The following is a 115,343-nucleotide window of genomic DNA, read 5'->3' on the forward strand; positions in this document are numbered from 1 at the left end:
GCTACATCCGCAGCGAAGGCGATAAGGTGCCCAGTCAGCGAATCCTGAATGCTCGTGACGCTCTTTGATGCTGGACGACCTGCTACGACATTCACGAAGTCTTCGATCAAGCCGGCATCGCCGCCACCATGACCAGCCATCTCACCTTCGCGTTCCGCTGCGACATTGATGACTTCCTGTGTATGGTCCCGGCCGGGTTCGTGATTAGGTCGACGGAGACGAATGAGGTTGGCCTCTAGATCGCCGTCCAGATCTCCGTGTGAACCTGTGATGTGAATTGTTCGTGCGATACGAGCGCCGCCGGTGAAGAGGTTGTGCGTCGCTGTCACACCGTTGGCGAACTCAATTAACACGCTCTGATGGTCAACCACATCATTATCGCAATGCCACACACATCGGCCGAAAGGATTTGTGGTACGGAGTGATTCGAGTTTCTGATCAATCGTGGGGTTTTCGATGTGTTCGATGCACTCCCAAACATACATGCCCCACAAACCTTGCTCGATGTAGTTAGTTTTTGCGGAGTGAATACAGGTTGATTCGATCTGGCAGCCATCAAGGCACCGCATCGCCGAGCCGGGAGGGGCATTTTCGGGACGGAATTGGGTGAGTGAACCAAAACTGGCTACTTTTTTCGCCGGTACACCAGAGAGAAGCCACGCAATGATGTCGAGGTCGTGACAGCACTTGGAAAGCATGATGGGATTGGTTGCCCGTTGTCGCCACCGCCCGCGCACAAAGGGCGTGGTCATGTGGTGATAGTTGATGCTTTCAGTGGTATTGAGTGCTATCAACTGGCCGATCGCGCCGCTATCGAGCAGTGACTTGATCTTCTGATAAAAGGGGGCATAGCGCAATACATGGCATATGAGGACAATTCGTTGGAAGCGATTGGCCGCCTCGATCAGTCCGCGAACCTCTTGCTCGTTAGGGGCGATTGGTTTTTCCAGCAGGATGTGATATCCCGCTTCGAGCAGAGGCAGCGATGACGCAAAATGGAGCTGATCCATCGTGCCGTTGATGACGGCATCAGCCAGCCCTGGTCGCGCTGCGAGGTCTGTGTAAGAGCGAAAGCGGAATGCTTCCGGGATATTAAAGCGGTCGCCTTCCCGCCGCCGCCGAACGTCGTTAGGCTCAGCAATTGCCGTGATCCGCAGTCGATCCGGATGAAGTCTGGCGTATTCGGAATAACCCACCGCGCGGTGCCCCGCTCCGACAATCGCTGCCGTAACAGGTTTTGACATGGGTGTTCCATTCAATGAACTTGCCGAAAGCCGCTAACTCCGCGGCCTTACCTCAAAAGCTCCACCTCCGGCAGCGGACCGACCAACGGAGTCAGATATTGCTTGTAAGACTCGTCAATATTGTTGTCATCGACGATGTATTCACGCGGAAGTGTTCGCGTTTTTCCTGCAACTTCCGCCAGTGAGACTAGCTTGTATTCAACTTGATAGGGATTATCGCATTGGCGACGAATGGTCACCGATCCCTCAAGCTGGCCCGCAATAGCGGCTTCGGCAGCTTTGCGGCCTACTTCCCGTGCTTCCGCAGCGTCGGTTGGAGAAACACAACCCACGAAGCTCCTCTGAAGATAGCCGAACGTATCCACCCGGACGCGCGTCTTGGGGCCCATGTGTCGTTTGATGGCGTCGCTGAGAAAGTCGCCCAGTGCGCCTGAGCCGGAGAGCTGCACATTACCATGTGCGTCTTTTTCGACTCGGCTGGCGATCTTGCTCGCGATCAACTCGCCTTTCGCATCATGAATACCCTCGCTCACCGCGATCATACATCGTCCATGTTTGCGATAAATCCGCTCGACGTCCACGATGAACTTATCGGTGTTGAATGCAACCTCGGGAACATAGATCAGGTGCGGCCCGTCTTCGGGATGCTGCCGTGCAAGCAAACTCGCCGCAGTCAGAAATCCTGCGTGTCGGCCCATGACAACATCGATTTTGATACCCGGCAAAGCCGTGTTATCGAGATTGTCACCCATGAAGGCTTGTGCCACGAATTTTGCCGCAGAACCAAATCCCGGCGTATGGTCGTTGAGTACCAGATCGTTATCGATGGTTTTAGGCACGTGGAAGCAGCGCAGCTCATAACCATCTGCTTTGGCCATCTCGCTGACGATGCGACAGGTGTCCGAGCTGTCATTGCCGCCGAGATAGAAAAAATACCGAATATTGTGTTTGGCAAAATGCTGAAAAATCCGGCGGCAGTAGTCGGAGTCGGGTTTATCTCGACTGGAACCCAGTGCAGCACTAGGCGTCCTTGCGACTCGCTCGAGCCGTTCCTGCGGAAGATTCTGGAGCTCAATGAATTGTTCGCTGAGCACGCCACGGACTGCGTGGATACATCCAAGTACCTTGTCAATGCCAGTGTGGTTACGCAGTGCCTCAATGACACCGACGAGAGATTGATTAATGACAACGGTCGGCCCGCCGGATTGACCGATGGCGGCGTTGCCGCGCAATAGGGAAGACGTCTTGGCCATATAGCTCCTTTGAAGGCGAAAGAGTTTCGCGGGAAAGCGACGCGGAGGCAAACCGCGAAGCATACCGCATACAGATTGTCTGGTGCGGAGTAAACCCAGATCGAGACGCAGACCTGTTGATGGCCAGCAACTATCCTTAACCAATTTCCGCAAGCATTTGCTGTGCCAACTCTTTCTGTTGTGGGTCGTTCAGGCGGGTCAGTGCAGAGGTCAGCAATTCTTTGGCTCGTTGACGTCGATCGAGGTAGCGTGCGTACAGCAGGCCGAGGATTAGTTCGACCTGATCCCGTTGGCCGTCAACGCGGTAGGTATTGAGGAACAACTCGTATGCCCGTGCTGCATGTTCATGTCGTCCAGCCGACATCAGATGATTTGCCAGGTCGAGTTGCTGCTGACGTCCCATCACCTGTCCCGGGTCCAACTCCAGGAGCTTTTCATAACTCTCCATGGCATGATCGGATCGATTCGCGGAAAGATCCGCGGCGATGCTTGCGCGTAAATCCATGAGTTTCTGTTCGGATTCACTCGTGGGTTTGAGATCGTCCGCAGGCGCGGGGTCACCCGGCTTGTTGTTTTCCCATGGTTGATAACCCTGACGCGTCAGATTGCGGAACTTTGCTCGACGACGGCGTTGTTCATACAAGGCAAGCAGGTCATAGGGTTCGCGCGGCAGCAGTCGAACACCCAACAAGCCCAGCGATATCAGGAAGCCATACGCATAACCGAAGAGATGTGCCACGTAAGCAACACCGCCTCTACCCATTACGTGTAGAAGCACGTTCTCGCCTATCTGAAATACGATCAGCAACAGTCCTGACACCTCGAAAGTGCCAATCACGATGAACCAGTAAATGATGGTGATATTGCTCAACGGAAAGAGCACCAGATAAGCCCCCGTGACCGCGCAGACAGCCCCGCTGGCACCGAGAATCGGAGCAGGTTCCATCAGAAAATGACCTAAGGCCGCAACAACACCACCCGCCAGATAAAAGGCTGCATAACCAAGTTTTCCAAGCCTGTCTTCAACGCTGTTGCCAAAGACATAGAGAAACACCATGTTTCCGATCAGGTGCATCGGTGATGCGTGGAGAAACTGATACGTGATGAACTGGTAGAGCTTGGCATTAGGGAGCAGATAGTAGTCCAGCACCGGAAAGGAGCGGATTAGCTGCGAATAGCTCCACGCCCCCTGGCGCATGGCCTGTTCGATGGCAGCGATCTGGTTCTGAGTAACCAGATAAACAATGACGTTGATGACAATGATTGAAAGATTGACCCAAGGGGTCGAGTTGAGCCGTCGATCAGAGCGGATGGGGAAAAACATGTACCTGCCAGTGCGGTCTGAGCCGCGCTATTTCTTCCGCTCTGGAACACCTTCCCCGACCACTTCCCATCGCGCGATTTCAGAAGATCGAAGCGGAATAATCACCGCAAATTGCACCGGCTGGCGCTCGCCGACCGAGGTATTCCATCGCAGCATCCAGGAGCCGAGAGAATTATCTTCCTTGTCGAACGCCGTTACGAAAAACATTGCGCGTTCAAGCGATGCCTGGACCGGATTGTACGTTTTGATTTCAAGGACTGTTCGTTCGCCGTCGGGCAGGACATTAAGGATCAGATCACGACTCTCGAACGGTGCGTTATCTGGGAAGTAATACCGCTCGTCATATTCAGCCTTGAAATCAATACGTTCAAAGCGGGAAAAGTATTCCTGAGGAATCGGCAACCTGATTCTAGAGGTGCGGTTGGCTGTGAGATTGCGCAGCGCGTAGGTACACCTTGCGAACGCAACATCATCTTCGCCGACGAGAGTGATTACGATCGCTGCCTGCTCCAGAACGCCGAACTTGCTGAATTTGACATTGGCTTCCAGAACAGGTTGATCCTGAGCGTCACGAACTGTGCGATCGTTCTCGATGGTTAATGCATAGATCGGCTTGGTAAAAGTAAAACGAGGTTCGTTGATGGACTCCCATTGCGGGCGAGGAACTCGTTCGGGAGTAACCAGCGTCAACTTTTCATCAAGTGCACGGATCGGCGGAGTCTGCGATGTTGAGCCGTTGTTACTCGTGTTCACCTGAGCCGATGTTTGGCGACTTTTTAGATAAATAACCGTAGCTGTAATCCCACCCGCCAAGATCAGGAATAGAAGCGAAAGCAGCAGAATCGGTCGTTGCTGGCGTCGTTGCACGTCACGCTGATATTGGATGCGTTGACGAGTACCTTTGCTGATGCTGGCGCCAGCGGCGGACGCAAGTGCGGCGACATCCTGAGATTCAGGATCTGGGTCATCATCATCGTCCAGTAGGTCCGCTCCGACAGGTCCGGAAGTAATTGGCTTGGATGCTGTTGTTGGCGGTCGCGGTGCGGGCTTGGGTGGTTCGGCGGGCGCTCCTCGCGCAGGTGCCGGCTGGTGAGGAACTGCGATCGGTTCGACAACGGCAGACAGAGCATCGGTTGGTTGTGGAACGATGGTTCGGCGAAGCGTCTCGGGGGACACAGAAAACCGTCGCTTGCATTGCGTACAGGTTGCCACCGCACCGACGCGGGCAAACGGCGTCTTCATCACATTCTTACAGTCTGGACAGGTCAACTCGTACATTACGTATGACACTTTAACAGGGAAGTCGAAGCAGTTTTAATCATCATTCTCATGCAATAGGTATTTATGTAGAAGTTACCGGCATCGGCATTTTCATTAGTTCGAGTCTCATTACTTCGGTGCATCCTCCTATAATCCACCCCATGGCGGTCACTTTGCCGATCTTCGAGTCTCGCCCCGAGCGCCCCGAATATGCGCAAGGGCCACGTAGTCTCGCAGCAGTCAAGCTACTTCGGCTAAGTATTACAGACCGCTGTAACCTCCGTTGTCAGTACTGCATGCCGGAGGGTGGTGTTCATTTTCACGAAAAAGCAGACCTGCTTTCCGCTTCAGAAATCATTGCTGTGGCGGAGGCGGCGCGTGCTGTTGGTGTCACCCATTTCAAAGTGACTGGTGGTGAGCCGACGGTTCGTGCCGATGTAGTTGAGATTGTGCGAGGTTTGGCAGCATTGCGTCCCGTTGATCTTTCATTGACGACAAACGGGATGCTGCTCGAACGACTTGCGGAAGATCTCAAACGGGCTGGTCTTGATCGAATTACAGTTAGCCTTGACTCTCTTCAGGCGGATCGTTTCGCGCAAATTACGGGGGCATCGACCACGCTTGGTCTTCAGGCGCTGCCGACGTTGTGGCGGGGTATCAATGCTGCTGTCGCAGCTGGCTTCAAGAAGCTCAAACTCAATGTAGTCGTGATGGGGGGGATAAACGACGATGAGGTGTCGGACTTCGCGCGTCTGACTATTGACCATCCGTGGACAGTACGTTTCATCGAGTACATGCCGCTGGGTGACAGCCGGTTGATTGATGATGCGGAGCGGTACACCGTTGATAATGAGTCAGTTCGCCAACGGATTTCCGCGGAAGTCGGTTCCCTGATGCCGGTACTTCGAACAGACGAGCCGGGTGTCGGTCCCGGCGAGGTTTATCAACTCGAAGGCGCAAGGGGACGACTCGGCTTCATCAGCGCGATGAGCCGTCCGTTTTGTGAGACGTGTAATCGACTTCGCCTGACCGCCATGGGGCAACTGCGAAGCTGCCTCTTTGACGGCGGAGAGGTGGACGTGCTTGCTGCATTACGACCGGTGCCGTTGCCGTCGCGCATCATTGACCTCATGGGACAGTGTGTAGCCATGAAACCCGAAGTTCATTCGTCGCGAGGCAATCGTGCGATGTCACAGCTCGGCGGATAACCTTTCGTTTGTTATGAAAGACCTCAATCAACAATTTGCGATACCTAGCGCAGCTCAATTTCTGCCGGGTGAAGGCAATCTGACCAGGCTCGAAATCCGTACTGCCATTGCGGCGGCGGATATCTATCTCCATGGCGCGCATGTCACGCACTATCAACGACGGGGCGAACAGCCGATTCTGTGGATGAGTAAGCGAAGCTGGTTCGATGTCAGCGAGCCGATCCGTGGCGGCGTACCCGTCATTTTCCCGTGGTTCGGACCACGCAAGGATGGTCCCAAGTCACCCAACCATGGATTCGCACGGCTGGTGCCGTGGGAAATTGAGTCGGTGAAACAGGCTAACGACGGTGTAGTTACTGCGGTTCTGACATTCCGTACAAATGAACAGACACGTTCGATCTGGCCACATGATGCGGAGCTTCGTTACACGGTTGTTGTCGGATCAACGCTGGTGATGTCGCTGGAAGTGAGAAACACCGGGCAGTCAGTTTTTCGCTTCGAAGAGGCACTACACACCTATTTCACCGTTTCTGACGTGAGACAGATATCCATACGCGGCCTTGAAGGGGTGACATATCTTGATAAAGCACCCGGTGCTTCCTCGCTGCGTGTGACACAGGATGGCCAGCCCATCACAATTGTCAGCGAGACCGATCGTGTTTACATGGCAACGCGAAGCACGTGCGTACTGGAAGATCCCGGGAGTGGCCGGAGGACCGTCATTGAAAAAGACGGATCGGACACTACGGTCGTCTGGAATCCATGGATCGCCAAGGCTGCGGCTATGCCCGATTTCGGCAATGACGAATGGACTCAAATGGTCTGTATCGAAACGGCAAACGTCGGTGATAATGCAGTTGAGCTTGCACCCGGCACTACGCACCTAATGCGGGCGACCCTGAAATAATTTCCGAATTCGTTACAGCATTCTGCACAGGACCGCTACTTTCTTTCGATCTCCGCGGCACCCTCTTTGGCGGTATTAGACTGATCTATCGTCACCGGATTGTCTTTCCGGTATTGCTCCATACCCGACGGTTCGGGGAAGGCGACGAGGGGATCGAAGCCCACTTGTTGCGCTATCTCGCGCATCGGCCCTTGGAGTCGGTCGAAAACCCATCGCTGGATTTCTGGTGGTGTCTGTGACCATAACCGGAAGGGAGTGACGGGCGAAGGTGCCGGCCGCCGAATCATTCTGATGTAGGTCTCGGCGAAGAGGTCGGGCCACTTGGGTAGTCCCATACGGGTACGGTCACCGACCGTCTGGGCACCGCCGCCGCTTTCTTTCTGATACTTGTCGTAAACGCTCTTGGCAAGCGACATAAACCGATTAAAAACTTCCGGCCGTGAAGCAAGCAACCCTTTATCGATGGCCTGCGTCACCAGCCCGTCGATTGTCTGCCTTGCGTAGTACATGATGTCGATGTTCTGATACATCTCGCGCAAGACCAGATCCGCCAGCGGCATGGTGTAAGTGTTCTTCGTCGCATTTTCGGGGCGGTTGGCATATTTCGCGCGGGCTTCGTCAAGATATTTCTGGGCTTGTGCCTCATCGCCGTAGAGATAAGAAAAATAGACGGCGGCAAGCAGAAAGTTTTCGTGGCCGGCTGCAAATGAGTTGACGGTTCCGTCACCCCAGACGTCTGCAATATCCAACTCTTTGCCTGCGCGATCCATCGCGGCGGTGTAGGAATCAATAAATCGAGGGTCGGGTGACAGGTCGATCTGGCCGGTGATCGGGTCGAATCCGATCTTTCCACGGAACATCAATTCCTGAAGAGCATGGAGGATGCCGCGATAGGTGTTGAGAAGATCGATATCTTTTTTATTACGCAGATCTCCCGCCATCTTGACGCCCAGCGACGACCAATACAGCCCGTGAGCCGCGGGATGACGCCAATCGATTGGTCCGTAGAGCTCGATCAGTCCGAGCATGTATTGGGGGCTCATTTTGTATTTGTTAATGAGCGTGTTTTTTCGAAGATAGGAAAGCAATGGTTCAAGCCCCGGCGCGAGCGCGGGGTCGGTTATCGCAGCATAGAGTGCTTGCTGCTCAGGGCCGAGGCGGGCAATCATTTTTGATTCACCGAGGTACTGCACATCCGGCGAATAGGTGAACATGAGCAACTGACCGATACGAATCAGCAGTTTCTGGTCGATGTCATAGTTCATCGCCCGGAGCTTGGTGACCAATGGCTCCATGGCGGGATAGGCTTTGATCTGTTCGTCGAGTGTGTCTTTCGCATCGACGATTTTTTTCATGGCTGCAGCAACGTCAGCTTTTGACGCCCCATCAGTCGGTGCGCCGAGCACCTCCTGCCACTCCCTTGCCAGTCGTGATTTGTAGTACCAGTGAACGTCGTCGGAATACTGGCCGCATTTATGGAAAAAGATCCACGCCAGCTCGCGGTAAAGCCGGATGGATCGCGGGTTGTAGGGAATGCCCTTGTCTCGGAGGATGGCGATACCTTTGTTAACCCAGTCCCACCGCTCGTCAGGAGTGTGTGTTTGAACGGAGATGTTGTACGCCATGTTCCAGGCGTTGAATGACCAAACCTGCGGGAATCGCGGTTGGAGTGAAGTAATCTGCTCGCTGAGCTGATTGATCTCGAAAAACTTACCTTCCTCTTTGAGTCGATTGGCTCTGTACCAGATGTAATCCACCCAGATGCCGCGAAAAGTAGCCAGGAAGACGTTGGCGACAATTTCCTTGGGGCCAAGGTTTCGACCGCGATCAAGTCCCAGCCCCATCAACTGAAGCTGCCCTCGCTGCCGATCAATGGCGGGAACCATGAGTGATGTTCCGGTGAGACTGGCCACCAGAACGAGGCAGGCGATCCACTGAATGATGCGGTTACGAGTCATTAATAACGATTCCGATCAGATGATCCACACCCGCAAAACGACAAACCAGTCGGGGTCGCTCACTTTACAAAGATAGCGGCTTACCCAGCAGGATAGAGGGCTATACCGTCACCCGCGCTAGTTCACGTCGGCTGAAGATCCACCAGCCGATCAGGCCGCAAAATCCAGCCGAGATCACACCAACCCATAAAAACGTCTCGCTGACCATCAGCCAGGAGATTAACCGTCCGTCCGCCAGTTTCGGTACGGGATCAAAATCACTGAACGACGGTACGACCATCGTAAAGGAATCACCAAGGAGACCGATGGGAATTTTCAGTGCGTCCCAGATTTTCCCTTGTGCGATATTGCTGCCGAAGCCCGTTGCGTTAAAGACGAGTTTTTGCCACAGATTTGATCCTGCCGGCGCCGGCGCAGCGAAGTAACCGATCGATTCGAGAATGAAGCTCTTGGCGATGGAGACGACGTAAACCATCAACGAAAGCAGAGCTGCGACATTGAATCCTAAAAATGTTCCTGCTGCCAACCCGAAGATCGCTAGGAATCCGAGTTGCACCCAGATGATCGCCAATGCGCGAAAAAGGTTTGCTTCATAGGAGCTCACGCGGTACAGCACTTCCAAGCCTTCAGAAGAGTCAAACGTCAAACTCACCGGCGGACTCAAGTCCGGATGGAGCAGATCGATGTTGTAGATCTCCATGTCGAGTACGCCGTCGTCATTGATGTACGAGAGCGGCACGTCGATGACACGGAAATTGTTGGGGGTGACGACGACCGGGGCTTGTGTATCGCCTATATCGGGAAAGTAATGACCATTAAGCTTCAGACCAAAGGTTACGGTCTCGTTATCCAGTATGGCAGCCGTTTGCGTGGGATCCGAAGTTTCAACCTTGTTGGAGTTAATCTTGAAACGAAGCTGTATCGGACGGCCAAAAGCTTTTGCAGTGTTGAGGCCGGTGAAGCGGTAAGTTTGTTTGTTGCGAGGCGCGATGGTGAACCATTTATTGAGGACGACCGTCTGTATCTGCTTTCGCTGCTCCGGTGTGAGTTGGTTGGCGGCAGCCTGAAGATCCTGTGGGTTTGCCGGGTTGTAATTGCCGCCTCCAAACCGTTCAGGTTCAGCCTCATACATCTCCTTGAACACATTGCGAAACATGTTCTGCATCGCACTTTCATCAATCGGCACCGGTTGAACGGAGTCTCGCGCCACCAGTACATATTCCTCCACTGCCCACCGATCCGCGTCGCCGCGATCACGTTGTGCCTGGAGAATGCGGGTGAATAGGTGAGTTGCTCCGCCGATCGCCGCCACCAGGAGCAGGTTCAACGCCATGATCCCCAGCCATTTGCCCAGCAGGTATTGCCCGCGGCCGACTGGTTTGGTCAGCGTGAGAAAAATCTGTCGCCGCTCCAGTTCATCAGAGATAGTTTTGCACGCGAGGAAGATTGTCATCAGACTCAGAAAAAGCGTACCCAACCCCAGCGAATAAGTGATAAACGATTGCACTCGGTATTGGAGGCGTTCCGCTGGATTGAAAAGAAAAGGCAGAATAGGCAGTACGACGACGATGAGGATGATGAAAATCAAAGCGACCTTCATTCGTATCGCTTCATCCACCAGCGTCCGTGCGATACCGAGTACCGGGTGTCCGGGTCGCAGCAGGAGTCGGATTAACGCCAGGCCGAGCAAGAAAAAAATCGTCATCGCCCAGATACCCGAGAGGCCGATGGCCGTACCGGGATACCAGCGGGAGAGCCCCCACTCAGACAGGTAATACGACATGCTTGGCATGCCGTGGAGATAGGGCGGCCCGACATAGATACGCGAACCAGTGATGAGGTAGAGAACGACAGTTCCGTGGAGGAAGAAGGCAGTCCAACGGACCTGTTTAAGGTGTCGCCACCACCAGCAGCCGACTATTAACCACACATAAGCAGCCGCCCAACTGATCCATAGCGTGATATTGGCCGCGTTGTGCATTGACACAGCGCGTTGAAGTGCCGCTTGGTCGCCGCTCCGAGGAATTTGCGCAACCATTGCGGCCGCGAGACCCTGGCCTAACGCCACGATCACCACCAAGACGATCAGCCAGATCACCCAACGTTTCAGCACAGTTAACTCCGAGACTCGTCATGACCGGACGATTTGGCCGGCTCATCGCCCTTGAACGGCTCAACCTTGGTTAAGGCTTCGATGAAAGCTTGATCGGGTTGTTCACCGGTTGTTTTCCGTTGTGTTTCGACGGGAGGAGGCTGGCTTGCAGGTGGTGCCGCAGTAACGACCGGCGTCTGCTCCGGTTCAGGTGGTGCAGGCTTAGGCGTTGTCGGCAGGGCCGTCGCCGCAGAAGGGATCACTGCGACCTGCGGGCTAGGAGGCGCTGTCGCTTCCGCAGGCTCGTTTGTGGGCACGATCAACGAATTGAGCACTGCATTGTCGGGCTGGGGCGAGGCAGGCTCGACGATAGCTGGCTCTTGATTGGCTGGCTCAACAGATGGCTGTGGTGCGGATACGAGTTGTTCGATGACGTTATCCGGTTCATCGCTTTGGGTCGCAGGCCCGCTGGTGAGAAACTCCGCAATTTTTCCGCCCGATCTCGCGCCGGATGTCGTGGCACCCTCAGCCTGTGCCTGTTGCACAATTTCAAGAAAGAGAGATTCGAGCTTCTGTCGCGGCTGTTCCACGCGGTCGATACTCTTGCCATGTTTCTCCAGCAGAGCCTCGACCTCCTGAATGGTCTCCACATCCAGCGCCTCAGTTTGGATCGTTGTCATGTCCTGACGGAGAAGCAATTCATCGACGGTGCCTTGAGCGCGAACTTTGCCGCCGAACATGATCGCTACACGATCACAAACATCTTCGACATCTGCCAGAAGGTGGGAACAAAGGAGAATGGTCTTGCCTCGGCGTGCCAACTCAAGGATGAGATCTTTGATCTGGCGTGTCCCGATGGGATCCATCCCTGTGGTGGGTTCATCCAGAATGAGCAATTGCGGGTCGTTGATCAGTGCCTGCGCCAAGCCGATGCGGCGCTGCATACCCTTGGAATATTCACCAACCGGACGGCGTTGTACGGCTTCGAGGCCTACGAACTGGAGTAGCTGATCAATACGACGGCGACGCTGGTCGGCGTTCTGATGGAACAGGCGGCCGTAGTACTCCAGAGTCTCGCGTGCATTGAGAAAGCGATAGAGGTACGACTCTTCCGGCAGATATCCAATCTGTTTTTTGGTTGCTACGTCATCAGGACGCTTACCGAAAACCGCGATGCGTCCTGCGGTGGGGTGCAGCAAACCGAGGATCATTTTGATCGTTGTGGACTTGCCCGAACCATTAGGCCCCAGCAGTCCGAAGACTTCGCCGCGACGAACCTCCAGATCAATCGCGTCCACAGCCGTAACTCGATTGCGGAGCCAGAAATCTTTGAAGATTTTAGTGAGGCCTGCGCACCGGATCACCGCATCAGCGGTAGGTGGTGCCGGAATCGGCGCGGGTGTTGTGGTCAGTATCGCGGTCATTTCAGGCTCCGGCGGACAATCAGGCAACCTCCCCGGCACGTCGAGAGGGGAATGTGATCTCAATGGTCTTCATCGTTTTCATGTTGTTCAGCGGGCTTGGGCATGGGAGGGCCAGGGGGCTTGGCGGGGGCGCCGGTCCCCAGTTGCGTCGGAGCCTTCTTAGAGGCGTCCATCGCTGCCTGACGCTTGGCATCCTCGGCCTGTTTCATCCGATCTTCCTCACGCTTGCGGGCGACGGCTGGATCACGTCCGAGCCAGATTTCCAGTTGTCCCGGCGGGGCATACCAGGTCTCTACATCGCCGTTGAGGATCTCCGCTTTGGCCTCCTGCCAGATACGCGCCATCACGATTCGTTTTGCATCCGGGCTGTTTTTGTAAACATCAAACCATGTGCGGAAAATAGTTGCTTCACGTTCCACATCCGCGACCGCAGTTGATCGCGACGAGTTTGCTTCATTGATGACCTCTGCGACCTTGCCTGATACCGGCAGAGTTGGCCGCTGTGCAATCGGCACTTCGTGTGCATCAAGTGCTTTTGCGTATTCAACTTTCGCGGCATCAAGATCTGGGCCGGACTGTGCTGTTTGCATGCGTCTGAAGCGATCCCAGAGGTCATCAGTAGCTGCAAGATCCAACTTGTTGTTTTGCGCCCAGGCAGGTACTTCGAGCTGCGTAAATACCAGATCAAGTTGGGAATCAAGCTTCGCCAGCATCGCAGCGTCATTGGCGGTCGAAGCAAGATCGTATTGACGAATCATCTCAGACAGCGCCCCTTGGCCGGCTCCGGCGGTTTCCGACAACTTGGTGTTACGGTCAGCTGTGGCCATCTCAACCGCCTGGCCGCGCTGACTCTCAGCTGCTAATACCGCTTCGTATGCCTGCCTCACCGAGCCGGGAATGGTCGGCGTCTTGAGTGAAATGTCGTCCGTGATCACCAGTCCCGTGTGCATCTCGTCCAGCGTCGCCTGGGCATGCGTGCGGATGGCTGCTTTGTCGTGGGTTGATCGCATCACATCATCGAGTGTGGATTGCGCGATCGCGAGGACGACACCTTCCTCAGCCGCGGCGCGGACGAGATTATTTGCCGTCTCGTGATCACCCACATTCATCGCAAAGGCCACCGGATCCGACACGCCATAGGTCAGGGTCCAGCGGGCGTGGACAATGTTGGCGTCACCCGTCAGCAGTGAGCCATCCTTGTCCGGTTTGAGCGGCCGCGAGGGGGCATCAGCCGGTTGATTGGGTTGTTGTTCCCACCAGAATTCTTTCGACAAGGCAATCTGCTGCGACGAAGTCTTGATCAGAATGACTTCTTCGATGGGATAGGGAAACGCAAAATGCAAACCGCCAGCCTGAATAACTTGATCTCGTCCATCACCGACTACCTCGCCAAAACGCAGTCGAACAGCGACATAGCCGGAAGGGACACTGAAAACATTACTGAATAAATAGAACACAATCACCAACACCATGCCCCATTTCAGAACCGTAAAACTCCAACGCAGTGCGTCGGCCAGCGACTGCTGCGCGGGGTCCAGTTCTTCCGTTGCTATGACGCCGTGATCGTGGTGGTGATCGTGATCGTCGTCATGATCGCCGTGATCGTGATGGTGTTCGAATGGGTTGCGCGGCTTAGCCATAGTAGTGTTACGCGTGAGTGTCGTATTTTTGTTTACGGGCAGCAGTCGGGAGTCAGTGTCAGTTTATTGAGCGCAAGCCGGAGTAATTATTTGTTGGATGTTGATGAGCCGGGTTCGTTGCGGAACAGATCAAAGGGTCCGTGTGCATCAAGGACAAGTTGCGTATTCTTTTTCAGCACGGTCTTGAGTGTTTCGATCTGGGCGAGAAAGACCGCGAAGTTCTGATCCTGTTCAAAGACCTTGTAGGCTGCTGCCGCCTGTTGAATACCTTGGGCTCGGATTGACTCGGCACGTCGCTGGGCAAAGCTCAAGATAGTTCGTTGTGCGTTGTTGGCTTCACTGCGGATAGTGGCTGCGTCGGCGTTGCCGGTGGCGCGGGCAGTGGCGGCGAGACGTTCACGGGTTGAACGCATGCGGGCAAAGACGCTTTCAGTGACGCGCTCCGGCAGCACAATTCGCCGAATACCCACGTGCTCAACCGCGATGCCATAGGTCGGCTGGATTTGCGCCAACCGCTGACGGATCAGATTGAGTGCCTCGGCTTCGATGTTTGCCAACTGGAGCTGTTTGGCGTCGGTGTTGACCAGTTGATCGAAGCGGTACTTGCCGATGAGGCTGCGAATCTCTCGAAGCAATGTCTGAAGACGGCGCTCAGCATTATCAACGGTCTTGACGCTGACAAAAAAGGAGTAAGGGTCTTCGATACGCCAGACCAGATACGTCTTGGTGATGACGCTGTAGTTGTCAGCCGTCGTCTGTTCCTCTGACACGTCGTCCAGAATCTGGAGCTTTTTAGAAAACTTGTAGGGAGTCTGGATGGGTGAGGGCCACTTGAAATACAGTCCCGGCTTGTCGATGACACTGCCGGGCTGCGCAAGCTGGCCATCCGCGTTGCGGATCAACTTACCGTCAACCATCTGCGGCGGCTCAGCTTTGTCAAAAGTGGTGAGAACCGCTACTTCGTCGTAACGGACCTGGTAGGCGAACATATAAACCAGCAAAACGCCTACGACGATGATTCCAATGAGGATGGCAAGTCGATTTTTCATCTTCTGATTTCCATTCACCGGTTATGCCGGCGTCAGCTTCAAACTCCAACCTAACACTGCCGGTTAACCGGCGCGACTTATCACTTTGTTTTCATCAGGCTGTCAAGCGTGCTCTGTACGTCGGTCAGGTCGATACGAATAAGCGGCGACCGAAGCTCGCCGGAGCCAATCAGGATTTTTCGTGTGTCGGTGATTCCTTCCGCCAGCGCACGCAGATAAAGCCGGGTTCGATATAGCTGTGGTGACTGGTGATACGCGAGGAGTTCCGCATTGAAACGATCCGCTTTGGCGATTTCTCCGATCGCGCGTTCCCAGCGGTAAGAGCGAGCGTCGTAGATCAGCTCTGCAGCCTTGCCGCGGGCGTTTGTGAGCAGACGTTCGACTTCGACCTCTTTGGCGAGAACTTCAGCAGAGCGAGCTTTAATTTCATCTGGCTTAGCGCCGGGATTGGACGTCAGATCCGCCAGCCGTCGTTGTGCGGTTTCGAGATCGACAATCGCGCGGCTGATATTCAGGGCCTGATCGTGGGAGCCGGCCACCGCAGCGAGAGTCTCGGCAGCATCTTTTTTGGCGTCTTCGATAGTTCGCTGGCGATCCTGTAAAGCACCGATCTGCTGGTGAAATGCGCTGGCGACATCGCTTTCGGATGGAGGATGGATGCCCATGAAGCCGGCAAAAACCACCTCCAGGCCGAGCTTAGCTGTGTCAGCTTCGTGTTGAATACTCTGACGCAGGCGGTCTCCCGCTCCGACCCGCTGATGCCCGATGATCGTGTCAATATCTTTTGTGACGAGAAACCGATTCAACTCGCGCTCGGAAAGCCGGGTGAGCATCAGTTTCGGATCGTCCACCTGGTTGGCGTAATCCGTCAGATTTTTGATGCGATACTGGACGACCAGTTGCAGGCCGACTAGACCAATATCCGCGGTACGTTTATCCACCGGCTGTTCGTCGGCTTCGGCATTGAGCGGTGCGGCGAACGGCGTCGGCGCGGTGACCAGATAATCTTCCGTTCCCACGACGTGCTCATTGGTCCAGAGAATTGCCGTGTTCGGCTTGAATCCTTCTTTTGCCGAGCCAACGGTGATCTGAAGCACTCGTCCGACGGGATACGTTTGGGCCTCCTCAAGCGGCCAGGGCAGCTTGAGGTGCCAGCCGGGACCAAGTTCCTCGACGATCCTGCCAAATCGTGTCCGCAACGCCCGTTCGTGCGGCTGCACGACGGCGATCGAACTGATCAAAATCAGCACTACGAGAGCGAAGGCGACCAGCGGCGTGATGGCTTTACCCAGCAGTTGGTAAAACCAGCTTCGCGAAACCTCGAAACCAAATTGGTAATTGAGCGCATCACTGAGTGCTTTTGCCAGCGATTTGGGGCTTGTCAGCAAGCCGAGAATACGGCTGTCGAAAGCGGGACGGGGTATTTCACCTGGCCGACGAGGTCGGTAGGCGTTAAGCACAAAGGTCAATAACACTTCAGCACCCAGCACCAGAAGGATGATGGGGATCGCCAGCGTTACGACCATGAGTACTTCGGGCCTGCCGAACTGCTTGCCGATGAGTCCAATCGCGGCGATCACCGCGATCAAGGCGTTACCCATTAAGTAGCCGGCTCCGCCTCGGAGGACCTGCCACTCGGCCACTTTCGTCATGCCCGCTTCATAGCGCGCGACGATAAACGCCACGAACCCGAGCACGAATGTGAAAAGAGCCGGCACGAAAGGTGCGACTCGGTTGACATCTTCCTGATAGCTCAGATCGATCAGTTTGTCCGCTTTGTAAGCTTGGACGAAGTGGTAAAGGAAAATCCCTCCAACGGTCAGGAGGTAAACCGCGACGATCGCTCCGACTGCTGCCAGCCCCCATTTGTAAAGGTTATTCAGCCGGCGGCGAGCGATTTGCAGGTCGTCGCCATGTTCCTCAAACAGGGCTGCGGTTTGTGCCTGAGCGCGGGCGAGTTGTTCGGTTTCGAGAGCCTCGGCGCGTTCGAGTCGGTGTTGATGGTAAAGGAGTGCAAGTACGATCCAGATGGACAGGCCGCCGAACAGATGAAACGCAACTACGTAAAGAGCCGGTGCCTGTGCAGCCAGCCCGGTTAAACCCAGCAGTACGGAGAGCAGAAGCTGGATGCCTAGGCCGAAAAGCGCCGCATTAGTCGCCCGACGGTAGGACTGTTGGTCTGACGCCATAGAAGATTCCGCGTTCCTAAATCGTGGTTACGCGAGATGCCCCATTTATTTGGGGAGCTTCGCGGCAGATGATGAGCCAAAGAGGCACCGGCAACGTATCAAGCTTGCAACCCTGTACCCAAAACTCGACACTACTCCACAACATGTTTCAGCAGATTTTCACTATTGCCCGTAACACGTTCATAGAAAGCATACGTCAGCCGGTGTTCGCGGTTCTGATTCTTGGGGCTACGCTGCTCCTGATTCTCAACCCGATGATCTCTGCGTACACGCTCGATGATGATAACAAGCAATTGCTGGACATGGGTTTGAGTACCTTGCTGCTGGCTGGCGTGTTTCTGGCTGCCTTCACCGCCACAGGCGTACTCTCCGAAGAAATTGAAAACCGCACGGTTCTGACCGTCGTCAGCAAGCCCATTGCACGGCCGGTATTTGTCTTGGGTAAGTATTTTGGTGTCGTGGGCGCCCTCGGGATGGCTTACTGGGCACTGACCGTAGTTTTCCTGTTGGCGTACAGGCATAAGGTCATGCAGACCGCCTCTGATCCCTTCGACACGCCGGTGCTGACCTTTGGCATCGTAGGCCTGCTCATCGCGCTGATCGTATCGATTGTGGGTAACTATCTGTACCAGTGGATTTTCTCCAGTACGTTTGTCGTCATGTTCGCCCTGTTGGAAACGCTGGCCTGGGTCATGGTGCTGGTTATCAACCCGGAGTGGAGGTTTCAATCTCCCGCAATCGACTGGCACCCGCAAATCATGTGGGGTCTTCTTCTGATCTTTGAGGGCTTGCTCATCATCACCGCGGTCGCGATCGCGGTCTCAACCCGACTTGGGCAGGTGATGACGCTTGTCGTGTGTTTTGGCGTAGCCCTGTTGGGGATGGTCAGTGACTATTTCCTCGGTCAGCGGGCGAATGAGTCTCGCATCGCAGGATTTTTTTACCGGGTTATTCCCAATCTCCAACTCTTCTGGCCAGCAGATGCTCTGACACAGGGCAATGATTTCACAGGTGGCTATATCGCGATGCTGAGCGGATACAGTGCACTGGTGATCGTGGCTGTGCTCGCGGTTGCCGTTGCGTTGTTTCAAACTCGTGAGGTTGGCTGATTCAATAGGCAAAATCAAAAGAACTCAAAAAGTCTTCATGAATCGCAGCATCATGCCACCGCAGGTACCGCTTGAGTTGACGATCCAGCTACGCGGCGTACCGGTGACTTAGCAGCATCGGCGTCGGCCATCTCAATTTCCTCTCCTGCTCGCACCAGTCGGGCGGAGTTAAACGTCACCACGAGACCGCTGGCGACGTGTAACACCGCAGCCAGAATCGGCGAGACATATCCAAATGCCGCCAACGCCATGAAGATCAGGATGAACAGCCCGCCGATCCACAGGTTCTGACGGATGATGCCGCTCGTCCGCCGCGACAAATCTATGAGGAAGGGGATGCGATTAAGGTTGTTGTTCATCAGCGCGATATTGGCGGAATGGATTGCCACATCGCTGCCTGCCGCACCCATGGCGATGGAGATATCGCCAGCGGCCAATGCTGGTGCGTCGTTGACGCCGTCACCAATCACCGCCACGCGGTGTCCCTTGCTCTTAAGTTCATCCACCATTTCGAGTTTCTGGTGGGGAAGCACCTCAGCACGGTAGTCGGTGTGCATCTGTGCCGCGACGCGCCGGGCGACACTCTCACGGTCGCCGGTAACGATGATCAGTCGGTTGAGACCCAGCTCGCGCAGTCGATCCATAGCAGCCGCAGCCTGTGGCCGGGTATTGTCCTCAAGCCCGATCCATCCAAGCATCTGCCCGCCGCGCACCACATAGAGCACACTGAGGCCTTCGGTCTCCTGACTTTCCTGGATCCCCGCAATTTCCTGAGCGGCACCATCCACCAGTTGAATTCCAGGAGTATCGGTGCTGGTAATCCAGTTGGCGCGGCCGACAAAAACCTGTTGACCTTCGATGACTCCTTTAACGCCCCTGCCGGAAACCTCCTCAAATCCTTGCACTTCCGCGAGCATCAACCTCGCCCGCTTGGCTACATCGGTTACAGCTCGTGCTACCGGGTGACGGCTGTTCTGCTCCACGCTGCCGGCAATTCGCAGCAGTTCCGCCCCTTCAACACCTGCGGATGGTGCCAGACGTGATACCTGGAGTTGACCAGTTGTCAGCGTGCCGGTTTTATCAAAGATGATCGCGGTCAAATTCCGCGCTGCTTCGAGATCAACCACGCTCTTGACTAAAACACCTAACCGGGCCGCAGCGGACAAGGCGGCGACCATAGCTGTTGGTGTAGCCAGAATCAGGGCGCAGGGGCACGCAACTACCAGCATCGCGATCGCCCGCTCCATCGGATTCGACAAGCCGAGCTTAGTGACAAAAAACAGCACAATGCCGACGATCATCAGAATTGTCGGCGTGTACCAGGCGGCATAACTGTCGATCATTCGCATGATCGGGATTCGTGTGCGCTCTGCCTGAAGGATCAAATCCTTTACCCGACCCAGCGTCGTATCTTGACCTGCTTTGGTCACCTCGATGTCCATGACGCCCGTGACGTTGATCGTTCCGCCGAAGGCGTCATCACCTTCGACTTTATCCACCGGGAGCGACTCACCTGTGATGTTGGCCTGGTTTACAGTGCTCATCCCACGGACAACGCGACCATCGGCAGGGATGTTGTCTCCCGGCCGCACCCGCACCACGTCGCCGGGCTTGAGGTCTTTCGCCTCGACTTCGCTTTCCTGCTCGCCGCGCACCAGGTGAGCTCGTGTCGGTGTGATTCGAACCAGTGACTCGATGCTCGCCTGCGCACCCAATGCAGTACGGTTTTCGATCAAGACCGCGATAATCATGAAAAAGGCGATCGCAGCTGATTCCTGATACTGCTGAATGGCGAAAGCGGCTATCACTGCGAGGGCGACCAGTTCATTCATGTGCATGTGGCCGCGCAGCATGTCCTTGATGGCGACCCAGACCAGAGGGGCACCGAGCAGGATGGCCGAAACCATCCCCAGTAGCGTTGCGTAAATATTGGTATCGCTACCTTCGCTCTTGCCGAAGAGAAATTGCGCCGCAAACGAACTGATTAAGAGCATCCCGCCGACGAGGGTGGCGAGAATCTGTATGCCCACTCGGCCGGTACTTTTTTCGACCTCAAGGCCTTCCTTCACGTAGTCGTGCGCCATGCCAAACTATTCCTGAATTGAGGTTGCGATGAGTGCTGATGTTACACGGAGACGGTTGGAACTCATGTTACGCGACCGGCCATTGTCGGGTTCTACTTAAATATCTGGCGAACCACGATCTTATGCGCCAGCCCCAAGTCGGTCCGCCATGCTGGCCATAATCCGACCAACAACCCTTGCCATAATTTCTGGGACACCGCGTATGAATGGATTATTATGCAAACAATTGAAAACAAAACAATTAAGACGAGCTTAGACGTAGAAAAACTCTGCCTTTTCGATCGCAATTGGCAAGATGAAATGAAGCTTACCCGGTATTTTGTTTGGTATCCGCGGTTGGTTTAGTGGGATGAGATTGAATTGAGTTAGCAGGAGGAGCAAACTTCAGCCGAGCAGCAAGAGATGCTGCATAGAGTGCGATGACCATAACCAGATGGAACTCCTGTGTTTCGCTGGTGCGCAGTGAGATTGGCACATGCTTGCCAGTCCAATCGACGATACGTTTGGGCCAGGGGAGCAGGAACGCAACGATGGTAGCCACCGTTGTTGCGTTGGTTGGCCAGAACCACGACGCCGGTTGGGCGGGGTCGTCGAGTTTCCACTTCCGCTCCAGAAAAAGCGGGACAACCACACACGCGAAAACCGAGCCGAATTCGATGATTTGTTTGGGAAGTTTGCCAAAGAGATCACCCCAGATGCCGGGGAGGTTGTGAAGATTGGTCTCGCCTTGATCGTTATGCTGCTTGAACCAACTCAACTGGTGAAGGACTTTTTCGCGTGCGTCACCGGTTATGGTTCCTTTGACTCGAGGATCGATATTGGGAACGCCATCGTTTTTGATTTCTTCCGGGTCTCCGGGTAACCGCATGCGACGGATATGTTGGCCCCAACTGCTTTCCTCGCCGGCGATGTAGAGGAGTCCAATGATCAATAGGATGGGGATAAATCGCAGCGAGTGAGTCGGCAGTCCTGCACGGTGATGAAATGCCACAACCCCAGCACCAGCTCCAATCAATGCAGCTACGACCGTTGCCCACTCGATCGGCCCCTCCTTATAGACGAGCAGCCCCGATGCCTCCGGATAGAAGATGCCCAGCACCAGCAGGAGTGTTACAGGTGCCAGTGGCATCCAAACGGTCCAGCCCACGGAAAGATCGTGAATACGTCTAGTCATACCAGGGTACCTCTCGGAAGGGGTGGGCGATTGTCATCATAACCAACCAGACTGTGTCGATTTGGGTGATGAAAATCGAACAATTACCCCTTTCATACGGCTCTGCGACGGCTGGCTTCTTGCTGTCTGCCAGCGGTATCGTTCTAATGCCCGACTCACCTGATTTAACCAACCAGTATTCTGGAGTCCTTCAATGCCCAGGAAAATGACACGCTACGCAGTTGTCGGCACCGGTGGTCGCGTCACGATGTTTATCGATCCGCTTGCGACGCGCTTCAACAAGACTAACCAGATCGTCGGCCTGTGTGATACGAACCCTGGTCGGCTTGAGTACCACAACGACCGCCTCGTCAGCCTGGGTCACCCCCGCGTGGCGACCTATCTAGCCAAAGATTTCGATCGAATGATTCGTGAAACCAAGCCTGATGCGGTCATTGTTACCACGGTCGATGCTTTTCATCACCAGTACATCATTCGTGCGCTGGAACTCGGATGCGATGCCATCACTGAAAAGCCGATGACGACCGATGACAAGAAGTGTCGCGCTATCTTCGATGCAGTCAAGCGCACAGGGCGCAATGTTCGCGTCACATTCAACTATCGCTGGGCTCCCGGCCCGACGCTGGTCAAGCAGCTGCTGTCACGAGACATTATTGGTGAGATCATCCACGTGGATATGGAATATCTGCTCAACACCAGCCATGGCGCAGACTATTTCCGTCGTTGGCACCGCGAAAAGGATAAGTCGGGGGGCTTGATGGTACACAAGAGCACCCACCATTTCGATCTTGTCAACTGGTGGATCAACTCCGTGCCCGAAGAGGTGTACGGTCACGGGCGGCTTGCGTTTTATGGCCGAAAAAATGCCGAGAAGCGAGGTCTCAAAGTCAAATACAGCCGCTACACGGGTCAGAATACCAAAGGCGACCCCTTCGCTTTGAAGCTTACCGATCAGGGTTATATGCTCGACATGTACGCCAAGACGGAAAAATATGACGGCTATATCCGCGACCGCAATGTATTCGGCGACAACATCTCAGCGGAAGACACCATGAGCCTGCTCGTGAAATACCGTACCGGCATCGTGCTCAATTACTCGCTTAACGCTTATCTCCCGCGCGAAGGATTCCACATCGTTTTCAATGGGACCAAAGGACGACTGGAATACAACGAAGACCACGGGATGCACGTGATCGAAGGGTCAAAGAAAAACTCCAGCCCGGAAGGTCACGACCTTAACTGGGAAAGTCGCTGCATCGTTCATCCACTCTTTGGTCGCCCATATCGAGTGGAGATTCCCAAGGCAGAGGGCACCCACGGCGGCAGCGATCCTTTGCTTGCTGAACAGATTTTCTCCCCCAAACCCCCCAAGGAAAAATGGGGTCGCAATGCCGGTCACGAACAGGGTGCGGCGTCGATTCTGATTGGCATCGCTGCCAACCAGTGTTTCGTGACACATAAGCCAGTCTCTATCGCGAAACTCTGCCCACAGTTGGGGAATCGAAAAAAACTGAGCGAGCTGAAGTAAAACAACTTCGACTCGGCGTATTCATGACTGCAACAAGTGATTTGAAACAAGAGCGTGAAAACGCAGTTTGTGGGTTCACGAGTGTAGAAATCTGCTCCGTGTGGGTGTCATGAAACGCAGCGGATCGGTTGCGTTTCGCAGGAGTGCCCATGTTTCAAATCATTCTCCTGACCGGCATTGTGTTGTTAATGGCTTCAGTAGTATTTGCGGACACGCCAACCACCCAGCCGCAATCCATCGAAGTGGCCGGCGTCACAACAACTTATTTTCATAACTCGCACGCGGATGTCATCCTTAGCCGCTTAGTCCAGACCGATACGCTTGATGGCAAGGGCAAGGTATCGCCGCTTAAGCTCGTGTCGCTGTACACCGATCAGCTCGGTCGAGGAAATCAGCCCGACAAGAGCCGCGACCTGGCGCAGCAATATGGATTTTCGATTTACAACACAGTCACAGATACGCTGACGCGCGGCAAAGGCACCCTTGCAGTACGTGGTGTGCTCCTTGTTGCCGAGCACGGCAACTATCCGCACTCGCCGACAGGTAATACGCAGTATCCCAAACGCCGCCTGTTTGAGGAGATCGCGAAGGTGATCGAAAAGAGCGGCCAGCCAGTGCCGGTCTTTTGCGACAAACACCTGAGCGATAACTGGACCGACGCAAAATGGATCTACGACACCGCCAAGCGGCTTAAGATTCCTTTGATGGCCGGTTCATCGCTGCCGACGCTCTGGCGTGAGCCGCAAGCCGACGTCAAAAGGGACGCGGAGGTAAAGGAGATCTTCGCGCTCTCATACCACACGCTCGACCATTACGGATTCCACGCGCTGGAAATGGTGCAGTGTCTTGTCGAGCGGCGAAAGGGCGGCGAAACAGGAATTCGTGCGGTGCAATGTCTCAGTGATGATGCGGCGTGGGAAGCGTTTGACAAAAACGTATTCGACAAAAAGCTCTACGAGGAGGCACTGGCGCGGCAGTCTCGCAATGGTTTTAATGGCAAGCACCCGCGCGAGTCTGTGCCGCATCCTGATCTTTTCATCATCGAGTATGCCGATGGGCTCAGGGCTTACGTGCTGACGCTAAATCCAGCGATCGGTGAGTGGTCGGTGGCATGGAGGAACGGTGATAGCTCTGTGCAGTCCACGCGATTTGTCACTCAGGAAGCGCGTCCAGCCATGCATTTCACGTTCCTGCTTAACGGCATCGAGCAAATGATGATCACAGGTCAGCCCGCCTGGCCGGTCGAACGTACGCTCATGACCAGTGGCTTGCTCGATGCGCTGCTGCAATCAAAAACACAGGGCGGTAAGCGGATTGAGACACCCTACTTGATGTTCAGCTATAAGAGTGATTGGAACTGGAAGCAGCCGCCCCCGGCCCCGCCTGGACGACCATTTACAGAGCAATAGCAATTATTGTTTAACGCCAGATTGCTGGAAGACATTCATCGCGGGCAGGATCTTTGCGTGGTAAGTTCAACCATATGCACCTTTCGTGTGTTTTCCCAGCACACGCAATAGCCGCTCGTCTGCGCCTTTCAGCACGTGGTCAGGCATTCGGTAATTCAGGAACGGGTAAAACTTCTGCGACACGAATCGCATCGAGTAGGACTGTTGGAGCAGGTAGCGAGTGCGGTTGCTGGTGTTAGGCGCTCCGCGGTGCCAGACTTGGGAGTGTTGCAGGTAGATGTCCCCTGCCTTGCAGAGAATGGACTGGCCGCCGCGACCTTCAAAAGTGGGATTCTTGAGGTCATTAGGTGCGCGGCCTGAATAGTGGCTGCGCGGAACGAATTGCGTCGGTCCGTATTGCTCCTCGTCAAGGTCGGTCAACGGAATCTGCACGTTGAGTACAAAGCAGGGAATGGTCAGTCGTGCATCGAAACGAGGCACGCTGTCGGGCATGTTCGGCCAGAGAAGTGCAGGAATATCCACGTGATAATTATCAATCGCACGACCCGGCGGGTTACGTACCACGTTATTGGCGATCAAATGGCAATCCGCACCGAGTATCGTTTCCATCAGCGAAATAATGGGTTCTCTGATGAGCATGTCTCGGAACAGGTTGTCCCACTCAAAGAGTCGAACCGCGATCCACTCGCCATAGATCGTGTCGGTGGTATGAACGCGTGGATCAGCGAAAACTCGATCCACCCTCTCGCGCAGTGCCGTGACATCTGTCGGCTTCAACATATCCTTGAGAAGCAGGCAACCCTCAAGGCGAAATTCGTCGACAAGTGCCTGGTTCTTTTCGGCGGAAAAGGGTTGTGATAAAGCGACAGGATTCGTAGTTGGCATGTTCAGGTCTCGCATGAACAGGAATCATTACGATCGCAGACAGTGTCCCTCGCGGTAGCTGGGGAGTTAAGGGATGGGCTAAGGCTTAGTCAAGACAGGCTGAGCGATGTCAGCAGGCTCGCTTCGGATCACCGGTTCCTTGATGCGCACCCCGTCGCTCCAGGTTCCCATGAAGCCTCCCTCGCTGGCGGCCCGTATAGCGTCATCCGCGTGTTTGTTGTCAAAGGCAGCGGCGCAGAGCGCATCAAACGGTCGCCAGTAGGCGTAGTAGTCCACGTAATTCGGTGGACGTTCCCACGAAGCAACGTGGTATTGATTTGCGGTACCGGCTTTTTTTTCAGCGGTGCTCGCCCATGCAGACGGCCCAGTCCCGTCGATTTCACGAGCTTCGTAGGACAGGTCAAGTGCCAATGGGGTTGCATGATGCATGACCACGCGCGGTCGGCCATGATCGTCACTTCGGAAAAAAAGATACCGCTTGTTTTCTTTCTTAACTCGCGTCGCTTCGTTGAAGATCCGTTGCGCGTCCGCATCACCCACAATGTCATCGAAATCCCCAGCACTGGTGATCAACAGTGTATCTGCAGAGATTTTTGATAAGTCAGCCAGCGGGAAGATTTCACTCCGTCCCGGCTGGACGCACATAACGGCGCGCGGGTGCGGCAGGTTTTCCTTATCCGCCAGCGCAGCCAAATTCGCCGCGAGCACTCCGCCGCACGAGTGACCAACGATGACGAATCGCTTTCGGTCGGGAGTGACGTGACCGGGCTGGTCGAGCGTTTTAAGTGCATTCTTGACGGATGTGAGCATGGCCTCGGTGAATGTATCACCTGGAGCCAGTAGATCCGCCTGGTATCGCGGAAAGATGACGATGTTTCCACGCTTTGCCAGATGATCTATCCACGCGCCGTAGGTTCGCGGGTTCATCTGCCCCCAGCCGTGAAGAAAGACGATGACCGGAGCAGTCTTTGGTACAGGCGATGCTGGTTCGAAAAGCCAGTATTGCCCGTTGCCTTCATCATGCACGGACTTGGTGACGGCCGAATGGGCGTACTGTTTGCCGCCAGGTCCAGACGCGGGTTGCTGCGGCGCGGTGGGAGCATCACCACGCGCAGGAGAACCGTAGGTCAGCAGCAGGAGAACCAGCAGCAAAGGAAAGATAAAAGTGCGCCACTGACGTGTTTCAGCTCGCGGACGAGGCGTGCCTGGAACAAGCGCTGTTGCCGATCGAGGTGACGATGCTGCGGTGCGGCTGTTCATGGTTCGGCTGTTCGTGCTGGAGACGCCGTTTGTCGTGCAACCAGCTATTTTACCTTCCCAATCTTTTGTGGATTATCATGGATCAACGCCTATGCGCACCTCGTCTCGCCGCAAGTCGATCCGCATTGCCCATCAAGTCGGTAAAACCATCGGCTCCGCGGTGGACGTGACCACCGACCTGGCGACCGACCTTATGGGTATTCCGCGGCTGCGAAAACCCAATATCGGCGCCCCGCCGGGTATTGACTCATCTCAGCTTAAGACGCTTCCCAGCACAGATGAGTTGGTCCACATTACCTGTACTGATTACGCGCCCGAAAAAGTACAGGTTCAGACAGTCGAGGATCTGGAAGATTTTGTTGTCCATCATCGCCCAGACTGGTCTGTGGTCCGCTGGGTCAATGTGGACGGTCTGACAAATATGACGGTCATTCAGGCACTGGCGGAGAAGTACGACCTGCATCCGCTGGCGATTGAGGATGTGCTCCACATCCCGCAGCGACCGAAGGTGGACGTTTATGGCGAAGGGCCGTCCGGCGAGTCACAGACACCTGCGAGGCTGTTCATCATCGCCCGAATGCTTGAACTCAATGACCACAAGCTCTGCCGCGAGCAGATCAGCATATTTGTAGGCCACCGCACAGTCATCACGTTTCAGGAGTCCAAGGGTGATGTGTGGGATCCGATCCGTGCGAGGATCCAGAAGCCAGGCTCGCAACTGCGACTGAACGGCGCTGGGTTTCTCGCCTATTCACTGCTCGACGCGATTATCGACCACTGTTTTCCGATCCTGGAATACTACGGCGATCGACTCGAAGAACTGGAGGAGATCGTTTACGACAAGCCGACACCCGCCGTCGTGCATCAAATCCATCAGCTTCGCCGTGAACTGCTGTTGATCCGTCGTGATATCTGGCCGATGCGTGAAGTTATACACACGCTCCAGCGAGAGCCTCACGAATGTATGAGCGATACGACTCGCACCTATCTCCGCGATGTGTACGACCATACAGTGCAGATCATCGACCTGATCGAGACCTATCGAGAAATGGGCACCGGACTGACCGAGGCCTACATGTCATCGCTTTCGATCCGCATGAACGAGACGATGAAGGTGCTGACGATCATCGGCACGATCTTTATTCCGCTGACTTTTCTCGCGGGAGTTTACGGAATGAATTTTGATTACATGCCTGAGATTAATTGGCTTCGAGCATATCCGTGGTCATATCCGATCGGTTTTTGGGTGATCTGTGCCGCGATCTCAATAGCACTGGTGGTGTGGTTTAAAAGGCGCGGATGGATTTAGACATATCGGGTTTGAAAAGGAGCAGGACTTCAATCAGCCGGATGATGTTCGACTTTATTTTTGTATAGCGGCTATCTCTCCAACGCTGCCGCAATTCCCATCCCGCCTCCGACACATAACGTCGCCAGAGCGTGTCGTGATTCTCCGCGAGCGATGCGGTGCGCGAGGTGAACCATCAATCGCGCACCGCTGGCCCCTATCGGGTGGCCAAGCGAGATTGCGCCGCCGTCGGGATTAGTACGGTCGGGATCCAAATCCAATTCTTTGATACACGCCAACGCCTGTGCAGCGAAGGCCTCATTAAGCTCGATGGTGTCGAAATCGTTGAGGTTGAGTCCAGCAGTAGCGCAGAGTTTACGTGTTGCGTGGACCGGACCCAGTCCGAATAGTCGCGGCTCGCAGCCCATCGATGCGCTGGCGACAAATGTTGCCATGGGTTGCCAGCCTTCGCGCTTCGCGGTGTCTTCATCACACAGCACGAGCATGGCTGCGCCATCGTTGATACCTGAAGCATTTCCCGCGGTGATTGTGCCGTCAGCTTTGAAAACAGGTTTGAGTGTTTTAAGTTTCTCAAGTTGTGTGTTTGGTCGCGGGTGCTCGTCGCGGTTCAAGCCATCCACTTCGACCAACTCGTCGGCTAACCGGCCTTCTTCATCAGCTTGTGCATAGCGGCGCTGACTCTGAAGCGCAAAAAGATCTTGCGCCTCGCGCGTGATTTCATACTTCTGAGCAAGAGTCTCTGCGCCAAGCCCCATGTGTTCGTGGTCAAAAGCATCGCACAATCCGTCACGCAGAATCGTGCAGGTCAAAGCCTGAGGCTGTGGTTCGAGAATCGGCTTACCTTCCGCAGAGCGTTTGGCGAGGAACGGTGCGTTTGACATGGACTCGGTGCCTCCACAGAGCACGATTTTTGCGTCACCAGCTCGGATGGCTTGCGCTGCGAGGACGACAGCTTGAAGTCCCGAGGCACACATCATGTTGACGGTGTAGGCTGGCACCTCGATTGGTATGCCCGCACCAACCGCTACTTGTCGGGCGATATTCTGGCCGGCTCCGGCTGCAAGAACATTACCGATAACGACAAGATCAATTTGATCCGCCGTGATGCTCGCCGTCGTAAGTGTCGCGTGAGCAGCAGCAACACCGATCTCTACGCTACTGCGTCGAGACAGCGCGCCGAGGTAGCGACCTTGAGGCGTTCGTTTGGCTGCAATGATGACAATTCGTGACATAGGCGGCATGGGCGTTGCCCACGATAGCTCCTGAATACCATCGGGTTACTTCAACAGAAAACGTGCTTCGGCATATCTCGGATATTGCGCACGATAGGGCGGAAAGACATCTGGCCGAAGATGTCGCGATCAAGATCAATACCCGGTGCGACCTCAATGAGTTCAATGCCGTTACCGGTCAGACGAAATACAGCCCGCTCGGTGACGTAGATTACTTCCTGTCCGATTTCACGCGAGCGGAGAGCACTGAAAGAAAGTTGCTCCACACAATCGACAAATTTTCGCACCTTACCTTCGCGGACAATGCGGAGTTGATGATTTTTCACGACAACTTCCAATCCGCCGGTGGTGAAAGTGCCGCAAAAGACCAGCCGCCGAGCGGTCTGTGAGATGTTGACGAAACCGCCGACACCAGTGACGTGCGGACCGAATTTGGAGACGTTGACATTGCCGGCACTGTCGATTTGCGCCGCGCCAAGTGCTGCGAAGTCGAGTCCACGACCGTCATAGAAGTCGAATTGTGCGGGTTGGTCGATAATCGCGTGAGGATGGACTGAAGCGCCAAAAGATAAGCCGCCTGCGGGCATCCCTCCGATAGGCCCGCTTTCCACTGTCAGGGTGAACGTGTGCAGTAAACCACGCTCTGCTGCGATCCGCGAGACTCCTTCGGGCATTCCGATGCCAAGATTGGCGATCGCGCCGGGTGGTAGTTCATCGCACGCACGTGCCGCAATAATCCGACGTTCGTCGAGCGGCAGGGGATCAGGCGTGACCACGTGCCCAGCCACCGCGCTGCAATAGGCAGGATTGAAAGTTTCCGCAAAAGTCTGCTCGTGATCGTTTTCATCCGCCAGCACGATGCGGTCTATGAGGACGCCGGGAACGCGAACCTGATGCGGCGGAGCGGGTTTATCAAGGAGTCGCCTGACCTGTGCGATGACCAGACCGCGAGCGGGCAGCCCCGCATGTCCGTGCGGAGTCCCGTCCGGGGATTTATCCGAGATACCCGCGGAATTGTGAACTGCCTGTGCGATGGCAAGGACTTCGCCAACGAGTGCTTCCTCATCGAGCACGAGATTACCCAGCGGATCAGCCGCCGTGCCGCGTATCAATCCGACGTGAATTGGAAAAGATTTGTACCAAAGCCAGGTTTTGCCACCCAGTTTGATTCGTTCGACAAGTTTTGAGCCATCGGCAACCAATCTGGCCGCGAGATCATTGAGACAGCCGGACTGCTGGTCCGGGTCAATGTAGGTGCCTAAGCCGATGTGGGTGATACAACCTGGCCGTCCTGCTGCGATATCGCGGAAGAGCTGGCACACCACACCTTGCGGGAAATTGAATGCCTCGAGCTTTCCTTCCGCAGCAAGCTGGCCAAGCTTCGGCGCAAGGCCCCAATGCCCGCCAATGGCACGACGAATCAATCCTTCGTGTCCAAAGTGATTAAGTCCCCGCTGTTTCCGGTCACCCTGTCCTGCTGCGTAAACGAGCGTGAGGTCACGGGGGTGATGCTGTGCGAGAAACCGTCGCTCAATCGCAGCACTGAGTGCTTCAGGATGACAGGCTCCGACAAAGCCACCAGAAGCAACCGTTGCGCCGTCAGGAATCAACGCGACAGCTTCGTCAGCAGTGCAGAGGAGTTGTTGCAGGCGTGATTTCATGCGCTGAGTCCGCAACGATACTTCGTTGATAGGAATTCGAAAAGGAAAATACTACCGTTATCCAAACCACCCGCCGTTGATATGGACGGTATGGCCATTTACATAAGACGCCAGATCGCTGCACAGGAATAGGATCACGCCCGCGATCTCGTCGGGCTCTCCAAAACGACCAAGCGGAATATTGACGAGCATCTGGGCACGCGCATCCTCGGGGATCGATTTTCCCATATTGGTGAGCACGACACCCGGGGCGATGGCGTTGACGGTGATACGGCGTTTGCCAACTTCACGGGCCGCGACGCGCGCCATGGCGGCGACGCCCGCCTTGGCGGCCGCGTAGTTTGATTGGCCGAAGAAACCGATTGATGACGCGATCGAGGAAATGTTGACCACACGTCCGCCGTCACGCATGACCTCAAGCCCAGCCTGCATGGTGTGGAACACGCCGGTAAGGTTAGTGTCGATGACGCTTTGCCACTCATCCTCAGTCATTTTTTTGATCGTGCGGTCACGGAGGATCCCCGCATTGTTGACCAGTATGTCGATCCCTCCGAAACGAGACTTGGCTTCAGCCATCATGGCTCGAACTTGTGCAGGATCACGGACATCAGCGGGTGATGTGATGGCTCGCTGTCCCAGGTTGCGGACAACATCCTCAGCTTTGTCGCGGTTACTGCCGGAAGGATCGTTGAAGTAATTAACGATGACCGTTGCGCCAGCCCGATGAAGCATCGTCGCGGTTGCACGGCCTAAGCCCTCACCCGCGCCAGTGATCAACGCAACCTTACCCGTCAGATCAATAGGAATCATGCGCGGTGATTGTCGGCTACCGCGTGCCGCTTGTCGATTCGGCGAAATCCCGTGTCACAAAAATTGAATTTACGTCAGGGCTTCGTGGCGTCTCGATGCTCGACAGGCGCATGCGACCTGGCAAAAGACTTGCGTGCTTCCATCCAGAGGCCCAGGCCGATCAGGCCGAGTCCCACGCCGGAGAGACCGCCATGAAAAAGTACGCCGCCGTTGGGATTAAGCGTTGCGTAGAGAATTGTGCCAGCAACAATAAGCCATGCTGCATAAGTAAAAATCGATTTCATGATTGCCTCCAAGAATGGAATAGGCCCCTGAACCTTCAAACCCCCGGAATCGTTTGATGCACCTCTAGCATTCCATTCACCAGCAGAAGATATGGCTCGCACGGTTGCAAGTGAAAATCATGAATTAAGGAAAAATACGAAACAAGGTCCGAAAAAATCGAGATTAATACAAAAAAAGCCCGGACAGGTATCTGTCCGGGCTTGACTCTAGTTTAATTCTCAAGTTTTCAGAGGTGATCAAGCAAGCAGTAACAGGTATCTCGTTGAATGCCTCTTGTCTCTATATTTTACTTCGGGCTGAATGGGTGCTTGGCACTGTCTTTCTTGCTCACCATTTCCTGAGCACTCGGCTCACTCTTCATAGCGCGGGCGATGGAGAGTTTGGTAGCCTGGTAGTTGTAGTCATAGATTTTCTTGTCGTCTTCAGCCTGCCAGTGGATGAACACACCACAAATGATTACGTAGTCCTCACACTTATCACGCGGGATCACACCTTCGGCGACGCTGTCGGCGACGGCTTTGGCGACGGCTGCCTGCGCCGGGCCGAACATCTGCACAGCCTGCTTGGCGCCTTTGATAGTTACCTTGGTAATCATCACGGTCGCGGGTTTAACTGCGAGGTTTGGTGTAAGCACCGCCAGCAGATTGGAGTGCCCCTGTTTCTGGTCCGCCAGAGCCTGAGCGAAGGCGTGGCCGACCGGCCCCGACTTGTCACCAATGAGCAGGTCAATATGCGCAATCTCGTTGCCGTCACCCGCAAGGGCTTCACCAATGAACATGGACATGTTTCTCTCCTATTAGGTAGGTAAGGGTTACTGAATCCAGTTTATGAAATCGTGTGGTTTGAATCTACCGAGCGGTTTTTGTAACGGGAAACGCCATAGCATGCAAACGAGATATTCCGGCTACCCCTTTCGCCCACAACAACAGAAGTAGTGACGAGTCCCCCACTATAATCTTTGTTTCATCGTCGGATCTACTGTTTTTAAGGATGCACCAATGAAAAAGCCTGCGATCCTTCTCCTCGCCTGTTTTGCCATTCTTGCATGTATCAGTCTGGCGCCAGCCAAGGACAATCTTGGCGATAAGCTCGACAAGCTCTTCGACAAGGCTGGCAACAAGACCAAAAAGGTTGTTGATAAAGTCGAAGCCAAAGTCAATGCAAAACTGGACGAGTGGATCGGCGAACCAACCGTCGCCATCGCAGGCGAACCTGATGGTAACGAATTAACACTCGTTGATAACCACCAGACGAAGGCAATTGTTATTTGCTCCGCACCGGAAAAGAGCGTCGAAAAACAAGCGGCGGATGATCTGGTCAAGTACATCAAATTGATGACTGGTGTTGAGGTCGCCCGTGCAGGCACCGCAGCGGAAGTAGCCGATGCGCTGAAGATGGACGCGGATCATCCGTTGATCGTCATCGGCTCAGCAGCTCTCAAAGCGGACCCTGATCTACAAAGGGAACTCGACAAGGTTGCAAAAAAATCGCCGACGCTTCGTGCGGATGCCATTGTGCTCAAACGCAAAGGCAATCGTGTCTATGTCGCAGGAAATCACGATGAGTCGCACTATTACGCGGTGGCGGAATTACTCTCCCGCTGGGGCTGTCGATGGTATCTACCCAGTGAGTTTGGCGAGTGCATTCCTGAAGTATCCGCGCTGAAGGTTGGCAAGCTGAATTATGCCTTTGGTTCGCCCTTTGAAGTGCGCGAGTTCTGGATTTCATGGAACGGCGAATCAGCGGGTCAGCGGGATTTTCAGCTCCGTAATTTCATGAACAATCAGGGCGTCAGCGGCGGGCATATTCTCGCTTCATACACCAAGGACCTCATCCCTCCCGGCAAGACACAGTGGAATATCCCTATTGCAGACGCGAAGACCGCTGAGCACGTCGCAAATCATCCGGAAGTGCAGAAAAATTTTGCTGCGGGTAAGGATTTTTCGCTGGGTATGGAGGACGGTCTGTATGAATCCGATTCGAAACGTGACGCAGAGCTTCAGGCCGGCCTCACGGACAAATATTTCATCAGCAACACGCTCACTGATAACTTCATGGAACTTTACAACCAGGTCGCGCAGCGACTGCTGGCCAAGTATCCCAACAGCAAGTCGCATATAGGGTTTCTTGCATATTCCAACATCACCATCCCGCCACAGCGACAGATCGTCGCCGCCAAACCTCTGGTTGCCAGCCTCGCACCGATTGATATTGATCCGAACCATGGCATGGATGATGCGCGGTTTCCTTCCGTGCGGGAATACAAGGAAATGGTTTACCGTTGGTCGGAAGTGATGCAGGGCAGGGTGTTCATATACGACTACGACCAAGGCATGCTCGTATGGCGCGACTTACCCAATCCGTCCATCGGTGCTGTAAAACAGAACATGAAAATCTACCGTGACGCGGGGATTCTTGGCGTCAGCACCGAAAGTCGATTGGCGATCGCCACCACATTTCTCAATCTTTATGTCCGCGGCCAGACGATGTGGAATCCCGATGTGGATGTCGATGCGTTGTTGGCAGATTTTTATCCAAAGTTTTATGGTCCCGCAGCTGAACCAATGTCCCGCTATTGGGGACGACTTTTCAAGGCCTGGGACGACACGATCGTTACCGAGCATGAGTTTTTTGTTATTCCCGCGATCTATACGCCGGAGCTGGTCGAGGCACTTCGAAAGGATCTCACCGAGGCGGAGGAGACCATGAAAGATGCGTCACGCAGACTCAATCATCCTCCGCGTGACTGGAAAAAATATGAGGAGCGCATGAGATTTACCCGCTTGAGCTTCAACCTCATCGATCAATACACAGAGATGTGGCACGCTGCTGCCACCGAAGGCGATTACAAAAAAGCAGTTGCCTGGGGTGATAAAGCGGTTGCAACCCGGATGGAGCTGGGCACGATGAATAACACGTTCACCACGCGCGTCATCCCAACGATGCCAGCGCCTGAAACCAAGGAAGGCGGCCCCGCGTGGCTGCTCGGTGAGGTGGAGCAGTACCGCAAGCTTGCTGAGCTCACGGATGGTCCAAAGGGGAAACTGATTATGAAACTTCCCGTGGATTGGAGCTACCGCCGCGATCCTCACGATACCGGCGTCGTCAGCGGGTTTGCGTATAAGCCGGCGGACCTGTCCTATTGGAAAGAACACGGTCAGGAATTGGTTGGCTATGCACGGAAGGACTACCCGACCACGCAATGGGAGATGATCCGCACAGATCTTTACCCGCAAGCTCAAGGTATCCTGCACCCGGACGGGCAGAGTTTTACAGGTAATCACTGGTATAAAACCACGCTCAAACTCGACGCCAGTCAGGCTCAGGGTAAGCTGCATGTGCGCTTCCCGGGCATATTCAATTCCAGTTGGTTGTATGTGAATGGCTATCTGGTGAGCTACCGGCCGCAATTACCTTTATGGTGGGCTAATGACTATGGATTTGAATGGGATGTGGATGTGACGGGTAAACTCAAAGCCGGCGAGAACACGATCACGGTGCGCTGTCTGAACCCGCACCACTTTGGGGGCATGTATCGTCGGCCATTCGTGTATCGCGAAAATTGATCAACCACAATGATGCAAGGCAGTGAACGTGTTTGATGAGCTGGTTACACGTCCACGACTTCCGGTATCAGCTTTGACCAGATTTCATACGCTTTTTTCCCGGCGCGCAATGTTCGCAGCGGGTAGCAACCGCTAGCGTCGTAGAGCCTGAGTTTTGCATGGGTGAGCTGGTCGCCCAGGTCTTTGTATTCGGGATAGTTCGGGGCATCCTGTCGCAGGTCAGGTGTTACCGCCAACAGGGTGTCGGGCACTTTGCGATTAGTCGTCGGATAGTTGATATATCCGCCACCACCGCCGTTGACGAAAGCGTAGAACGAATCGAAGGCAGTGCCGTGTCCGCGGTAACTGCTTGTGATGTCGGGAATTTTGCCGCGCAGTTTGCCTCCGTTAGCTGGATGCAAACAGATCCGTGCGCCGCCCATGACGCCAACACTCCATACATCCTGATAGTGACCGTCGTGACAGACGCCAACCGCCACCTCGACACCGGCGACCCGCTGAAGGTTGTATCCTCGACCATGCCACATTCCTTCTTCACAAACGTGAACCTTGGCCATGCGCGGGCCGAGCGTACCATCGGGTCGGACGAAGCGGTGGACGTTCAGCATCACCTCATCAATCTCCGCACCTTCCACCTCGCGGCCGGACACATACTCGGGATACCCGATCAGCGTGTACGGGGCCGCAGAAATACCGCTGACCGCTTTCTGAAAGCGTTCAAGCTCACGTCGGGTAAGCCGCATATCCGACAGCTCCGGGTGCCCGATACGCAGACCCGTGAGCGATGTTTCCGGCGTCATGAGGATCTGGACACCCGCTGCAGCAGCCTGTCTTACACCCTCGATCAGTGAATCCACGTTCCGGGCGGTGCTCGGTTTAGAGTCTTGCTTCCACACGCCGAGATTGATGAACTCCGGCCGAGGTCGAGCAGGTCCCGTGATTGTCAGATGCGACAGCGAATACTCGCCCGGCCCCTTGAGACTGAACATGAAAAGTGATTCGGGCAGGAAATCGATCTGGCGAACCGTTGCAGCAGGCTGTCCGTTGAGTAACAGCGTAATTGAGGATCCCGCGTAAGGCAGGCCGGGAAGTGTATCGTGCTGACGGATGAGCTTGAGATTATTGAATTTCGTCGTGACATTACCACTGAAGCGAGGTTGCTTTTTATGCGCCTCGTGTGTGTTGATCGTGGTTTGGCCGGTTGTGAGGTTTAACTCACAGGTGATGTACTCGAAACCAACCTGAAATCCGAAGCGAAAGACGCCCGATCGTATTGCCCCGGGTACGAATCCTATTTCGACGGTATCGTCGTCGATCAGACATGGTCGGAGAAAGACCTCCCCATTACCCGCGATCGTACTGTGAAAATGCGCAACACCCGGAGAGATCTCGCAGGTCCATCCCGGATCAGGAATCAATTCCCAGCAATCATCAAGCGGCTGTCCGAAGGGGTAATGACGACGATAAGGAGTTGGCATAGCAGGCTCGCAGGCTGGGCTGGTCAGCACATCACAGTCGGGAATAATAAACCGATACTACGCGCGCTTCCCTTTCTTCATTGAAGCGAGTACCACGACTCCGACCACGAGGACCACCGCCAGCGAAATTCCCATGCCTAAAGCAGACGATTTCAGGGTGTCAGCTTCTGAATCAGCGGAAGGCGGAGTAGATGCGGAAGTTACGGTTGGCGTCGGATGGCTTGCGATATTGGTCGGAGCAGATTCCGTGGCATGGATGGCTGGCGCGCCGTCCACTTCAAAATTATAAATCGTCTCTTTCCCTTTCACTCCGATGGTGAGTTGATCAAGATAGCCCGTAAAATCTTTGAAAGTGCCGCCACTGGCTGCGCCCGCAATCACTGAGATGCCTGGCGCATTGTCCATGGTGTTGGCAACGATGGCATGGTCACCTAACGCCTCAATGATTTGCTGGAGTGTTTTCGAGTTGCTGCCGCGTCCCGCAATGTTTTCTTTACCTACGATCCACCAGCCGCCAACCGCCGGGCTCGCGTCGTGCGTAGTCGAGCCGCCGACACCCGTGTTCCACGTACCGCGTTTGATTTTGAGATTTCCTCTGGGAGGAGGCTGCTGGGCTGGGTCAAAAGAAAGAATGTCATCTCCGCCGAACCGTCCATCCCACTTGCCGTTATCGTTCGTGTCGAGATGGATATTGAGATATGGTGCGATGTCTTCGGTGGCTGAGGTTACGACGAACGTGCTGAAAGTTAACCGCGTCAAATCGGATAGTTTGATACCGTCGAAATCGCTGGTGCCGACCCAGATTTTGCCGCCCTTGTCTTTGCCGTCGCCGTTTCCGGTATCGAGCCTCAGGCTGCCTTGACCGAGGATTTGCGGTGAAGGCTCCTGCACATAGCGGCCTGAAGCAGTCCTGGTCGTCGTGATTTTCCAATGCTCGCTCTGATGAGGAGAGACAGTAACAGTCTCCGCAGCATGAGCCCCGGCGACCAGCGGAAGGAGAATTATTCCAATCCAAAGTGATGTGAACTGGCGCATGAGCGGCACTCCGAAAGATAGGCGAGCGATCAGCGCGAACGAAGTGAATCCAACCAAGACCCGGTTGCAAACCTCGATCAGTTGTAATCGCTTGTCAAAGATAAAGCGAATCCCCATAGGTGGAGGTGGGGGACTCGTTTGAGGCTGAAGATTTACGGCAAACTCGATACCCCCATGAGGTAGCGATCAATTTCACGAGCCGCCTGCCGTCCTTCGGCAATCGCCCAGACGATCAAGCTGGCGCCGCGACGGGCATCACCAGCGACAAAAATACCGTCAACATTCGTCGCAAACTTACCGAACTCAGCGCGAATGTTGCTTTTGTTGTCTGTCGCCAGACCAAGCTTTTCCACCACTGTCGGCTCAGGGCCTGTGAATCCGATTGCCAGCAGCACCAGGTCGGCAGGCCAATCGTACTGGCTTCCCTCCACCTCGCGAGGGTTGGCGTAATCGCCATTACTCATACGTTCCCACTCGACCCTGACCGTGCGGACCGCTTTGACGTGTCCAGTTCCATCATCGACAAACTCTTTGGTGACAAGGTTGTATTTGCGTGGGTCGTTACCAAAAAGCGCCGCACTTTCTTCGTGACCATAGTCCACCAGCAGCACCTCTGCCTCCTGAGGCCAGGGGTTATGCGGCTCACGCGTTTTGGGAGGCTGCGGCTTGCGCGCGAAATTGACCAGGCTCTTGCATCCGTGTCGTAATGCAGTGCCGATACAGTCCGTACCCGTATCGCCCGCACCGATGACGATGACATGTTTTCCTTTTGCGCTGATGTATTGCCCGTTGCGCAGATCGCTGTCGAGCAGACTCTTGGTGTTTTTGTGAAGGAACTCCATTGCCAGATGGATTCCTGAAAGCTGTCGGCCTGGTATTCGCAGGTCCTGCCCTTTCAGCGCACCGACAGCAACGAGGATCGCGTCATACTCACGGCGAAGTTGCGCCGCATCGACATTAACTCCCACATGTGCATTGGTGCGAAATTCGACCCCCTCTGCCGCGAGCAGGTCCACACGGCGCTGGACGTTTTTCTTATCGAGTTTCATGTTCGGCACGCCGTACATGAGCAAGCCGCCGAGACGATCATCGCGTTCGAAAACCGTCACGTGATGTCCGGCATAATTGAGCTGTGCCGCGGCTGCGAGACCTGCGGGACCGCTGCCAATCACAGCCACGCGCTTACCCGTGCGATGCGCGGGAGGACGAGGGACGATCCAGCCTTCGGCAAAGCCACGATCCACGATGGCGTTTTCGATACCCTTGATGGCAACCGGCGGGTCGGTGATTCCCAGTACGCAGGCTGATTCACAAGGTGCGGGGCAGATGCGGCCGGTCCATTCGGGAAAATTATTGGTCTTGTGAAGTCGCTCCAGTGCTTCACGCCATCGACCGCGATAAACCAGGTCATTCCACTCTGGTATGAGATTGTGCAGCGGACAACCTGTGGTCTTGCCGTCGGTATCCAGGCCGGTGTGACAGAAGGGCACGCCGCAATCCATGCAGCGAGAACCCTCCTGCTTGAGGTTTTTTTCAGGTCGCGGCGTATAGAGTTCAGCCCAATCACGCACGCGCTCCGTCGCCGGTCGGCGTACGGGTGCTTGCCGCGAGTGTTCCATGAATCCGGTCGGCTTGCCCATGTTTGTCTTTCTTCAGCCACGAATAAGTAAAAATCGATTCGGAATCCTGCGGATTAATTCTTCTCTCCAGCCGGTTCTTCCGTGATAACCGGCAACTTGATTCCTCCCGGCAGATCGGTTGCCTCCCCGCCGCCAGCACTGGCGGAGTAGAGCGATTCTTCCTCAATTTCCGCCAGTGCCCGCTTGTATTCGCTGGGCATGACCTTGTGAAATTGTTTGATCGCTGTTTCCCACGAGTTGAGCAGTTCACGGGCTATCGTGGATCCGGTCGCCTGTTCGTGAAGCTCAATGATTTGTTTGAGTTCTGCGATATCGAGAGCATCGTCAAGCTTTTCGAGTTCGACCATTTCGGGATTACACCGTGCGGGGAATAGGCCCTCCGGGTCATACACATAAGCAATTCCACCGGACATACCCGCAGCGAAATTGCGACCCGTAGAACCGAGCACGACAGCTCGTCCATTGGTCATGTATTCGCAGCCGTGATCACCGCAGCCCTCGACGACCGCTGTAGCGCCGCTGTTGCGCACACAGAAACGCTCGCCGACGATACCACGGATAAACGCTCGGCCGCCTGTTGCGCCATAGAGCACAACATTGCCCGCGACGATGTTGGCCTGGGCGACAAAGCCCGCGTCCAAGGCTGCTTTGTGTGGATAGACGATGATGTGACCGCCGCTGAGTCCTTTGCCGACGTAATCGTTCGCATCGCCTTCGAGTTCCAATGTAACACCACTCGCGAGCCACGCTCCGAAGCTCTGCCCCGCACTGCCTGTGAACTTGATACGAATGGTGTCCTCTGGAAGACCTTCGTCAGCATAGCGCTTGGCAATTTCGTGACTGAGCATCGTGCCCACGGTTCGGTTCGTATTGCTGATGGGCAGATCAATTCTGACCTTCTGCTGACGTTCCAGTGCGGGGGTGGCACGGACGATGAGCTGATTGTCCAGTGCATGCTGGAGGCCGTGATCCTGCGCAATGCTGCGAGTAACTTTGACCTCCTGATGCGGTCGTCGTGCGGGAGTGAGAATAGATGTGAGATCCAGTCCTTGCGTCTTCCAATGCCGGATCGCATGGTCCACTTCGAGCAGGTCGCTTCTGCCAACCATGTCCTCAAACTTTCGGAAGCCCAGCGCTGCCATGTGAGTGCGAACCTCTTCGGCGAGCAGGAAGAAGAAGTTGATCACGTGTTCAGGTTTTCCGGCAAACTTGGCTCGTAGTTGCGGATCCTGGGTCGCAATCCCAACCGGGCAGGTATTGAGATGACAGACCCGCATCATGATGCAGCCGAGCGTAATCAGCGGCGCGGTGGAAAAGCCAAACTCTTCCGCCCCCAGCAACGCGCCGATGACAACATCGCGTCCTGTCTTGAGTTGACCGTCCACCTGAAGAACCACTCGCGAGCGCAGGTTATTGAGCACGAGGGTCTGGTGTGCTTCAGCCAGACCGATTTCCCACGGCCCGCCTGCGTGCTTCAGGCTCGTCAGCGGTGAAGCCCCCGTTCCGCCGTCGTGGCCGGAAATCAGGATGAGATCGCTATGTGCTTTGGCGACGCCTGCCGCAACGGTTCCAACACCGGTTTCCGCAACAAGCTTCACGCTGATCCGCGCGGATGGATTGGCGTTCTTCAGGTCATAAATGAGTTGCGCCAAATCTTCGATGGAATAAATATCGTGATGCGGTGGAGGACTGATGAGCGTCACTCCGGGTGTCGAATGGCGCAACCCCGCGATGTAGCGGTCCACCTTGTGGCCGGGTAACTGGCCGCCCTCGCCCGGCTTGGCTCCTTGAGCAATTTTGATCTGGAGTTCGTCAGCCTGCGTGAGGTAGTTGATAGTCACGCCGAATCGAGCGGAGGCGACCTGCTTGATCGCACTGCGGCGAGAATCACCATTAACGTCGGGTACATAACGGCGCGAATCTTCGCCACCTTCTCCGGTGTTGCTTTTACCGCCGATACGATTCATCGCGATCGCAAGTGTCTCGTGGGTTTCGGGTGAAATGGACCCCAGACTCATTGCGCCGGTGCAAAACCGTTTGACGATTTCCCGTGCCGGTTCGACTTCTTCGATCGGAACCGAGGGCAGAGTGTGATTAAAGGCAAAAAGCCCGCGCAGCGTGCAGGCACGGGTTGCTTTTTCATCAACCACCTTGGAATACGTCGCGAAGCCTTCGCGCGTGTTCGACTTCACCGCGGCTTGAAGATACGCAATGGTCTGTGGGTCGAGCATGTGGCTCTCGCCGTCACTGCGCCATTGGTACTGCCCGCCACTGGGGAGCACGGATTCCGCGTGCATTTCGCGGCGATGGGGGTAGCCGATTTCGTGACGACGTACGGCTTCGCGGGCAATTGCCTCAAAGCCGATTCCCTCGACTCGCGAAGCGGTAGCGTTAAAACAGCGGTCAATGACTTCAACATTCAACCCCACCGCTTCAAATATCTGTGCTCCCTTGTAGCTCTGGATCGTTGAAATACCCATCTTGCTCATGATTTTGAGCATGGCCTTGTTCATGGCCTTGATGTAGTTGGCGGTGATCTTTTCGTCGGTGAACTTCTTCTGGCTAATGATGCCTTCGCGCGTGAGATTCCACGCTGCCTCAAAAGCCAGATAGGGGTTGATCGCGTCCGCACCATAACCCACGAGCAGACAGTGATGATGGGCCTCGCGTGCCTCGCCGGTCTCGACAACGATACCGATACGGGTACGGGTGCCTTCACTTACAAGGTGGTGATGCACCGCGCCGGTCGCTAACAGGACGGGGATGGCAACTCGGTTCCGACCCATCGCGCGATCTGTCAGCAATACGAGCTTGTAGCCGTCGTCGATCGCCTGCGTGGCCTCACGAGAAATGCGCTCCAGAGCATTGACCATGGCGTCGGCAGGAGAACCGTCAGCATGTCGGTCAAAGGTGATGTCAATCGTCTTGGTCCGCCATTCCAGTGAGGCAATATCACGGATTTGCGCAAGCTGCGAATTAGTCAGAATCGGCTGCGGGAGGTACAAACGAGCCGCGTGCCGAGGTGTCGTGTTCAGCAGATTGAGCTCCGGCCCAATATACGCTTCAAGGCTCATCACCAATTCTTCCCGCGTCGAATCAATCGGCGGGTTGGTCACCTGAGCGAACATCTGCTTGAAATAGTCAAAGAGCATGCGCGGCTGATCACTCAGTACCGCAAGAGCAGCATCGTTACCCATTGACCCTACAGCTTCCTGACCATCGGTCGCAATGGGTACGAGCAGCTTGTGAATGTCTTCGTGAGTGAAACCGTGACATTGCATTCGTGTCATCAAAGTTTCACGATCAAGTCCGGCTACTCGGCGGCCCCTGGGCAGATCATCAAGCCGTACACGCTGTTCATCGAGCCACGACTGATATGGATGCTCCGCGGCGAGATGGTCCTTCAGTTCACGATTGTCAATGATCCGTCCCTGCTCGAAATCAACGAGAAACATCCGACCCGGTCGGAGCTTGCCCTTTATCAGCACATTTCGAGGATCAATGGAAAGGACGCCGACCTCACTGGCCATGATTACATAATCATCGCGAGTGACGTAGTACCGGCTAGGGCGCAAACCGTTGCGGTCGAGCACGGCGCCGATGTAGCGACCATCGGTAAACGCGATGGACGCCGGGCCGTCCCACGGCTCCATCAGACAGGAGTGATATTCAAAAAAGGCGCGATGCTTCGGATCAATAAGGTGATCCTTTTGCCATGCCTCTGGAACCATCATGTTGACAACGTGAGGCAGTGCTCGGCCGGCATGGAGCAACATCTCCAGCGTGTTATCAAACGTGCCGGAGTCCGACGTATCTGGCTCGCAAATCGGATAACACTTCGTAATGTCCTGACCAAACAGCGGGCTTTCCAGGAGGGATTCGCGCGCGTGCATCCAGTTGATGTTGCCGCGCAGCGTATTGATTTCACCGTTATGGGCCATGAACCGCATCGGTTGGGCACGATCCCACGAAGGAAACGTATTCGTACTGAAGCGAGAATGAATCAGCGCGAGGTGGCTGACGAAATCTTCTTCCGCCAGGTCAGGGAAATAGGGGCGGAGTTGTAGCGAGGTGAGTTGTCCTTTGTAGATGATCACCTTCGTCGAAAGGCTGACGATGTAAAAAAGGTCGGCCTGCTCCAGCGCGCTGTTTCGCAACTCAAAAGTTGCACGCTTGCGAATGATGTAGAGTTGCCGTTCGAGCGCGTCGGCGGACGTGGAACCGACGCTTGCCGGCGGAGTGTTTGTTTTGGGTGAAATGGAATTCGTTTCGCCGGCACCGATAAAGAGCATCTCCATCACCGGCTCGGTTGCACGGGCACTTAGACCGACGTCTGCCGCATCAGTCGCCTGCGGCACTTTTCGCCATCCAAGTAATTTCTGGCCTTGATCGGCAACGATTTTTGCAATCGTCACTTTGCAATAGTCTCGCTGTCGCGGATCCTGCGGCAGAAACACAATGCCAGCACCGAATGTCCCCGGCGTCGGCAGCGAGATCTTCGCATCGCGCATAGCCACTCGGGTGAGAAACGCATGAGGCAGGGCGGTCAGAATACCCGCGCCATCGCCTGTGTTGGTTTCGCAGCCACACGCGCCGCGATGGTCCATGTTTTCGAGCATCTTCAGAGCATCACTGACGATGCCGTGACTTTTCTTGCCTTTGATGTGCGCGATAAAGCCAACGCCGCAGGAGTCCTTCTCATTCACGGGATCGTACAGCCCTTGCTTGACCGGCCTGCCATGCTTGAATTGAGCCGGCGCAGCCATCGGAAGCGAGGGACGAGACTTCTCCGTCATCTTTACAGACTTAACACGCAACATAGAGTGATTCATCCTCATGACCGCGCACCAGCCATCGCTGTGTTGCGCGACGTCGTCCGCTCGATGCCCGCGAGCAGATCTACACTGGGGCCGGCGTGTTCGAGCAGATAATCAATGAACGCCTGTACCGCGGGGGCGAAACCGCTGGCGGGTCGAGCTCCGCCGGTTACGCTCTTTCTCCTGCGGTGAATAATCCCGATCGGCCGCGCCAGTGCGGGTTCGAGATCGACTACCGACAGCGTTCCAGCCTGCACTTCTCGTGAAACAGTTCTTCGCGGCAGAATGGCAAACTGATTGGTAACGGCAACGGCTGCTTTGATCGTGTCGATGTTGTCGAATTCACTGGTGATTTCCGGGGTTGCTTCGTGATCGCGCAAATACTTGCGGATCCGCCTGCCAACCGGCAGCCCCGACTCAAAGGCCGCCATTTCCAATCCATCAAGATCGCCCGCTTTCACTTTTCGTCGGCCTGCCAGCGGATGACCGGGTGCGCAAACGACCACCATCGGTTCATCACGAAGCGGGATCACGCTGACGTCCCGCCACGTCCGTGGGAACGACACGATTCCGAAGTCGCACAGTTCCTGTCGAACTCCCTGGTAAACCTCTTCCGGCTGTTTGTAATGGACCGTAATGCTGACGTCGGGATAGAGCGTTTCAAAAGATTCCTGGAGCGTGTTGAGCAGGTCGATCCCCGCGGAATAGATGGCATCCACATGTACCGACCCTTCCAAGTGGGGTCGAATCTGCGAGAGACGGCGTTCGAGCTGGTCATACCGATCTACAATTTCCCGAACTTCGTGCAAAAAAATCTCACCCGCAGGCGTGAGAGCAAGCGGTCGAATCGATCGGTCTATGAGGGTCACGCGCAGCTTGCGCTCCAACTGCCCGATCCGCTGACTGGCGGCGGATTGAGTAATCCCGTTTTCAGCCGCGGCGCGGCTGAACGACTGGTGTCGGGCAATATCACAAAAAAGCCGTAGTGTCTGCATGACGAGGGTAGATTATCATTAGTTGGTTTTATGTCAACTAAACAATAAATAAAAATAACTAATACTACGTGGCCGTCGCGAGGCTAGGCGTGTGCGCTGCGGTTTGATGGGGGTGGAAACTCTGTGGAAATCGCGTGGAGATAACGGCTGAGCTATTGATAGGGAATTTGGCAGTTTTTACGCGCAGTGATAAGTCAGGGTTCGCGTTGAAAGTGTGGTTCGGGGTCTGTATGAGCGTTGGCTGCGGCTGGGCAGGGTGTGACAGGGTATTTTGTCGCGATCCAGCGGCCGATTGTGCTGCCGCATGCCAGATGGTGGGCGAAATGCGTATGCAGACATTTGACTGTTGCGTGATTCATGATGCCCCCGATACCGCGGCTGCGCATTTTTTCCGCCAGCGACTCTCTCTCAACATAGTTGCGCTCTTCGGGTGAAAGAGCTGCCCAGCGTCGCGCAATGTAATCGTTGTGGTCGTTTGAAATGGCTGCGAGGAAGGTTGCGTTGCCCGCTATTTCGGCTTCGAGTTGTTTGATAACGCCTCCACGCTCAAGATTGGCGAGTGTTCGGCAGAGCTGTGGGCAGACAAGCCAGTAAAGCGTAGGAAAGGGTACGAATCGACCACGCTGGCGTTGTAAGGGTGAGCAGGTAATCACCGCTGCATGACCAGCTGGACAACGTGCAGCAATTTCAAGCACACCGCGTAACGGGCGACCTTTTCGAGAAACAAGGCGGCGAATTTCTTGTGCCTCTGCCATGCAGCCGATTCTACGACAGCTGGACGGAATACTGCATGACAAGGCAGTAGGTTTTTATCAGCACCAATGAGTTTCTGGATGACACCCTGTTTCGTAGCCCGTATCTTTGAGGCATGAGCCTAATCCTTTTCATCGCGGCCGCAGTTGGCCTTCTGGTATTGCTTGCCGTTTCGGGCAGTGATTGGCACCAAAAGGTTGGCGGTCAAGTCATCTACGTGTCGCTTGGCGATGAGAATCACCTGGTGGTCTTTGATTTCAATGACAGAACTGGCGAAATAGCGCTGCGATCTCGCGTGGAGTTGGATGGTGCCCCTGGACCCATGGCCGCCGATTTACGAAAAAAAGTCCTATATGTCGGCCTGCGTGAAAAGCGAGGTGTCCAAGCGTTGCACCTTAACCGCGAGGGTTCCACTACGTTGTTGGCTACTACGCCGATGGGCGTCAATCCGGTTTATTTGAAGCTCGACTCTGCCGGCAGATTTCTGATCGCGGCTGATTATGGCAGTGGTGAAGTTGTCTCGTTCCCCATTCTGGAGAGCGGGGTCGTTTCCGAATCCGAAACACAACGTTTTGTCGCAGGGAAGAATCCTCATTCGTTCTATTTCGACCCTGCTGGCAGGTATGCGTTCGTGCCCGTGCTGGGTGACGACGCGATCATGCAGTATCACTACAACGCAAACACTGGAACACTCAGTCCGAATGAACCAGTAAAAGTCACTGCAAACAAAGGCGATGGACCACGACATCTCGCATGGCATCCCAATGGCAGTGTGGTTCTTTGTGCGGATGAAGTTTCATGCACACTTACGAGCTATCGCTTCGATTCCTCACGAGGCACTCTGACGAGACTTGATCGTGTGTCCTCTCTTCCGGCTGGTTACTCAGGCAGAAATCTCTCGACAGCCGACGTTCATATCACGAGAGATGGACGATTTGCCTACATCTCCAATCGCGGACACGATTCGCTTGCGGGCTTTGCGATCAACGAAAGTACTGGCCGTCTGCTGCCTATTGGGCATACCGCGACCGAGGCGACTCCGCGTGCCTTTTCGTTTGATGCGACGGGAGAATTTGTCATTTCTGCAGGGCAGTCCTCGGGCAAGCTTGCGGTTTATCGCTTGAACACGAGTGATGGAACTCTCCAGCGGGTGCAAACTGTCGAAGCGGGAAAAGGGCCAGTATGGGTGGAGGCTGTGCCGAGGTTGTCGTGAAGGGATGTTGTCACGCTTTGAACAGTCAACTCCTGGAGAGCTTGTATTCATCGCCGTGAATGACTGTAAGTTCGGGTGACGGAGGAGGCTGCACAATAGGCGGGTTTGTGGAGGCGGCAGGACACCCCGCTGCCTTTACGGCATTCAGCAGTGTATTTATGCCGATATTCTGACGCCGAACAGTGGCCGCGTATTTGCGTACTAAAGGGCACGTAAGGCGATTATGCTGCCCAAACCGGAGTGAGACTTCGAGATGACCAAGACCTACAACAACCTCAAAACCACGATGTTGCTGGCTGGGCTTTTTGCGCTGGTTCTGGCCCTTGGGTCGATCTGGGGCCGGCAGGGTTTGATTATCGCGTTCATCGTTGGTGGAGCAATGAACGTGCTGGCTTACTTTTTCAGTGACAAGCTCTCACTGACCATGATGCAGGCACAGCAGGTTGATGAGAAATCAGCACCAGATCTGGTTGAGATGGTCCGCCGCCTTTCGACAAATGCCGGCTTACCCATGCCCAGGGTTTATATATGCCCGCAAGACGCGCCCAATGCTTTCGCGACCGGGCGTAATCCGAAGAACGCTGCGGTGGCGGTCACACGCGGTGCGCTGCAACTGCTCAGTTACGATGAGCTCGAAGGGGTGATGGCCCACGAACTGGCGCACGTGAAGAACCGTGACACGCTGATCAGTTGCGTCGCAGCTACGATCGCTGGCGCACTGACCTTCTTGTCTCACATGGCATTTTTCATGGGCGGGCGAAATCGAGACGGAGGCGGACATCCCATAGTCGCCATTCTGGCGATCATCTTTGCTCCAATCGCTGCAGCACTCATTCAGATGGCAATCAGCCGCAGTCGGGAATACGTCGCTGATGCGGAGGGTGCCCGGATCGCAGGGACGCCTCACGGCTTGATGAATGCGCTACGAAAGCTCGATGCGACCGCCAGACGGATCCCGCTTGATGGCCAGATGCCGGCTCAAAATCACCTGTTCATCGTCCAGCCGCTTTCAGGCGAAGGCTTTGCGTCACTGTTTTCGACCCACCCGCCAATGGGCAAGCGCATCGAAAAACTCGCAGAGCTGGCCTGATCAGCGGGTTGGCTTGCTTCACATATCAATGATGAGCTTTGATTGCCTTGGCGGGATCAGCGTTGAATTCATCAGTGCAACTGGGGCAGCATAAAACGTAGGTTTGCCCGTTGTACGTTACCCGTGCCAAGTCAGGGTCGGAAGGGTCCGTCGGATCGCCGCTTACCGGGCAGGATTTGTTGGTCGGAGGAGCAGCGGCAGCTTGTATTGTCGGCGCAGCTGCGGGGATAGCAGGCGGAACGGTTGGTGCTGCAGTCGTTGTCGACTCCGCAGGTTTTGGCGGAGACGGTTCTTCACAGCCGGTCAGTAAACCAAGTCCCACAGCAAACATAGCGGCGACGATGGTTTGGATGTGCATTGACTTTTTGATGGTATTTTTCATGTTTTGAAGCCTTGTGGTTGAATGAGTGACAAGCTTACAAACCAGATATTTTATATTCCAGTGAACGATTTTCGCATGAACGACCGATAAGAGTTTATGACGGATTGAGTCGCGAAGAAAGCTACCACCACGGAGGGTGGGCGAATCACATAAATTCGTTTCAGTTTTACCGGACGCATAAATTGTGTAGCCGCCACAAGTTTTGCTGTCTAGTATATTTACGCTGTTGACGAGGATGAACAGATTCCTTCAAGAGCGACTTCACGAAAGGGCGATATCACTAGTGTTAATGAGGGATGGATACGAACGAATCGTCTGTGGAGCTTGGCCCGGTAATACGATGGCCAGGTAGCCCACGCATAGGACAGAGGAGTTTTATATGAGCGACATTGCACCCATCAGTCGGACCAATATCACCGGGCCGAACCCAAGCGGCCGGATTTCGGTTCCCGCCCCATCCGGGCCCACCGTTAATCGCGGTGATGATACGGTTGAACTCTCCAGTGCGTCACAGACCGCCAAGAACCTCCTGGCCAAACTCCGGGAAGGCACCGATCTGCGCCATGATCTGATCTCGCGTATCCGTCGTGAAGAAGCTGCGGGCACCTATGTGACCGACGATAAGATTGACGCAGCGATTGACAATCTGATGGATGATCTGGATTGAACTAAACCAACAAGCGAATCTTTGATCCGGCCGCCCGCGACCATACTCGGGCGGCCTTTTAATTGTCCCCCAAAAGCCAAAGTCTCCGACCTGTATCCCGGCATAGGACTGTCAGGAGGCGGCCGCTATGACTCTGACGATTATTTTGCTGATTCGTTGGAATCCGGCGCGGCGAGGTTAGTCGCAGCATTTGCCGCATCTTCCTTCATCTGAATGGCGTGACGATGGCCAGCCTTGTAAGCAGTGACGACGATAAACGCGAAGAACGCAAAGAAGATCGCCAGGATGTATCGCCAGCGGGTGAATACCACCATCATCGTGCAGCCGAGCACCGCAAACATCGCTGCCAGCAGGTACATGGAGATCACCGCAACCTTAACACTCGTGCCCTTTCCGATACGGAAACGCTGTGCCCACCGGAGAAAGAGGTGGTGAAGGTGCTGGTTGTCGGGGCTCAGAATAGGCTGGCCGCGCATCTTCCGACGGAAAATGGCCAGCGTCGTATCCGTGATGGGTAACGCGAAAATAATGAGGCCCGCGATAACCAGCAGCGGTCCGCGGTTAGGTACGTGAGTGAATTGAAGAATGGTTGAGATGCTCAAATAACCCAGTAACAGCGATCCCGCATCGCCCATAAAAATATTGGCGGGATTGAAGTTATACGGTAAGAATCCCGCAATGGTCCCCAGAAGTGCGAGGCACAAAACAATGCGCGTAGAGTCGGTTGGGCTGAGTTGGCTCGAATCGGTAGCAGCATACGCGGCCAGAAATAGAAATCCCGTTGCCGCGATGCCGGTTACTCCAGCAGCCAGCCCATCAAGTCCGTCGAGCAGGTTAACGGAATTGCATCCTCCGACCACAAAAATCGTGATGATTGCTGCACCAAGCCAGTAGCTAAGTTGCGTAACGAGAGGGAAGGGCGGGATGTGTGCCGCGGCAAATAGATCGGCGGCAAGTGTCTGGCCGACATCAGACTGCCAGACGAGCGCAGCCGTGGTCAGCAGTTGGCCGCCGATTTTTACCCGTGGACTGATCCGCCATACGTCATCAATGAGGCCGGTGACCGCGATAATCACAGCCCCGACCACGATTGCCCACGGTACCTGCACGGGACCGGATGAGGGCATACGGACGTAGCAGAAGAGAACACCTCCAAGCCAGCCGAGCAAGATCGCAACACCGCCGAGGTAGGCGATCGGCTCAGTGTGTGTTTTACGCTTCTGGTCTGGGCGATCAACGATGCCGTTGGCAATTGCAAGTCTGCGGAGAAGCGGCGTGCTCAGGAGTGAAATGGTCAACGCAATAAAGAAAACACCCATATGGGGTGAAATCACGTCGGTCATCGAAAGGTCGGCCAGAAGAAGTTGAGTCATCAGGTTGTGGCAGCGGGTGATGGTTTGGTCTGGCTCGCCGCGTCGAATACAAGCTCCGCCAGTGTTTGCTCAAGAGTAAACGCTGGTTTGAAGCCGATCGCGCTGCGTATTCGGGTCAGGTCGGGAACGCGGCGGCGCGGATCCTCAAAACCTGGCTCATAGGCCTGTGCGTAGGGTATCAAACGCTTGCTTGCGGTTTTTGCCATACCCAGTTTTTGCGCGGTCGCAATGACCAATTCCGCCAGATGGCTGACGGTGATTTCACGATCAGAGCCAACATTAAATATCTTGCCGTGATGCCGTGGGTCACCCAGCAATGCAGTCAGAGCACGAACAACATCACGCACATCACAGAAGGCACGTGTCTGTTGGCCGTCACCATAGATTTCGAGTTCACCGCCTTCGATCGCACGTTGCACGAATCTCGGCACAACCATGCCGTAGCGTCCGATTTGACGCAGTCCGATGGTATTGAACAAACGAACGATAACCATTCCCACCCCGTGTTTGGCATGGTGCGCTAGCGCTAGGTGTTCGTCGAGAGCTTTGGATAGTGCGTAGCTCCAGCGTGAAGAGGTGGTCGGGCCGAGTATCAGATCATCATCTTCATTGAGTGGAATTTTGACGGCCTTGCCATACACCTCGCTTGACGAAGTGATGAGGATTGAAGCACCGGCTTGACGAGCAGCGTCGAGGATACGAGCAGTCTCCTCGACATTGTTGCGGATCATATTGAACGGGTCGTCCACAACGAGTCTGACACCGACTGCTGCGGCAAGGTGATAAACCTCACGGACACCTTGCAGCAGGTGTGGATCGTGCGTGAGGGCCTCGCCGATACTTGATTCGATAATACGGCAGCGATTATCGAGGAGGTGTGCGATGTTGGAGCGACGGCCAGTAGAGAAAGAGTCAACGAGAATCACTTCATCCCCACGGGCTTTGAGCAGCTCAGCCAGGTGGGAGCCGATGAACCCCGCGCCGCCAGTGATGAGTGATTTGGCCATGGTACGCAGGATTGATAGCCGATAAGCGGTGGATTTACGTCCCGCGAGGAAGACAGAGCCTCTGTTCAGGGAACAAATTCGGTGATCGATGATTCAGGAATCAATCGCCATCCCCGTGCTTCACTGCAGGAGCTTTTCGTGTTAGTGCGGCTTTGGCTCCGGCCGGCCGGACAGCCTCGCGGTAGCGATAGAATTCCTCGTAGTTCTTGCGGAAATAACCACCCGCGCTGGAACGCACGCCGTTGAGAATGATGCCCAGCACGTCGGCGCGTTGGCCTTCAAACTGTCGCATCATTCGGCTGACCGTACCACGCTGATCCTTCAACGCACGAATGACGATTACGACCGCATCCACGTGACGAGCCAGGTGCTGACTCTCGGAGGTGATCAAGGCTGGCGGAGCATCGATAAGGATGATGTCGTATCGGCTTTCAAGTTGTGTGAGAAGCTGACGGAATGCAGGGCTATCAAGTAGTTCAGGTGGAGCATCTTTCGAATCTCCCACTGGCAGTACATCGAGACGCGGTTCGTTCTTGTGAACGATGGCATCTTCAAGCTTGGCGGTGCCTCGGAGTACCTCGATAAGGCCGGGTTTCGCTGCAGTTTCAAAAATACTGTGCTGGATGGGACGTCGGAAATTGACTTCGAGCACGAGGACGCGCTTGCCGTTGTAGGCCATGCTCAACGCAAGATTGCTGGCGATGGTAGATGATCCGCAGCCGCCCTGGGCACAGACAAGCATGAGCGTCTTGTAGCCGCGTCGATCCGCGCGGGCGAGGATCCCCGTGCGAATTTGGCGGAAAGATTCGGCAATGAGGCCGGAAGGATCGGTACGGACTGCAGTTTCGATCCGCGCTGGGCCAAGCGGATCCTCAGCCGATTCGGGCACGATGCCCAGAAGCTCAGCATTGGGCAGCAGGCGGACATCCGCGGGACTCTTGATCCGTTGATCGAGCAGTTCTTTGGTGAATACGACCAGCAACGCCAGCCCCAAAAACAAAATGGTGGATCCGGTCGCAATGCTGGCGAACTTTGGATACGTCATTTCCGGTGAAGTGGGGCGGAGCGCGTAATCGACGCCTTGGAAGTCGGGGCGTCGCCGCCGCATATCGATTTCCTGGAGCTGCATCGTTGCGTTGTCCTTACGCTGAGCCACAACGGCGAGCGATGCTTTTTTGTTTTCATAGTCCTGGAATTTCTGTGCAATCTCAGCCGTCTTTTTTCGCAGTTCATCCAGTTTGAACTGGAGACTCTTCATCTGGCTTTCTGCGATGTCGTACTGTGCCTTGGCGGCGGCGACTTTCGTTGCCTGATTTTCACGGAGCAGTCGATCGACTTCTCTTTGCCGTTCCTGTTCGGTGGCGATGATCGTCTGATCTACATCCTGAATAGAGCGATGATTGGGTGCGAAGCGGTTGAGTAATACCTCACGCTGTTCACGCAGGCTGCGCAATCGCTCGTCACGGCTTTGCACTGACGGTGCCCGCTCGATTTCCTGCATCTGCTCGGGTGTCGGGACGAAACGACCTGCTTTTTGTGCTTCGAGAGCGGACTCATACGCCTGTTTGCTCTCCTCATAAGCGGGTTGCATGCGTGACCGTGCCAGTGCGACTTCGGTGTAGGCGATTACCGTGTCGTTGCGATTCGGATCCATGTTGAGCAGATCGTTATTGATGGCGAATGTCCGCAGGTCTTCCTGAATGCGGGCAAGCTCTTCGGTGGCTCGCTGTTGTTCCTCGAACCACACGCGGCGAACCTTTTCCGTATTCGAGTTAATCCCAAAGACGTAACGACGGATATAGACGTTGATAATCGTGTCAACGATGGGCTGGAGATCGTCAGGGTTTTTACCCTCAAACGCGACGAAAATAAGGGTTGTACGAGGGGGGTTGCTCACCTTGAGTCGTTCACGCATGTCCTTCTTGAGCGCGATGGGATCGTTCTTGAGCGAGTTGTACCAGGCGGTCCGTTGAACTTCGCTGCTCGCCAATGCTTCTTCAAGGACGTCGTCACCTTCGAGGAGGACCAGTTGGTTTTGGATCAACGTCTGGAGGTATTCCGCCGACGCGCGGGGAGCACCGCCGGTTGTCGGATCGGTGGAGACGCCTACGCTTCCTGAGACGACGAGCGTTGCAGTGCTGGAGTATTCGGGGGCGTACTGTTTGAGAACCAGATAGACAGCCACGCCCACGACAAACCCGATCACAGCTGTGAAGATCAGCAAACGGGTGTACTGGCGCAGAATGCGGATTGGATCCAGCGGGGTAAATCGTGTGGATGTCGGCGCAGAGGCCGCGGCAGGTCCAACCGGAGAAGAAAGCGGAGTTAATGGAGTCGCGGTCATGTCGTCCTCATAAAGTCGGCGGGGATTATTCCCGCAGTCAAAGGGTCATTTTCCGGTCATTTACTACCTAGGCGTTTGCTGGCGGCGTCAAAGACCTCCTGATCGTGAGCTTGTTCCGCCAGATCCTTGGCGATACGGAACATTTCCATCGCTTCGACACGCGAACCACCCGCCAGGAGTACTTCAGCCAGATGGTATGTATTGGTAGAAAACTTGAGCTTGTCGGTGCTACGGCGGAGATTATCCCGTGCGGCAGCAATCTCGCCAGCCTTGAACTGCACCCACCCCAGCGTGTCGAGCACCTGAGGCTCGTCGGGTAACAGTTTACTGGCGCGTTCCGCCAGAGGCAGGGCTTCCTTCGCTTGGTTTAAATGCACCGCAAGGTTGTAGGCGAGATTGTTAAGAGCAGCTGTTTCGTTGGGCTGGTCTTTCAAAATCTCCCGATAAATATCGGCAGATTCAGCATACTTGCCGTTAAGTTCAAAGACGTGCGCCAGTGCTCGCTGGTACGCAAGTTTCGAGCTTGGATCGTTGGGTGGCAAACTATCACGTAACGCCAGCAGCCGCGAAAGAGCTGCACCGTACTGCTTTGATTCCCCTTCGATGCTTGTCAGGATCATTTCCAATGCAAACTTGCGTGGACCCACAGCCAGTGGCTGGAGTAAAGAAATCGCTGCGGCGGGATTAAGCCCCATCACAACCTGTCTGGCGATAGCGGTCAGTTGCGGAACACTGGTTGCCTGTTCAATCGCACTCTGGAAGGCGGCTTTGGCGGCATCAGATTGGCCAGCACCAGCCAGTGCCCGGCCCTGAAGAGCACGAAGCAGCGGAACACGGTTGGTAAATTCAGCCGCATTGCGCAGCAGCTCGATGGTCTCTGTGTACTTCTTTTGATTATTAAGTTCCACCACTAGATCAATCAGGTTCTGCGGTGAGTTTTCCAGTTTGTATGCCTGACGGTACTTCGAAAGTGCTTCGTCGGGTTTTCGATCCATGGCCAAAAGCTGCCCCTGGAGTCGGACCCAGAGAGATTCCTTGGAAAACAGTGTGGCAGCCTCATCAACAAGTCGCTTGGCCGCGATGGTATTGCGTGTCAGGAGGTAGGAATTAAAAAGCTGCAGCCGCGTTTCAGCATCGCGAGGGTTACGTGCTACGAGCGTTGTAAGCTGGCTGAACGCTTCTTCCTGCTGTCCATGTCGGAGCAGAAATTCTGCAAGCGTACGACGGGCAGCAATCATGTTGGGAGCCACTTCGACTGCCTTGCGCAGGTCTGCGAGTGCCTGATCCTGTTTGTCCTTCATCCCGGAAAGCAGTTGAGCTCGTTCAAAGTAAATGCCGCCGTAGTCGGGGAACTTTTCAACGCCATGATCGAGCACCACCAGGGCACCGGGGTTGTCGCCTTTGGTCGTCATGATGCGCGAGCGAAGCAGGATCGTTGCGGGTGATTCTCCATGCTTACCCTCGATGCGGTCGAGGGTGGCCCGTGCATCATCACTTTTACCAGCCGAGAGCAGAGCTTCGACGTAACGTTCTCCAACGCTGCGATCATCTGGAGCCGCTTCCCAGATTGTCTGGTAAACCGCCGATGCCGCGGCAAAATCCTGCCCATCGTAGAGAATGTCCGCCATCTCCCGACTGGCGGGACGAGACTTTATGTCTTCGTGCTGTATCGCCTGGCGGTATGCAGCCATTGAGGCGTTGGGATCGTTAATTGCCCTGAGGTATCGCGCCAGGGCCACCCAATCCTCGACGGTTGTTTTATCCCCCTTGGCACTGACGAAGTCCTGGAGGAGCTTCCGGCCGGCTGGTGGATCGCCGAGATTTTTATAGGTGTATGCGACAGCAGCTACGGTATTGATGCTGTCGGGGTCATCCTTGAGCAGATCATTGGCGACCGCCAGCGATTGATCCTTGCGCTTCATCGTGGATAACAGGATCGCCAGGGCACGTCGATTTTCGAAGTCGCGCGGATTCGACTTCATCAGATCCTGGCGGATTGTCAGCACACGATCCTTGTCTCCTTTTTCAGCTTCATAATTGAGGTACTGCGCCCGGAGAGCGGGATCCTGTGAAGCAAACCCGTAAGCGCGACGGATGTTGTCGAGAGCCTGTGCGGTATCACCGGTCATGTCCTGCACTGCTGCAAGACCGCGCAGCGCGTCCACGTTATTAGCTCGCTGCTGAAGGGCTTCTTTATAGGCTTCGACAGCTTCGGAAAATTGTCCGCGGTAGCGATCCGCATCACCTTTGAGACGCCAGCCTTCGGAGTTCACCGGCAATGCTTGAACGGCTCGGAGGAAGTTGGCACTGGCCTGTTCAAACCGTCCGCGCGCCAATTCCAGTCGCCCGTAGTACATCGCACCGGCAGCCTGGTCCAGATTTTGTTTGGCGGCACGGGTGGCCAGTGCGTCAGCTTTGTCCCAGTCGGCTTCGCGCAACGCAACCTCGAACTGAATCTCAATAATTTCCGGCCCTTCGGGGTTCGCCTTGATTGCTTCCGCTAAGGCGGCCTCCGCCTTTTCGCGGTTGTTGGTCTGTCGATACAGCGAATAAAGCTGGAGGTTCTTCCGGTACGGGTCATCATCCTTCTGAATTACTTTTGTGATTTCGGCCAGAAGCGCTGCCTGATCCTGCTCGATTCCTGCCCGGAACAGTCGTGCCATTTCGGGCGAAAGGCCAGCCTTTTCCGCCTGCTCGAGATACGCTAGACGGTCTTCTTTCTTTTCCGTTAATCGAAACAGTTCCTGGATGAAGCGAGGATCCTTTGGATTGTTCTCAAAGCCCGCTTTGATGATGGCCAGAGCTTTGTCTTTTTGATTTGCCTGCACATAAAGCTGTGCCAGGGTGATCTGCACTTCAGGGCGGTCCTGCTTCAGTGAAGAAACCAGTTTGATTGCATCGGTATAGCGTCCCTGTTGCGCCAGAATGTTGGCACTCAAGCCAATCGCTTCCTGGTTGTCTGGCTGGACCGCTCGAAAGGCCTGGAGTTCCTGCTGAGCCTTATCCCACTCAGCGGTGCGCATGTAAATCTTGGCTAGTTCCAAATGGGCTGGATAAAAGTCAGGGAAATTTGTGAGAATCTGGTTGTAGCGATCCGCAGCAGCGGAAACCTCACCCATTTGAAGACGAGCTACAGCTGACTTGAGCAGGATCGCAGGTGTCGCTCTCGCGCCTTGAAGTGTGATGGCGCGGTCGAGTTTAGTACTCGCTTCCTTCCATCGCTGCTCGATCAGTGCGACGCGGCCTTGACTGGCCAGAACACCGGGATCTTCCTGCCCGGCTTCGGCGGCAACACGGTCGATAACTGATTTCGCTTCCTTGATGAGTTTTTCCCGCTCATCCTGATCAGCTGTGCGCTCCGCTTTATTCAATACCAGCTCACTGTATAGCAGGGCTGATCCACGAATCACCTCGACATTGCGTCCCAACTCCATTGGTACGCCGGAAAGCGGCATTTCGCTCAGACGCTTGAAAACCTTGGCGGACTCATCGGGCTTATCCATCATTGCGATGGTGGCCGCCAGGAACTCGAGCCGGATATTTTTGGGGTGTGCCTTGGCCATCATTGCCAGCAGAGCCTCGGCACGGTTTTGTCCGCGAGTACGATTAGGTTTGTCAGTCTTTTCGCGGTCAGTAGCTGCCAGCAACTGCATCGAAGTCTCGAGCAGCCTGGGATCGGGATTACTCTGAAGTGCTTTCTCCAGCCGGTTCACCAGCGAGGTGACCTCTGCGGTGTCTTTAAGCTCGAGGTGTACCAGTGCTGCATCGTGAATCCGCTGCGCATCATCGGGTTTCTGTTCAAGACTCTGGGTAATGATTTTTCGTGCTTCCTTGCGCAGAGCGTTGGCTTTGTTGGGATCGCGACCGGGTTGATCGAGATAATTGGCCTGGCGGATATCAAAAAGGGCAAGATAGAAAATCGTCTCGTGATCGTTGGGAAATTTTTCGCGGGCTGCATTCAGGTCCGCGGCAATGCGCTCGCGCTCCTCGGCACTGAAGTCCAGGCTCGTCATGCGGACGGTCTGCGCCATACCGCGAAATTTCCGACTGACAACAGAATCGGGATTACGTTGGAGTGTTGCGTCGGCGCTCTTGAGCAGCAGATCGAATTGCTGCACTTCCATCAGAAGGCGGTAGATCGTTTCGAGAGATTTGTAATCCTTCGGGTTGTTTCTGGCGGCATTCTGATATGCAGCATTCATCTGCGAGAACGCGGCCTGTGCGTCACGTGCGGTGTTGACTGGTGTGTTGCGGGTCGCCTCAGCGAGTTTGAAACTCAACTCTGCGTCGGTGGGGACTTTGCCCAAAGCTCGTCCGTAGTGCATCTGGGCGACAGCCCACTCGCCTTTCGCGGCGGCGGCATCACCCTTGGCGGTCTCCACTTTCGGATCAATGCGCATACGCCAGCGAGCTATCCCAGCCACGCCGACGCCGACCACAATCAGGACAGCAATCAGGATGATGACGAACTTCGTATTAACACGACGCTTCATGAACGGTTCCTTGAGACTCAAGCCGGCATCCGTGATGACAGACAGCCGATGGCGGTATGTTCACAGCCGAAATTTTAGGCTGGTTTTTATTACGCTTCCTGTTCCCGAATACTTAGTTTTCGTCATTAAACGACGCTTCCTTGCGGGCTTGCGTCAATTACTCTGCTCCCTGGTTATGGCGATTTCCGCGCGGTTCGAATCGTTGTGGGATATGTTCCATTTTTGACTTCAACCCAATCTGGCAGGCAGGCCATGATTTCAGGCATTGCGTCTGATAAAAAACTCGACACCACAGCTACGGCTTCGGTGGGGTCCGATACATCCAGCGGCATTACTTCGACCTTGCAGTAATACGCATAGCGATCGCGAGGGTCGAAGCCCCGCAGCCGCACTTCGTCAGGAGTGGCGAGATACCTGCCGTTGGCAGCGAAAAAGTAAACCACGGATGCGGTTCGATCCGGCTCCTGTGGGATGGCAAAGGTAAACATGGTTGCACTGAACTTCATCGCAGGGATATGCACATCCCGTCTCGTCAGGCGACTACGCGCCAGCTCGCCTTCGCGGGTAACACGATATTGGGAGCCATGCAGCGACACGGTGGTCAGCCCAAGACTGACGGGAGTTGCACCGCCGGCGACCATGCACCGGTCGGGAACGTGGGGGACGGTATCCGGCGTGCCCGTGTAATACGCCACGTGTAATCGCACCCGCGATGGGCGATCAGGCGGCGCAGCATCAAATTTATAGACCCGCCCCAGATACAGCGTGGTTCCCAGTGTCTCGACGATCTCTGCAGACAGGGGTTTATCCGTGTAAACCTCAGACCAGGATCCCATTTTCGCGGGCATGTTGAAGAACTGTTCCCGGAGCTTGAGGGGTTCCTTGTGCAGGACGACGCCGTTGGCCTCCAGCACGCCACCTAAACCGATCAACCCCGCGAACAGCACACCAGTGCCGAGAGCGACAGATGTTGTTGCCTGCCGCGCGGATAATGCTGTGTTTTGCGAGCGATTACGACGCAGGATCACCCATGAGCCAGCTATGAGCACGATCACACTCACGATCAGCAAACCCGTGGCCAGCGAACCGCTAAGCCCCGCACCGAAGATTCCCGGAGCCAATACAGCCCAGAGCAGAAGATAGCTGATCCCCGCCATCAGGGTCAGGATTACACCGCTTGAGATTCCTTCGATGATCCAACTAATTTTGGTTGGTTCAGGATTCGCCTTTTCAACGATGGTTTCATTCGCGGTAAGTTGTGATCTGGTGGGTGAGATGGGCGCACGTTCATCTTCGATGAGGATCTGATCGAGTACCCAGCCTAAGCCCATAAACATCAGCAGTGCGGGAATCAGCATGAGCAGGCCGACAAACTTATGAAAGTCGCCTTCGGCCAGGTTCGGCTGATAGATGTTGAGCATGCCCAGGATGGTTACTCGTCCGACATTGACCGCGATGGCAATGGGTACGGTGAGCAGGACCATGATCAGCCGCTGCCACCAGGCGCGGTCAAAGAGGAATGCCATCGCTACGCCCAGCGCCATAAAAGCCATGAGCATGCGCAGACCGGAGCACGCCTCCGCCACGTTCAGGGGCGGGAGCTTTACCCCGTTTTTGTAAAGGTCGATCGTTGAACCTTGCACCGTGGCATCCACGCCCAGCACATTGAGCACGATGGTGGCTGAGTGTGCCGCAATTTTCTGGAGTTGCCAGGCGATGGCTTCCCATAAACGATCCGACACTTTGACTGCAAAGATCAGGAACAGGATTGGAAACCAGAGCACGCGCATCATCGCAGGCCCGAGCAGGAATAGCACCAGCCCGAACAGAGCGATGATCATGCTGTAACCTTGCAGCATGTCGTTACGGCCTGGAGATATCCACCAGATGTAAGAAAACATGCCGACGAAAAGGATCGGCAGGGCAGGCCAGAAGACACGGCGAGGCAACGCTATCAGTTCATCGCGCTTCTGAAAGATGTAATAGATGCCTATGAACGGAATCACCAGCGCATGTGACCAGTCACCTCCCCACTGGTCGGTGGCGATGCGGATCATGCGCCAGATGAAATTGAAATGAAAGCCGATGAATCCCGCAGCCAGCAGTGCCAGCCAAATCCAGGAGCGTCGATTCATCAGCCGTGGCTCAGCGAGGTCTTCAGGTACTCCGGGGCTTCCAGGGCCTGGAGTGGTGACGGGTAAATTGGAAGCCGTAGTGGTCATGCTCTGACGAATGCCTTATATGCGGACCCGGTACTGCCGACCTCACCACGGACGATGATAATTCGACGGAAACCGTTGTTCGGCCTACCGATACATCAACGGCATAATTCGAGCCTGACTCCACTCCGGTGAAAGATGGGCCAAGCCATCATTTTACGCTGAATGAAAGCCCGAAGTTCTGCTTTGGCTGCAACGACAACGTTGCGCTTGTGGGCAGATGGTTATCTGCCGCTCGACAAGCTGCCAAAGACCTCCTGTTCGAAGTTGCGGTCCAGAATAAATCCGAAGCCATAGGAGGCACGGAATCCATTGCGCATGACCGCCAGTGGCGTCATGAAGAAGTTGCTGCCGAAGTTGACCGTATCGTTGGGCTTGAGGAAGAAGTCCGGTGCGGTACCGTCAAAGATGGCCTTCAGATCCAGACGGACGGTTGCTTCCCGGTCGTTGCCAATCCGCCGGATCAGATCCACTCGGTGTGGATCCGCCAGACTGGTGATTCCGCCAGCTGCGAAAATCGCCTGTTTAAGGTTCAAGTCTTTTTCACCTGGCAGGCCGTAGGTACCCGGTCGGGCAATCTGTCCACCCAGGTAGATATTGCCACTGACTGGTGCAGGAATGCGGATGATGTCTCCAGGGCGGATCACCACGTTGTATTGCATGTTCCCTTCGAGTAATTCCGCGTACGGAATCTCGATTACTCGTTGAACGCTCGTAGCGGGTTGTGTGCTGGAGGCGGTCGTTGTGGTAGGGGCGGTGGCCGGCGTTTCCAGCTTCACCCATTTGCCGTTGACGCTGACCCATTTCGATGCCTCATTGGAGTCGAGTGTTCCGCTGAGGTTAGACGGCGGCGGAAGTTGTTCCGATTGTGTTGCTGGCGGAGCGGGCTGACTGGCGTCGCTTTCGAGACCTTTATTGAGAATATCGATCAAATCCTCCGGCGTCGCAGCACTCTCTGATTGTGCGGGTTTAACCTCCGGTTGTGTTGACGCTCCGGTCGGGGCCAGCTGTACCTGTCGAATGACATAGATCCGTTTGACCGTACCTGGAATGCCATGCGCCAACGCGATGGCTTCGAGCACTCGGAAATCCTGGTGCGGAATCACATACGTTCCGATCCCTGTTCCGACAACGGTTGAAGATTCACCCACCACGCTGTACGTACGCTGTCTAGCGTCTGCCACCGACACACTTACGGTTGGTTGTTTGATCAGATTTTTCTTCAACGCGATGTCTGCAATCTCGCGCTCAAGCTGCGAAGTAGTCTTTCCACCTACGCGCAGGGGTCCGATCATCGGGAAACGGATCATCCCCAAATCGTCCACTTTTTTATATTGTTCGAAGTCCTGACCTGGATTTATCAACTCGAAAATGGAAATAGCGATCGTGTCGCCGGGACCAATGACATATTCGCTGATATCTGCTTCGAGATCCTCAGGCATCACCTGAGAAAAGCCCACGACTTTGGCCTGTGGCTCATCAATGATGTCGAGTTGCTCCAGAATGGGCAGTACGACCGGAGTTTTTTCCCATCGACCTTGAACCGAGGGATCAAAAAATGAATCGACTTCGCACCCACCCAGCAGCGACAGCAACAGAGCAAGGAGCATCAAGCCGCCCAACTCCGCCCATGTGTGCCGCGGGCATGACCGGCTTACTTGCATCTCTGACGTCATGCGGCAAATCCCAAGCGTGTTTAAGACCCTGAATCCCCTGAACCCCGACCTGCGAAGCATCTTCTATCCGAACTGCTATTGTTTTCACTCCGGAATATTCCGGAGCATTTCTAACTACGGTTGTAAGTTAATCTTTCATCTTTATTTCTGAACGATGAAACCGTGATAACCGTTGGGTAATCCATGCCCCAACATTGCGATCGCCTCTGGCTCCTGAAACCCCTAAACATTCTAGTTTAGCGGACGAATAGGGGTTTGCCACCCACCCCATCAGTCAGCGTGCCTTTCCAACCAGCTAATATCTCATCATTTAAGCGTATGGTTGAACTAGTATGTATCGGATGCCTCAGAGGTTCTCGGTTTATCCATTCATTACAGATCGGCGGGTTTACCCCAAAAGGTTAGATATGGGTCTCAATAACTTGACGAGCTCGACCGTCTCTTAGCGTTATGGCGAGATCTACATAACTCAATTCCACAAAAAACACACAGTTGAGTTGAAAAACTCAAGATCTCTTATCTCGACTGCTTTGAGCAGAGGTGAGTTTCTTTGTTTCCATGTCATTATCGGAAAATAGATCGTGTGAGGAAGTTGACGGAAGTGGACGAACCGGAAGAATAGGCTTAGTTGAGGCTTCGGGTTCTCTAAAACCGTGATTGTTTGGGTAGCCCGTTAGCATTGTGATTAAAATTTTGTACCCGCCACGACGCGGAGGCAGACCATGACTCAGACGGATCATCAGACGTTACGTGAATTGGCGCAACGGGTTCGCACCATTGCCGACCTACCCGAAATGGCCGAGCGACGATCTCGTTGGAAACGACACAATTTACTTCAACCGGATAGCCGCAACCGGCCGATGGTGCTCTGTTTTCCCGAAGGGGGGTGGGTGGAGATCCTCACACCTTCTTCGCTGACGTGCGTTGATCCTAAGTTGCGTAACTGGGAATGGCTCTTACGCAGCAAAATATTCTGGTGGGAACACATCCACGACGACAACTTTATTGAACCGTATTTTGATCTGACATGGAAAATCATTGCTGGTAACTATGGCTTCGATATTCCTATGACCTTTGGAGACAACCGGGGCAGCTATGTCTGGGATGCTCCGATGAAGGATTTGGAACACGATCTGGACCGGCTTGGCCACCGCACGCATCAAGTGGACCGTGAGACGACGCTGCGTGATCTGGAGTTGGCGGGTGATCTCTTTGGTGACATTCTGCCGCCGCGAATCCACAGCATGCTTTGGTGGACGACCGGCCTGACTATGGATGCCGCCAAACTCATTGGCCTCGAAAACATCATGTGGGCCATGTACGACCAGCCGCAAAATCTTCATCGGCTTATGGCGTTTCTCCGCGATGACATGATGAACTACATCCAGTGGTGCGAAAGTGATAACCTCCTGACCGCCAACGATGCAGGAGACTACGTTGGTTCGGGAGGAGTAGGCTGTATACGCGATGATATGTCCTCGGCGCAGGCTGTTGCCCCCGTCGCACTGGCCGACCGTTGGGGTTTTGCCGAGTCACAGGAGACCGTTGGCATCTCTCCGGCTATGTTTGAAGAGTTCATCCTGCCTTACCAGGTACCGCTGTTGGAAAAGACGGCGTTGAATTGCTATGGCTGTTGCGAAGGTCTGGAACACCGCATCGATCTTGTGACGCGCGATATCCCGCGTCTCCGCCGTGTTTCCGTCGCACCCTCAGCCAATCAGGAAGTTTTGGCACCTAAGTTGGTGGGTAAATACGTTTACAGCCGTAAACCCTATCCTGCCCATGTCTGCGTGAATTTTACTGAGGATGCCATCCGCGAGGATCTTCGACACACTCTGGCGCTGGCTGGCCAGGGACCGCTGGAGTTTATCCTCAAGGATACCCACACACTCGAAAACGACCCGACACGATTGACTCGCTGGGTGCAGATCGCATATGAAGAAATCGATCGCTACCTTCAGGGCGGCCAGCTAGCACGTTCAACGAATTGATCGTTGATGCCTTGCACACAGAAGCCCCGCCCGCATATCTCCGCCAACACGCGCATATCCCAACTGTAAATAAACGTACATTTGGGGCCTGCGGAAACACTGTGGCTTCCACCATTTCCCCACCCTGTGACCTGTGAAAAAGTTGGATAGCTGACCCATATCCATCGCCTGCAAGGCAAGCGGCTGTCCTCAACGAATTGCCCACAAAGATGTCAGCAACTCGCCGTAGTAAAGAGATGGCAACCTCTCTTTTTGCTTCCACAAGACCGTAGCCTGATTCGAGTTTTCGCTTCCTCAACTTGACATCTTCGCGGACGTGATTAAAGTCTTTAACGAAATTAAAGTATTTAATTTTGGATAAGTTGATCTGATTATCATTAAAAATTACCCAATACCGCGAGTAGCTGTAAACACCTTCAAACTACTAAGAAAAAAGGAGATACGTTAATGACTAGAAGAGTATTTTTACCAGTAGTCCTTGTAACTCTCGTAGCTTCTTCTTTTACTGCGTCCGTTTGGGGTCAGGCAGATCAGGGGCCGACTGCGACTGCTGCATCCAGCGGGGTAACCATCTCTGGAACGGTGAATTTTAAGGGTGAGAAGTTCAAGCGTCGCACAATAAACACCGCCTCGGACCCGGCCTGTATGGAGCATGCCAGCCAGCCCCTTCTGAGCGAGGTCGTGGTCATCAATTCCAACGATACGCTCCGAAATGTGCTCGTCTACGTGAAGCAGGGGTTACCTGCGGACAAGAAATACGAACCCCCTGCGGAAGCATTTCTTGTTGATCAGGTTGGCTGTGCTTACACACCTCACGTGTTTGCAGTAATGACGGGTCAGACGGTGACCATCCGCAACAGCGATCCGACCCTGCACAACGTCCATGGCCGGCCGACGGTCGCTAAGGAATTTAACGTCGCACAGCCAGTCAAGGGGATGGAAGAAAAACTGGTTTTCAAGAAACCAGAGGTGCCGTTTGCCATCAAGTGCGACGTGCATCCATGGATGACGACATGGTGTGCCATCTTTGATCACCCCTATTTTGCGGTGACCGGGGACGAGGGCACCTTTTCGATCCCCAACCTTCCGCCGGGTGAATACACCATCGAGGCGTGGCACGAAAGATTCGGAGTCAAGGAATTAAAAATCCAAGCTGCAGAAGGTGAGAAGAAAGAAATCGAGTTTACTTACGAACCTCCGACCAAGAAGGCTTCCTGACCGTTCAATGGTTGTTTTTTCCCGGTGTATCGCAATTTTTAAGGAGCACTGCCCTTGAAACGCATCTCGTCTCATGTGATCCGTCGTACGTTCACGCTAACAGCACTTACTGTAGCTGTCGGGTTTGGTTTAGCTGGTTGTCGATCGGCAACAAGCCGCACCACAGCAGAGGAAAAAGTCTCGCGCCCTGTTGAAAAAGCGGTGTTGACGTATGCTCCAGAAGTTCCCCCTCCAATCACACGTCGAACTCCGGCAACCGTAGTCACGCACCTGGAGGCCAGTGTTCAGACAACCGAACTGGCTTCCGGCGTGAAATATGCGTTCTGGACGTTCAACTCCCGCGTCCCCGGTCCGTTCATTCGCGCTCGTGTAGGAGACACGCTGGAGATGTACATCACCAATGTTGATGCCAGCGGTACGCCGCACAACATCGACTTGCACTGCGTTACCGGTCCCGGAGGCGGTGCCACCATTACCACCGGCGTCAAGGGAGACTTGAAACTGGTTCGTTTCAAGTTGCTCCACGCGGGGATCTTTGTCTATCACTGTGCTGCCCCGCCCGTGATGGACCATATCGCTAACGGGATGTATGGCCTGATTCTGGTTGAACCTGAAGAGGGACTACCCAAGGTGGACCGCGAGTTCTATGTCATGCAGAGTGAGTTTTATACAAACCCGATTGACGAAGACTCCGACTCGGATATCGCCACTTTCTCCCACGAACAGGGCTTGGCGGAAAATCCGTCCTACGTCGTTTTCAACGGCCGCGTCGGCGCGTTGATGGGTGAGAACATGCTTACGTCCAAGGTAGGCGAAAAAGTTCGTATTTTCTTTGGTAACGGCGGGCCAAACAAAATCTCATCGTTCCACCTGATCGGAGAAATATTTGACAACGTCTATCGCGAGGGGGACCTGATCAGTCCGCCTGCCAAGAGTGTGCAGACAACACTCGTGCCTGCAGGCGGTGCCACCGCGGTGGAGTTTGACGTTGAAGTTCCGGGTGTTTACACCCTGGTAGATCACGCGATCTTCCGAATCGAAAAAGGTGCGGTCGGTTTCCTCAAGGTTGAGGGCGAAGACCGGCCCGACATCTATCACTCGGTACAGGAGCCGACCCCATGCGAGGGATGTCTTGTGCATCCTTGAGGTGCGGCAAGTGGATACGCAATATGAGCATCGCTGTAGGCGATGACGTGACATTCTCGTGGTGTGATTTGTCGTATCAACATTACGCGGTGCGATATGCGTGTATTACGGTTCTTTCGATGTAATACAACGGCCGTATTCTGCGAAAAATTTTAGGTTCCTCTCAGCAATTGCCGCGTGAGGATGTACCATGTTGCCCTGGCCGTTGGGTAACCTGTGTGCTGCGCGGATCAGGTAGTTTCCACCCGGCGGTGTTCAATCCATAAAGTAACGCGCAGGGAAAATTTGGGTACTATTCCATGGCGACATTCCAAAACCATCGCTGGCAAAAAGATCCTCGCAATCCCATTTTCCCCATCGGCGGCGGCCCGTTTGACGAAACGAGCTGTATGAATCCTTTCATTGTCAGACGTGGCGATGAATACCTACTTTTCTATGCTGGTGGAAACAAAAACGGGGGGCGAAAAATCTGCTTGGCCATCGCTCCTGTCAGTGATATCACTCGATGGAAGCGGTTAGGGCCATTGTTTGATAACGGACAGCCCGGAGCTTTCGACTCGGTATGGTGCGTTTTGCCGTGCGTGCACAAGTTCGGAGATAAGTGGCATCTCTACTACACGGGTAGAGATGATCAAAAAGGACTTGGTTTACAGTGCTTCTGGGGTATGGGACTGGCAACCAGCGATGATCTGATCCACTGGACCCGTTACTCGACGGATCCGGTGCTGCGGGGGGATGATTTTCCGCAGTTTCCCACCAATAAAGCTATCGCAGGCGGGGGGCCAATCATCGAAGTCCAGGACAGCGCAGGTAAAAAACTCTACCGCATGTACTACACCCTGCCCACGGGTACACCCAGCCCGGACACACGTATTGATCAGGCCAAGTGGGCGGTCATCGCGCATTCCTACGACGGTATCAAGTGGTTTGATAAGCGGATCATTCTTGGCCCTCGGTCTGAAGTGGAATACGAAAACGCCGCCGCTATTGCGGTCAACCCCTGGAAGACTCGGACTCGCTGGCGCGGTATTTACGCAGCGATCGGCACACAATTCGGTGCCTATTCCATCTGCGAGGCAGTCAGTGAAGACGGCGTCGTCTGGGATCGAGGTGAACCCGGCGAGAACCTGTCCCTTCCTCCATCAGGTGATGGATGGGAAAGCAAAATGACCGAGTATCCACACGTCGTCGAGGAAAACGGACGGCTGCGGCTGTTCTATTGCGGGAATGGTTATGGCTGTACGGGTATCGGCACCGCCACCGCTGAAAAACTGGATTAAATTTCATGGTGTGAGTTGCCAGCCGGAAATGTGCAAGCTGTCTGTAACGCAACCTCGGCTGCGCGGTATTACACTGCTCGCATGCCTCTGAATGTTTCCATCATCGGTGACGGCTCGATGGGTCTGGTTTGCGGGCTGCTTCTTGAGAGCCGTGGAAATCATGTGACGATTTGGGGAGCATTCCCCGATCACGTAGCGGCGCTCATTCAGACCCGTGAAAGTCGTCGACGACTGCCGGGGCACCGTCTGCCTGAGGCGATCCGGCTGACCAGTGATGACCGTGCCGCCTTCCGTGATGCAGATTTAATTGTCTCGGCTGTACCAACCCAATACATGCGGGAAGTCTGGTCGCGACTGGCAACCTATGCGCCTTCCCGCGTACCGGTTGTATCGGTGTCGAAGGGTATCGAGAACGTAACGCTGTTGCGGCCGACGCAGATCATTGCTGATGTGTTACAAACGACAAGCGGTGTCGGCAGACATGACACTCGGGCGGATCATCCGGATAAACCAGCGAGACCGCTCGCTGCGTTATCGGGGCCATCGGTTGCCGACGAGTTGGCACGTTGTCTGCCTGCGACGGTATGTGCCGCCAGCGATGACGAGGATTTCGCTCGTCTGCTTCAGCGGACGTTTACGACGCATTGGTTTCGTGTGTACACAAATCATGATCTGCTGGGCGTTGAGCTTGCAGGGGCTACCAAGAACGTAATCGCATTGGCGGCAGGTATCCTTGACGGTCTCCAGGCGGGGAATAACGCCAAGAGTGCCTTGCTATCGCGTGGTCTGGCGGAAATTACGCGGCTGGGTGCCGCAATGGGTGCATCAGCTGAGACGTTCATGGGGCTTGCGGGAGTTGGTGATCTGGCGACAACTTGTTTCTCGCCGACCGGTCGCAACCGTACCTGCGGCGAGCAACTAGGCAAAGGGAAAAAACTCGAGGATGTTCTCGCGGCCATGGCGGGTGTGGTCGAGGGTGTGCCGACGACTAAATCAGTCGTTGCTCTTGCCCAGAAGTACCGCGTGGAAATGCCGATCACACAGGCCGTGCATCAGGTATTGTTTGAAGGCCTTGATCCGATCGAAGCCATCAGTCGTTTAATGGCACGGGAGCTTAAACCGGAACGTGTGAGCTAATTTCCAGCCGAATATTCCAGCGATTATTAGCTCAACAATTCTGTCCCCTTGCCGCGCACATCTGGTAACTGCTGCTCACAATACGCACCCGATCATGTCACGTCGTATGTTGTACGGCTGTCGTCCGTTATTGCAGAGCTATTTCAAATGCACGGCTAATCAATACATCCAGTTCGACGTTACGAGAAGCGATGTTGGCGGATCCTAGAATGATGGTGTTCTGATTCTGCTGTGACAGGAGACGAAGCCGTGAATCGGTCGCGTCTTCCGAGTTTCGATCAACGAGACGCATCAGGAGAGACGTTGCAAGCTAAAGGCGTGCATACGTCAGGTCGTCACTTTGCGCGGATGACATTGATCTGCGCGTGGATTGCCATTGTCATAGGAGCGGTGGCTTTATTGGGGTGGATGATCGACCTCCCAATACTTCAGGGCACAGTCGTGCGTGGCGTGGCGATGAGGCCCAATGCTGCTGTTGGAGTGATTCTCGCTGGCGTGGCATTACTACTTTTGCGGCCGGAGGACGCTAGTCGAGTACGGCTGTGGGCGGGGAGATTGATCGCTGGCGCCTTGGTGCTACTGGGACTTGCCGTCCTCAGTAAACATGCGGTCGGCTGGGGTATGGGGATCGATCAGTTTCTTTTTGCGGAAGAAACGAATTCTCTGACTGTTGCGGCCGGCGGTGTGGGGATCGTCTCAAGTCTCACATTCATCCTCTTCGCCATTGAGCTATTGGCGATCGCGGAGAGTTCACGATGGATGCATACCGTAGCGCAATATCTAGCCCTGGTTGGAGGGGCAGCATTATTGGTGCCGCTGGTCGGTTACGCATACGGCGTCCAGTTGTTTTACGGTGTGGCGAAGTTTACAGGTGTTGCCGCCAACACCACCTGTGCACTCCTGGCGCTTCATATCGGCTTATTCTTCAGTCGGCGCGACACGGGGCCAGCAGCTGTAATCAGCTCAAGCTTTGCCGGTGGTGTGATGGCGCGGCAGTTTTTAATTCCTGCATTAGCGGGATCGCTGCTCATCGGATGGCTGTGTATCACTGGAATTCGCCGGGAGCACTTTGAGCCGGCATTTGGTATCGCACTGATGCTCGTCTCGCTGCTGATCATCCACGGGTTACTGATTCGACGTACCGCGGCGGTGCTAAATTCCATCGACGAATCATTTCGGCGGGGAGAGCAACGGTATCGTTCTCTGGTCGAGGTTTCAGCGCAAATGGTCTGGACCATGGACCCGCAGGGTGGACATATCCAGGTCAGCGCGGGCAATTCTCCTACCCGCCCGGCTCCGACACGGCTCGAGGCGTTATATGACCAGGTCCACGTCGATGACCGTCGTCGTGTGGCGTTGGTCTGGCAGCACTCACTACGAACCGGCGAGACATATCGAGCTGAGTACCGCCTTCGTCAGCCTGACGGCCAATATCGCCACATGGCTGATACCGGTATTGCCGTTCGTGAGGCCGATGGTGTGATCCGGGAATGGATCGGCGTGACGACCGACATCACCGAACGCAAACAAGCGGAGGAATCATTGCGCGAGTTGAGCGAAACTCTGGAACGGCGCGTTCAGCAGCGCACGGCGCAGCTTCGCGCACTGGCCTCGGAACTGACGCAAACAGAGGCCCGTGAACGCAGGCGTCTGGCACAAGTCCTGCACGACCATCTCCAGCAACTCCTTGTCGTGGCGAAAATGAGAATGGGCTTGCTGCGTCAACAAAAGCCTGATGCGGATCTGGCCGCGTCACTTCGTGAAGTAGAAGAGGTCATCACCGAATCAATTCAAGCCTCCCGCTCGCTCACGCTCGAACTTAGCCCGCCCATTCTTTACGACGGCGGCCTTGCGCCTGCGCTTGACTGGCTCGCCCGTCGGATGCTTGACCAGCATCGATTGGTGGTCGAAGTTGAAATTTCCCCCGAAGCTGAACCGCTAAGCGAAGCGGTCAAAACGCTTCTTTTTCAGGCGGTACGTGAATTACTCTTTAATACAGTCAAACATGCGATGGTGAGCGAGGCCCGTGTGACCATGACGAGGGAAGGCTCTCGCATCATTATTCTTGTCGAAGATGCGGGAGCGGGCTTTGATCCAGGTTCGGTCGCATCCGGCGACACGCTGAGTGATCATTATGGGTTGTTCAGCATTCGTGAACGGCTCGCGCTCATGGGCGGCGATATGTCTATCAGCAGCAGCCCCGGAAAAGGTACGCGGATCCAACTCTCTGCGCCGTTGTCGCTGCCCCAATCCATTAGTTCACAAGGAGCAACATTGGCCTCGATTGCGTCGCCGGTCGTAATGCCATCGGCTGCGCCGTCAACAAAAAATGTTATCCGCGTGCTCCTTGCGGATGACCACCGCATCCTGCGCGAAGGGATTGCCGGCCTGTTGCGCGGGCAACCTTTTATCGAAGTAGTCGGCCAGGCGGAAGATGGACAAATGGCTCTGGAAATGGCACGCGTGCTTCGACCGGATGTCGTGGTGATGGATGTAACGATGCCTCGACTCAACGGCATTGAGTCAACTCGCGCGATCAAGCGAGAGATCCCGGGGGTTCAGATCATCGGATTATCAATGCACGAAAAGGAAGACATGGCCGCGGCAATGCGAGAGGCTGGCGCGATTGCATACCTTCCCAAAGAAGGACCGTCTGAGGCGCTGATCTCCGCAATCCGATCCTGCGGCAGGCTGTCACCGACGACGTGACTATTGGTAAGGGATGAGTGAAATCACAGTCATCAGCATTTATCCAACCGCGATTACATGCAGCGTGTAGCTTTGCTGTGTAGTCTCTTCCGCGTCGTCATATGCTTCGATCGTTATGGGATAGCCGCCTGGTACGTCGCAGGAGCCGCTCACCCGGCCTGTTTTTTCATCCATCGACAGCCATGAAGGCGAGTTCACCAGTCGGTAGCGCACCGGACTGGAGCTATGGTTGAAATCCGCATGAGCGTCGTAGCGATATCGCGCCCCAATAAACTCTTCAACCGACGGTTGAGTCGTAAAACAAAGTCCCTTGATCTCAAGGGTCCATACATCATTCTTGAGCGGCCATGCATTACCAGCAATCACATAGAGCTTGTCGTTGAGTACCAGTGGAGAAAACTCGTGGCGCGGTTCCCAAACGTCCTCTGTCTGGAGTTGATTCCACTGCTTTCCGTCGCGCGAATACCACACGTCATTGAAATTGATCGAGTCGGGCTGTCCACGGTAACCACCCATCAGCCAGAGCCGATCTGCGTAAACAGCACACTCGCTCCAGATGCGTACTGGCCAAGGCGCATCATCCGTCACCCGGGTCCAATTCTTACCGTCGTCGGAGCACCACACATCGTTGTATGCTCGAAACGGTTGGTAAGCGACGATCCCGCCTCCGATCACCCAAAGTTTATCCTGAAACACCACGAGATTGCCGAAAAGCTGACGCGGCGACCACGGAGCCTTGGTGCATTCGATCGTCCATTCACGACCATCGATCGATGACCACACATCGTTGTACACATTGCCGTTTCCCGAACCACCAGCTACCCACATACGACCCTTAAACACCGCACTACCGGCTGCGTACCTGCCCTTCCATGGAACATTATCGCTGACGAGTGTCCAGTCTTTGCCGTTGGGTGAGGAATAGAACCCGCCGCTGGCTCCTGAGATCCACATTTTGCCCGCATGCGAAAAACGTACAGGGATGTTGATTCCCTTTGGGTCGGGCAAATCGCCGGAATATTCCCACGTTTTGCCGTCCGCACTGCTCCAGATATCGCTGACCAGTTCAGGCGTATAGCCGCCGAGAATCCATAGACGGTTGTTAAAGACAAGCTCTCCTTCAGAGTCGCGAATTTTGAAAGGAGCTTCATTGAGAATTCTGTCCCAGTTCAGGAGGGTGTAGGCACGGATGATTTTGAGCCGGGCAAGAAAGCGTGTCTGTCCGTCGGCTGCGGTAACCTCAAGCTGAAAATCGTTAAACCCTGAGTGGAGTGAATACTCGCGCGTCGCCTGACCTTGGACGATGGGTTCGCCGTTGAGCTTGATCGTCGCGCGGGGATCGCGAGCGGTGGCCGTAATGCTCGCCATTTTGATACCGCTGGCGACCTTGACGACGAAGCTGGCGCGGTTTTCATAAATACTGGGGAAAATCGTCCCAACACTGGTTGTCAGCGTTGCGAGGTGGGCATCATTATCCGGATTGTTGGTAGCAGGAATTACCATTTGCATGTTGGAAGGATGATATCACGCTGGTAATGGAAGCCTTGTCCGGTGTTGGTAGCCGTCAACCCAGCCAAAGACACCGCGGGTAACGACCAGAAGACGTTGCGCTACACCAACAAAAAGAGTTTATGACTGCACATGGTCTTGCAATGTGTTGAGATACAAATCAGCGTGGTATGATTCGGACTGTAATTTCTCATCTACGGTGATGTCTTTTCTGTGAAACGGGAGGACTCAGATGGAATCGCTGGATGCGCTGCGGGATCTGTTTGACCGAGACGGATTTGTGATAGTACGCGGGCTTTTCCCTCCAGCAGAGATAGAAGAACTCAGGAGCCAGATCAGCCGTTATGTCCGCGAAGTGGTGCCGAAGTTGCCCAAGGAAGCGGCATTTTTTGATGACTACTCAAAGCCTGAAACGCTGCGCAAGATGCAGGCACTTGATCGCCGTGATCCATGGTTTGCCCAGTTCATGAATCGGGGTAAACACGTTCCCATGCTGGAGCACTTTTTACGAGATCAATTCAGCCCACAGGGGCTTGAGTGGTTCGACAAGCTGCCATTTGATCAAAATGCTACTCCAGCGCATCAGGACGGCTACTACTGGAACCGTAAACCGAATGTCGCCTGCTCACTGTGGATAGCACTTGATCCGGTGGACCGTGAAAACGGCTGCTTGTGGTATGCCCGCGGCTCACAAAAGCTGGGGATTCTTCCACACGAGGCAAGCGGGGTATTGGGGTTCAGTCAGGGATTGAAAGATTTCGATGTCAAAAAAGTGGATGCGGTGCCGGCCGAATTGTCACCGGGTGACGCGGTAGCTCATCATGCGTCCACGATTCACTGGACCGATGTGAATCGTACGCCGCGACATCGCCGCGCGATATCGACGTTTTGTTTTGGAGCATCGACCGTGCTCGATGAAGAAGGTCACGCTCGCTATGCAGCGAGCCTCAAAGCACAACTGGCTAAACGTGGTATCGCCTCCACCATGTGAAAAATTACGTTATTTCAACGAGAGCACTATGCCTGCCATCAGCCAGATCAATCTCGGTATCGTTGGTTCCGTCGGTCGCGGGGGATCATTCAAGCGATCTTGCGACGCGCTGGACGTCATCCGTATCGCCGCTGTTTGCGACACCAATCGCGAAGCGATCGAGCAGTCGCGGTCAGTGCTTGGCGCGGAAAAGAGCTTTACCGAATACGAGGAAATGCTTGACAAGGGAAACGTGGATGCGGTCATCATCGGGACACCGATGCCGCTTCATGTGCCGCAGGCACTGGCTGCAATCAAACGCGGCATTCATGTGATCAGTGAAGTGCCGGCCGGTGTGAGCATCGACGAGTGTCGTGAGCTTGTTGAAGCGTGTAATAAATCCCAAGCCATTTACATGATGGCGGAGAATTACACATATACACAATCCAACCAGGTGATTACCGAGATGGTACGCCGAGGTGAGTTTGGCACGCCGTACTACGCTGAGGGTGAATACATCCATGAGCTTAAGTGGCTCAATGAGATCACGAAATGGCGTCGCAAGTGGCAGACAGGGATCAACGGCCTGACGTACGGCACGCACAGTCTGGGACCGGTGCTGATGTGGTTCTGGGCGCACGATAAGACGGATCGTGTCGCCAGCGTATGCTGCGTCGGCTCAGGACATCACTACAAAGATCCCCGCGGAGACGAATACGAAAACGAAGACTCCTGCGTCATGCTTTGCAAGTTCAAAAACAACGGCTTGGCGAAGATTCGCGTGGATATGCTCAGTGACCGACCGCACAACATGACGAATTACCACCTTCAGGGAACGGATGGCTGTTATGAGTCCGGGCGTGCCTGGGGTGAACGTAACCGTATCTGGCTGCGCAGCCGCACCCGAAACATTGACCAATGGCTGGACCTCGAAACACTTTCGAGTGATTTCATGCCCTCACACTGGGTGAAGTTTGAAGAATTGGCGAAAAAGGCAGGACACGGCGGCGGAGACTTGATCGAGTTGATTGACTTTACCGACGCTATTCTCGGAAAACGACCGACGCCCATTGGTATCCACGAAACGATGGACATGACGCTGCCCGGACTGGTGAGTCAACTTTCAATTAAGAACGGCGGCGCATGGATGGACGTACCCGATTCGCGCGACTGGTGATCGACTGTACGCTATTAAGCGGCTTTCAAGTACCGCAGCAGCCGGTTGCAACAGGATTGTTGTCTACACATCAGGCAATGATCGCTCGAATAAGATCACTTCTTTCCGCTGCTCTGGTTGATGATGTTGAGCAGAAATAGAAGCACGATCGCACCACCCAGCGCGATGAGAAATTCACCGATCGGACCCAGTGCCTTGAGTTGAAGCAGGCCGGCCAGGAATCCGCCTAACAACGCTCCGAGCACACCGACGATGAGATTACCCAGCAGGCCAAAGCCGCTGCGTTTCATGATGAAGCCCGCTGCCCAACCGGCAGCCAGACCAATCAACAGAAAGATAATGAGTTCACCGAGTCCCATGAGCGGATTATAGTCCATCCACGCACAGCTACGAGTTCAGCAAAAGGTGGCTCCCCCGGCGGCAATACTCGGATCAGGTCTCGACCTTGGCAAGTGTCTCACGCACCTCGCGCATGAGGGGGCGGAGTATGTCTTCAGAAAAATCGAACTGAATACCCGCCGCTTGAAATAGCTCTGGTAGTGGTCGTGTGCCACCCAGTTGCAGGGCCGCGCGATAATGATTCAGGGCTTTTGTCCGGTCGAGACGGAACTGGAGCCAGAGTTGCAGCGCACCGAGTTGAGCAATGCCGTATTCGATGTAATAAAACGGATGGTGAAAAAGGTGTAGTTGCGCATGCCAGCGTGTCTCACGGGCAGCTTCGTGACCGGCGAAATCAATGGATGGATCACTGAAACGACCCAGAATATTCAGCCACGCAGCGTAACGTTCTGCTCGTGAGTGGCCGGGATGTGTGTAGAGCCAATGCTGAAATCCATCGACCGTTGCGATCCAGGGAAGGATGCGGATGATTCCTTCGAGCAGGGTGGCTCGTGCACGATTCGCATCCTCTGGCTGTGGATAGAAAACGTCAAAGTGGTCCGCGCCCATCAATTCCATCGACATGCTGGCCACTTCGCAAAACTCGATCGGCGCGTGTCGCAGAAAAATCAGGGGTTCACTTCGCGCTGCCAGGTAATGGAATGCGTGGCCGCCTTCGTGGAGTAACGTCTCTACATCGCGCTGGAGACCAGCAGCATTCATGAAGATAAAAGGCTCACGGATTTCTTCGAGGGAGCTTTGGTATCCGCCGCCTCGTTTTGCCTTGCGGCTATCCAGGTCCAGATTTCGACCCGGTTTCAGATGGGAGAAATCGCTGCCCAGTTCCGAAGAGATTCTGTCGAAAATCATCTGGCAACGTGAAACGAGATCTTCACATCGATCCGGCGCGAAGGGTTTGAGCGGCGCACGGTTCCGAGGATCAACCGCAAGATCCCACGGTCGCAGACGAGTTAACTCCAGATCCCTGGTGCGACGGGTATTCAACTCCTTCACCAGGGGCATTACTTCGCTTTCAATCGCATCTGCAAAGCGCATGCAGTGATCGGGAGCGTAGTCGAACCGCATCATCGACTTCCACGAGTAATCGCGAAAATTCTTAAAGCCAGCATTTCGCGCGACCTGTTCCCGTAGCTTCAACTGTGACTCAAAAATAGTGTCAATCGCATCACGACTCTCAAGGCGGCGGTTCGCAGTGAGCTCCCAGACCTCCTGTCTTGTCGTTCGATCGGGTTCTTCGAGAAATCGCGCCGCTTGTTGGAGCGTGTACTGCTGGCCGCGATAGCTAACGAGCATCGCACCGTTTATTTTGTCGTATTCAGAAGTGAGTTTTGCGATCTGTGTCTGGAGCGGGACGTTTTCCGTACGGAAAATATCTACTTCTGTCCGCCACTCTCGGGTCAGGAGGGCATATTTCCCGACACCACCCACGGTTTTCAGCTCATCAAGTTGAGTGTGATAGGAGGAAGCTAGATATTTCTTCTGAAGCTCAAAAAATAGTGGTTGGATTTTTGGCCGAATGTTTTCCAGAAAGTGCAGAAAAGCCTTTTCGATTTCAACGTCATCTGTGTGGCAAGACTTTTCAATATTCCGACGGGAGCCGTATTCAGACATCACTGCGGAAAGTTCCGACAAATCGAGCAACCATTGATGCAGCTCACCCGCTGAATTAATGGCACGATCTAGCAGAGTCTGATAGAGCGGCTCAACGCGCGCCCAATCAGCGGGGTTAAGCTCCGCTGGAACAAAAGTACGTGTCGGCACTGGGGGCGTCGCGGTGGTCATGACCGAAAAGTGTATGCTTCATTTTGTCGGACTGTGAGAATACAACGAGAGCGGAAAATAGCTGCAGGTTGACATCATGTCTTCGGTTTTTGCTTCATGCCGCGAACTTTCATGGGCAGGCCGAAGAGATCGATGAATCCACGCGCAGCGGTCACGTCGTAGCCGCTCATGGCGAAGCTTGCGAGCTTTGAGTCGTACAGGCTCTTGGGGCCCTGGCTGTTGACCGCCAGCGCTTTGCCCTTGAAGAGCTTTACGCGGACGGTACCGGTGACGACTTTGTTTGACTCATCAATGAATGACTGCATCGCTTCGCGCAGTGGGTGGAACCACTGGCCGTAATACACCAGCTCGGCATAACGCAGAGCAAGCGTCTGCTTGTAGTGATACAGATCACGCTCCAGCGTGAGTTGTTCGAGAGCTTTATGTGCTTCGTAAAGAATCGATCCCCCCGGCGTCTCATACACGCCACGTGACTTCATGCCCACGAGTCGATTTTCAACAAGCACCGTCTGACCGATTGCGTGTTTACCGCCGATGCTGTTGAGTGTTTCGATGACTTGGTGGGCGGCAAGTATTTTCCCGTTCACCGCGACAGGCACACCCTTATCGAAGGTCACACTGACATATTCCGCGGTATTCGGGGTACGCTCCAGCGGCACCGTGATAGTCAGGCACTTTTTCCAGTTAGGTTCCTGGTCTGGGTGTTCGATTTCGCCGCCTTCATGACTGATGTGCCAGAGATTACGGTCCTGCGAGTAGATCTTTTTCTTGCTGGCGGTGATGGGGATTCGATGTTTCTCTGCATACTCAATGGCGGTCTCGCGGTCGTTCAAACCGTCCGCGAGGAACTTCGGGTCTTTCCATGGGGAGATGATTTTGAGCGACGGATTGAGTGCCATGTAAGTCAACTCAAACCGTACCTGATCGTTACCCTTGCCGGTCGCACCATGGCCAACGGCGTCCGCCTTGGTCTGCTTCGCAACGAGTACCTGATGCTTGGCGATCAATGGACGGGCGATACTGGTACCCAGCAGATAATCGCTTTCGTAAATCGCATGCGCCCGGAGCATGGGGAAGCAGAACTGTTCCGCAAACTCTTTCCGCAGATCCTTGACGACTACTTCGTCGGCACCGCTGGCGTAGGCCTTTTTTTCGATTCCGGCGAGTTCATCACCCTGACCGAGTTCTGCTGCGAAGGCAACCAGCTTCACTCCCGGGTAGCGTGATTTAAGCCAGGGGAGGATCACGGAGGTATCAAGACCGCCGGAGTAGGCGAGGACGATTTTCCGAGGATTGGATGCATTAGTGGGAGTGGCCATACGAGTTCCTTGCAGGGTTCGAGCTAAACAAGGTATCAGGATGCTGTCACTATTGCAGACGCCCCTCTGATTTCGTATTTACAAAGTTAAGTTGAGATGTGATTGCTCACGCAAAGAGTTCAAGCGATCCTGCCGATTATGCTATCGGACGTTAGCCTTGGTACGAGAAGATGTATGGTTTTTGAGGAATAGTCCGTTCAATCGAGCGAGATGAGCAGAGCGTAACTCTCGCAGCACTTATCCGACCCCTTCAAACCTCCGATACCTCTTCAGACCCCGGTGTCTGTCCCGAGCCGCGCGGTTACTCTGTTTCATCGGGACGACTTGGTGAGGGTGGTGCATGGAAATCGACACGATCTGCAAGACCGCGATGGAATTGGGCGCATCCGACGTACACATTGTCGCAGGTCATGTACCCATGATGCGCCTGCATCAGGTCATGACAGCAATGGACTATCCCGTCGTCACTCCAGAGAGTGCGATGAGGATGTTCAAGCACATGGCAAGCAACGAGCACGTGCTCCGTTTTGAAAAGATCAAAGACAGCGACTTTTCCTATGAAATCCCCGGCTTGGGACGCTTCCGTGTCAACGCGCACATGCAGCGGCAGACCGTGGCGATTGCCATGCGTGGTATCAAGGAAAAGATTCCGCCCATGAAGGATCTGAACTTGCCGGAAGTCATTGCCCGGCTGACGTATTTACCGCGCGGGCTAGTGCTGGTCACGGGAGATACAGGTTCGGGCAAATCCACCACGCTTGCGGCCATGATCCAGGCGATGAATGATCGTTACCACAAGCACATCATCACTCTGGAAGATCCGATCGAATACAAGTTCGTCAGCAGCCGCTGCACGATTGAGCAGCGCGAGCTGGGCGACGATACGCCGAGCTTCGCCAGTGGTTTGCGTCACGTATTGCGTCAGGATCCGGACATCATTCTGGTCGGAGAAATGCGGGATCTGGAGACGACAGCAGCGGCCATCACAGCCGCGGAAACCGGCCACCTGGTGCTCAGCACGCTGCACACGGTCAACGCTTCACAGACGGTGGAGCGCATCATCGACATGTACCCGGCCGACCAGCAGAACCAGATTCGTTCCATGCTTGCCAACACACTGCAGGCGGTCATCAGCCAGACGTTGTTCAAGCGGACAGACAAGAAGGGCATGTGTCCGGCGGTGGAAGTGATGCTGTGCACCCCAGCGGTGCGGAACCTGATCCGTGAAAACCGTGCGTTTGAGATTCCTAACGTGATCGAGACCAACCGTGCCATGGGCATGAAGAGCCTGGATAACGCGATCGCTGAGCTTTATTTCAACGGCATGATCAGCCGTGAAGACGCGGTAGCGCAGGCTGCATTCCCGGACAAGCTCGAACGCATGCTGGCGGCGTGAGGATTGATGAGGCGTACCCAGCGCACCATGAAGGAGGCAGTCGTGGCGTTGTTGGACATTTTGCACTTTATTTTTTGCGCTTTGAACTGAGGCTTTCCCATGCCTAATTACCGCTATCAGATGCGGACCCCAGGGGGGCAGACGACCGTCGGTATGACCACGGCGGATAACGCCATGGCCGCCGCCTCAGCTCTTCGAGCTCAAGGCAACCAGGTTCTCCAGCTCGTTCCTGTCACCGCGCAGCGAAAGACAGCCAATGACATCCTCAAGATGCTCAATCAGGGTTCAGGTCCATCACAGCGCGATGTACTCAACTTTACATCGCAACTGGCGGTGATGGTCCGTGCTGGTATTTCGCTTCGTGCTGCAATCGAAGGTATCGCTGAGCAGACGGAGAATGTGAAGTTCAAACATATTCTGCTCCAGGTGAAGCAGGACGTGGAGTCGGGCAAGCAGTTCAGCGAGGCACTTCAACGACATCCAAAGCTATTCAACCCGCTTTATGTCAACATGGTCCGCGCCTCGGAAATGTCGGGTTCATTCAGCCAGATGCTTGACCGCATCGCGGCGTATCTCGCTCAACAGATCGAAACGCGGGCCATGGTCATCGGAGCCATGATTTATCCCGGCGTGATTGGCACGCTGGCGGTTGCGGTAACCATTTTCCTGCTGACGTTCGTACTTCCAAAGTTTGCCGCAGTTTTTGCGGGTAAAGAAGCTGCCATGCCCTGGCCCACAGTTTTTCTGATGGCCTTATCGCGTTTCATGGTCGAATGGTGGTGGCTGGTCATCATGGGAATGGTTGCCGGGGTGGTGACGTTCATCATGTTTGTGCGCACGGAAGTCGGCGGGATCTGGTTTGATCGCGTCAAACTTAACACTCCGATTTTCAAGCGTATGTTTAAGGCTCTCTATATCAGCCGGTCGCTTCACACGATGGGTGAATTGGTCAATGCCGGCGTGCCCATGCTCGACACGCTTGCGATCACCGGCGATATCAGCGGCAACCGATTATTCCGCAAGCTCTGGCGCTCGGTCTATGCGTCGGTCAAGACCGGCAAGAAAATCGCCCACCCGATGCAGAAAAATCCGCTCCTGCCTAAAAGCGTCGTACAGATGATTTCGGCGGGTGAGGAATCAGGCAAACTCGGCGAGGTGCTCGACGAGGTGAGTACTTTCTATTCCAAGCAACTCCGTGAAGCGATCAAGACCTGCACCAGCATGATCGAGCCGGTGATGATCATGTTCATGGGTGGAGTCGTCGGCTTCATCGCTATGGCGATCATTCTGCCCATCTTCAAGCTGTCAACGCTGGTGAAGTAAGGGATAGGTTGAACCGGAGCCGTAAAAGATTCGAGGATGACGCTTTCCGGTTTGCATAAGGCTCCGCTGAATGGTTTGGTTGGAACAAGGCAGCTTATGCGCAGTAACGAAAACAGCGTGTCTGCCGGTTGCGGAAGACGAGTCGGGATGGTTTCCGGCTCAGGGCGATCCGCCATCCGCCGCCGGTTCCGCCGTAGTCGCGGCTTTACGCTCATCGAAGCCGCGCTGACTACGGTTATTGTCGGCACCGGTGTGCTGGCGATTGTTGCTGCGCAGCAGGCATATCACCGTAAAAACGACTGGGCGCAACGCACAGGTACCGCTGTGCTGCTGGCTAATGAGCTGCGCGAGCTGACACTCACTCTGCCGCAGCACGATCCGATTGATCCAACCCACATGGGGCCAGAATCGAACGAAACCAGTGTTTCGCAATATGACGATCTTGACGACTTTGCGGGCACGGTGGTCGGCGGAGTCGGCTCGGGAACAACATTCAGCCCGCCGATCAATGCGCTCAAACAGACCGTGCCGAACCTTAATGGCTGGAGTCAGACGATTAGCGTGGCGAACGTACTCGACGACAACATCAGCACTACTTTTACGCAGCCGTTAGGAACGACCCGGCTGATGCGTGTAAGCGTGGATATTTATTACCAGGCACCTGGGGCAGCGACGCCGATGTTAATGACCAACCTGACGTGGGTAGTGGGTGAGTAAGCAGTTAAACCGAGGAGGGCATGCGGTAGAGGTGAAAATAACGGAGGCGTGGCTTAGCGGAAAAGGTTGCCCAGTATGAGTTTTTCACAACAAAATATCGCCTCTCCAGTACGCCGACGCTTCCGGCGTGAGCGCGGTGCCGCGGCCATTCTGGCCATGATGTTTCTGGTGATCTTCTCATCACTGGCAGCGGCGATGGCGATCGTATCCCAAGGAAACCTCGCGACTGCTGACTCCAACCTCAAAATGAATCGCGCCCTTGCTGCGGCGGAGACTGGCATGCGGTTCATGGTCTATCGCATTAATCAGGAATCGGCCAAGATCACTACACGCGCTGGCCTCATTGATGGAACAAACGCACCTGCTTTGTGGACGGCCCTTCGTAATGCATTACAAACCTCTTTTACCGGTGAAGTTCACAACCTGTCCGAGCCGAGTTTGAATGGCTCGACGTTGACCATCGGCCCAATTGCTGTTGGTCCTAATTCCCCTACATTCATCGCTACGCTCACTCCGCATCCATTGGCAGGGGAGAACTACAACGCTGCCTATTATCAGCGGCCACCCTATAGCCAGATGGTTCCGGCGGTCTCAAGCAGCAACCCGCTCGATTCAACATGGATCCGCGTGAAGGTTTCCGCATCCGATGGTCCGGTCGGAAGACAGATTACGCGATCGATCTCCATGGATTTCAAACTAGAGAAGAAGATTCGCTTTGCGGTTCTTTCCAAGAGTCGCGTCATGATCGGGGCCAACGTGATGATTGAGGGGCCGATCGGCAGCCGGTTTACCGACACGAATCTCACGAACGGACACCCGGTTCAGATGCAAAGCGATTTTGCCGGCCTGGATACCGCGCTCGATGCCTCACTGACACCGTTCATCAACACACTCAAGACCAACGATGTGAATGGTGATAATCGGCTGAACGTCAACGATGCCGCTGAGATCAATGGCATGACGAACCCGGCGCAATACGACAAAAATGGTGACGGCTACATCGAGGACTACGACTTTTTCCTCGCCCGGTTTGACGCCAATGCAGACGGCAAGATTAGCAATTCCGAGTTGAATACCGCCGGCGATGTTCGTCGCGCACAGCTCATGGCACTGATCGATACGTTCGGTGATCCGACACGATCGGGATACAACGACGGATTTATCGACAACAGCGATCGATACGCGAAGATCAAGGGCAGTGTGTTGTTTACCGCGGCGATGGCGGGGTGGAATAACGGTGCGGCGGGGGGAGCGTACCAAAACTATTTTCAAGGGCCGATCCGACCAGACACCGGACAGTCACCCATTCAGTTCGAGGCCAGCGACGCCAGCGTCCATCAGTTTGAGGCTGACGATTTTGATGTGACTACCTACCGCAATCTCGCTACCGGTGATCTGGCCGCACAAGCGGCAACACAAGCGGCACAATACAACCCGGCTGATCCTTCATCGCCTCGGCCGCTGGGTACACAGGTTCGTGAAGCGGTTCCCTATGGATCGCAGCACCCGTATGACTTCTACGACCGCCCCGTGTACGAAAACATGACGTTCACCAACGTCAAGATTCCCAAAGGCACCAACGCACTTTTCAAGAACTGCAAATTTATCGGTTGCACTTTTGTTGAGACCACCAAAGACAATACGGACACCTACTACAACTACGTCGGCATGCAGCAGGCTGATGGCTCACCGCTGCACCCGGAGAAAACAGCAACGGTGAACGGTGGGGTAGTCAGCGATACCAAGCCGTTATCAAACAATCTCCGTTTTGACGGCTGCACATTTGAAGGAGCGGTAGTCAGCGACGCGACGACGTCGTTTACCAACGCCCGCAACAAACTGTCTTTCACCGGAACGACGAAATTCGACCCCAATGCAGCGAGCCTGACTGCGTCACAAAAGTTGCTTTTCAAGCGGAGCACGCTTCTGGCCCCGAATTATTCGGTGGAGATGGGTACGTTTATCAATCCCAGTGATAGCAAGGAGACCGTCAATCTTTCGGGCACCATTGTGGCTGGCGTTGTGGATATGCGCGGACAGGTGAAAGTGGACGGTACGTTGCTTACGACCTTTATGCCTCAAAATGGCACGGGGCCGGTGACGGGAAATACCAGCCCGGACTTCAATACGACGCTCGGATACTTTGCATCGACCAACGGTGACAAGGAAGGCGAGCTACCCACCACGGCATATGGTCTTGGTGTGATTCAGATTCGCTACAACAAAGATCTTCCGTTACCTGATGGCATCCTTGGGCCGATCAGTCTCACACCGAATACGGCAACGTATTTTGAGGGAGGAAATTGATCGGATGGCCGATCGTGTTGGAAAGCACGGACTCGATATGAAATTCAACTGTTCGACAATACGCGATCACCGGCTGCCGGCTGCCAGCCGTCGTGGCCTCAGTCTCGTCGAGACCCTGATAGCTCTGGCGATCACCGCGATGTTGTTGACCGCCACGATGGTTGCGACCGATGCGAGCTTCCGCGCGTATGCGGATTCCTGTGAACAGGCCAGCGCGCAGGCCGGCACACGGATGATTACCAATCGACTGCTGATGCTCGTGCGCACCAGCACCGCCCACGGCCCGCTTCTGCCTGATGGCGCGCACAGCCCGCCCGTTACTCTCAACGGCAACACCATCACCAGCAACTACCTCGAACTCATCGACCCCAGCGGTAACGAAATCACCATCGAATATCGTTCCGCTTCGAGCGAGCTTTGGCTCATCACGATTCCCGCAGGGTCAACTACGGCACAGGAGCAGCCGCTTATCGGCGGCGTGACCGCATGCACCTTCTACGCATTGCGTAAGGAGGACAATGACGGCCTGCTTGTCCTGGACCGTGCGACGATGGACCTGACCGTACGTCCTGGAGCCGACGCGACTTTGCCGCTCGAAAACGGCAACGTGTCGGACATCCGCATCATCGCATCCACGAAGCCTCGCAAGGTCGATTAAATCCACCTTGCGGCGACTCCGAAGAAGTGGCCGAGGTTGAGTTATCACTCCTATTTGAATATTCACGGTTAAGCGACTAATCGCGGTGGCGTTGTCGTTGTGCATTTGTTTTGTGGGTATTGCATTTCTGTTGGATTCATGTCCTGTCGGTGTTGCGGGTTGTAGGGGCTGACGAACGAGAAAGCTCGCGAAATCATTTTCTTGATGGTCGCCTCTTGAAAAAGTGAATCGTACGTTTGGCGTAACCTCGCCTCGCAGGGGACCGCGCCCGTTGTGGGCAACGGCCAGGCAACAACCGCGAGGATCGTGAAAGGGGATTTATGAAAATCAAGAAGGGCATCCTGCTTGCCGCGCTCTGTGGTGCGGCACTTCTGCCCGCGATACCCGCGGGGGCGGATACGCTGACCCTGTCGGGTACCGTGCGAGACTTCAAGCGCGGCGATAAGGCGGGCGGGCACCCGGACTTTGAAACCTGCAATACGGTTTCAGGTCACGGAACGTATGGTCACGTAATCAACCTTGTCGGGCCGAACCTGGGCAGCGACGGCAAGCCAGTCTATAACTCCGTCCGCCCGAGCAACGACTCGATGTCCAGCGCGAGCAACTTCAACAAGTGGTACAACGACGTGGCAGGCGTAAACATGTCCATGCCGTTGTCGATCACGCTTAGTAACGGCAAATCAACACCCGGCGGTGTGTATTCGTACTCGACCAATAAGTTCTTCCCCATCGACGGCCAACTCCTGGGTAACCAGGGCCAGAAGGACTCGACGGGTAAGGAGAGGAACTTCTCGTTTACCTATGAACTCAACACCAAGTTCAGTTATGAGCCTGGCCAGAACTTTAAGTTCACCGGCGACGATGACGTCTGGGTGTATATCAACGGTGTCAAGGTGATCGACCTCGGGGGCGTGCATGGCGCGGTGTCGGGTAACGTCGTACTTTTTGACGGCAAAGCGTTCATCTATAACGCCACGCTGCCATTCCCCGTCACCGGCGCGGTGAAAAAGGTCAGCTCCAGCTATGCCTCATCGCTGGCGAGCAAGTGGTCCGCGGCTGACCTCTCGGGTAATGCGCCCAAGAAAAACGACATCTATATCGATCTGGATCTGGAGGACGGCCAGAAGTGTACGCTCGACTTCTTTTTTGCTGAGCGGCACGTGACGGAGTCCAACTTCCGTATTGATACGAGCATCCTGTTACAGGAAGCCAAACCCATCACTGCTCTCTATGACTAAAGAGCGGGGAACCCCTCCGCTGAAATCAAAGATTTCGACTCAGCAACGCTGCGCCCGAGGGGACGCGGCGTTGCTTTTTTATAACCCCATCACCGCCACACGATTGGCGGATTACGTCGGAGATCAGTGTGCAGAAGAGTCAATACCGCTTGATGACTAACGTATCGTTCTGACCGCCGAAGCCGAAACTATTTGAGAGTGCCACATTGACCTTGGCCGGTCGGGCGTGGTTAGGCACGTAGTCCATATCGCAAGCAGGATCGGGCTTATTGAGATTGATCGTCGGGGGGAGCATGTTGTCACGAATCGCCAATACACAGGTAATCAGTTCCACGGCACCGGCTGCGGCGATCAAGTGGCCAAGCATGCTTTTGACCGAGCTCATCGGCACTTTACGAGCGTGCTCACCAAAAACATGCTTGACTGCGAGAGTTTCGATGGAGTCGTTTTCCTTGGTCCCTGTCCCGTGCGCGGAAATGTAGTGAATGTCCCGAGGTTGAACATTTGCGTCGGAGAGGGCCTGCTTCATGGATGCGATCGCACCGCGTCCGTCAGGGTGGATGTCAGTGATGCGATAGGCGTCCGCGCTGGAGCCGTAGCCGACGATCTCCGCGAGGATTTTCGCGCCACGCTGCTGCGCGTGATTGAGGGTTTCGATGATGAGCATCCCTGCACCTTCGCCGAGTACGAACCCATCACGATCCACACTGAATGGCCGGCTTGCGGTCAGGCAGGAGTCGTTACGTCGTGAGAGCGCGGTGAGTCGGTTGAAGCCTGTAACGCCGAAGGGGTGAATCATCGTGTGCGCGCCGCCGGTGATCATGACGTCCGCATCACCGCGACGGAGAATCTGTGTCGCCTCGCCGATGGCCTGTGTGCTGGCGGCACAAGCGGTGAGACAGTTGTATGCCGGTCCCTGTGCCTCAAACTCCATTGCTAGATGGGTCAGTGGCATATTCGGTTCTTGCTCGATTTCGCGCGTCGCATTCATCCGTGTCTCTGCGAGCTTCGACCACGCCACCGTGTCCAGTGACTTTTTCTCCTGATCCCAACCGCCAAGATTCGCCGCGACGTAATTATCAAAATCGAGAGAACCTTCACCTGAGCCGAGGTAAATCCCCATTCTCTGGCGGTCGAGATCCTGATAGCGATCCAGTCCGGAAGATTTCCATGCTTGTGTCGCAGCTCCGAGTGCAAATCCGGTATTCAGTCCCACTCCTTCGTGGATCGTCGGATTTTTCACGTAGCCGCGGTAGTCGTAGTCTTTAACCTGCGCGGAAAAACTGGTTGGAAATGTTGTGGCGTCGAAACGGGTTGTCGGACCGATGCCGCATTCACCCCTGAGAAGGCGTGACCAGACAGTTTCTATATCGTGGCCGAGCGGCGTGACCCAACCGATACCTGTAATGACGATGCGTGGTGTCATAGGGGCATTGTAGCGGCGCGAGACGATTGATCCGGATGATTGGCGGACACGTGTTTCAGATCACAGGTGTGATCGCCCAGCCGTCATCAACATCAGGTAGATGTGTTGACTCGCTCCAGTATCAGGGCAGCGTTTTGCCCGCCGAGACTGGCTCCGAAAGTCAGCACGTGTCGCAGTGTTGCCGACCGAGAGGGTGCGGTCCCTGCGTGGATGCCGTCCAGAGGATTATCGCAATTCAGAGTCGCGGGTATGGTTTGTTCGACGAGGGCTTTAGCGGCAATGGTGACATCAATGCCACCTGATCCAGCGCCGCAGTTGCCCGCATAGGGTTTCATGGAAACGATCGGCACCTTCGTGGCATAGTCGCCGAGTACTTCGCGGATTGCCGCAGCCTCAGCGCGATCGGACTCCGCCCACCCCAGACCAAAAGGAATCACCAGATCAATTTCATCAGCGCCAATTCCTGCCTCGCGCATCGCCGCTTTGATTGCCAGCGTGATGCCTTTACCTTGCGGATCGGGTTTGAGGTTTCGTGACTGTGGATGCACCGTCTGTGAAGCACCGAAGCCGCGGATGGCAGCATACGCGCGGGCACCGCTGGCATCCCTGCGTTTGTTGAACGTGTCTTCTGCTTCGAGAACCACGATGCCGCCGCCTTCTCCCAGAGCTGTACCGTTTGCTGACTTAGAAAACGGCCGGATCGCGGTGGTGGGAGCCTCGTAGTCGGTCGTTGTGAGCCGCCCGGTCATGAGTTGCCGCAGATAAGCCATCGGGTTGAGCTTGCTCTCCGCTCCGCCGCAGAAACAGGCATCAGCTGCGCTGCGCTGAATCACACGTAATGACTCGCCAATAGACAGTCCGCTGGATGCCTCGCCGCAGGTGATCGTATTTGATGGCCCCTGCGTGTCGTGAATAATCGTCACATGGCAGGCCAGCATGTTGGGCAGATATTTGAGAAGCCAGAGCGGGGTGAGGTGGGTCATGCCCTCCTTACCCCAGGCGTGGATATCAAACTCGCCGTTCGCAGCACGGGCGGAGTTGAGAGCATCGGTCAGCTCGTTGAGTTCCGCAGCGATAAGTCCAGCACCAATATGAGCGCCGACACGTGTCGGGTCGTAGGAAAGTGCGGGAGAGGCTGGGTCGCCCTCGGCTATGCCTCGCGTCACCAGCTTCGCATCACGTGCTGCCAGGTCGGCTGCGGCGACAGCCAGTTCAATATCCCGCGCCATGACCTTGATACCTTTGCGGTAGCTTTTGGGCACGAAATTGCTGACCTTGAAATCCCGTACTTCGCCGGCGATGCGGCAAGCGAAGCCCGCAGGGTCAAAGGCTGTGATTGGTGCAATTCCGCTCCGGCCGGTCCGTGCGGACTGCCACGTTGCCTCAATACCAAGGCCCATAGCACTCACTGGACCCAGGCCGGTTATTAGTACACGTCTGGCCATGCGAAAATCCGACTCCGTACGAAGCGGAGTAGTGTAAGCGGGAAAAATCAGACGGGGAAATGGGGCGGTTCGGGCCAGACTTAGCGCGGACGGGGATCGTCATCGCGCCCGGTACCGGAAAAGAGCCGGTTATGCGCGCCGGTCCGTGCTTCTACGGAGTCATCGGTATTGACGACATATCCAAGCATCGTCCGATTGAGCCTCTCGACGTGACCATCAATGAACGACACGTTAGCTGCACCACCGTGGCGGTCATCCGTAGCGGAGCGGTTGATATCAGCGCGGTTCGCATCATCGCAATAGTCGCTCTGGGCTGCGGGTAACAGGCGTGGCGGGTCGAGTGACCAGCCGTGATTGCTGACGTTGGTCAGGGCCGATGCCGTACCGGAGGCGTCGTAAGGTGTCCGGGTACTCTTGGGGCGACCTGAAGCGGTACCCAGCGCATCGCCAGCCAGCACGGTCTGGCTGACTAAATTTTCAACCCGTACGGGGAAGTTGATAGCAACGCCGCTCGATCCGATCCTGCTATTTCCCAAAAATTGGTGGTTGTATCCGTAGGGGAAGTTTCGATTGTTGACCCGTTCGGGCACGGTGGGGCAGACGAATATTTTGTGGGTGACCAGTCGGGTGTTGTCGTTTGAGCTATCAACGTCGTTGGGATTTGTGAAAGCGTAAAACCCCGCTGACGATCCCATGGTGACGTACCAGCGTGGCCGCCAGACGTGACCATTGCCGACATTGTAAATATTCGCCCCGCTGATATTGGGCATGCGTCCGGGCACCCCCAGGCCGCGGTGGTCGTTGGCGTAGATCGCATATCCAAGCGAAACCTGGTGCAGATTAGATGAGCATTGAACCGCTCGCCCTGACTCCCGCGCGGAACTGAGCACCGGCAGCAAAATACCTATGAGCAAAGCGATAATCGAAATAACGACTAGTAATTCGATGAGCGTAAACGCTTGAGTGGTGTGGTGTCGCATGATGTAAAAACAGCGGCGGGAATCCATCATTTCGTACTCGGAAAGCGTATTGCGTGTTCGCGGATACGCCTTGGCGTTACATCATTCAGACGTATGAAAGCGGACGGGAGTTTCAATCAGGCAGAAATTTTAGTTGATGCGATCATTGAACGGCGTCCAGGATCCTGATTCATAGCCGGGTAAGTACGACTTTGCAGGAGTGCGCGATACGTTGCCGCCGGGAAAAAGGATATTGGCTCCGCCATTGTGGTGGACACCGGGATGGTGATCCGAACTGGTACTCGGCACGCCTAGAAATGCACCGATCCACATTGCCCAGACTTCACTGCTCGTCGAGCCGGGTATCGGAGGCGATCCGCCGAGGGGTATAGTGCTTCCCCAACGGTTGATTTCGTGCTGGTCCATCAAAACAATTTGATTACGCGGGAGTTGATCCCATTTTGTAACGAGATTGGCGATCCCATCAAGAGACTGGATGCCATGGGTTACATTAAATCTTGTGTTGAAAAGGTAATCGAAAATTTTGTCAGCACCCGTAATGAAGCCAACCCCGCTGCAATAGTAGTTTGTCTTGTTGGTGGTTGAAGGACAGTCAAAAACTTTCGAGTGTGTCCCTAAAAGGAAAAGATTTCGTTGCTCCGGGACCGTTGGTCCGACCGGCCCGCCATTCACATAGCCCGGATTAAATCGAAACCATTCGAGTGTCGAGTAGCGAATCGTTCCCGTAACCGAGTCCACGATCGTAGGGAATCGCGGTAGAGAGTCCTGATGATCGGCAGCATAGCTGTGCATGCCGATTCCAAGTTGGTGAAGGTTGTTGGAGCAGACGGTCGCACGGGTGGTTTCTCTTGCTTTACCCAAGGCTGGCAGAAGTAACGCGATCAGCAAAGCAATGATCGAAATTACCACCAGCAACTCAACGAGTGTAAAGCCTGTATATCTACGTTGAATTGTTGCAGGCGAACACTTCACGATGATGTGCCGCCCGAGTTGTCGCATGCGATTACCCTGTGCGATAGGACCGCAGATTAAGGGGCTCCAGCTAAATAATCCTAATCAAAGTTTAATCGAAGACAAGAGAATTTTGTCATTGGTTGGAAGGGAACTCGAAAATCATTGCCGGTGAGTGAATTAATCCGTTCTAAGACCCGCGATGAAGACGGCTGCGATTAGTTTTGGCGTCGATTACATCAAGATAACCCACAAGCCGCACATAGAGCCGCTCGCAATCAGGAATTACCATCATGAACCTGGTTATCAGAGTAGGCGAAGTGTTGTAACTAATTTGTTGGCTATGCGATGCATTGATCCGCGGAATACGGGGATTATTCCAGCGGTTTGACCAATCCCGTCAGCAGGTATTCCGCAAATGCCCGGTTATAGAGTGCGCCGGGACGACGTTCACGGATTCGGTTGACAGTAGCGGCTGGCTCTTCTCCCAGATAGCGCATGATCAGTGCGACGATCAGGGCTGAGCGATTGAGTCCCATGCCACAGTGTGCGAGTACCCTGTCGCCGCGTTTAACCAGCTCTGCGCCGAGTTTGGCGACCGCGTGCAATCGATCGATATCTGGCATATCGCCATCGTTGATGGGCAGGTAAACATAGAGAAACTGACCGGCACCTTCGGGTACGCCGGGGTCCACGCCGCCTTCGAGGTCAATCACGACGTTGATGCCGCGTTCAATGACGGCTGCCCAGTCGTTGATAACCGCCGAGAGAAAGAGCCTGCCGTGATCGTCGATCTGAGCGATGTCGAGCGGAGAATCCATATCGTCATCGTAACGCTCTTGGAGTACTTTTTCTGAGCCTGCCAACCGCGAGTAAAATTCAAAGCATGGACCAATCCAGCCGTACCCTTGCCTCGCGCATGGGGATCAGCACGCTTGTCCTGATTCTCGGCTTGCTGTTGCTGGCAGGTACCGCCATGTGGGGGCTTTACGGGATTGATGACAGCCTCATCCGTGCGTTGACAGCCTATGACCGGCTCAAGGCAACCTACGATGTCGCCCTGAGTGTGCAGCGTGCCAGAGAAATGCTCGACCGTCTCCCGCCTGATCGCACGGAGGTGGCATCGCAGCTCCGTGATGCGACGAAAAAACTTTATGAGTTGCCGCTCCAATCGGATCAGCAAATGATCGGTCAGGCGTGTGACGCTCTGGTAGCGGCGCAGCGGGCCTTGGATGATCGGGTGTCGGAAGATGGAATCGCGCGAGCGATCGGGAGTATCAATCATGCTCTGGATGCGATGAACCATATCTCAGCCACGACTCGACAGGAGATGGCGGAAATCGACGGTGAGCGTTGGGTGCGCAAGACCAGCATCATGGTCACGCTGGGCGCAGTGTCGCTTGTAGTCGTGACGGGTGCGATTTTGATCGGACTAATGCAGTATCGCAGCGTAATCGGGCCGTTACGACGATTGGGTGAAGGGGTGACCCGTCTGAAAGGACGGCGTTTTGATGCACCGCTGGCGGTACACGGCGATGCGGAGTTTGCGCAATTGGCGGAAGAGTTCAACCGGATGGCGGTAGAGCTTGATGGTTTCTATCGCAGCCTGGAAGAAAAAGTGGACGCCAAGAGTCGCGAACTGATCCGCTCAGAGCGTCTGGCGAGCATGGGTTTTCTTGCGGCAGGTGTGGCGCATGAAATTAATAATCCACTGGCAATTATCTCCGGTCACGCGGAATTGGCGGAACGTGGACTGTCCCGTGTCACCGTGGCTCGCAGTGCTGAGGTTGAAGACACCACCCGCTCATTGCGCGTCATTGCGGAGGAAGCGATACGGTGCAAGGAAATCACAGGTAAGTTGCTGGGTTTGATCAGAGGCGGTGATCGTGATCGTGTGACTGTGAACGTTCAGCAGGTGTCACAGGAAGTGAGCGATCTGGTGGCAGGGCTCCCTCGCTACCGCGGCCGTCGCGTGTCCGTCCGCTGCGAGGAGGGGCTTCAGGTCAGCGCCAACCAGGTCGAACTAAAACAGGTGTTACTGAATTTGGTCGTTAATGCTTTGGAGGCGACTGCTGACTTTGCAGCCACGGTAGCCGTGGTGGAGATTAATGCTCGCGGCATGGATGGTTTTGTAGAGTTGACGGTCAGCGATAATGGCAGGGGAATGGCTCCCGAAGTCCTCGCCCATGTTTTCGAGCCGTTTTTCACCGCTAAGCGGGGAAGTGATGGCCGGCCGAGTGGTATCGGGCTGGGACTGGCGGTCACCCACGCAATTGTGGAAACGCACGGCGGTCAAATTCGCGCGGAAAGCCATGGACCAGGCACAGGCAGTCGTTTTATCATGGAGTGGCCGAGAGTCTAGAGTACATCGAAAGGTTGCTGTGACGAACGCTGAAGCTCGATCCGCGGGAAACGCTCAGTCGGACCTGCACGTCCTCGTTGTTGAGGACGAGCCTCGACTGCGCGAAATGCTTGCCCGGTCGCTGCGCGACATGGGTTTTATTTCCTTCCAGGCGCGGACCGGCGAAGAAGCACTTCGGCAGCTCGAAACCGAGACCGTGGACATCATCATTCTGGACCTGAATCTTCCGGGCATCAATGGAATCGAAGTGCTCCGAACCGCTCGTAAAAGTAACCATAATCTGCCCGTAATCATCCTCACCGGTTACGGCGATCTCGACTCGGCTCGCCAGGCAATTCACCTCGATATCGTGGAGTTCCTGACTAAACCTTGTCCGCTGGGAGACCTTGAAGCAGCTCTGGAGCGTGCTCGGCGGCGAATTGCCGCATCCCGCCCGGCACCTGCACCGGTAGCGGTTACTCCTCCCAAAGAATGGCCTCAGGCAGAACCCGGCGAATCAATGGAAGACATCGAACGTCGTCACATCATGGCCGCTTTAGCGCGACACGGAGGAAATCGTGCCAATACTGCTGCGGAACTAGGTATCTCATTACGAAAGCTTTACTATCGCCTCGCTCAATATGAGGGACGTGGGCAACAGCCTTCCTCGGAATAAGTGCTAAGACACGGACTCCTATTAGACGGCTGCACCTTACGACGGCAAAAGTTTCGCAAGAGCATCGTGTGGTCTCGCAATGACGTGCGCCGCGACTACCTTGCCGACTTTCTCAGCCGCAGCTTTGCCAGCATCAATTGCCGCCTTCACCGCTGCCACATCACCACGGATCATTACCGTTACGTGGGCAGCGCCGATTTTTTCCTTGCCGACGATCTCGATATTTGCTGCCTTGACCATGGCATCCGTCCCTTCGATTACAGCTACGAGCCCCTGTGTTTCCAGAAGTCCCAGTGCTTGCATTAATGGCTTCCTTTCGTTCGTGGATGGCAGCATGTGTAAGTTGCCATCGTTGATCGGACTGTATTCTTGTTTTGTGTAAACCATGGCTGCCCGCGGCGGGTCCGCCATGTTCATGCGAAAGGTCGTGGCTACTTTCGCTTTCATTTGCTCGCCGATGTGAGCTGCGGTTTCTATCGCTCGACGAACGCTTGCGGCATCACCCACGAGTTTGATTGCGATATCCGTGCCTGCACTGCCTTCGATTCCCGCGATGGTGACATCGGCAGCCTTCACCGCAGCGTCAGCGATAACCAAAGCCACGCCTAGGCTGTGTGTTTCGATCAGGCCGAGATTAAATGTGGTTGCAGGCAAGCTCTACAGAATAACGAAAAGCCGACAAGCAAAGGTAGATCAACATGTCACTGGTAACTGGTGGAGGGTCATCGCCGTACTGGAAATGATGATTTGATCAGGAAGCGGGCATTCCCTGATTTTGTATCTTAGCCCGATAAGAAAATCGATTCATAGGTTGATAACTGGTTCCGCTACAATCACATGTTCGATCAGATCAGGGGCGTCATTGACATGACTAAGCCGTCCGCGGACTTCCCGGCGCAACCGGGCTCTGCCTCCGCGCCAGTCATCCCGGAGCATGCGAGCGAGTCGCGGCCGAACCGACATCGCCGCGCCGAGCCAATGCTCGTCGAGGTGGCGTGGGAGGTTTGCAATCAGATCGGCGGCATCTATACCGTCCTTCGTTCCAAAGTCCCCAGCATGATCGACAGTTGGGGTTCGCGTTATCTGCTGCTGGGGCCTTACAACCCCGCTCAGGTGGCGGTGGAGTTCGAGCCGGCGGCTCTTTCGGGCGGTATCGGACAGGTCGTCAAGCAGATACGCGACATGGGTATCGGCGCTCACTATGGCCGATGGCTTGTTAATGGCCGGCCGCATGTGGTGCTGCTCAACTACCTCGATATTTTCAGCAGATTGCATGAGGTGAAATACCGGCTGTGGAAAGATCACGCCATCTCAATTCCCGCGGATGACGAGTTGCTCAACAACGTCGTTGCCTTTGGTGAAGTTGCCCGGCTGTTTCTCATGCTGCTGGCACAGAAGGAATCGGATCGTCGCAAGCTGGTAGCTCATTTCCACGAGTGGATGACAGGTCCCGCGATTCCGATATTGCGTCGCGCGAATTGGCCCGGATCACTTGTCTTCACGACACACGCCACGCTGCTGGGACGTTATCTGGCGATGCACGACCAGCATTTTTACGGGAATCTGCCGTTCTATAACTCCGACGCCGAGGCAAGAAAATTTAATGTCGAAGCGCAATATAAGCTCGAACGTGCCGCCGCCCACGGGGCACACGTCTTTACAACCGTCTCGGATATCACCGCGGAGGAATGTCGTTACCTGCTCGGCCGCGCACCGGATGTCCTGCTGCCCAACGGCTTGAATATCCAGCGATTCGCGGCACTCCATGAGTTTCAGAACCTACACAAGTTTTATAAAGAGAAGTTGCACCAGTTCACGATCGGGCACTTCTTTCCCAGCTACAGTTTCGACCTCGATAAGACGCTCTATTTTTTCACCAGCGGTCGATATGAATATCGCAACAAGGGACTGGATATCACCGTCGAAGCATTGGCACGGTTAAATCATCGGCTGCGCGAAACGCAATCGGGTGTTACCGTTGTGAACTTCATCATCACCCGCAGGCCGTACAAATCGATCAATGTCACCGCTCTGCAGAGCAGCGCAATGCTCAACGAGCTGCGCACCGCGACAGAGGCGATCAAAGAGGAATTAGCCGACAAGCTCTTTCACGCTGCGACGGCCGGGAAGATCCCCGATCTCAATTCACTCGTGGATGAGTATTGGCTTTTGCGACTCCGTCGCACAATGCATGCGTGGCGTCGCGCATTTCCTCCCGGCGTTGTCACGCATGATCTTGTGGACGATCAGAAAGACGAGCTGCTTAACCAAATCCGAGCCTGCCGACTATGGAACCAGCAGAGCGACCCGGTGAAGGTGATCTACCATCCTGAGTTTGTGACGCCGGCCAATCCACTCTTTGGTATGGAATACGAACACTTCGTGCGGGGGTGTCATCTGGGCGTGTTTCCGAGCTACTACGAGCCGTGGGGCTACACACCGCTGGAATCGATCGCGCTGGGAGTGCCCGCGATCACCAGCGATCTGTCGGGATTCGGCAGCTATCTTGTGCAGTTACTGCCCGATCACGAAGAGCGGGGACTGTATGTGCTGCGACGTAAAAATGTCGGCTGGCACGAATCAGCACAGGAACTGGCGGAACGAATGTTCCGCTTTGTGCAGCTTTCACGTCGTGAACGAATCGCGCTGCGAAATAATGTCGAAAGTTTCAGCGAGCACTTCGACTGGCATAACCTTGGTCGGCGATATCACGAGGCGCATGAGTTGGCGTTGGATCGGGTGGGCTAGGGGAATCGTCACCAAGTAAAACTGCCTGTAAAAACAGCCTCTCCCGCCTTAGGGGATAGTGATCGTCTCATACCTCGACACTTTGACCGTCTCGCTCCAGTAATCCGGAGGCAGGCCAGCCTTCATTTTCAGATGTTGTAAAAACTTGCGCGGCTCCGGCAGATCACCCCAGACAGCAGGCAAAAACGTGCCCCGGTAGCGACCTTCTTCCAGCAGCAATCCATCCACACCCGGTCTTAATTGCGCGATCAGGTCGCTTTCGCTCGTGAATGTCATCGGTGATGCTGGTGTGAGAATCGAAAGATGGATTTCGACTTGCATCAGTTCATCTTCGGTAAGCGGCGGAAATCGAGGATCGGAAAATGCAGCCGATACCGCGCTAGTGGCAACATCAACAGCCAAAGGACGTCGAGCTTCAAGCGTGCCGACGCAGCCCCTTAATTTATTGCCAAGATAAAGTGTAACGAAAGTAGCCCGCTTCTGATGCAAAGCTGCTGAATAGTGTGACAGGTCGATCTGTATTTGACTGCGATTTTTCAATCGTTGTGCGATCGCATCCCGTGCGATGCGCAGGAGCGTCTGGCGGTCTTCCTCCGTTAACACCATCATCTCTGCCACATCTCAAGTGTAACGGTGCTCGGTAATGGAGACATCCCCGTAAAGGAAGCGAAACGTACATCACCGACCAAGGCTGGCCATGACTCGCGCCACGATTTCCTTAACGGTGTTGGCATCGACGCTGTCGCTTCCGGGAACAGGACACCCCGAAGCGGGCGGGTTGACCAACCCGTGTTCGCTGATCAGGCACTGGATGACGTTGGTGATCCGGGAAATATTGAGCTGACTGCTGGAGCTTTGATGTTGTCGGCCTTTACCCATTTGGAAGCCGCGCACGCTCATACCGGCCCGGAAACCTTCGGGAAAATCAGCCCCGGTCAGCATGACTTCGATCAGTTCGAGCATCTGGTACTGAATTTTTGTTGCCTCGGCGATCCGTCCCTCACGGAAGTTGTTGTAGAGCCTCATGATCATCTCCGGTACAACGCCGGAGGTAGCGATCGTTCCGCCATCGCCTCCCATGAGCAGTGAAGGCAGCAGGATTTCTTCACAACCGATGAGGAATGAGAAATCGGGACGGATTGGCCGGATTTTGCTGATGGTGTTCATGTATCGCGGCAGATCGCGCTGCGAATCTTTGATGCCAACGATGTTGGGATGTTTGCAGAGCGAGACGATGGTTGGAATGGATATCTCGTTAGCAAACTGCGGAATGTTGTACATCACTACAGGTAACCGGCTGCGGTCAGCCAGTTCCTCGAAATACTGGTGAACGGAATCCTGACTCATCTTGAAGTAGTACGGCGCGATGATCGCGCCAGCGCGACAACCCAGGTCCGCGTAGTAGTTCATCGTGTCCACAGTCAGATCGATATGAGCCTCGTACGCGCCGGCGAGCACGGGTACCTCGCGGCCAGCACGTTTCGCCCGGTCACAGGCTATTTCAATAACACGTCGCCGTTCGGGATAGTCGAGTCGGACGAATTCCCCGGTTGATCCGTTAGGGTACAGGCCGGTGACGCCTTTTTCGATGAGGTAGTCGATGAGTCGGGCGAGTTCTGACTCGTTGATCGCGCGGCCGGCGTCGTCGAGCGGAACCATGTTGGGGCAGAAGATGCCTTGGAGCTTTCCGGGCATGAGCAGAGAACCTCAGTGGTGATGCGAAAAAGCAATGATATCAGAGATGGAGAACGATCGGTTGCGCCAATCCACAGGATATCACGGGTGATGGGATCTATGCCCGCGGCGTCCCGTGTTATGCCACACGACCACGACCGGCACGTTTCGCGTTGTAGAGTTTGTTATCCGCCATTTCGATCAGTTCATGGCCGGATCGTGCGTGGTCGCGGCGAAGCGAAGCGATGCCGATGGACAGGCCGGTCTTGATTCCATTGGGCAGATTAGTGGGAGCCTGCTGGTTAAAAAGCGTAATGAGCTGTTTAGCCAGTGCGCCGGCCCGCTCGACACTGCATCCGGGCATAAGGACTAGAAACTCGTCACCGCCTAACCGGATCGCGTAATCCTCACGGCGGGCGCATCCTTTGAGTAATGCTGCCAGCGAGACGAGCAGGGCGTCTCCTGCGGCATGCCCAAGCGTGTCATTGATCGTTTTGAAATGATCCACGTCGATTACGACGCAGACCAGGTCTTCGTTGGACTGACGCGCCGACTCCGCGAGCGGTTCAAGATGTTCCTCGAGGAAACGGCGGTTGGCGACGTCGGTGAGCGGATCGCGCATGGCCATCGTTCGCAGCTCGCGTGTGGCACGACGCGTTGCCTCCTCGACTCGGTGGTCAAGGGTTCGTCGCAGGTGCTTGGCTTCGTGGTAATCGCGGCGGCACCAGGATGCGATCTGATGAATCTCCCGCGCGATCTGGCCAACCTCATCTCGCCGCTCGATGGGTAGAGCTTTGATCTCCGGCAGGCTGTAGTCGCGGGTGATCCGCGCCAGTTGGATCGCGAGCTTCTCGAAAGGCCCCCCGATCCAGTGGCGTGCCAGTACCAGTGTCGCGCTGATGATGGCGGTTAGGCCGATCGCCAGAAGAATTCCCATACTGCCGAACTTGGCTTCGATAAATCCGATAGCGGCACCGCCGACGGCCGCGAGCGCGACCAGAAGGTTGACCTTGTTGCGCAGAGGAACATCATTCCATGCGGAGCTGATGCGCGGCTGCACGGGCATCGCTTCGGGCGGTGCTTCCTGACGCGGCCCCCCGACTGTTACCGATGGTACAGCCGTCTCGGATTGCAATGAACCCTGACTCACGAAGGGTTCATCGGAAGGAAAAGGGGGTGAGTTTGGTGAGAGCTAAACATTATCGGGCCGCATGGGCAGCCGCGTCACCAGCAACCGACGGCGATCGTGTTTTTACGGCGATTCCGCAGGCGCATGGCCATACAAGTACTCATGAAGAAAGTGGATCGTCACCTCCTGATCGGTCGCCAGATGAGCATTCAAATCGCCAATGGAAATCAACCCCAGCAGTTCGCGGCGTGGATTAACGACGGGTAAGTGACGAATCCTTCGATTCTTCATCACCCCTCTGGCCTCGTCCAGCGTTGTAACCTCGGTGCAACAGATAACGTCGCGAGTCATGGTGTCGGCGACACGGCATTTGGCGGGATCGCGGCGAGCGGCAACGACGCGCTGAAGAATGTCGCGCTCGGTGATGATGCCTTCAACCTTGTCATTGTGAATGACGACCAGTGAGCCGATTTTATGCTCATTCATGAGCAGTGCAGCATCGAGTGCGGATGCTTCAGGCCCGATCGACGAAACGTGCCGCCCTTTTTTCACCAGGAGGTCTTTGATAGTCGCCATGATCGTCTCCTTGAAAGTTGACGACGGCGAAGTCCCGCCAAGAGATGGTCCCGGTATCGCCCGGGAATGTACGGGGCCACACCGTCACTGGCTATCTCAATAGAAGCACATTTATCGTCGAGAGGCAAGAGAAATCTGGGCCGAGACGAGAAAATGGATGATTAGAGTTCCCGCAAAAATCTTGATGAGTTGAAACCTAGCCCGCGCACGAGACGTTAAAACAGCTTTCCCTGTTCGGGAGGGTCTTGTGGTGTGGATTCCAGTACCTCCCGTACCTCATCCAGCAGGTCATCAAGATCGCGAAACTGCTTGTACACACTGGCGAATCGGACGTAGGCAATGTGATCGATCTGCTTGAGCCGCTGTGCAATAGACCGACCGATTTCAATGGAAGGCACCTCGCGGTCGCTGCGACGAAATAACTCTTCCTCTACCTCATCCACGATCCTGGTCATGGCTTCGGTTGTGATGGGTCGTTTGTAGCAGGCGCGTTCCAGCCCACCCAGAATTTTCTCGCGGGAATAGGGTACGCGCGTGCCGTCCTTTTTAATAACTGCGAGTTTGGTGGTTTCCTCGACGTGCTCGTAAGTGGTGTAGCGGCGGTGGCAGCCGAGGCACTCGCGCCGCCGGCGGATGGCTTTGCCGCCATCGGTCGCCCGCGAGTCGATGACCTTGTCTTGATCCGAGCCGCAAAAGGGGCAGATCATATCCTTGAGTATAAGGTAGCGCAGACGGGGTATGGATACGGCATGCTTTCACGGTCAGAGCAGCGGCTGCAGTCACCTCGAATCACCGCTACATCAGATCACTCTATACTTTCACCATGCCTGTCCGCGTTGTGATGCTTGGGGATATCGTCGGCCGCCCGGGTCGGTTGGCTGTCGCACAGCAGATCCCCGTGATCCGCGAGCGATGGCGTCCCGATCTCATCCTCGCCAATGCAGAGAATGCCGCCAACGGCACCGGCCTCGCGCCAGAGCATTACACCCGTCTCCGTGCGGCTGGGCTTGATGGTCTGACGCTCGGCGACCATGCCTACAAAAAAATTCAGATTGTCGAGACTCTTGAACGTCAGAACGACATCATCCGCCCCGCAAACTATCCGCCCGGTGCGCGAGGTAAAGGCTGGATGCGCATCGCCTTTCCCGAAGGCAGCGCAGCTTCGGGACGAGGGCTGTTCGTCGTGACGGTGCTGGGCAGGGTATTCATGCAAGGCCCAGCCGACGACCCGTTCGCCACTATTGAACGGGTACTGAGTGAAATCACCGAGCGCAATCCAATTGTACTAGTGGAAATTCACGCTGAGGCGACGAGTGAAAAGCAAGCGATCGGCTGGCAGTTCAACGGACGGGTCGCAGCGATTGTTGGTACCCACACGCATGTGGCGACAGCAGACGCACGGATCCTCTCCTCAGGAACAGCCTACATCACCGATCTGGGCATGTCCGGCCCGCAGGAGTCGATCCTCGGCCGCGACATCGATCGCGTGTTGCACCATATGCTCACCGCCATGCCCACGCCGTTCGATGTCGCTGAGGGCGACCCCCGTGTTTGCGGCGTGATGATTGAGATTGACGAGAAAACGAAAAAAGCCACAGCCATCGAACGGATTGAACTCAAAGCGGACGCGAACAAACCGCCGTTTACCGCGTGATGACGTCAGCAGAAAAGCCCGACTTCGATACGCTGGGTCGCATCAAGAGATTTAGTCACTGGCCGCTGGTTTTTACTTCCGAGTATGGTCACGTGGGTGGATGATTTTTCAGTAGGACAAACTATGAAAATCGAGTCGATTGCGAATTACGCCTGTCACTGCGGGGAAGGGCCGCTCTGGCATCCATTAGAAAAGCGGATTTACTGGACTGACATCGAAACCGGTCGGCTGTTTCGCTATGACCCTGCTACGCAGCGGCATGAACAGTTTTACTCCGGTCCGCGTGTCGGAGGGTTCACGTTTCAGCCCGAGGGATCGCTTTTGCTCTTTGGTGATCAAGGCAACATCTCGCTGTGGAAAGATGGTCGAGTCGTCAGGACGATTGTCGATTCTCTGTCGGAGGAACGCGGCGGCAGGTTTAACGATGTGATTGCCGATCCCGAAGGCCGAGTCTTTTGTGGGACACTCACGGACACCGCCCCGCACACAGGCCGTCTATATCTGCTTGAGCGTGACGGCTCGATCAAAAAAATTCGCGACGAAGTGAAAGTATGTAACGGAATGGGCTTCAGTCCGGACCTGAAGACGTTCTACTTCACCGACACCTTACGCTTCACGATTTTCAAGTTCGACTACGATCGACAAACAGGCAAGCTCAGCAATGAAAGTGTGCTGGTCCGCTCACCTGACGATGAAGGTTGGCCGGATGGAATGACGGTCGATATCGACGGCAATATCTGGTCCACCCGCTGGGATGGCTGGATGATGGTGGTGTTCGACGCCAAGGGGAAAGAATTACGACGAGTGAAATTTCCAACCGGAAAAATATCTAGCTGCACATTCGGCGGCAAAGACTACTCGGATATGTATGTGACGACAGCGGGGGGCAATGATCCTGTCAATAACGGCGAAGCGGCGGGTACGCTCTATCGCTTGAAACCCGGCGTCAAAGGCAGGGCGGAGTTTTTCTCCCGCGTGCAATGATGATCTGAAAACAGATCGCCCCCGTTGGCGAATAACCACCAGCACCGCGGGAAATACTTTCGGCTTCCCGACAGATCACAGCTCCGCGAGGACCAGATCGGTCACGGCGTGTGTCGGCATCGGCAGGCGATCGAAAGGCATGCCGGCGAATCGCGGGCAGACTCGCATGACGGCAGCTTCAAGCCGGTCGCCTGCTGCGATCAGCTTCGCATCCTTTTTCACGGTACCGGTTTGCTGGAGCAGCATGGCGATCGAGAGGATCGCAGCGATGGGGTTGGCCTTGTTCTGGCCGGCGATATCCGGTGCGCTGCCGTGGATCGGTTCAAAGATACTCGGACTTTTACCTGTCGGATCAAGGTTTCCGCTGGCAGCCACACCCATGCCGCCGGCGATGGCTGCGCCCAGATCCGTGATGATGTCGCCGAACATATTCCCCGTCACGAGCACGTCATACACTTCGGGTTTCAGCACCATGTACATACAGCACGCGTCCACGTGGTGATATTCGCGAGTGATGTCGGGATATTCCTTGGTACCCATTTCGGTGAAGGCTCGCATCCAGAGATCCTGCGCGTAGGTCAGCACATTAGTCTTGCCGACGAGTGTCAGTTTTTTTCCTTTGCGAGAATCTTTTCGATTTCGGGCGCGACAAAGCTCGAAGGCATAACGCAGGCAGCGATCGACACCCATGCGTGTGGCCATCATCTCCTGCACTGCCACTTCGTCTCGCGTACCTTTTCGGAGGATCCCGCCGACACCGCAGTAGAGGTCCTCGGTATTCTCCCGAACCACAACCATGTCGATATGTTCGCCTGTCTTACCCGCCAGCGGTGTCTGCACCCCTGGGTACAGCTTGACCGGTCGGAGATTGACGAAGAGGTCAAGCTCGAAACGAAGTTTCAACAGCAGTCCTCGTTCCATGATGCCCGGCGCGACATCCGGCCTTCCCACCGCTCCGAGATAGATCGCGTCGTAGTTGCGGCGCAGCTCGGCCAGTTCATCGTCGGTGATGACAATATTCTCTTTGAGATAGCGGGCACCGCTGAAGGGGGTTTGTGTGACCTGATATTGAAAGCCGTCGGTTCCGGCTGCTTTGGAGAGCTTATCGAGGCAGCGGAGTCCCTGCGTAGTGACTTCGGGACCGATGCCGTCGCCGGCGATAACTGCAAGTTTGAGCATGGAAGAATCCTTGAAAACGGGGCGGATAGGCTAACGTGGACGCAAAGATTTAGCCATGATTGTTTGAGGATGACCTTTTTACTTGCTCCTGATATCAGCCAGCTCCGCCAGTAGTGCGGCATGTGTACGACAACCCAGCGCGAAGCAATCCAGATCAAATTTTTCATTTGGTGAGTGGATGCAATCGTCCTCCAGGCCAAACCCGATCAGCAGGCTGTCCAATCCGAGTACTCGCTTGAAGTCGATTACGACAGGGATCGTCGCCCCCTCACGAACCAGAACTGCTTTTCGTCCTGCAGTACGAGTAAATGCTCGCTGTGCCGCAGCGACCCACGGGGAATCCGTTGGTGCGATCACAGGCTCCGCACCGTGAAGATCGTTGATCTGCCATCGGCAGCCATGCACATCGTGGCTGCGCAACCAGCGGTCAAAGGCCGCCGCGATTTTCTTTGAGTTTTGATTCGGTGCGAGTCGAAAGCTCACCTTGGCTCCCGCGAAACTGGGGATGACGGTTTTGGCTCCCGCGCCGCCATAGCCGCCATAGAGTCCATTTACATCACAGCTTGGTCGCGCCCAGCGTCGCTCAAGTGTGCCGTAGCCGGCTTCCCCCCAGGGCGTAGCCACGCCGATCGCGCCGAGAAACTCTTTTTCATCAAATCCGAGCGTTGCCCATTGCTGTCTCTCTGCGTCGGTGACGGGTAGCACGTCGTCATAGAAACCGGGGATGGTCACACGTCCCTGTTCGTCAAACAGCCTGCCGAGTACCTGTGTGAGGATTGTGGCAGGGTTGGCAAGTGTGCCGCCATATACGCCGCTGTGCAGGTCACGGTTGGAGTTATGAAGTTGGATGTCGAAGTATTGCAGTCCGCGCAACCCGTAGGTGATCGCCGGCGTTTCGCGGTTCCAGAGTGTGGTGTCGCTGATAAGGACGAAGTCGTGGGCAGCGAGTTCCTTTTGATGCGTGATGAGGAAATCATGCAGATGCGAGCTGCCGCACTCCTCCTCACCTTCGATCAGTGCGGTGACATGAACAGGGAGCTTACCGCCGATCTTCTTCCACGCTCGGAGAGCTTCGATGAACGCAACGACCTGACCTTTGTCATCCACAGCTCCGCGAGCGTAGATTTTGCCATCACGAACCGTCGGTTCGAAGGGTGGCGTCTTCCACAGGTCGAGCGGATCGGGCGGTTGCACATCGTAGTGACCGTAAAACAGAATACGCGGTGCGTCTGTCGGCGCAGCATCACGCGATGATTGTGCGAGCACCACCGGGTGCCCCTTTGTCGGATATACCGTCGCATGAAGGCCAGCCTCTAGCAGAGCACCAGCAACCCAGTCGGCTGCGCATTTCATGTCTTTCGTATAGGCGGGATCCGTACTGACACTGGGGATGGCGAGCAGGGCTTTGAGCCGTTCCACCGCAGCCGATTGATCCGCGGCAATGTGTTTGAGAAGGGCGTCGATCATGTTGAATAAACGGCTGCGTTTGCCGCTCCAAAAAATCGAAATTCCAATTTATCTGTCGATGAATTCCGCATGTAGCGAGACGGATACCGATCAATCCGAATTTACGGAATTACGAAGTCGGAGTCCCGATTTGTCAGGCCTTAAGGCTGATCGGGTCGCAGATTGACCTGCAACATTCCGGACTCGGCAACTCGTACCGGATATGTCCGTACGGGTGGTTCCTGATCAGGGAAGTCCACGTTTTTTCCGGTCTCGATGTTATAGGCATAACCGTGAAAGGGGCAGGTCACCACCTTGTTGCAGACTTCGCCATGTCCCAAGGGCATGCCTGCGTGTGGGCAAATGTCGGCTATGGCGAAGTGTTTCCCTTCGACATTGAAGACAGCCACAGGAACCCCCTCAGCTTGAACGGATTTCTGCTTACATGCCGCGAAGTCTTCGACCGGACCCAGATCAACCCATTTGGCCATGACGTATATCCTTTGCCTACGATTGCAGGTATGAAGACCACGGATTTTAGCCCATACCGCCGAATGATGTCCGACCTTGCCGTCCCCGTGCTGCGGCGGGTTCTGGGATCGCCGCGTGTACGTCGAGGCGATGGTTCGGTTCTTGTGGGCGCGTCACCGGCTCTGTTGCTCGTCGCCGATGCACCGGATCAACACGCCGCGCTGTCGGACGGTCTGCGCGAGCTGGTGGAATTGGACCGTACTGCCAAGATGTCCCCGGACACAGCAGGGGTACCCGTTCTGCACGATCCTCAGGGTCACGCGCGGGAATTTTATTTTCCGTTAGTGCTGCATCTTCATCTAGCTGCTTTTTCAAAGCTCTATGAAACGCTCTCGGTTCATCTGTGGAGTACCTGCGAAGAACTCATGCAGCAGGCGGCACCTCGGCAGATTGAAGCGTGGGCGAGCCGTCCGCCGCCGGCGATCGACACCGCGTTTGTTTTGTGGCAGTCGCTGTGTTTGCTCGACCAGGCCGACTTGGCCAAGCGTGATGCCGACGCGGAATTGGTCGATGCGGTGGTTCATGCGATCATCGAGCAGCCGGGGCCGGGCGGGTCGCTTCATCCGCGTGATGAGGGTTCAGCAGGCGAATCACTCGATGCGTGGACATACCGTGAGTTAGCTGGCCTGCACGCACTGACCAGTCTGGCGCTGGCGCGGCGCAGCGCGGTCTGGGCGGAGCGGGTACGGCAGATTACCGCCTATCACCTGGAAAACACACAGCCGGACAACACGACAACCGAGCCGTGGGGTATCGCGGGCTTTCTGTGGTCGGTTCATGCCCGCAGTTTTGGAGAGCAACAACTCCATGATGTCCAGGCTGGCCAGGGGGCTATGACGCCTGTCACCGCGATGTTGCTGGCCGATGCCGCCAACGCTCTGAGCATATTTGAATCGGTGTAACCGCGACCGAACAGTCATCGCCGCATGGAGTACTGGTTTGGTAAGGCTCCGACCTTGACGCGGGCGGCCATTCTGTGGGCTAAACTTGAAAGCATGGTTCTTAAAAACGTCCTCAATCGCGAAGCCTTCCGCCGTGAGGGTCGTGACCTGGCGGATGAACAGGAAGCTCTAGCGCGTCGCTTCACCCATCACCCGGTGCTACTGCACTGGGTGCATGACATGATCGACCTGTGTGAACCTGACGCGGTGCATTGGTGCGACGGATCGAAAGAGGAATATGACTTCCTTACCTCGCTGATGGTTCAGACCGGCACCCTGATTCGGCTTGATCCGGCCAAACGTCCAAACTCTTTTTACTGTCGCAGCGACGTGGCGGATGTCGCCCGCGTCGAGGATCGCACTTTTATCTGCTCGAATAAATCCGAGGATGCAGGCCCGACCAACAACTGGCGCAATCCCGCCGAGATGCGTGCCGCAATGCGCGAACGGTTCGAGGGTTCCATGCGCGGCAGGACGTTGTACATCATCCCATACAGCATGGGGCCGATCGGCTCTCCCATCGCGAAGATCGGCATCGAGTTGACCGACTCGCCTTACGTCGTCTGCAACATGCACATCATGACCCGCGTGGGTAAAGCGGTGCTTGACGTGCTGGGCGAGGACGGTGAGTTCTGTCGCGGGCTGCATTCGGTCGGCGTGCCGCTCGAAGGTGACAAACCCGATACACCCTGGCCCTGTAACCCAGCGGATAAATACATTGTCCATTTTCCCGAAAGTCGGGAAATCATGAGCTATGGATCGGGTTACGGCGGTAACGCACTGCTGGGCAAAAAGTGCTTTGCGCTGCGAATCGCATCAGTCATGGCTCGCGATGAGGGCTGGCTGGCGGAACACATGCTGATCATGAAGCTCACCAGCCCGGAGGGGAAGTCGATCTACATCGCCGGCGCTTTTCCCAGTGCGTGCGGCAAGACCAACCTTGCCATGCTCACCCCGACTCTGCCGGGCTGGAAGGTTCAGACCATCGGTGACGATATCGCGTGGATGAAGTTCTCCGCCGACGATGGCCGCCTCTACGCGATCAATCCCGAAGCTGGAATCTTCGGTGTCGCACCGGGCACCAGCATGGCGTCAAACCCCAATGCCATACGCACCGTGCGTGAAAACACGATCTTCACCAACGTCGCCATCACCAGCGATCGCGATGTCTGGTGGGAGGGCATGACGGACGAGCCGCCAGCTCTGATGGTCGATTGGACTCGCCGCCCGAGCATCGTTGGTCAAGCCGGCGGAATCCCCACAGGCAAGCTCCTGCGGAAAATGGCGCACCCTAACTCACGATTTACTGCACCGGCGCGGCAGTGTCCCGTGATGGCTCCGGAGTGGGAAGACCCAAGAGGCGTACCGATTTCCGCGATTTTGTTTGGTGGTCGCCGCGCCAACATCATGCCGCTGGCCATCGAGGCGCCTACATGGCAATACGGTGTGTTCCTCGGTTCGATCATGGCCAGTGAAAAGACCGCCGCGGCTGCCGGTCGCGTCGGCGTTCTGCGTCGCGATCCCATGGCCATGCTTCCTTTCTGCGGTTACCACATGGGTGATTACTTCGCTCACTGGCTTCAACTGGGTTGTGAGCATGCGGAATACACGCCGCGAATTTTCCACGTCAACTGGTTTCGGAAAAATGCAAAAGGGGAGTACCTCTGGCCGGGTTATGGGGAAAACGTGAGAGTGCTCAAATGGATTTTCGAGCGAGTTAGCGGCGGAGGCGATGCGATTGACACGCCGATCGGCAGTCTGCCCGCTGCTGGCGCGCTGGATCTGTCAAATCTGGACCTGCCCTCGGAAAACTTGCGCGAGTTGCTCCGCGTTGATGCCGCGGGATGGCTCTCGGAACTTCCGCTGATACGCCAGCATTACGCACAGTTTGGGGCGAATCTTCCTTCAGCCCTCAGTGAGGAATTGGCCGGCCTCGAAAAACGGCTGCGCGAGAAGACTTGACCAGTCGGCACAGCCATCAGTGCTGGCGGTCTGCCCGATGAGAAACACTGGCGGCAGAGCGATGAAGCGGGTACGATGTGGGGCTCGATTCGTCTCGTTTTTTCGGGTTTTGGACACTTTCGATGCCACGTCGTCCCGCCAAGTCCGCACCGACCGTGCAGACGGTTGCCTTCGTCAGCCTCGGCTGCCCGAAGAATCTTGTGGACAGTGAAAAAATGCTCGGCCTGCTCGCGCAGGATGGTCTGGTTCCCGTATCCGAAGGCGGCGAAGCGGACGCCGTCGTCATTAACACCTGCGGTTTTCTCGAAGCATCGAAAGACGAGTCGGTGGATGAGATAACTCGTGCCGCCAAGCTCAAACGTGCCGGCAAGGTCAAACGCATCGTAGTTGCCGGCTGTCTCGTTCAACGGCATCGGGCGAAAATGCTCGAATGGTGCCCGGATATTGATGCGATGATCGGTGTCTTCGATCGCGATCACATCGTCGAGGCGGTACGTGGTCCGATTACACGCTCTGCGTCCGCGGAATCGCGTTTGCCGCTGCCTGTCTATTCGAGTATTGCCGCCAATGCGACCATTGCCAAGCGTGATCGCGGCATCAATGCGGAAGGTTACTTCGAGTCAGACTCTGCGAGGCTGCGACTGACGCCAAGACACTATGCCTATCTTCGTGTCAGTGAGGGGTGCAACCAGAACTGTGCGTTCTGCACGATTCCATCGATTCGTGGCAAGATGCGATCTAAACCGCTGGATGCGATTCTTGCTGAGGCTCGCGAGCTGATTTCTGACGGTGCGTTTGAATTGAATCTCATCGGGCAGGACACGACCAGCTACGGAAATGACATCGGCTATAAGCCGGGGCTGGCCGGCATGTTGCGACAGCTAAATGCGGCTACTCGTGATACGGGGGCGTGGCTGCGGCTGATGTACGCCTACCCCTCGTGCTTTACTGACGAGATGATCGACGCCATCGCCGAATTACCCGGCGTTTTGAAATACATCGACATGCCTCTTCAGCACATCAATGACAAGGTGCTCGAGCGCATGCGTCGCCAGACCAGCCGCAAACTCATCGAGGCTCTGCTGGTCAAGCTCCGCGAGCGGATACCGGGCATGACGCTGCGAACGACCTTTATTGCGGGCTTTCCCGGGGAGACAGCCGCACAGCATCGTGAGTTGGTGCGCTTTGTCAGGGAATACGGCTTTGAGGCGATGGGTGTGTTTCCCTTTTCTCCCGAACCCGGTACGCCGGCAGGGATGCTGCACGCCAAAGGTGAGGCGGTCCCCGCACAGGTCGTGCAGGAACGTGTGGAAGAACTCATGCAGACGCAACAGAAAGTCGCATTCGCTCGAAACGAAAAGGTGGCAGCGGACGCGACGGAGTTTGACGTGCTCATCGACTCGGCTACACGTTCCAGCGGCAAAGCGACCACAGGAGTGACACGAGGCGGGAAGCTCTATGCGGGTCGCACTTATCAGCAGGCTCCGTCGATCGACGGCATTACTTACGTACAGGCCCGCCATCAACTCGCTCCAGGTGAAGTCGTGCGATGCAAAATTACCGCAGCTGATGGTTACGACTTGATCGCCCAGCCCGTGTCGGAAATTGGTTTGGCGATGTCGCTGCCGGTCGTACGGTAAGCAACGATCTACCTGCACGCGCCTACAATTTTGTCATGCACGCCGCGTCATCTGTCAGCCGCTCCGCATCGCAGCGACCAGCGGTTATTCTGACGGTCGGTCACTCCACGCGACCCATTGAAAAGTTCATAGAGTTGCTCCATGCACATGGCGTCGAGCGGTTGGTGGATGTACGCACAGCTCCGGGGTCGAGGCGATATCCGCAATTCAACCAGGAGGCACTGGAGCAATCGCTGCATAATGCGGGTATGGATTACGAACACATCAAAGCGTTAGGCGGTTTTCGTCGCTCGCGTCCCGACTCACCCAACACAGGCTGGAAAAATGCGAGCTTTCGCGGCTTTGCGGACTACATGCTTACCAAACCCTTCCGTGACGGGCTGCGCGAATTGCTGCACCTCGCGAGTGATAAACGTACCGCGATCATGTGCAGTGAAGCGGTTCCCTGGCGTTGTCATCGCTCGCTGATTTCCGACATGCTGCTGGTTCGCGGCATGAATGTCGAGCACATTATTTCCGTTCATAAACGCAATCCGCATCAACTGACGAAATTTGGTCGTGTTGAAGGAGACCACATGGTGTACCCGCCAGCGGAGGAGTCACCTTGCGGAACGCTCTACGATGATGACGTGAAGTAGTCGCCACGCGAAGCGGAGGATTCCGCATCGGAACATTGCAGCTGAGTATTACGTACACGACAATTTTCAGTGGGGTATTTTCTCGAAAGGTCCATCATGACGCATCGATCTCTGGTGGGTTGTCTTGCGGTGTGCTTACTGACATGGGTGGGATGTGAACGAAAGGAAGAGGCCCCCCAGACCGTCGCGCCAGCAACGCCAACCGTGTCCGCTCCGCCGGCTTCCCTGCCTGACGCATCACCCACCTCGACACACCCGCTGGGTGGCGATTCGACGAAGTTGATGACAGAACCTTCAACAGACGATGTGCTGCCAAGTGATGAAGCGGCAACGAAGCTCCGATCTGTCCGCGATGCGATCCATGCGAAGGATTTCAGTACGGCGGATGAGTTACTCGAATCGCTCGAAGTCAGGAAAGTGGAGTTGTCGCCGTCCATTCGACAGCAGGTGGACGCTACGCGAGCACTTCTCGATTCCGCCAAGCAATCCGCTGCGACGGGTATGGATGATCTGGAGATTCCGCAACCGCCGCTCGATCCGAATTCGACGATTGACGATCCGATGAAGTGAATCCTGCGCTATGGGAAAATAAAAGAGCCGCGGGATTGCCGCGGCTCTTTGGAGTGATGGGCTTGAAGTACGCGATCACTTGGCAGCGGGCGGTTTTCCTTCGAGACGTGCCCGTGCGGTGTTGAAAGCCTTGACCACGAGGAACACGCAGAAAGCGACGACGAAGAAGTTAATCAGGTTGTTGATGAATAGCCCCCAGCGGATGGCGACTTCAGGCACAGCCTGTGCGGTGACGGCTCCAGCCAGATCTTTGACTTCGGGTGAGGCGGCTTTGAGCACCACCTTGAGATCTTTGAAGTCCACATGACCCATCGCCATACCGATCGGCGGCATGATGATGTCGTTGACCAGTGAATTGACCACAGAACCGAATGCCACACCGATGATGATGCCTACCGCCAGATCGAGCATGTTGCCCTTCAATGCGAACTCTTTGAACTCCTTCAACATCCCCATGATCGTGCTCCTTAAAAAGAGAAATGGTGAGTAAGCCGCCCGACGCGGTTATTCTCCCGAACCTGTGCAAGTTTTATACTACACGGATTAAACGGTGTCTAAATCATGGTCTCATGTGCCTGCGGGTGCGGGTTCTTTACGCTTGAGTGCCTGTGAGGTGAGTCGTTTGCCGACTTCCCACATGGGGCCTGACATCCGGCTGCAACTGGCGATCACTTCATCAAAAGCGTTGACGATCCGGTCCACATCTTTCGCATTGATAATCAGCGGAGGAATCAGCTTGATAACGTCCAGATGGTGGCCTGCCGTCTGCGCGAGGATACGGTGGTCTTTGAGCAGTGGGATGAGAATTGCTTGGGGGAAGAGGCTCGGATCGAGCTTGTGCAACAGTGCCCACTGGGTTCTGAGCATGATGCCGCGTGGCGTGCCGAACTCGATAGCCACCATCAGCCCTTTGCCTCGTACTTCCTTGACCAGGTCGTACTTCTCGACCAGCGATCGCATCTTCGTCAGGAGCAGATCGCCCATCGCGGCAGCGTTTTCGACTACTTTCTCCTCCCGCAGCACGCTGAGCGTCGCCAGACCAGCCGTCATCGCCAGATCGTTCTGGCCGAATGTGGTCGAGTGAACCACGCAGCGGTCGAGTGAGGAAAAAACTTTTTCATGCACCCAGCGCTTGCTGAGTACCGCACCGGCTGGGACATATCCCCCCGACAGAGCCTTGGCGGTAATCATCACATCCGGCAGATGCTCCGGCGAGTCAGAGGTCAACCAGTGCTGACACGCCCACATTTTCCCTGTCCGTCCGTAGCCGGTCTGAACTTCATCATCGATGTATAGCGTGCCGTATTTCCTGCACAGCCGCACAACGCCGGGAAGAAACGCATCGGAAGGAATATTGACGCCTTTGCCCTGGATCGGCTCGCAGATAAAGCCCGCCACGTCACCTTTTTTCAGCTCGTGTTCAAGGGCGTCGAGATCGTTGAAGGGAACGGCTGTCGTGTACTGACCCAACGGCCCGAAACCTTCACGAAACTCCTCATTACCCATGACCGACAACGCGCCCAGTGACAGGCCGTGAAAACTTTTCTTGCAATAGACGATCCGCGGCTTGCCGGTGGCAGCACGGGCGTATTTAAGAGCAGTCTCGACACCCATCGCTCCGCAGTTGGTGAAAAACACGGTGTCCAGACCGGCTGGTGCGATCTTGATCAACTCCCGCGCGAGCATGCCTGAGAGCGGATAGGCGCCCATCTTCGGCAGGTTCGGCAGGTCGAGATCCATTGCATCCTTGATCGCCTGACGGATCACCGGGTGGTTTCGCCCGCAGGCAAAGGTGCCGTAGCCCGCCAGGCAGTCAAGATATTCATGGCCTTGATCGTCGTAGAGGTACTGGCCTCGGCCATGTGTGTAATTGACATCGAAACCAATGATCCGCAACACCTTCGCAAAGGCGGGGTTGATATGGCTCTCGATGAGATTGAGTGCCTGCCCCTGATTCGCCGCGACAACTGACTTGAGATCAAACATGGCAAACAGCTCCAATCAATGAGGCAATGCCCGTTGGCTGGTTGAGCAAGCAAGGCCTGAGTACGAAAGCATACGCCGCCCGACTAAACACGGCTTCCAAGCGGGAATACGATACCGCGCCGATACGCTATGAAGCGTCCTGTTTTCTTGACTGAACCAGCGAGTTTACCTAATCTTACCGGTTCGGAGCATTGCTCCGCTGGGGCTCGTAGCTCAGTTGGCTAGAGCGCACCGCTGATAACGGTGAGGTCGGAAGTTCGAATCTTCTCGGGCCCATTGAACGATATTCTGCTTTGCGTATCACGTCTTGACGAACTACTCCTCTGACGAGCAGTTGAGCCGATTCTGCGGCTTTGCTGGCTTGATGCGCGAGGTTTCTTCCTGTTCCCGGTTAGTGTAGGGGAGTACTACTTCGCTTCTTCAGGCGGAGATTCTTGGAGGAAGAAGGCAAACGCCTCGGATAGTCTGCCTAGATGAAGGTTGTAGAAACGGATAATTAGGTTTTCAGTCGACGAGCCAGGCCAGCACCACCAGCTCGGCTGCGATAA

The 115,343-nt window shown here is 55.1% G+C and carries 87 protein-coding genes and 1 tRNA gene (2 of these 88 running past the window's edge); 35 read left to right on the top strand and 53 right to left on the bottom strand.

Annotated elements, in window-relative coordinates; genetic code table 11:
- The 4 genes from IT444_01555 to IT444_01570 all read right to left on the bottom strand — a co-directional run.
- On the bottom strand, positions 1-1,244 hold the 5' portion of the coding sequence (locus tag IT444_01555; GenBank protein MCC7191441.1) for a Gfo/Idh/MocA family oxidoreductase. The gene continues 34 nt to the left of window position 1, outside the view; 1,244 of the gene's 1,278 nt are visible here — the first part of the coding sequence; its start codon is at positions 1,242-1,244; its stop codon lies beyond the left edge, outside the window.
- Positions 1,245-1,291: 47 nt separating this feature from the next.
- Positions 1,292-2,497: a 6-phosphofructokinase gene (locus IT444_01560; GenBank protein MCC7191442.1), complete on the bottom strand. Its 1,206-nt coding sequence runs from the start codon at positions 2,495-2,497 to the stop codon at positions 1,292-1,294.
- 136 nt (positions 2,498-2,633) lie between these two features.
- Positions 2,634-3,821 (bottom strand): rhomboid family intramembrane serine protease, encoded by a 1,188-nt coding sequence (locus IT444_01565; protein ID MCC7191443.1) that lies wholly within the window; start codon positions 3,819-3,821, stop codon positions 2,634-2,636.
- 27 nt (positions 3,822-3,848) lie between these two features.
- Positions 3,849-5,063 (bottom strand): hypothetical protein, encoded by a 1,215-nt coding sequence (locus IT444_01570; GenBank protein ID MCC7191444.1) that lies wholly within the window; start codon positions 5,061-5,063, stop codon positions 3,849-3,851.
- 179 nt (positions 5,064-5,242) lie between these two features.
- Between IT444_01570 and moaA the strand changes: the two genes are divergently transcribed.
- Both moaA and IT444_01580 read left to right on the top strand, forming a co-directional pair.
- On the top strand, positions 5,243-6,289 hold the full coding sequence (moaA, locus tag IT444_01575) for a GTP 3',8-cyclase MoaA (GenBank protein MCC7191445.1): 1,047 nt from the start codon (positions 5,243-5,245) through the stop codon (positions 6,287-6,289).
- Between the two features lie 13 nt (positions 6,290-6,302).
- The gene (locus IT444_01580; protein MCC7191446.1) at positions 6,303-7,196 is read left to right on the top strand and encodes a D-hexose-6-phosphate mutarotase; all 894 of its coding nucleotides are present in this window, start codon (positions 6,303-6,305) and stop codon (positions 7,194-7,196) included.
- Between the two features lie 35 nt (positions 7,197-7,231).
- Here IT444_01580 and IT444_01585 read toward each other — a convergent pair whose 3' ends face one another.
- The 6 genes from IT444_01585 to IT444_01610 form a co-directional block, all read right to left on the bottom strand.
- The gene (locus IT444_01585) at positions 7,232-9,154 is read right to left on the bottom strand and encodes a hypothetical protein (protein MCC7191447.1); all 1,923 of its coding nucleotides are present in this window, start codon (positions 9,152-9,154) and stop codon (positions 7,232-7,234) included.
- A gap of 100 nt (positions 9,155-9,254) precedes the next feature.
- Positions 9,255-11,267 carry an ABC transporter permease subunit gene (locus IT444_01590; protein MCC7191448.1) on the bottom strand — a complete coding sequence of 671 codons (2,013 nt, stop codon included), beginning with the start codon at positions 11,265-11,267 and terminating at the stop codon, positions 9,255-9,257.
- Between the two features lie 2 nt (positions 11,268-11,269).
- A complete protein-coding gene (locus IT444_01595; protein MCC7191449.1) occupies positions 11,270-12,670 on the bottom strand; it encodes an ATP-binding cassette domain-containing protein in 1,401 nt (466 codons plus the stop codon).
- Between the two features lie 59 nt (positions 12,671-12,729).
- A complete protein-coding gene (locus tag IT444_01600) occupies positions 12,730-14,310 on the bottom strand; it encodes a hypothetical protein (GenBank protein MCC7191450.1) in 1,581 nt (526 codons plus the stop codon).
- Positions 14,311-14,396: 86 nt separating this feature from the next.
- Positions 14,397-15,359 (bottom strand): protease modulator HflC, encoded by a 963-nt coding sequence (locus tag IT444_01605; GenBank protein MCC7191451.1) that lies wholly within the window; start codon positions 15,357-15,359, stop codon positions 14,397-14,399.
- A gap of 80 nt (positions 15,360-15,439) precedes the next feature.
- The gene (locus tag IT444_01610) at positions 15,440-17,548 is read right to left on the bottom strand and encodes a protease modulator HflK (GenBank protein ID MCC7191452.1); all 2,109 of its coding nucleotides are present in this window, start codon (positions 17,546-17,548) and stop codon (positions 15,440-15,442) included.
- A 143-nt stretch (positions 17,549-17,691) separates the two neighbouring features.
- Between IT444_01610 and IT444_01615 the strand changes: the two genes are divergently transcribed.
- Entirely contained in the window at positions 17,692-18,657 is a 966-nt protein-coding gene (locus tag IT444_01615; protein MCC7191453.1) for a hypothetical protein, read from the top strand.
- A gap of 50 nt (positions 18,658-18,707) precedes the next feature.
- Here IT444_01615 and IT444_01620 read toward each other — a convergent pair whose 3' ends face one another.
- A complete protein-coding gene (locus tag IT444_01620) occupies positions 18,708-20,741 on the bottom strand; it encodes a cation-translocating P-type ATPase (GenBank protein ID MCC7191454.1) in 2,034 nt (677 codons plus the stop codon).
- Positions 20,742-21,048: 307 nt separating this feature from the next.
- On the bottom strand, positions 21,049-21,915 hold the full coding sequence (locus tag IT444_01625) for a hypothetical protein (GenBank protein ID MCC7191455.1): 867 nt from the start codon (positions 21,913-21,915) through the stop codon (positions 21,049-21,051).
- A gap of 193 nt (positions 21,916-22,108) precedes the next feature.
- Here IT444_01625 and IT444_01630 point away from each other — a divergent pair, with 193 nt between their 5' ends.
- On the top strand, positions 22,109-23,443 hold the full coding sequence (locus tag IT444_01630; protein MCC7191456.1) for a Gfo/Idh/MocA family oxidoreductase: 1,335 nt from the start codon (positions 22,109-22,111) through the stop codon (positions 23,441-23,443).
- A 149-nt stretch (positions 23,444-23,592) separates the two neighbouring features.
- Complete coding sequence (locus tag IT444_01635) at positions 23,593-24,852, top strand: hypothetical protein (GenBank protein ID MCC7191457.1); 1,260 nt, start codon at positions 23,593-23,595, stop codon at positions 24,850-24,852.
- A gap of 66 nt (positions 24,853-24,918) precedes the next feature.
- On the opposite strand, the gene IT444_01640 is transcribed toward IT444_01635, so the two are convergent.
- Together IT444_01640 and IT444_01645 are read right to left on the bottom strand one after the other, a co-directional pair.
- Positions 24,919-25,632, bottom strand: a complete 714-nt coding sequence (locus IT444_01640; protein ID MCC7191458.1) for a phytanoyl-CoA dioxygenase family protein — start codon at positions 25,630-25,632, stop codon at positions 24,919-24,921.
- A gap of 183 nt (positions 25,633-25,815) precedes the next feature.
- Positions 25,816-26,997 carry an alpha/beta fold hydrolase gene (locus IT444_01645; protein MCC7191459.1) on the bottom strand — a complete coding sequence of 394 codons (1,182 nt, stop codon included), beginning with the start codon at positions 26,995-26,997 and terminating at the stop codon, positions 25,816-25,818.
- 91 nt (positions 26,998-27,088) lie between these two features.
- On the opposite strand from IT444_01645, the gene corA reads away from it, so the two are divergent.
- A complete protein-coding gene (gene corA, locus IT444_01650; protein ID MCC7191460.1) occupies positions 27,089-28,306 on the top strand; it encodes a magnesium/cobalt transporter CorA in 1,218 nt (405 codons plus the stop codon).
- A 71-nt stretch (positions 28,307-28,377) separates the two neighbouring features.
- On the opposite strand, the gene IT444_01655 is transcribed toward corA, so the two are convergent.
- The 5 genes from IT444_01655 to fae form a co-directional block, all read right to left on the bottom strand.
- Positions 28,378-29,538, bottom strand: a complete 1,161-nt coding sequence (locus IT444_01655) for a thiolase family protein (protein ID MCC7191461.1) — start codon at positions 29,536-29,538, stop codon at positions 28,378-28,380.
- A 50-nt stretch (positions 29,539-29,588) separates the two neighbouring features.
- The gene (locus tag IT444_01660) at positions 29,589-31,199 is read right to left on the bottom strand and encodes a hypothetical protein (protein MCC7191462.1); all 1,611 of its coding nucleotides are present in this window, start codon (positions 31,197-31,199) and stop codon (positions 29,589-29,591) included.
- A 57-nt stretch (positions 31,200-31,256) separates the two neighbouring features.
- Entirely contained in the window at positions 31,257-32,009 is a 753-nt protein-coding gene (locus IT444_01665) for a 3-oxoacyl-ACP reductase FabG (GenBank protein ID MCC7191463.1), read from the bottom strand.
- Between the two features lie 74 nt (positions 32,010-32,083).
- Positions 32,084-32,293 carry a hypothetical protein gene (locus IT444_01670; protein MCC7191464.1) on the bottom strand — a complete coding sequence of 70 codons (210 nt, stop codon included), beginning with the start codon at positions 32,291-32,293 and terminating at the stop codon, positions 32,084-32,086.
- Positions 32,294-32,580: 287 nt separating this feature from the next.
- Positions 32,581-33,078, bottom strand: coding sequence for a formaldehyde-activating enzyme (gene fae, locus IT444_01675; GenBank protein MCC7191465.1), 498 nt, complete (start codon positions 33,076-33,078; stop codon positions 32,581-32,583).
- A 214-nt stretch (positions 33,079-33,292) separates the two neighbouring features.
- On the opposite strand from fae, the gene IT444_01680 reads away from it, so the two are divergent.
- The gene (locus IT444_01680) at positions 33,293-35,860 is read left to right on the top strand and encodes a DUF4838 domain-containing protein (GenBank protein ID MCC7191466.1); all 2,568 of its coding nucleotides are present in this window, start codon (positions 33,293-33,295) and stop codon (positions 35,858-35,860) included.
- Between the two features lie 44 nt (positions 35,861-35,904).
- Here the strand turns inward: IT444_01680 and IT444_01685 are convergent, their stop codons facing one another.
- The 6 genes from IT444_01685 to IT444_01710 form a co-directional block, all read right to left on the bottom strand.
- Positions 35,905-37,338: a hypothetical protein gene (locus IT444_01685; protein ID MCC7191467.1), complete on the bottom strand. Its 1,434-nt coding sequence runs from the start codon at positions 37,336-37,338 to the stop codon at positions 35,905-35,907.
- Between the two features lie 57 nt (positions 37,339-37,395).
- Positions 37,396-38,373 (bottom strand): hypothetical protein, encoded by a 978-nt coding sequence (locus tag IT444_01690; GenBank protein MCC7191468.1) that lies wholly within the window; start codon positions 38,371-38,373, stop codon positions 37,396-37,398.
- Positions 38,374-38,525: 152 nt separating this feature from the next.
- The gene (locus IT444_01695) at positions 38,526-40,013 is read right to left on the bottom strand and encodes a glutamate synthase subunit beta (protein ID MCC7191469.1); all 1,488 of its coding nucleotides are present in this window, start codon (positions 40,011-40,013) and stop codon (positions 38,526-38,528) included.
- 53 nt (positions 40,014-40,066) lie between these two features.
- On the bottom strand, positions 40,067-44,779 hold the full coding sequence (gene gltB, locus IT444_01700; GenBank protein ID MCC7191470.1) for a glutamate synthase large subunit: 4,713 nt from the start codon (positions 44,777-44,779) through the stop codon (positions 40,067-40,069).
- 68 nt (positions 44,780-44,847) lie between these two features.
- Positions 44,848-45,825, bottom strand: a complete 978-nt coding sequence (locus tag IT444_01705) for a LysR family transcriptional regulator (GenBank protein ID MCC7191471.1) — start codon at positions 45,823-45,825, stop codon at positions 44,848-44,850.
- Between the two features lie 194 nt (positions 45,826-46,019).
- Positions 46,020-46,580, bottom strand: a complete 561-nt coding sequence (locus IT444_01710) for a DUF501 domain-containing protein (GenBank protein MCC7191472.1) — start codon at positions 46,578-46,580, stop codon at positions 46,020-46,022.
- A 113-nt stretch (positions 46,581-46,693) separates the two neighbouring features.
- Here IT444_01710 and IT444_01715 point away from each other — a divergent pair, with 113 nt between their 5' ends.
- Entirely contained in the window at positions 46,694-47,791 is a 1,098-nt protein-coding gene (locus IT444_01715) for a lactonase family protein (GenBank protein MCC7191473.1), read from the top strand.
- 253 nt (positions 47,792-48,044) lie between these two features.
- Complete coding sequence (locus tag IT444_01720) at positions 48,045-48,881, top strand: zinc metalloprotease HtpX (protein ID MCC7191474.1); 837 nt, start codon at positions 48,045-48,047, stop codon at positions 48,879-48,881.
- 25 nt (positions 48,882-48,906) lie between these two features.
- Here IT444_01720 and IT444_01725 read toward each other — a convergent pair whose 3' ends face one another.
- The gene (locus tag IT444_01725) at positions 48,907-49,263 is read right to left on the bottom strand and encodes a hypothetical protein (protein MCC7191475.1); all 357 of its coding nucleotides are present in this window, start codon (positions 49,261-49,263) and stop codon (positions 48,907-48,909) included.
- 379 nt (positions 49,264-49,642) lie between these two features.
- Between IT444_01725 and IT444_01730 the strand changes: the two genes are divergently transcribed.
- Complete coding sequence (locus IT444_01730) at positions 49,643-49,930, top strand: flagellar biosynthesis anti-sigma factor FlgM (GenBank protein ID MCC7191476.1); 288 nt, start codon at positions 49,643-49,645, stop codon at positions 49,928-49,930.
- 140 nt (positions 49,931-50,070) lie between these two features.
- Here IT444_01730 and IT444_01735 read toward each other — a convergent pair whose 3' ends face one another.
- The 6 genes from IT444_01735 to IT444_01760 all read right to left on the bottom strand — a co-directional run bounded on the left by IT444_01735 (position 50,071) and on the right by IT444_01760 (position 63,042).
- Positions 50,071-51,303, bottom strand: coding sequence for an undecaprenyl/decaprenyl-phosphate alpha-N-acetylglucosaminyl 1-phosphate transferase (locus tag IT444_01735; GenBank protein MCC7191477.1), 1,233 nt, complete (start codon positions 51,301-51,303; stop codon positions 50,071-50,073).
- A complete protein-coding gene (locus IT444_01740) occupies positions 51,303-52,310 on the bottom strand; it encodes a GDP-mannose 4,6-dehydratase (GenBank protein ID MCC7191478.1) in 1,008 nt (335 codons plus the stop codon). Before IT444_01740 ends, IT444_01735 begins: the two co-directional genes overlap by 1 nt.
- A gap of 100 nt (positions 52,311-52,410) precedes the next feature.
- Positions 52,411-54,654, bottom strand: a complete 2,244-nt coding sequence (locus IT444_01745; GenBank protein MCC7191479.1) for a polysaccharide biosynthesis tyrosine autokinase — start codon at positions 54,652-54,654, stop codon at positions 52,411-52,413.
- Between the two features lie 56 nt (positions 54,655-54,710).
- Entirely contained in the window at positions 54,711-59,147 is a 4,437-nt protein-coding gene (locus IT444_01750) for a tetratricopeptide repeat protein (GenBank protein ID MCC7191480.1), read from the bottom strand.
- Between the two features lie 173 nt (positions 59,148-59,320).
- The gene (gene xrt, locus IT444_01755; protein MCC7191481.1) at positions 59,321-61,369 is read right to left on the bottom strand and encodes an exosortase; all 2,049 of its coding nucleotides are present in this window, start codon (positions 61,367-61,369) and stop codon (positions 59,321-59,323) included.
- A 221-nt stretch (positions 61,370-61,590) separates the two neighbouring features.
- The gene (locus tag IT444_01760; GenBank protein MCC7191482.1) at positions 61,591-63,042 is read right to left on the bottom strand and encodes a polysaccharide biosynthesis/export family protein; all 1,452 of its coding nucleotides are present in this window, start codon (positions 63,040-63,042) and stop codon (positions 61,591-61,593) included.
- A 722-nt stretch (positions 63,043-63,764) separates the two neighbouring features.
- Here IT444_01760 and IT444_01765 point away from each other — a divergent pair.
- The 6 genes from IT444_01765 (at position 63,765) to IT444_01790 (ending at position 72,523) form a co-directional block, all read left to right on the top strand.
- The gene (locus IT444_01765; GenBank protein ID MCC7191483.1) at positions 63,765-65,033 is read left to right on the top strand and encodes a hypothetical protein; all 1,269 of its coding nucleotides are present in this window, start codon (positions 63,765-63,767) and stop codon (positions 65,031-65,033) included.
- 645 nt (positions 65,034-65,678) lie between these two features.
- On the top strand, positions 65,679-66,251 hold the full coding sequence (locus IT444_01770; GenBank protein MCC7191484.1) for a hypothetical protein: 573 nt from the start codon (positions 65,679-65,681) through the stop codon (positions 66,249-66,251).
- Between the two features lie 54 nt (positions 66,252-66,305).
- Positions 66,306-67,397 carry a nitrite reductase, copper-containing gene (nirK, locus tag IT444_01775; GenBank protein ID MCC7191485.1) on the top strand — a complete coding sequence of 364 codons (1,092 nt, stop codon included), beginning with the start codon at positions 66,306-66,308 and terminating at the stop codon, positions 67,395-67,397.
- A gap of 299 nt (positions 67,398-67,696) precedes the next feature.
- Entirely contained in the window at positions 67,697-68,677 is a 981-nt protein-coding gene (locus IT444_01780; GenBank protein ID MCC7191486.1) for a hypothetical protein, read from the top strand.
- Positions 68,678-68,758: 81 nt separating this feature from the next.
- A complete protein-coding gene (locus tag IT444_01785; protein ID MCC7191487.1) occupies positions 68,759-69,814 on the top strand; it encodes an NAD(P)-dependent glycerol-3-phosphate dehydrogenase in 1,056 nt (351 codons plus the stop codon).
- Between the two features lie 249 nt (positions 69,815-70,063).
- Positions 70,064-72,523, top strand: coding sequence for a response regulator (locus tag IT444_01790; protein ID MCC7191488.1), 2,460 nt, complete (start codon positions 70,064-70,066; stop codon positions 72,521-72,523).
- Positions 72,524-72,562: 39 nt separating this feature from the next.
- Here IT444_01790 and IT444_01795 read toward each other — a convergent pair whose 3' ends face one another.
- Entirely contained in the window at positions 72,563-74,032 is a 1,470-nt protein-coding gene (locus IT444_01795; protein MCC7191489.1) for a cadherin-like beta sandwich domain-containing protein, read from the bottom strand.
- Positions 74,033-74,264: 232 nt separating this feature from the next.
- Here IT444_01795 and IT444_01800 point away from each other — a divergent pair, with 232 nt between their 5' ends.
- Positions 74,265-75,023 carry a phytanoyl-CoA dioxygenase family protein gene (locus IT444_01800; protein MCC7191490.1) on the top strand — a complete coding sequence of 253 codons (759 nt, stop codon included), beginning with the start codon at positions 74,265-74,267 and terminating at the stop codon, positions 75,021-75,023.
- A gap of 28 nt (positions 75,024-75,051) precedes the next feature.
- Entirely contained in the window at positions 75,052-76,179 is a 1,128-nt protein-coding gene (locus IT444_01805) for a Gfo/Idh/MocA family oxidoreductase (GenBank protein ID MCC7191491.1), read from the top strand.
- 95 nt (positions 76,180-76,274) lie between these two features.
- On the opposite strand, the gene IT444_01810 is transcribed toward IT444_01805, so the two are convergent.
- The 3 genes from IT444_01810 to IT444_01820 all read right to left on the bottom strand — a co-directional run bounded on the left by IT444_01810 (position 76,275) and on the right by IT444_01820 (position 79,679).
- Positions 76,275-76,538: a GlsB/YeaQ/YmgE family stress response membrane protein gene (locus IT444_01810; GenBank protein ID MCC7191492.1), complete on the bottom strand. Its 264-nt coding sequence runs from the start codon at positions 76,536-76,538 to the stop codon at positions 76,275-76,277.
- Between the two features lie 73 nt (positions 76,539-76,611).
- Positions 76,612-78,360: a M3 family oligoendopeptidase gene (locus IT444_01815; protein ID MCC7191493.1), complete on the bottom strand. Its 1,749-nt coding sequence runs from the start codon at positions 78,358-78,360 to the stop codon at positions 76,612-76,614.
- Positions 78,361-78,434: 74 nt separating this feature from the next.
- Positions 78,435-79,679, bottom strand: coding sequence for an argininosuccinate synthase (locus IT444_01820; GenBank protein ID MCC7191494.1), 1,245 nt, complete (start codon positions 79,677-79,679; stop codon positions 78,435-78,437).
- A 340-nt stretch (positions 79,680-80,019) separates the two neighbouring features.
- Here IT444_01820 and IT444_01825 point away from each other — a divergent pair, with 340 nt between their 5' ends.
- The 6 genes from IT444_01825 to IT444_01850 all read left to right on the top strand — a co-directional run bounded on the left by IT444_01825 (position 80,020) and on the right by IT444_01850 (position 87,318).
- The gene (locus IT444_01825) at positions 80,020-81,075 is read left to right on the top strand and encodes a PilT/PilU family type 4a pilus ATPase (GenBank protein MCC7191495.1); all 1,056 of its coding nucleotides are present in this window, start codon (positions 80,020-80,022) and stop codon (positions 81,073-81,075) included.
- A gap of 99 nt (positions 81,076-81,174) precedes the next feature.
- Positions 81,175-82,398 (top strand): type II secretion system F family protein, encoded by a 1,224-nt coding sequence (locus tag IT444_01830; GenBank protein MCC7191496.1) that lies wholly within the window; start codon positions 81,175-81,177, stop codon positions 82,396-82,398.
- 147 nt (positions 82,399-82,545) lie between these two features.
- On the top strand, positions 82,546-83,115 hold the full coding sequence (locus IT444_01835) for a hypothetical protein (GenBank protein MCC7191497.1): 570 nt from the start codon (positions 82,546-82,548) through the stop codon (positions 83,113-83,115).
- Positions 83,116-83,190: 75 nt separating this feature from the next.
- On the top strand, positions 83,191-85,422 hold the full coding sequence (locus IT444_01840) for a hypothetical protein (protein ID MCC7191498.1): 2,232 nt from the start codon (positions 83,191-83,193) through the stop codon (positions 85,420-85,422).
- A gap of 4 nt (positions 85,423-85,426) precedes the next feature.
- Positions 85,427-86,080, top strand: a complete 654-nt coding sequence (locus IT444_01845) for a prepilin-type N-terminal cleavage/methylation domain-containing protein (GenBank protein MCC7191499.1) — start codon at positions 85,427-85,429, stop codon at positions 86,078-86,080.
- Positions 86,081-86,400: 320 nt separating this feature from the next.
- Positions 86,401-87,318: a fibro-slime domain-containing protein gene (locus IT444_01850; GenBank protein ID MCC7191500.1), complete on the top strand. Its 918-nt coding sequence runs from the start codon at positions 86,401-86,403 to the stop codon at positions 87,316-87,318.
- A gap of 139 nt (positions 87,319-87,457) precedes the next feature.
- Here IT444_01850 and IT444_01855 read toward each other — a convergent pair whose 3' ends face one another.
- The 5 genes from IT444_01855 to IT444_01875 all read right to left on the bottom strand — a co-directional run bounded on the left by IT444_01855 (position 87,458) and on the right by IT444_01875 (position 92,941).
- Positions 87,458-88,744 carry a beta-ketoacyl-[acyl-carrier-protein] synthase family protein gene (locus IT444_01855; GenBank protein ID MCC7191501.1) on the bottom strand — a complete coding sequence of 429 codons (1,287 nt, stop codon included), beginning with the start codon at positions 88,742-88,744 and terminating at the stop codon, positions 87,458-87,460.
- A 92-nt stretch (positions 88,745-88,836) separates the two neighbouring features.
- Positions 88,837-90,189, bottom strand: coding sequence for a hypothetical protein (locus tag IT444_01860; protein ID MCC7191502.1), 1,353 nt, complete (start codon positions 90,187-90,189; stop codon positions 88,837-88,839).
- 80 nt (positions 90,190-90,269) lie between these two features.
- Positions 90,270-91,196 carry a DUF1559 domain-containing protein gene (locus tag IT444_01865; GenBank protein ID MCC7191503.1) on the bottom strand — a complete coding sequence of 309 codons (927 nt, stop codon included), beginning with the start codon at positions 91,194-91,196 and terminating at the stop codon, positions 90,270-90,272.
- A gap of 102 nt (positions 91,197-91,298) precedes the next feature.
- Positions 91,299-92,168 (bottom strand): DUF1559 domain-containing protein, encoded by an 870-nt coding sequence (locus IT444_01870; GenBank protein MCC7191504.1) that lies wholly within the window; start codon positions 92,166-92,168, stop codon positions 91,299-91,301.
- Positions 92,169-92,494: 326 nt separating this feature from the next.
- Positions 92,495-92,941, bottom strand: coding sequence for a dual specificity protein phosphatase family protein (locus IT444_01875; protein ID MCC7191505.1), 447 nt, complete (start codon positions 92,939-92,941; stop codon positions 92,495-92,497).
- A 65-nt stretch (positions 92,942-93,006) separates the two neighbouring features.
- On the opposite strand from IT444_01875, the gene IT444_01880 reads away from it, so the two are divergent.
- Entirely contained in the window at positions 93,007-94,482 is a 1,476-nt protein-coding gene (locus tag IT444_01880; protein ID MCC7191506.1) for a HAMP domain-containing histidine kinase, read from the top strand.
- 19 nt (positions 94,483-94,501) lie between these two features.
- Positions 94,502-95,137 (top strand): DNA-binding response regulator, encoded by a 636-nt coding sequence (locus tag IT444_01885; protein ID MCC7191507.1) that lies wholly within the window; start codon positions 94,502-94,504, stop codon positions 95,135-95,137.
- Positions 95,138-95,173: 36 nt separating this feature from the next.
- Here IT444_01885 and IT444_01890 read toward each other — a convergent pair whose 3' ends face one another.
- The gene (locus IT444_01890; GenBank protein MCC7191508.1) at positions 95,174-95,791 is read right to left on the bottom strand and encodes a BMC domain-containing protein; all 618 of its coding nucleotides are present in this window, start codon (positions 95,789-95,791) and stop codon (positions 95,174-95,176) included.
- 183 nt (positions 95,792-95,974) lie between these two features.
- Here IT444_01890 and IT444_01895 point away from each other — a divergent pair, with 183 nt between their 5' ends.
- On the top strand, positions 95,975-97,885 hold the full coding sequence (locus IT444_01895) for a glycosyltransferase (protein MCC7191509.1): 1,911 nt from the start codon (positions 95,975-95,977) through the stop codon (positions 97,883-97,885).
- A gap of 48 nt (positions 97,886-97,933) precedes the next feature.
- Here IT444_01895 and amrA read toward each other — a convergent pair whose 3' ends face one another.
- The 5 genes from amrA to nrdR all read right to left on the bottom strand — a co-directional run bounded on the left by amrA (position 97,934) and on the right by nrdR (position 101,971).
- Positions 97,934-98,503, bottom strand: coding sequence for an AmmeMemoRadiSam system protein A (gene amrA / locus IT444_01900; GenBank protein MCC7191510.1), 570 nt, complete (start codon positions 98,501-98,503; stop codon positions 97,934-97,936).
- Positions 98,504-98,563: 60 nt separating this feature from the next.
- Entirely contained in the window at positions 98,564-99,580 is a 1,017-nt protein-coding gene (locus IT444_01905) for a dihydrodipicolinate synthase family protein (GenBank protein ID MCC7191511.1), read from the bottom strand.
- A 118-nt stretch (positions 99,581-99,698) separates the two neighbouring features.
- Positions 99,699-100,709: a diguanylate cyclase gene (locus IT444_01910; protein ID MCC7191512.1), complete on the bottom strand. Its 1,011-nt coding sequence runs from the start codon at positions 100,707-100,709 to the stop codon at positions 99,699-99,701.
- A gap of 102 nt (positions 100,710-100,811) precedes the next feature.
- A complete protein-coding gene (locus tag IT444_01915; protein ID MCC7191513.1) occupies positions 100,812-101,264 on the bottom strand; it encodes a CBS domain-containing protein in 453 nt (150 codons plus the stop codon).
- 215 nt (positions 101,265-101,479) lie between these two features.
- Complete coding sequence (gene nrdR / locus IT444_01920) at positions 101,480-101,971, bottom strand: transcriptional repressor NrdR (GenBank protein ID MCC7191514.1); 492 nt, start codon at positions 101,969-101,971, stop codon at positions 101,480-101,482.
- A gap of 116 nt (positions 101,972-102,087) precedes the next feature.
- Here nrdR and IT444_01925 point away from each other — a divergent pair, with 116 nt between their 5' ends.
- On the top strand, positions 102,088-102,918 hold the full coding sequence (locus IT444_01925; protein ID MCC7191515.1) for a TIGR00282 family metallophosphoesterase: 831 nt from the start codon (positions 102,088-102,090) through the stop codon (positions 102,916-102,918).
- Positions 102,919-103,041: 123 nt separating this feature from the next.
- Positions 103,042-103,902, top strand: coding sequence for an SMP-30/gluconolactonase/LRE family protein (locus tag IT444_01930; protein MCC7191516.1), 861 nt, complete (start codon positions 103,042-103,044; stop codon positions 103,900-103,902).
- 75 nt (positions 103,903-103,977) lie between these two features.
- Here the strand turns inward: IT444_01930 and IT444_01935 are convergent, their stop codons facing one another.
- From IT444_01935 to IT444_01945, 3 genes are all read right to left on the bottom strand, one after another.
- Complete coding sequence (locus IT444_01935) at positions 103,978-105,081, bottom strand: 3-isopropylmalate dehydrogenase (protein MCC7191517.1); 1,104 nt, start codon at positions 105,079-105,081, stop codon at positions 103,978-103,980.
- Positions 105,082-105,159: 78 nt separating this feature from the next.
- Positions 105,160-106,548 (bottom strand): dipeptidase, encoded by a 1,389-nt coding sequence (locus IT444_01940; protein ID MCC7191518.1) that lies wholly within the window; start codon positions 106,546-106,548, stop codon positions 105,160-105,162.
- 140 nt (positions 106,549-106,688) lie between these two features.
- Positions 106,689-107,018: a Rieske 2Fe-2S domain-containing protein gene (locus IT444_01945; protein ID MCC7191519.1), complete on the bottom strand. Its 330-nt coding sequence runs from the start codon at positions 107,016-107,018 to the stop codon at positions 106,689-106,691.
- A gap of 30 nt (positions 107,019-107,048) precedes the next feature.
- Here IT444_01945 and IT444_01950 point away from each other — a divergent pair, with 30 nt between their 5' ends.
- From IT444_01950 to IT444_01970, 5 genes are all read left to right on the top strand, one after another.
- Positions 107,049-107,960 carry a hypothetical protein gene (locus IT444_01950; GenBank protein MCC7191520.1) on the top strand — a complete coding sequence of 304 codons (912 nt, stop codon included), beginning with the start codon at positions 107,049-107,051 and terminating at the stop codon, positions 107,958-107,960.
- 24 nt (positions 107,961-107,984) lie between these two features.
- Positions 107,985-109,961 carry a phosphoenolpyruvate carboxykinase (GTP) gene (locus IT444_01955; protein ID MCC7191521.1) on the top strand — a complete coding sequence of 659 codons (1,977 nt, stop codon included), beginning with the start codon at positions 107,985-107,987 and terminating at the stop codon, positions 109,959-109,961.
- Between the two features lie 122 nt (positions 109,962-110,083).
- On the top strand, positions 110,084-111,601 hold the full coding sequence (gene rimO, locus IT444_01960; GenBank protein ID MCC7191522.1) for a 30S ribosomal protein S12 methylthiotransferase RimO: 1,518 nt from the start codon (positions 110,084-110,086) through the stop codon (positions 111,599-111,601).
- A gap of 35 nt (positions 111,602-111,636) precedes the next feature.
- Positions 111,637-112,239, top strand: coding sequence for a DUF488 domain-containing protein (locus tag IT444_01965; GenBank protein ID MCC7191523.1), 603 nt, complete (start codon positions 111,637-111,639; stop codon positions 112,237-112,239).
- 96 nt (positions 112,240-112,335) lie between these two features.
- A complete protein-coding gene (locus IT444_01970; GenBank protein ID MCC7191524.1) occupies positions 112,336-112,809 on the top strand; it encodes a hypothetical protein in 474 nt (157 codons plus the stop codon).
- A gap of 75 nt (positions 112,810-112,884) precedes the next feature.
- On the opposite strand, the gene mscL is transcribed toward IT444_01970, so the two are convergent.
- Together mscL and IT444_01980 are read right to left on the bottom strand one after the other, a co-directional pair.
- Entirely contained in the window at positions 112,885-113,265 is a 381-nt protein-coding gene (mscL, locus tag IT444_01975) for a large conductance mechanosensitive channel protein MscL (GenBank protein MCC7191525.1), read from the bottom strand.
- A 111-nt stretch (positions 113,266-113,376) separates the two neighbouring features.
- Positions 113,377-114,795 (bottom strand): aspartate aminotransferase family protein, encoded by a 1,419-nt coding sequence (locus IT444_01980; GenBank protein ID MCC7191526.1) that lies wholly within the window; start codon positions 114,793-114,795, stop codon positions 113,377-113,379.
- 202 nt (positions 114,796-114,997) lie between these two features.
- Here IT444_01980 and IT444_01985 point away from each other — a divergent pair.
- Positions 114,998-115,071 (top strand) — tRNA-Ile (locus tag IT444_01985).
- Between the two features lie 228 nt (positions 115,072-115,299).
- Here the strand turns inward: IT444_01985 and IT444_01990 are convergent.
- On the bottom strand, positions 115,300-115,343 hold the 3' portion of the coding sequence (locus tag IT444_01990) for a hypothetical protein (GenBank protein ID MCC7191527.1). 427 nt of this gene lie beyond the right edge of the window; 44 of the gene's 471 nt are visible here — the last part of the coding sequence; its start codon lies off the right edge, out of view — the gene reads right to left on this strand; the stop codon is at positions 115,300-115,302.

Source organism: Phycisphaeraceae bacterium (genome assembly GCA_020851465.1).
In the GTDB taxonomy this organism is placed as follows: Bacteria; Planctomycetota; Phycisphaerae; order Phycisphaerales; family Phycisphaeraceae; genus JADZCR01.

Bases quoted from the DNA above. Each gene is read 5' to 3' on its own strand.
- IT444_01880 (MCC7191506.1), top strand. From the start codon at position 93,007: ATGGACCAATCCAGCCGTACCCTTGCCTCGCGCATGGGGATCAGCACG.
- IT444_01585 (MCC7191447.1), bottom strand. From the start codon at position 9,154: ATGACTCGTAACCGCATCATTCAGTGGATCGCCTGCCTCGTTCTGGTG.
- IT444_01865 (MCC7191503.1), bottom strand. From the start codon at position 91,196: ATGGATTCCCGCCGCTGTTTTTACATCATGCGACACCACACCACTCAA.
- IT444_01640 (MCC7191458.1), bottom strand. From the start codon at position 25,632: ATGTTGAAGCCGACAGATGTCACGGCACTGCGCGAGAGGGTGGATCGA.
- gltB (MCC7191470.1), bottom strand. From the start codon at position 44,779: ATGGCTGCGCCGGCTCAATTCAAGCATGGCAGGCCGGTCAAGCAAGGG.
- IT444_01720 (MCC7191474.1), top strand. From the start codon at position 48,045: ATGACCAAGACCTACAACAACCTCAAAACCACGATGTTGCTGGCTGGG.
- IT444_01905 (MCC7191511.1), bottom strand. From the start codon at position 99,580: ATGCCCGGAAAGCTCCAAGGCATCTTCTGCCCCAACATGGTTCCGCTC.
- IT444_01620 (MCC7191454.1), bottom strand. From the start codon at position 20,741: ATGGCGCACGACTACGTGAAGGAAGGCCTTGAGGTCGAAAAAAGTACC.
- IT444_01935 (MCC7191517.1), bottom strand. From the start codon at position 105,081: ATGCTCAAACTTGCAGTTATCGCCGGCGACGGCATCGGTCCCGAAGTC.
- IT444_01745 (MCC7191479.1), bottom strand. From the start codon at position 54,654: ATGACCGCGACTCCATTAACTCCGCTTTCTTCTCCGGTTGGACCTGCC.
- IT444_01815 (MCC7191493.1), bottom strand. From the start codon at position 78,360: ATGACCACCGCGACGCCCCCAGTGCCGACACGTACTTTTGTTCCAGCG.
- moaA (MCC7191445.1), top strand. From the start codon at position 5,243: ATGGCGGTCACTTTGCCGATCTTCGAGTCTCGCCCCGAGCGCCCCGAA.
- IT444_01875 (MCC7191505.1), bottom strand. From the start codon at position 92,941: ATGGATTCTCCGCTCGACATCGCTCAGATCGACGATCACGGCAGGCTC.
- IT444_01810 (MCC7191492.1), bottom strand. From the start codon at position 76,538: ATGGGACTCGGTGAACTCATTATCTTTCTGTTGATTGGTCTGGCTGCC.
- nrdR (MCC7191514.1), bottom strand. From the start codon at position 101,971: ATGATCTGCCCCTTTTGCGGCTCGGATCAAGACAAGGTCATCGACTCG.
- IT444_01845 (MCC7191499.1), top strand. From the start codon at position 85,427: ATGGCCGATCGTGTTGGAAAGCACGGACTCGATATGAAATTCAACTGT.
- IT444_01685 (MCC7191467.1), bottom strand. From the start codon at position 37,338: ATGCCAACTCCTTATCGTCGTCATTACCCCTTCGGACAGCCGCTTGAT.
- IT444_01725 (MCC7191475.1), bottom strand. From the start codon at position 49,263: ATGAAAAATACCATCAAAAAGTCAATGCACATCCAAACCATCGTCGCC.
- IT444_01635 (MCC7191457.1), top strand. From the start codon at position 23,593: ATGTTTCAAATCATTCTCCTGACCGGCATTGTGTTGTTAATGGCTTCA.
- IT444_01605 (MCC7191451.1), bottom strand. From the start codon at position 15,359: ATGAAAAATCGACTTGCCATCCTCATTGGAATCATCGTCGTAGGCGTT.
- IT444_01595 (MCC7191449.1), bottom strand. From the start codon at position 12,670: ATGACCGCGATACTGACCACAACACCCGCGCCGATTCCGGCACCACCT.
- IT444_01940 (MCC7191518.1), bottom strand. From the start codon at position 106,548: ATGATCGACGCCCTTCTCAAACACATTGCCGCGGATCAATCGGCTGCG.
- IT444_01695 (MCC7191469.1), bottom strand. From the start codon at position 40,013: ATGGGCAAGCCGACCGGATTCATGGAACACTCGCGGCAAGCACCCGTA.
- rimO (MCC7191522.1), top strand. From the start codon at position 110,084: ATGCCACGTCGTCCCGCCAAGTCCGCACCGACCGTGCAGACGGTTGCC.
- IT444_01610 (MCC7191452.1), bottom strand. From the start codon at position 17,548: ATGGCGTCAGACCAACAGTCCTACCGTCGGGCGACTAATGCGGCGCTT.
- IT444_01850 (MCC7191500.1), top strand. From the start codon at position 86,401: ATGAAAATCAAGAAGGGCATCCTGCTTGCCGCGCTCTGTGGTGCGGCA.
- IT444_01785 (MCC7191487.1), top strand. From the start codon at position 68,759: ATGCCTCTGAATGTTTCCATCATCGGTGACGGCTCGATGGGTCTGGTT.
- IT444_01965 (MCC7191523.1), top strand. From the start codon at position 111,637: ATGCACGCCGCGTCATCTGTCAGCCGCTCCGCATCGCAGCGACCAGCG.
- IT444_01645 (MCC7191459.1), bottom strand. From the start codon at position 26,997: ATGAACAGCCGCACCGCAGCATCGTCACCTCGATCGGCAACAGCGCTT.
- IT444_01870 (MCC7191504.1), bottom strand. From the start codon at position 92,168: ATGCGACAACTCGGGCGGCACATCATCGTGAAGTGTTCGCCTGCAACA.
- IT444_01830 (MCC7191496.1), top strand. From the start codon at position 81,175: ATGCCTAATTACCGCTATCAGATGCGGACCCCAGGGGGGCAGACGACC.
- IT444_01740 (MCC7191478.1), bottom strand. From the start codon at position 52,310: ATGGCCAAATCACTCATCACTGGCGGCGCGGGGTTCATCGGCTCCCAC.
- IT444_01630 (MCC7191456.1), top strand. From the start codon at position 22,109: ATGCCCAGGAAAATGACACGCTACGCAGTTGTCGGCACCGGTGGTCGC.
- IT444_01835 (MCC7191497.1), top strand. From the start codon at position 82,546: ATGGTTTCCGGCTCAGGGCGATCCGCCATCCGCCGCCGGTTCCGCCGT.
- IT444_01680 (MCC7191466.1), top strand. From the start codon at position 33,293: ATGAAAAAGCCTGCGATCCTTCTCCTCGCCTGTTTTGCCATTCTTGCA.
- IT444_01765 (MCC7191483.1), top strand. From the start codon at position 63,765: ATGACTCAGACGGATCATCAGACGTTACGTGAATTGGCGCAACGGGTT.
- xrt (MCC7191481.1), bottom strand. From the start codon at position 61,369: ATGACCACTACGGCTTCCAATTTACCCGTCACCACTCCAGGCCCTGGA.
- IT444_01825 (MCC7191495.1), top strand. From the start codon at position 80,020: ATGGAAATCGACACGATCTGCAAGACCGCGATGGAATTGGGCGCATCC.
- IT444_01780 (MCC7191486.1), top strand. From the start codon at position 67,697: ATGGCGACATTCCAAAACCATCGCTGGCAAAAAGATCCTCGCAATCCC.
- IT444_01760 (MCC7191482.1), bottom strand. From the start codon at position 63,042: ATGACGTCAGAGATGCAAGTAAGCCGGTCATGCCCGCGGCACACATGG.
- IT444_01735 (MCC7191477.1), bottom strand. From the start codon at position 51,303: ATGACTCAACTTCTTCTGGCCGACCTTTCGATGACCGACGTGATTTCA.
- fae (MCC7191465.1), bottom strand. From the start codon at position 33,078: ATGTCCATGTTCATTGGTGAAGCCCTTGCGGGTGACGGCAACGAGATT.
- IT444_01690 (MCC7191468.1), bottom strand. From the start codon at position 38,373: ATGCGCCAGTTCACATCACTTTGGATTGGAATAATTCTCCTTCCGCTG.
- IT444_01625 (MCC7191455.1), bottom strand. From the start codon at position 21,915: ATGACTAGACGTATTCACGATCTTTCCGTGGGCTGGACCGTTTGGATG.
- IT444_01655 (MCC7191461.1), bottom strand. From the start codon at position 29,538: ATGTCACGAATTGTCATCATTGCAGCCAAACGAACGCCTCAAGGTCGC.
- IT444_01925 (MCC7191515.1), top strand. From the start codon at position 102,088: ATGCCTGTCCGCGTTGTGATGCTTGGGGATATCGTCGGCCGCCCGGGT.
- mscL (MCC7191525.1), bottom strand. From the start codon at position 113,265: ATGGGGATGTTGAAGGAGTTCAAAGAGTTCGCATTGAAGGGCAACATG.
- IT444_01980 (MCC7191526.1), bottom strand. From the start codon at position 114,795: ATGTTTGATCTCAAGTCAGTTGTCGCGGCGAATCAGGGGCAGGCACTC.
- corA (MCC7191460.1), top strand. From the start codon at position 27,089: ATGCGCACCTCGTCTCGCCGCAAGTCGATCCGCATTGCCCATCAAGTC.
- IT444_01805 (MCC7191491.1), top strand. From the start codon at position 75,052: ATGCCTGCCATCAGCCAGATCAATCTCGGTATCGTTGGTTCCGTCGGT.
- IT444_01710 (MCC7191472.1), bottom strand. From the start codon at position 46,580: ATGGCAGAGGCACAAGAAATTCGCCGCCTTGTTTCTCGAAAAGGTCGC.
- IT444_01670 (MCC7191464.1), bottom strand. From the start codon at position 32,293: ATGAAATCGATTTTTACTTATGCAGCATGGCTTATTGTTGCTGGCACA.
- IT444_01840 (MCC7191498.1), top strand. From the start codon at position 83,191: ATGAGTTTTTCACAACAAAATATCGCCTCTCCAGTACGCCGACGCTTC.
- IT444_01580 (MCC7191446.1), top strand. From the start codon at position 6,303: ATGAAAGACCTCAATCAACAATTTGCGATACCTAGCGCAGCTCAATTT.
- IT444_01855 (MCC7191501.1), bottom strand. From the start codon at position 88,744: ATGACACCACGCATCGTCATTACAGGTATCGGTTGGGTCACGCCGCTC.
- IT444_01570 (MCC7191444.1), bottom strand. From the start codon at position 5,063: ATGAAGACGCCGTTTGCCCGCGTCGGTGCGGTGGCAACCTGTACGCAA.
- IT444_01930 (MCC7191516.1), top strand. From the start codon at position 103,042: ATGAAAATCGAGTCGATTGCGAATTACGCCTGTCACTGCGGGGAAGGG.
- IT444_01800 (MCC7191490.1), top strand. From the start codon at position 74,265: ATGGAATCGCTGGATGCGCTGCGGGATCTGTTTGACCGAGACGGATTT.
- IT444_01715 (MCC7191473.1), top strand. From the start codon at position 46,694: ATGAGCCTAATCCTTTTCATCGCGGCCGCAGTTGGCCTTCTGGTATTG.
- IT444_01950 (MCC7191520.1), top strand. From the start codon at position 107,049: ATGAAGACCACGGATTTTAGCCCATACCGCCGAATGATGTCCGACCTT.
- IT444_01860 (MCC7191502.1), bottom strand. From the start codon at position 90,189: ATGGCCAGACGTGTACTAATAACCGGCCTGGGTCCAGTGAGTGCTATG.
- IT444_01705 (MCC7191471.1), bottom strand. From the start codon at position 45,825: ATGCAGACACTACGGCTTTTTTGTGATATTGCCCGACACCAGTCGTTC.
- IT444_01820 (MCC7191494.1), bottom strand. From the start codon at position 79,679: ATGGCCACTCCCACTAATGCATCCAATCCTCGGAAAATCGTCCTCGCC.
- IT444_01660 (MCC7191462.1), bottom strand. From the start codon at position 31,199: ATGAAATCACGCCTGCAACAACTCCTCTGCACTGCTGACGAAGCTGTC.
- IT444_01915 (MCC7191513.1), bottom strand. From the start codon at position 101,264: ATGGCGACTATCAAAGACCTCCTGGTGAAAAAAGGGCGGCACGTTTCG.
- IT444_01615 (MCC7191453.1), top strand. From the start codon at position 17,692: ATGTTTCAGCAGATTTTCACTATTGCCCGTAACACGTTCATAGAAAGC.
- IT444_01665 (MCC7191463.1), bottom strand. From the start codon at position 32,009: ATGATTCCTATTGATCTGACGGGTAAGGTTGCGTTGATCACTGGCGCG.
- IT444_01970 (MCC7191524.1), top strand. From the start codon at position 112,336: ATGACGCATCGATCTCTGGTGGGTTGTCTTGCGGTGTGCTTACTGACA.
- IT444_01795 (MCC7191489.1), bottom strand. From the start codon at position 74,032: ATGCAAATGGTAATTCCTGCTACCAACAATCCGGATAATGATGCCCAC.
- IT444_01770 (MCC7191484.1), top strand. From the start codon at position 65,679: ATGGAGCATGCCAGCCAGCCCCTTCTGAGCGAGGTCGTGGTCATCAAT.
- IT444_01895 (MCC7191509.1), top strand. From the start codon at position 95,975: ATGTTCGATCAGATCAGGGGCGTCATTGACATGACTAAGCCGTCCGCG.
- IT444_01560 (MCC7191442.1), bottom strand. From the start codon at position 2,497: ATGGCCAAGACGTCTTCCCTATTGCGCGGCAACGCCGCCATCGGTCAA.
- IT444_01565 (MCC7191443.1), bottom strand. From the start codon at position 3,821: ATGTTTTTCCCCATCCGCTCTGATCGACGGCTCAACTCGACCCCTTGG.
- IT444_01955 (MCC7191521.1), top strand. From the start codon at position 107,985: ATGGAGTACTGGTTTGGTAAGGCTCCGACCTTGACGCGGGCGGCCATT.
- IT444_01730 (MCC7191476.1), top strand. From the start codon at position 49,643: ATGAGCGACATTGCACCCATCAGTCGGACCAATATCACCGGGCCGAAC.
- IT444_01945 (MCC7191519.1), bottom strand. From the start codon at position 107,018: ATGGCCAAATGGGTTGATCTGGGTCCGGTCGAAGACTTCGCGGCATGT.
- IT444_01600 (MCC7191450.1), bottom strand. From the start codon at position 14,310: ATGGCTAAGCCGCGCAACCCATTCGAACACCATCACGATCACGGCGAT.
- IT444_01750 (MCC7191480.1), bottom strand. From the start codon at position 59,147: ATGAAGCGTCGTGTTAATACGAAGTTCGTCATCATCCTGATTGCTGTC.